This window comes from Natronomonas sp. EA1 (assembly GCF_051195035.1).
In the GTDB taxonomy this organism is placed as follows: domain Archaea; phylum Halobacteriota; class Halobacteria; order Halobacteriales; family Haloarculaceae; genus JBNTJV01.
In genome coordinates, this window is sequence record NZ_JBNTJV010000003.1 from 554,430 (window position 1) to 662,270 (window position 107,841).

Here is a 107,841-nt window from a genome sequence, read left to right on the forward strand (position 1 = left end):
GGAGGTAGCCGACGGCCGCGACGGCGACGAGCGCCAGCGCCCGCAGTCCCTCGTCGTCGTCGGAGAGCTCGGGACGCTCGACCCCCGTGCGCGTCTCCGTCTCCTCGTCCGGCGTCTCGACCTCCGGCTCGCTCTCGTCCGCCGCCGCGGCCTCCGCCTCGACGTCGACCTCGATGGGGCCGTCCTCGGTCTCGGCTTTCGCCTGCGCCGTCGGTTCGATCTCGGGCTCGCCCGCGCGCCACTCCTCGACCTCCTCGCGGCGCTCGGGGACCCACCAGATGACGTTGCGGCCCTCGCGGTCGCGTTCGAGGTGGTCGTCGTCGACGAGCGCCTGCAGCCGAGAGCGGGTGCTCCCACGGGTGATGGGGAGCTTGCCCGCGACTTCCGTCGTCGTCAGCGCCGGCGTCTCGCTTGCGCGCAACACGTCGAGTATCGTCTCGTCGTCCACTTTCCGGGAACTGCTCATACCGGGAAATCGAGCGCGAGCCACTTACCTGTTGTCGCAGGGGCGCGTCGCCCGTGGATGCCGCAAGAACGCGGCTCAGTCGTCGCCGGCTGCCGAGTACGGCGACACCGCTCAGTCGTCCCCAGGACTCGCCACTCTATCCGACCGCGGCCCCTCCAGCTCCACGGCGGGGAGCAGGTCCCGGAGGTAGCGACCCGTGTGGGAGTCCTCGACGTGCGCGACCTCCTCGGGCGTTCCTGAGGCGACGATGTGGCCGCCGCCCTCGCCACCTTCGGGGCCCAGATCGAGGATGTGGTCGGCGTTCTTCACGAGGTCGAGTTCGTGTTCCACGACGACGACGGTGTTGCCCGAGTCCGTCAACCGTTGCAGGACCTCGATGAGCTTCCGTTCGTCCTCCGAGTGGAGGCCCGTGGTGGGCTCGTCCAGCAGGTAGAGCGCCTCGCCGGAGTCCTTCTTGCCCAGCTCCTCCGCGAGCTTCACGCGCTGGGCCTCGCCGCCCGAGAGCGTGGTGGAGGGCTGGCCGAGTTTCATGTAGTCGAGCCCCACGTCGAGCAGGAGCTGGAGCTTCCGTCGGATGCGAGAGTCGGCCTCGAAAAAGTCGTACGCCTCCGCCACGTCCATGTCGAGCACGTCGGCGATGGTCTTCCCCTTGTAGGTGACGTCGAGCGTCTCGTCGTTGTAGCGCGCGCCGCCACACTCCTCACAGGGGACGTACACGTCCGACAGGAAGTTCATGTCGATCTTCACCGTCCCCTGCCCGCCACAGGCCTCACAGCGCCCGCCCTTCACGTTGAAGGAGAACCGGCCGCGCTCGTAGCCGCGCTGTTTCGAGAGCTTCGTTTCTGCAAAGAGCTCGCGGATGCGGTCGAACACCCCGGTGTAGGTCGCGGGGTTCGAGCGGGGCGTCCGGCCGATGGGCGACTGGTCGATGAGCCGCACCGTTTTGATCTGGTCGATTCCCTCGATATCGTCGTGCTCGCCGGGGAAGACGTCGGTGTCGTTCATCCGGCGGACGAGGCCCTTGTAGAGGATCTCGTGGAGCAGGGTGGACTTCCCCGAGCCGGAGACACCCGTGATCGCGGTGAAGCAGCCGAGCGGGAAATCCACGTCCAGATTATCGAGGTTGTGCTGGCGCGCACCCCGCACGGTGAGATAGCCGTCGGCGTCGCGGCGCTCGTCGGGGACGGGAATCTCGCGGCGGCCGGCGAGGTAGTCACCGGTGACCGACGCTTCGGTCTCCATCACCTCCTCGACGGGGCCGTTGACGACGACCTCACCCCCGCGCTTGCCGGGGCCGGGGCCCATGTCGATGACCGTGTCGGCCCGCCACATCGTCGCCTCGTCGTGTTCGACGACGACGAGCGTGTTGCCCAGATCACGGAGGCCTTCGAGCGTGTTGAGGAGCTTGTCGTTGTCGCGCTGGTGGAGCCCGATGGAGGGCTCGTCGAGCACGTAGAGCACGCCCACGAGCCCGGAGCCGACCTGCGTCGCGAGCCGGATGCGCTGGCTCTCTCCACCTGAAAGGGTGGAGGCTTCCCGGTCGAGGGTGAGATACTCGAGGCCGACCTCCTCCATGAAGCCGAGTCGCGCACGGATCTCTTTGAGGATCTCCTCGGCGATGGTGCGACCGCGCTCGTCGAGGTCCGATTCCAGCCCCTCGAAGTACTCCAGGGCGTCGCCGATGGAGAGTCGGTTGATTTCGGTGATGGAGGTGTCCGCGACGAGCACCGCGCGGGACTCGGGCTTGAGGCGGGTGCCGTCACACGCCGGGCACGTCGTCGTGGCCATGAACTTCTCGATGTGGTCGCGCGTGCTCTCGGAGTCCGTCTCGACGTACCGCCGCTGGAGGTTCTCGATGACCCCCTCGAACGGCTTCTCCTTGCGTCGGGTGCCGTTCTTCGTCCGGCGCTTGAAGACGACGTCTTCGGAGGTGCCCCAGAGGAACGCCTGCTGGACCTCCTCGTCGAGGTCCGCGAAGGGCGTGTGGACGCTCACGCCGAAGTGCTCCGCGACGCTGTCGATGCGGGTCCGGTAGTACGAGCGGTTGTACGACCACGCCTCGAACACGTCCTTGAGGGGTTTCGAGGGGTCACGCACGACGAGGTCCGGGTCGATCTCCTTCGTCTCGCCGATGCCCTCACACTCCGGGCAGGCGCCGTGGGGGCTGTTGAAGGAGAAGGAGCGCGTCTCGATCTCGGGGAGGTCGATGCCGCAGTGCGTGCAGGCGAGCGCCTCCGAGAAGACGGTGACGAGGCGGTCGTCGCCCGCGCCCGCGAGGTCGCCCGTGCGCCGCTCGCGCGAGCCCAAATCGACCCCCTCGGGCGGGTCGGGGAGAATCACTTTGAGAACGCCGTCGGCCTCCTCGAGGGCCGTCTCCACCGAGTCCGTGATCCGAGAGCGGGCCTCCTCGCTCACCTTCACGCGGTCGACGACCACGTCGACGGTGTGGTTGTAGTTCTCGTCCAGCTCGGGTTTCTCGATGGTGAGGTCGTACTCCTCGCCGTCGACCTCGACGCGGGAGTAGCCCGCCGACACGAGTTCATCAAAGCGGTCCTCGAACGCCCCCTTCTGGTCGCGGACGACGGGCGCGGCGAGCTTCGCCCGCGTTCCGTCGGGGAGTTGGAGAATCCGCGAGACCATGTTCTGCGCGGACTGCTCACCCACCTCTCTCCCGCACTCGGGACAGTGCGGGGTGCCGACACGGGCGTAGAGGAGTCGGAGGTAGTCGTGGAGTTCCGTCACCGTCCCCACCGTCGATCGGGGGTTGTTCGCGGCGTTCTTCTGGTCGATGGAGATGGCGGGGGAGAGCCCCTCGACGGATTCGACCTGCGGTTTGTCCATCTGACCGAGGAAGTTCCGCGCGTACGCGGAGAGCGACTCGATGTAGCGGCGCTGCCCCTCGGCGTAGACCGTCTCGAAAGCCAGCGAGGACTTCCCCGACCCCGACAGGCCGGTGACGACGGTGAACTCCTCGCGGGGGATGCGCACGTCCACGTCCTTGAGGTTGTGCTCGGACGCACCCCGGACTTCGATGTAGTCCTTCGTCATTATCTGGCGAACGAACCGGGCGGGTGAAACGCTGTCGATTGGTGTGGAGGAGTGTCGTGGAACGAACTGACACACCGGCCTCAGCGCTTTTCAGGGCGGGCGTCGAACCCCGGCGTATGGACGAGCTCCCCGGCGTCGACCTCACCGGCGACGACTACGTCATCAAACAGAAGCTGTTCCGGAACAAGTACCGCATCTACGACGATTCCGGAGCGCTGCTGCTCCAGACGAAACAGAAGCTCTTCAGGATGAAAGAGGAGTTCCCGTTCCTCGACGGCGACGGGAACCCCGTCTTTCGGGTGAAGGCGAAGTCCATGTTCGACTTCGCGGGCGACTACACGCTCACCACGCCCGACGGTGAGGTGCTGGCCGTCCTCGAGAAGCAGTTCACCTTCTTCAAACACGTCTGGCGGATCCGTGGCCCCGACGGGGAGCTCTACGCGACCATCGAGTCGGGGAGCACGTTCGTGGAGGTACTGCGGAACGTCTCCGGCATCTTCGGCCTCATCCCCCACAGCTACACCATCGAGGCGCCGGACGGGACGACCCTCGGGAGTCTGAAGGGTCGGCTCTCCGTGCGCGACACCTACGACCTCCACCTCGGGGACGTGGGCGACGCGCCGAAGGAGGCGCTCGTGGCTGCCGCGGTGGCCATCGACGCGCTGGAAGGGAACTGATGGAGTTCGACGAGGAGGCGCTCGCACCCGGTATCGGGGTCGGTATCGCCATCGGGGCCGGCGTCGGCGTGGCGACGGACAACATCGGCCTGTGGATTCCCGTGGGGTTCGCCATCGGCCTCGCGCTCGCCGCGGCGTTCCAGCAGAGAAGAGGCGGGGAGAAAGAGAGCGAGGACGAGGAACCGGAGGGGAACTGAACCGCTACGCCCTGACGGAGAGGGTCGCCACGTCGAAGTACGTCTCGAAGAAGCCGCCGTCGAAGGTGAGCAGGCGGTCGGCCTCGCACTCAGCCTGCGCGCCGATGAGGAAGTCCGACTGGATGTGCTGTCGCGAGCGGACGCGGGCTCCACAGTTCGGACACTCGTAGGTCGCTTCGTGACCGCACTCGTGACAGGCGAGCGCGTGCCCTCGGTTCTGCAGATACGCTCGGTATCGCTCCCCAGCAAGCCAGCAGGTCTCCGCTCCGAGCGAGCCCCGGATGAGGCCGGTGTCGTCGAGGAACGCCCGCAGCGTCTCGTGGCTCTCGAAGTGCACCGACAGCTCCGCGTAGATCGGGTCGTTGATGAGCAACGCACCCTCCTCGGAGGCCCGTCCCAACAGCGCGGTCGCCGCGTCGTTGTGCACGTCGTCGTCGTTCAGTGATGCGATGAGCGCACTCGTGTCGACGACGGTCCTCATCGGCCGCGGAGTTCGTCCATGATCTCCTCAGTCGTGCGGTCGGTTTCGAGGCTCCCCTTCCACTTCTCGAAGGGGTTCTCTCCGGGGGTCTTGCGGAGAACGTACCCCTCGTTGGTCTCGACGAACTCGACCTCGTCACCGGGGTCGATACCGAGCCGGTCGCGGATCGCCTTCGGGATGGTCACCTGCCCCTTCGTCGTGACTTTCGGCATGGGTATTACTTTGTAGTATTACAATAAAAGTATTACTCCCCCGCCTTTTTCGGCGTCGGGGTTCCTCGCTGCGCTCGCTGCGGGAACCGCGTGGCGGCGAAGCCGTCACGGAACAAGTAGCCGGCAAAGCCGGCTACCCGCTCCTCGGAAAAAGCTGAATCAAAAAGCCGGACGCTCGCTCCGCTCGCGTCCAGGAGAACACGTCACACGTTCTCCGGCAGCCACCCGCCATCCACCTCGATGTTCTCCCCCGAGATGTAGTCGCTCCCCTCGTCACAGAAGAAGAGCATCGCCTGGGTCAGATCGTCGAAGGAGGCCCATCTTCCCCGAGGAGCGTCGTCGGGGAACTCGTCGGACGATTCGACGACGTACGGGGAGACGGCGTTGACGGTGATGCCGTCGTCTTGCGTGTCCGCGGCGAGCATCCGCGTGAACATCAGGATGCCCGTCTTCGCCACGAAGTACGGGAAGTTCTTCGGGCTGACCATCGCCTTCTCGGAAGAGGCGTAGCCGACGTTGACGATGCGACCCCACCCCTGCTCGCGCATCGCGGGGAGGACGCGTCTCGCACAGAGGACGGTCCCGTCGAGGTTCGTCGAGAGCACGCGTTGCCAGGTGCCCCAGTCGATGTCCTGCCAGTGCGAAGGGGCGAAATCGCCGACGTTGTTCACGAGGACGTCGACGCTCCCGAGCTCGGCCTCGACCTCCTCGACCATCGCGTCGACGGAGTCGGGGTCGGTCACGTCCCCCTGCACGGCGACGCTGTCGACGCCGAGCTCGTGAATCTCGCGGGCCGTGGCCTCGGCCTGCACGTCGCTGGAGTGGTAGTGGACGGCCACGTCCGCGCCCGCGTCGGCGAGCGCGAGGGCGAACGCGCGCCCGAGCCCCTGTGCGCTCCCGGTGACGAGGGCGGTTCGCGTGGAGAGGTCCGGCTGAATCATACCCCCTCTGCGCTCGGAGAGGGGAAAGCCCTGTGGCTCCCGGGCGACCACCCTTTTAGGTCCCGCCGGCCCCAGTGGTCGGTATGCACCGACGAGACGTGTTGCGTGCCACGGGTGCGGGTCTCGGCCTCGCCACCGTCGGCACCCTCCCCGCAACCGCCCAGTCGAGCGCGGTGCTCGGCCGCCTCACCCTCCCCCGCGCGAAGGAGGCCGTCGTGAGCGACGACGGCTCCACCGCCTTCGTCGCCGTCACGGACGGCTTCGCCGTCGTCGACTGCTCGGACCCCGCTGCCCCCGAACTCGTCTACGAGAACCGCGCGGTCACCCCGGACCCCGAGAAGGGGCCGATGGAGCAGGTGTACGACGTGAAACTCGACGGGGACCGGCTCGCCGTCACCGGCCCCGCGAACCCGGCCGGCTCCCGGCCGTTCCAGGGGGTCGTCGTCTACGACGTCTCCGACCCCACCGCCCCCGAGCAGGTCTCCGTCCACGCGACGAGCTTCTTCAACCACAACTGCGACATCGCCGACGGAACCGTCTTCCTCTGTGGGAACGACGGCCAGGAGAACGCGCTCGTCACCGTCGACGCCGAGACGGGCGAGGCGCTGGGCCGGTGGTCCATCACCTCGGTGGAGGAGGGGTGGGCCGACCTCTCGTTCGGGCTGTGGCCCCTCCACGACGTGTCGGTGACGAACGGGGTCGCCGCGCTCGCGCAGTGGGACGCCGGCACGTGGCTCGTGGACGTCTCCGACCCATCGGCCCCCGAACTCGTGAGCCGGGTCCGTGGTCGCTCCCCCGAGGCGTTCGAGGGACTCTCGGACGACGAGATCCGCGAGGAGACGCTCCAGACCCCCGGAAACGACCACTTCGCCGCGATGAACGACGCGGGGACCCTGCTCGCGGTCGGCGTGGAGTCGTGGGACATCGAGCCTGCCGAGGCTGACGTCCGGCCGGGCGGGATCACTCTCTACGACGTGTCGGACCCGAGCCAGCCCGAGGAGCTGGCGGTCATCGAGGCCCCGCCGAGCGAGGACGAGTCTTTCTCCGGCGTGTGGACCACCTCGCACAACTTCGAGTTCGCGGACGGGAAGCTCTACACCTCGTGGTACCGGGGGGGCGTCCGGGTGTTCGACGTGACTGATCCCTCGAATCCAGAGGAGCTGTTCGCGTGGCGCGACAGCGAGACGACCTCCTTCTGGACCGCACAGGCCGGGGTCGACGGGTCCTTCTTCCTCGCCTCCAGCCGGAAGAACCCCGCGGCGGAGACCCCCGCACAGGACGCCGCCATCTACACGTTCGCCGACCCGCGGCTCCCCACGCCGACGCCGACACCCACCCCGACACCGACGCCCTCACCCTCTCCGACCGACTCGCCGACCGCGACGGGCCAGCCCGGGTTCTCGCTCGTGGGCGCGCTCGCGGCGCTCGGGGTGGGTGGATGGCTGTGCCGACGAAACGGGGAGTAGTCAAAGCGCGTTCTCGATCTTCGACGCGACCCGCCGCGCGCGCTCCGCGAGCGCCTCGGGGACGTTCCCGGCCTCCACGGCGGCGTCGAGCTCGTCGTCGTCCACGCGCTCGACCGTGCCGTCGGCGTGTTTCACCACGTCGACGTGGAGATCGACGTAGCGCGCCGTCTCCGGAAAGATCTCGACGGGCGTACAGACGTTGACGTAGGTGCCGCGGCGCTCGCCGTTCTCCCCCCGGTAGACGGTGGCGTACCACCAGCGGCCCTCCTTCAGTTTCGTGGTGGCGATATCACCCGACTCGCGGGGGACCCCCAGCGCGTCGTAGGTCCCGCCCGGACTCATCTCGCGTTCGATGGTGATGCCGTCCGCATCGCGCGTGGTGACCTCGCCCTTCCCCAGCGTGATGAGCCGGCCGTCGGGCTTCCCGTGGCCGAGGCTCACCCGGTCGCCCTCGCGCGGCCCGAACTGCCGGGCCACGGTGTCGAAGGGGAACTCCCCCGCGGGGTCACAGACGGCCTCCGCGAAGTCGACCGCGGCGCTCGCGGCGTTCGTCCCCGCCTTGATGCGGTGGTGGCCGGGCATCGTGGTGGCGACCTCCCGTCGCAGGTCGTCGAGCGCGAACCGGCCCTCGCGCCCGAACCAGACGTGCGTCGTCGCTTCGAGTTCGACGAGGGGGCCGGGCGCGTCGTCCGGGTCCGCGCCGGCGACCCCCTGCATCAGCGTCTCCGCCCGCTCGCTCGCGGCCTCGATGGCCTCGCCGATGGTCTCCATCGAGGCGTCACCGACGTGCGGGTCCCACCGCGTGGCCCACCCCTCCGGCGGGGACTGCGGGACGAGCTCCTGCATCCGGAGGAGCTCGTCGGGGCCTCGCGGACGCCCCCCGTACGAGAGCGTGAGCATCGACCCCGGCACCTCCAGGCCGGTGTGGAGTTCGGGGCGGTCGGAGCACCACGGCGGCTCGCTCGCCGTGACCTGTACCCGGCGCACGTCGCCTTCCTCCACCCGGTCCTCGGCGTTGCGGTAGGGGAGAAACCCCTCCGTCTCACCGAGATCGACCACGGCACCCGAGCCGAGCGTGTCCGTTACGACCCCCTGGAACACCGCGCCGCGCGGGGCCGGTGACGCCCACGCGAGGGTGTCGACAGAGAGGCTCTGGAGGCGGTCCGTGGCCTCCTGCACGGCCTCCGGCGCGCCCGTGAGCCGCACGCCCTGCCGGTCGAACGTCGTGTCGACCTCCACGTCCGCCGGGGCGAGGGGGAACGCCCGGTCGAACCGCCGCTCGATGGGGGGTGACGCCTGCACCACCTCGTCGAACAGGTGGGTGATGGCGGTGGTGTAGATCCCCCGGACGCGGACGCGCGGCGACTCGCTCATAGCTCGTCGCGCGTGCTCGCGAAGCGCGTCCGGCCGTTCACGGTCGGGCCGAGCGTCAGCTCGACCATCGTCTCGGTGAGGACGCGGCCGTCCTCGATGGGGACACCCCAGGTGTCGAATTTGAGATACCCGCGCAGGTCGGCGCTGTGGGTGTACACGTCCACGTGGTCCACGGTGTGTTCGGGATACTCGGTCGTCGAGTGGGCGATATCCATATCGGAGTAGACGGTGTCGTGTGCGGCGAAGAACTCGGTGAGGGCGTCCGCGGTCTCCGCGGTGGCGTCGGCGACGGCGGCCGAGGCCTCCTTCAGGTCCTCGGTCGAGAGCCCCGCGTCGCGGAGCGCGGCCTGCTCGCGCTGGTCCCAGTGCATACCCCGCGTTCGGGGGCCGGGAGTAAAAATTCGGCCAAAGCGTTACGTCGACCCCCTTCGACAACCGGGTATGGGCAAACGGGACCCCGTGGAGGCGCGGTCGGACGGCACGCGTGACCTCTACGACATCGCCACGTGGGAGCCACGAACGGCCCTCGACCGGCTCGCGATCCGCCTCTACCGCGGGGTCATCGCGACCGTCCGGGGGATCGTCATCCTCCTCGGCATCGTCATCCTCCTCTCGCAGTTCATCCTCGGCTCTATCGGGGCCACCTTCGCCGAGGACCCCTACGCCATCGGGCTGGTGGTCCTCTCCGTGATCCCGGCCCTCGGACTGGTCGCCTACGTCTATCTCACGGACATCACGAGTTCGGAGCCGCTGGACCTGCTCGTCGTCACGTTCGTCTTCGGCGTCGTCTTCGCGGGCTTCGCCGCCATCGTGAACACCCTGCTCGGGAGCGTCCTCCGGGCGATTCCGCTCGTCGGTATCGTCCTCTTCTTCTATCTCGTCGTCGGGCCGGCGGAGGAGACGGTGAAACTCCTCGCCGTCCGGCTCCACGCCTACCGCGACGACCGCTTCGACTCCGTCATCGACGGCACCGTCTACGGCGCCGTCGCGGGCCTCGGCTTCGCCACCATCGAAAACGCGCTCTATATCACCCGCGGGCTGAACGGGAGCGGCCAGGTCGTCGAGCTCGCGGGCGGGCTGGCGGTCCTCAGCGGGGGGGCGCTCGCCGCGGGCGGCATCGAGCGCATCCTCGGCAACATCATCGGCGCCGGTGGGCAGATCACCGCCCTCCGCGCGCTCGCCGGACCGGGCCACGTCATCTACTCCGCGTTCGCGGGCTACTACCTCGGCCTCGCGAAGTTCAACCAGGAGCGGGCCGGCCCCATCGTCGTGAAGGGGCTCGTCATCGCCGCGTTCATCCACGCGACGTACAACACCCTCGTCGGCATCATCCCCGGCGTCGCCGCCGCGCTCACCGGCTCCTCACAGCTGGTGATGTTCTTCGCCTTCGTCATCGTCTACGACGGGGTCTTCGCGTACATCCTCTTCCGGAAGCTCTCGCGCTACCGCGCCGCGTTCACGGCCGTCACGGCCGAACGGAACCGCGACGAGTCGGCGTTCACCCCCGAGCGCACGGAGTTCGAGGAGTAGTCGGGGACCGACAACCGCCCCGCTTTTTACGCCGCGCCGGTATTCCCGACCATGAGCGACCTCACCCCCGAGTCCTTCGAGGAGGAGAAGTACGTCGCGTACTTCCCGCAGCTCCAGCAGGCGTACAAGGACGCCTTTAACACCATGAACGAGCAGTACGACTCTACGCTGATCCACGGCATCGACCAGCAGATCCTCAACGAGTCCGAACCGCACTACGAGGGCGACGGTGAGTTCACCATCGACCTCCCGGAGAACCCGAAAGAGCGACTCACGGCCGTCGTCGTGGCCGAGGAGAAACTGGAGGCGATTCTGGAGGAGTATCTCGAGGAGATCCGCTCGCAGCTCAGAAAGCAGTTCGATCTGTCGTAATCGCTGTTTTTGTTGCTTTTGGGTTTGTTTTTAAATGTCGCCGTGACCGCAGCGACAGCCATCAACAACACCTCGAAAGCCCCGACGCGCTCGGCGGCTGTGGCTCGCTGCGCTCCTCGTCGCTCGCTAACGCTCGCTCCTGCGGTGCTTACATCGCCTCGCTCGCCGACCGCGTCGCCCCTTTCAGTCCCACCCTGGGTGGTTGACCGACCAGCCGACCCACGGTAGCCTGCGGAACAGCCGCCTCGGGTGGGACTGAAAGGGGCCGTGGGCTCGCGCCGAAGGAGAGTCGCCTGCGCGAGCCCTATTCGCGAAGCGAATATCTCGCGCAGCGACCGCGAGCGCACGGGGGCTTTCGAAGTGGTGGTGGCGGACCCGGTCGCACAACGACAACGCTGGACGTGCTACTCGGTATTCGCGGACCAGACAACACACCGGCGAGAGACTGCGTTTCGAACACAAAAGAACGAAACACCATCCCACAATCCACACCCCAACCAAAGGGCTAAGGCCGACGAAACCATAGCCGCGGACATGAGCACGGAATCCGCAGGCGGCGACGACGACCTTCGAGAGCGTATCTCGAACTTCCTCCGCCGGAACTTCCCGCAGATCCAGATGCACGGTGGGAGCGCGGCCATCCAGGACCTCGACCGCGAGACGGGTGAGGTCACCATCATGCTCGGGGGCGCATGCTCCGGGTGTGGGATCTCTCCGATGACGATCCAGGCCATCAAATCGCGCATGACGAAGGAGATCCCCGAGATCACCGCGGTCCACGCCAACACCGGCATGGGCGGCGACGACGGTGGGATGGGTGGCGGCATGTCCCCCTCCTTCCCCGGCGAGGGTGAGGGCGAGGAGAACGAGGACGAAGGCCCGCAGGCCCCCTTCTGAGCCGAAGCGAAGCGTAGTTTTTTCTCCTCACCGCGACAGCGACAGCTATGAACATCGAGACGGTGCTCGCGCCGGTCGACGACAGCGAGGCCGCGATGGAGGCGATGGAGTACGCCGTAGCGATCGCGGACCGGTACGACGCCAAGATCCACGCGCTGTACGTGTTCGGCGAGGCCGTGGTCCGCGGGGTGGCCGTGGGCGACCTCACCGAGGCCGAGGCCGTCGCCCAGAGCGAGTCGGCGATGGCGTCGGTCCGCGCGCTCGCCGGTGACGTGCCCGTGACCCACTCCTCGGCGTACGGCTTCTCGCTGTCCCGGCTCTCACAGCACCCCGGGAGCGTCATCCTCGACGCCGCGGAGGCCGTGGACGCGGATTTCGTCGTCATCCCGCGCGAGCCGGTGACCGGCGACCCGAGTGCCGTCATCGAGAAAGCCGCGGAGTACGTGCTGGCACACGCCTCCCAGCCCGTCCTCTCGGTTTAATCCGAGAGGCGTGCGGTCATCTCCAGCTCGAAACTGCCGTCGTCGTGCGTCTCGAACCCGACCTTCTCGTAGAGGACGATGGCGGCGCGGTTCCAGCGCTCGACGGTGAGCCAGACGCGGTCGATCCCCGACTCGCGACCCGCGCCGAGCAGGCCGGTGATGAGCTCGGTGCCGATACCGCTCTCCTGGTACTCCGAGAGGACGAAGATGGCGAGCTCGTAGGCGCCGTCGCCGTCGGGGACGAGCGTGGCGTGGCCTACGGGCGCCTCGTGGACCGCGACGACGTTGATGCAGCCCTCGCCGAGGATGGCCTCGAGCCACTTGCGGATGCGCTTCTCCTCCGTCGGGGGGATCCCCTGTGCGCGGTCCTCGGGGTCGAAATCGAGATACATCTCGACGAGGGGGTCGAGCCCGCTTTCGTACCGGCGGATCTCGATCTCGCGGCCCTCCCGGTCCGTGAACGACTTCGGCGGTGGGTCGTACGGGCCCGCGATCTCGTCCGGGTAGTCACGGGGAGTCATCGGATGAGAGTCACCGAGACGGTCGCGTTGAGGAGGACGAACTCCGCGATGGAGCCGAGCTGGACTTTCCCGAGCGGGCTGGTCTCGCCCCCGCCGAGGACGATGCGATCGAACCCGCCCTGTTCGGCGTACTCCGTGAGACGGCTCCCGGCGTGGCCCTCCAGCCGGACGATCTCCGCGTCGATGCCCGCGTCGTCGAGCGCCGACGACACCCGCGCTTCGATGTCCCCCGGTGTCGGGGCCGACGCGGGGTTCTCCACGACGGCGACGGTGAGCGTATCGCCGGCCTCGACGACCCGGTCGAGCGCCTTCTCCAGCGCCCGAAAGGAGTCCTCGCTCCCGCCGATACCCAACAGGACGTTCATACTGTGAGCCACGCTTGCGTCCCTCAAAAGCGTCCCGGCGGAGTTTTTACACTCCCGGACCCGACCGAGAGGTATGGGAGTCGTCGATAACGCCCGGGAGAACGCCGAGGGGCTCTTCGCCATGCTGGTTCTGGGCGCGGGCTTTCTCGCCCTCTTCTCGGGGCAGTCGTGGTTCTGGATGGTCTGGGTGGTGGGCTTCGCCGTCCTCCTCCCCATCTTCGCGATGCTGGTCGAGAGCGACGAGACGGAACCGGACGGCGAGCCGGAGGCGACCCCGCTCGAGGACCTGAAACGCCGGTACGCCAACGGGGAGCTGGACGAGGAGGAGTTCGAGCGCCGGCTGGAACGCCTGCTGGAGACGGACGACGAGTCGACGGCACGCGAGTACGTGGAGCGACGGGAGACGGAGCGGTCGTAGGACGCGGTCCCACGTGGGTCGCGTGCGGTCCCGCAAGCGTGGACCTCGTGCGACCCCGCAAGCGTGGACCTCGTGCGACCCCGCAAGCGTGGGTCGCACCGTCTGACGCACGGCGGACGCCCGGCGACACGCTTTTTCGCCGGGGCACCACAACTCCGGTATGAGCGAACACGAGGAGGTCCAGCAGGCGATTCGGCGGGTGGACGCGGCCGACGCCACCGGGGCCGACGACCCGACGGACGACGTGGGGAGCGACGCTGGGGACGACGTGCCCGCGGACGTCCGCGAGTACACCCGCTTTTCGAAGATCGACGGCGCGACCTACGACCGCGCCAACGAGTTCCTCCGCGACCGGACCTACATCACGGCGCGGGAGTGGGCCATCGCCCGGCTGTGTGCCGATTTCCGCACCGAGACGGGCGTGGAGATGACGAAGATCGGCGAGCACCTGCCCGAGCTGGTGCCGTTCATGACGGACACCTACTCCCCGCAGGCCGTGAACCAGGCCCGCGCGGCGTTCGAGGGGAAAGTCAGGAAGGCCGGCGCGACGTTCCTCTACGGCGCGATGTGCGACTTCTTCACCGCCGAGGAGCTCGACGACCTGATGTACGAGGTGACGGAGGTGGCGAAGTTCCTGCTCGAAGTGGAGGGCGTGGAGCTCACCGTCGAGGACGAACTCGACGCCGAGGACCGGATTTCGGCGGTGATGCGCGAGGTTCGCGAATCGTCGGCGGCACTCCGCCACGAGGAGTTCGAGTGTCCCGAATGCGGGCACACCCACAGCGCGGCCGACGACTAGTCGAACAGCCGACGCGCGTACCGATAGATGGGCGCGCCGAGCCAGTCGCGGCCCTCCGCGATGGCGTCGAACGCCGTTCGGGCTTCGTTTTCCGAGAGTGCGCCTCGCTTCACGAGCGCCCGCAGGACGATAGGCGAGAGCGCGACCTCCGCATCGACGAGTCGCTGGAGTTCGGGGAGGGCCCGGAAGTCGTCGGTGATGAGGAAGGGCGCATCGAGGGTCCGGACAGCGGCGACACAGCTCGCCTCTCCGGCGTCGATACGGCTCGTCACGAACGCCTCGCCCGTCACGTCAACGAGTTCGAGTCGGGGCTCGCATTCGAGAACGGCGCGCGCGGCCCGACCGTGTCTGTCGTCGTACCCACTCGTCTCCTCGAGTTCGGCCCACACGAGGGCGGTCGTGGCCACCGAGAGCTCGTCGAGTACCGGGTCGAGAACGTCGCCGACACCGAGTGAGATCAGCGCGCTCGTATCGAAAACGAGCATCTACAGGTCCGCGAGGTCGTCCGCCAGCTCCTCCCCGCGGTCGAGCACGTCCTTCGAAGCTCGGACCGCCTCCGCGTCCTGCCGGCCGATGACCTCGGCAAGCGCGTCGAACCCGATCTCGTCGTCGAGGTAGAGTTCGACGACGGCCTCCCGGAAGCTCTCCTCGGCCTCTATCTCCGCGAGGTACCGCCGGAGCGCCTCGATGAGGACCTCCGTCCGGTTCTTGTGGGTGACCTCGGCCGCGATATCCGCGTGGGTCAGGAGCTCCTCGGGGATGCGGAAGTTCACGCGCTTGGTGCCCATCGTACAGACGTTGTATGTACAGGAGGTTAGGTCTGCCGCCGTTGCGCTACTCCCTGACGTTCTTTCCGACGGCCTCCGCGAACTCGGCCTCACGCGCTCGCAGGGAGCCAGCGGCGTCACGGCCCGCCGCGGTGTCCCGGTAGACGACGGTGCCCCGGACCATCGTGAGCTCCGGGAACACCCCCAGGTTCCCCTCGAACGGCGTCCAGCCGCACTTCGAGTGGAGATATTCGCCGCGGATCTCGCGGGCCGCGTCGGGGTCCACGAGCACGAGGTCGGCGTCCTTCCCCTCCTCGATGGTGCCCTTCGAGTCGAGCCCGAAGATCTCGGCCGGATTTTTCGCCGTCACGTCACGGACGCGCTCGTAGGAGAGAGTACCCTGGCGGGCCTCTTCGAGGAGGAGCGGGAGCGCCGTCTCGACGCCCGGCACGCCGGAGGGGGCGTCCCAGATGCTCGCGTCCTTCTCCGCGCGGGTGTGGGGCGCGTGGTCCGTCGCGACGATGTCGACGGTGCCGTCGGCGAGTCGCTCGAACACCTCCTCGCGGCGTTCCTCGGAGCGAAGCGGCGGGTTCATGCGGCCGAACGTGCCCAACTCGGGGAGGTCGTCTCGCGAGAGGAACAGGTGGTGCGGGGTGACCTCACAGGTGAGCCCCGCGTCGTGGGCGATGTCGACCCCCTCCGGCGTGGAGGTGTGGGCGATGTGGACCGTCGCGCCGGTGTCGCTCGCGGCCTCGCAGGCCCGTTCGACGGCGGCGGCCTCGGCCTCAGGCGTTCGAAACGCGCTCCACGCGTCGGCGTCGTCACGGTCTTTCGCGCCCTGATTGAACAGCGTCGCGTCCTCCGCGTGGACCGTCACGGGCACGTCCGCCTCCGCGGCGCGGGCGACGGCGTCGGAAAAGAGCCCGAGGTCGATGCCCATATCGCCGGTCGAATCGGCGAGGAACACCTCGCCGAGCGCGAACAGGGGTTTCTCCAGGAGGGAATCGGGGTCCCACTCCGGCGTGACCCCGCCGTTGAGGCCGTAGTCGACGAGGGAGGGCGCGGCGAGTGCGGCCTTCTCGTCGAACGCCTCACCAGTGGTGGTCGGCGGCGACGTGTTCGGCTGGTCGACGACGGTGGTGACCCCGCCCGCGGCCGCGGAGCGCGAGCCCGTCGTCCAGTCCTCCTTGTGGCTCGCGCCGGGCTCCCGGAAGTGGACGTGGGCGTCGATCATCCCCGGCAGGAGGAGTTTCCCGTCGGCGTCGAGGCCGTCACCCTCGATGTCGGGGGCGATTTCGGCGATGGTCTCGCCCGCGATGCGGACGTCCCGGACGCGCCCGTCGGCGAGCGTCGCGTCGTGAATGAGCATTACCCGGTGTGGGGGCGATGGGGGCCTAAACCCCGCGGACTTCCTCGACCGTGATGGGCTCGTCGCCGACGAGCGCGCGTTCGAGGGTTCCCCTGGCGGTCTCCACGTCCGCAGTCCCCCCGGCGCGGGCCAGGCTTCCCACGGAATCGGGGTCGAACGGCACCTCTAATGCCTCGTAGATGGGCGTCAGGACGGCCGCGATCTCCTCGTGGCCGTCGACGACGAGACAGCCCGCGGTCTGGGCCGCGCCCTTGCGCACGCGCTGGGCAATGCCGACGATCTTGCCACGAGACGAGAGCGAGTGGTCGCCGGGACAGAAGGCGTGGAGCGGCTCCCCCCGTTCCGCCTCGACGCCGAGATGCGAAAGCGCCCGGCGTACGTCCGCGACCGCGGCGTCGTAGCGCTCGTCCATCCCCCGGCGCACGTCGGCGAGGGGGGTGACGCGCACGAAGGCGAGCGTCGTGCCCGTGTACGCGACCGCCCGTCCCCCCACGGCGCGCTCGTAGCTGGGGAACTCGTGTTCGGCGGCGGCCTCGCGGGCGCGGGCGTAGCCGGGGGCGCGGGCGTCGCGCCGCCCGAACGCGATCTGGCGGTGGGGTGCCCAGACCCGGACCGCGGCCTCGCCCGACTCGGCCACGTCCTCGCGCAGGGCGGCCGTGACCGCACGGTCCGCCTCGATGCTCGCGGCTCGACCGCGAATCACGCGCATACGCCCACTCGGGGACGACGCCGCTAAAGGCTCCCGCTCCCAGTATGGGGTATGGTCACGCTGCCGGGGAGTGTCGTCTCGCGGTACCCCCGCTTCTCGCTCTACAATTCGCCGTATCCCGCCCACGACACCGGATGCGCCGTCGACCTGTATCCCGAGACGAACGACGCGCCCTCGCCCGTGGCTGGCGAGATCATCGACACCCGCACCGTGAGCTGTCCGCCGAAGCCGTACGCCGGAGAGCACGACCACCTCATCCTCGTCGACATGGGGGAGTACGTCGCCCGGATTCTCCACGTCGACCCCGGTGTGGAGCCGGGTGACCGCGTCGAGGTCGGGGACTCCCTCGGCGAGATGGTGCGCTCCGGCTTCTTCGGGCAGTGGGTCGACAACCACATCCACCTCGGCGTTCGCGAGCCCACGCAGAACGCCTACCGCGCGTCCGGGTCGCTGCCGCTCCACCTCGACGTGGCGGTCACGGGGATTCCGTGGGACGGGACGGGAACCGTGGTAGAGACCGGCCCCACCCACGTCCAGCTCGACGGGCCCGAAGGTTCAGAGCGGGGGTTCGTCGCCATCGCCGCCGACGAGGGCGTCCCGCTCGACGGCGGGCTCCCGCACTACACCGGTGGCGGGGTGCTCGCGCCGCACGAGGGGCCGGTGTCGCTGCTCGGGACCCGCGTCGGGGCGGCGACGGGGCGCGACACCACATGGAACGACGTGCAGGTGGTCGCGAACCGGACGCGCGCGACGGGGCTCTCGCTGTTCGCCTCACGGGAGAAGTTCGGCGCGAAGGTGGTGTTCCACGAGGGGCACACATTCGAGGAAGGAGAGGAGATCGAAGTGGTGATCCGGGAGGGGGAACGGCTCGTGCTGGGTTAGCCGCGCTCCTCGCGCCAGGCCTCGCGTTGCTCGGTGTACGCCTCGTCCGACTCGACCAGCTCCCACCAGACCTCGTAGACGAGTGCGGCCTCCCGTTTGTCGTGGTCGGCCCAGAAGGTGGGATCGCGCTCCTCGCCATCAACGTACTTCTGGCCACCAGGATACCGCGCGTAGCGCATCGCCCGCGTGTAGCCCATCTGGAGGTACTTCCGAGCCATGTCCATCCCGGGGAACTCCCCGTTCTCCTTGTACGCGAGGAACTTCCGGTAGATGGCCTCCCCGCCCGCGTCGGCCGTCTCGCGGTCGGCGTACCCCCACAGCGGTAGGAGCGCTGACTTGTACGGTTCGACCTTGAACACGCCCTGTTCGCCGCGTTCGACCCGGTAGCGCTCGGGGTGCTCGCGGAAGTTCACGTCGTACTCGGGGTCGTCGCTCATGGGGGGATGTTCGGGTGCAGGGGGCGTAGGGATTCGGCTTCCGAAAGGAGTATGCGACCGTGTGCAAGATTTGCGATATGGACCCACGAATCCGTGAGCACGCGGCGGTCATCGTCGACCACTCCGTCGGCCTCGACGCGGGAGACAACGTCGTCATCGACGCCCACCCGGTGAGCGAGGACCTCGTCGCCGCGCTCCACGAGAAGATCGCCGACGTGGGGGCGAACCCCCTCGTCATCCAGCAGCGACTCGGGAAGCGCTTCCGGCGCGCATATCTCAGAAATCACGACGGGGAGTTCGAGGTCCCGGAACACGAACGGGCGCTGTTCGAGGCGATGGACGTCTACATCGCCATCCGCGCGGACGCCAACGTCTCGGAGGAGTCGGACATCGACGGCGACGTCCAGACCGCCTACAGCCAGGCCCGCCAGCCCCTCCTCGAAGAGCGACTCGGGAAGACCTGGTGTCTGACGCAGTACCCCGCCGCCGCGAACGCCCAGCTCGCGGAGCTGTCCACGGAGGCCTACGAGAACTTCGTCTACGACGCCGTCCTCAAGGACTGGGACGCGGTGCGCGACCACCAGCAGCAGATGTGCGACATCATGAACGGCGCGGCGGAGGTCCGCATCGTCTCCGGGGAGACGACAGACGTCACCATGAGCGTGGAGGGGAACGAGACCCTGAATGATTACGGCGAGAACAACCTTCCTGGTGGCGAGGTGTTCACCGCACCCGTTCCCGACAGCGTGGAGGGCGAGGTCTACTTCGACAAGCCGGTCTACCAGCGCGGGCAGGAGATCACCGGTGCCCGCCTCGTCTTCGAGGACGGGGAGGCCGTCGAGTGGAGCGCCGAGAAGAACGAGGACGTGCTCGACGACATCCTCACGACCGACGAGGGCGCGCGCCGGCTGGGCGAGCTCGGCATCGGGATGAACCGCGACATCGACCGCTTCACCTACAACATGCTGTTCGACGAGAAGATGGGCGACACCGTCCACATGGCCGTGGGCCGCGCCTACACCGAGTGCGTCGGCGAGGGGAACGAGCAGAACCACTCCGCCGTCCACGTGGACATGATCGTCGACATGAGCGAGGACTCGTTCATCGAGGTCGACGGTGAGATCGTCCAGCGCAACGGCACCTTCCGGTTCGAAGACGGATTTAGTGAGGAGTAGCGACGGAACGCGACGGCTCGTTTTTTCCGGTGGAGAGGCCGCGAGAGCGAGAACGAGGACACAGCATCTACGGCACCACGGCGAGCGCCGCGCGTGCGGGGTGTGACGGCTCCACTCGTCGGGCAGAGGTGGGCGCGTCAGAATGCGTGGCTCGGAGATGAGCCGTCGTGACCGCAAGAGCACGACCGGCGGACCCTGTCGGGTCCCCAGTCATCGGATATGGTGTGGCAGAGCACCATGGTAGCTTCTCAGGATGGAACTCGGTCACGCCCTGGCCGACCACCTCCGTCCACGCGGGGAACTGACCGACCCGTCGAGTGCGAGCACACCACCACACGAGGGGCCACACTCGGACCGCGTCGGCGTTCGGACATCGTTCACGTGCATTACAACCGAATCATCCACGAATATAGTAATAAACTTTGTGTTCAACCATGTTTTAGGACACTAGGCAGTACAATCACTACCCAATTTCAGCCATTTTGAATCGCATTTCAAATTATATTCGAGATAATCGAGATACCATCTGATTCCGGTGCCAGAGGACGATTTCGACTGGCCGCTCATCCAGAAACCCGGGGCCACGGGTCGGGTGTTCACCTGTTCAGTCGGGGAATCGAAACGAGCACGATGGGAGTGAGCAGAGCCGGAGGCTCTGCGAACTACGCGAGAGCTCCGCTCTCGCGGGATTCTCGTGAACGAACACCGTGAGTGAACGAGAACCCGTCGCGCCAGCGACGGGGATTTGAACCTCCGTCGGAGCAGAGCTCCGACGTGGTTCAAACCCACGGTGCTCGCTTCTGCGACTCACGGCGCGAGCGCGGCGAAGCCGCGGCTCGCGCGTTAGCTCGTCGCAGAAAGCGAGCACGATGGGATTTGAACCCACGACCAACGGATTAGAAGTCCGTCGCTCTGTCCAAACTGAGCTACGTGCCCTCGCTGGGTCGTATTCGCGTCGAGGATAAAAGCGGTGAGGATTCTCAGCCGTGGAAGCGATACAGGGAGGTGACGTAGGGGAGCCTGTTGAACAGCCAGAAGGCGAATGGCAGGCCGATGATCGTGACCGCGAGGAACGCGGCGACGTTCGCCCAGATGAAGGAGAGCCACCAGCCGACGAACAGGAAGTAGACGGCTCTGACGAGGAGCGAGCGCTGGCCTTTCGCCCCGTCGGGGTCGGAGAGCGACCGCGGCTCCGCGAGCGAGAGCGCGGTGGGGACGAGGTTGACGAGTTTGATGCCGATGGGGATGCCGATGACGGTGACGTTCAGGAGCCACGCGACGTTGATGAGGACGGGCGTGAGCCACCAGCCGACGAAGAGAAACCAGAGCGCGCGGGTGAGCAGTGAGCGGGCCATACGCCCCCCTACGTGGGGAGGGGTGAAAAGCCCGAGTGGATGGGTGAAAAGCCCGAGTCACAGCGCTTATGCGCCGTTCGGGGCTAGGTCGGGCGAATGCGAGTCATCGGAACCGTCGGGATGCCGGGCAGCGGGAAGGGTGAGGCCGCGAGGCTCGCCCGCGAGCGCGGCATCCCCGTCATCACGATGGGGGACGTCATCCGGCAGGAGTGCCGGGACCGGGGGTTAGACCCCGCGGAGCACCACGGCGAGATCGCGCAGGCGCTGAGAGACGAGGACGGGCCGCTGGCCATCGCGAAGCGGAGCCTCCCGCTCATCCGCGAGGCCGTAGAGGAACACGACACGGTGCTCGTCGACGGCCTGCGATCTGACGACGAGGTGGAGTGCTTCGAGGAGGCGTTCGGCGAGGAGTTCACGCTCGTCGCCATCACCGCGCCGTTCGAGGTGCGCGCGGAGCGCATCGACGCGCGGGGGCGGGACAACACCGCCGCGGAGACGCTCCGGGAGCGGGACGACCGCGAACTCGGCTTCGGGATGGGGCGGGCCATCGAGGCGGCCGATGTCGAGATCGAAAACACGGAGAGCCTGGCGGCGTTCCGGCAGCGCATCACGGAGGTGCTCGAATGATCTACCGCGCGAACATCGAGGTCACGGCGCCGGTGAAGGACACGGAGGTCACCGACCGGGTGAGAGACGCCATCGAGAACCTCTTCCCCGAGATCGAGTTGACCCACCAGCACGGCGAGCTCCGGGGGACGACCCACTCGATGGCGGGCTTCTCGGAGAAGCTCCACGAGCAGGCCATCCTCGACACGGCGCGGGGGGCGTTCTTCGGCGGGCAGGAGGGGAACCGGTTCTCCTTCGATCTGAAGAAGCAGGCGGCGTTCAAGGGGATCGTCAACTTCGCCGTCGGCGAGCCGAGCGAGCTGGGCGAGATCCACGTCAACATCACCGTGGAGAGCCCGGACCCCGAGTCGTTCGTGGACAGCGTCGCGCCTCCGACGGAGGACGGCCGGCCCGTCGAACCCGAGGACTAAAAGCCCGAGACGAACACCGCGAGCCACTCGCTTCTGTCGCGTCGGTCGCTCACCCGAACCTCGGTGACCCACTTCACCCACTGGAAGCCACGCCTGTCGGGGACGACGAGCCGAATCGGGAAGCCGTGGCCGTGCGAGAGCCGCTCGCCGTCGACGTGGGTGGCGAGCAGGCTCTCGCGTGCCTCCGCGATGGGGAACGACCAGCGGTAGCCCGTCACCGACCGGAACTGGACCCACTTGCCCTTGGCGTCCGCCATGTCGAGCAGGTCACCCACGCGGACGCCCTGCCAGTCGTGCTCGGAGTACCAGCCGCTCGTGCAGTCGAGCAGGGCGGATTTGGTCGTCTCGGGCGTGAGGTCGCCGTACGTGAGTTCGAGTGGCTCGGGACCACCGGTGACGGTGAGCGTCCACTCGCTCGCCCGGATGGGGCCGGGGTCGTCCGCGACCCACGAGGTGATGGGGAAGCGGTTGCCCGCGCGGGAGCCGCGTTCGCGCGAGCCGGTGAACCGTCGCCGCGCGCCGACGGTGTCGAGGGCGTCGTTCACCGCGCCCTGGACGCGCCAGGCGGCCATGCCGGCCCCGAGGAGGAGGCCGAAGGAGAGCGCCTCTCTGCGGTCCGCGAAGTCGGCGCGGCGCGGGAGGTGGAACCGGGTGCGGAGGTGGATGACGAGGAATGGCACGACGAGCAGGCCGAGGCCGATGTGGAGGTTGAGGAGGCCCCACGGTCCAATGCTCAAGGAAGCGCCGAACACCCACGCGAGACCCGAGAGGAGCGCCCCACCCGCGACGATGGCGAGGAGGACGCTCACGCGGGAGCGGATCCGGTCGCGAACGCGCCAGAGTTTGGCGGCGAGCAGGCCCACGAGGACGACACCCGCGACCGCGTGGACGGTGAACACCCACGCGTCGCTCGGGTGGCCGGAGACCAGACTCGTCACGCCGGTGGCGAGGAGGACGACGAGGCCCGCGAGGAGGCCCCCATCGACGAGCCGCGGGGGGAGCATGTGTGACAGTAGGGGAGCGAGGGCCTTGTACCCCTTCGCTCAAGACCCCCCGGCTCATCTTACTCCCCAATGCTCGTACCACTCTCCGTCGCGGACCTCATGAGCACGACGGTCCGGACGGTCACGCCGACCGCGACGGTCCGGGAGGCTGCCGCGCAGTTCCGCGAAGCCAACGTCGGGAGCCTCGTCGTCGTCGACGACGGTCCCGTCGGCATCATCACCGAGGCGGATATCGTCCGGCTCGTCGCCGAGGGGGCCGCGCTCGACGACACCACCGTCGGGGACGTGATGACGACCGAGCTCGTCACCGTCGGGCCGGAGGCCACGCTCGCTCACGCCGCCGAACTCCTCACGACACACGACATCCGTCGACTGCCGGTCGTCGACGACGACGGGCTGGTCGGCATCCTCACGAGTTCGGACCTCGCGACCTACCTCCCGCACCTCTCCGAGCGCGAGCGGGAGCGGGGGGAGCGCGAGCGCGCGAGCCCCGAGATGGACGACGCCGACTGGGAGTTCGAACACGAGGGCGAGGACGTGCTCAGCGTGGGCGACGTGTTCCGGTTCCGCAAGACGGTCTCGCTCGAGGACGTGCGGGCGTTCGCGCAGGCGTCGGGAGACACGAACCGTCTCCACCTCGACAGCGAGTTCGCGACGAACACCAGGTTCGGCGGCCCCATCGTCCACGGCATCCTCACCACGGGGCTCATCTCCGCGGCGCTCGCGCGGCTGCCGGGGCTCACCATCTATCTCGCGCAGGACCTCCGCTTCCTGGGGCCGATCCGGGCGGGCCAGCGCGTCACCGCGGTCTGTGAGGTCACGGAGGCGCTCGGCGGGGGGAAGTACGAGGTCGCGACCGCGGTGTACAACGAGGCCGGCGAGCGCGTCATCGACGGGGAGGCCGTCGTGCTGATGGACGAACTGCCGGCGGGTGAGACGTCCGCGGTGACGACGGCGGAGTAGCCCTTACTCCGGGGTCTCCGCCTGCTTCTCGATGAGCGTCGTAATCTGCCGGGTGCAGAAGGGGTCGAACGTACGCGGCGCACGGTCGCTCGTGAACTGCTCTTCCGTCTCGCTCGCCCACGGGTCCGTCTTCGGGGTCGTGGGGCGCGCGCCGGCACGGGGTCGCTCGTCGGTTGTGGGGTCGGGTGTCGTCTCGGGAGCGGTCTCGGGGGCTGTACGGGGCTTGGTGAGTGTCTGCTGCATTCTGGTTGGGATGAGGCGTTCGGACGCGGTACTGGTCGGGGGAGAATTAGCGAAGTGCGCGTACCACGTGCGTCATGTACCCCATCCTATTGCATAGACTGTAATGAACCTTCGTGTTACTACATGGTTTGTCATCTCCCGGGCGTGATACCGTGAGACACGCCGGACACCCAGTGGGCGTTCACAGTGGGCCGTAGAGCAGCAGCACCACCGCGAGCGCGATGAAGACGACCTTCAGTCCCGTGTTCACGGCGACCACCTTCGAGCCGAACTCCGCGCCCCAGATGCCGTACTGGAACGGGATGGAGCGTTTGAACGTCGAGACGGTGAATGAGACGATCCCCCCGACGAGCATCGTCGCGACGGCCTGTCTGGGGGTGAACGTCTCCCCGATGAGCGGCGCGATGACGAGCGCCCCGTTCGTCGTGTCGAGCGCGTAGACGGCGATGACGGGCACCGCGGCGACGGGGAGCCCCACCAGCTCGGCGAGGGGGTCCGCGGCCGCGGTGATAGAGGAGAGGTCGTAGTACGTCGTGAGCAGGGTGATGGCGGTGTAGATGACGAGGAGCCGCGGGAGGATCTCCTTCGTCTTCGCGAGCCCGGAGTCGAGCGCCTCGCGGAGCTTCTCCCCCCGCGTGCGCTCGTCGCCCGCCCCGCCGTCGGCCTCGAGCGAGGGAGCCCGCTCGGGCGAGACGTTCGCCTCCGAGAGCAGCAGCGCGCCGGCGAGGATGCCGACCACGGTGATGGCCAGCGCGATGAGCGCCCGCGCGCCGACGTACATGAGTCCCACCTCGAGCCCGAGAATCGGGATGAGCACGGGTGCGTAGAACGTGAAGATGTGCTGGGCGAACCCGAAGAACGTGTTGATGGTGACCGCGACGAGTGTCGCTCTGTCGTCGAGCATCCCCGACTCACGGAACTCCGCGAGCATCCCGTACCCCGCCGTCGTCGAGGCCGTCGTGGTGAGGATGGCCGTCCCCACCTCCTCCGGGAGGTTCGCCGGCCGCGTCAGATACCGCGAGAGCCCCGCGATGTACTGGACGAGGCCGAACGCGACGAGGGCGTTCGCCAGCGTCACCCCGACCGCGATGAAGAACGCGATCTTCGCCACCCGCGGCAGGATGCCGAGCAGTACCGAGACGAGGTCCGCTTCCATTCGCTTCCGGATTGGGGTTCGAGCACCTAAGCCGTGTCTCTCCCCGAGTGGATGGCTCACCGAAAATATCTAAAAAATTTGTAATAGTATGATAGTATATACTACTGGAGAAGAACGAACAGCGTAGAGAACACAATTATGGCCATTAGAGGCGTTAAGCGCCCTGGAAAATGCGTATCATCGTACTCACAGAGAGAGGCAGGTCCCAGAAGAAGATACGCACAATAGTTGTTCTGATGGCAGTAGAGACGCTTCAAAGATGGCTAAGAGCCCAGTATCCGACGAGCCGAGATAGTATTTACTATCTGAATAGTTTCTATAACGGTATTTTTTCTGAAGTGTTAAACCGGTGGCTCAGCACCGACGCCCGGACAGCGGCCACCCCATCGCGGGAGCGCGAGACGCTCAGACGGGTCACGTGTGACAGCCCGAGCGCCGGACGAGGGGTCTGACCGGAACGATTACACGATACCATTACACAACTACTGTTGTAACGTTCGTCGCCTGCTGGCGGTACCGTCAGGGAGTTCGCTCAGAGAGAACAGGAAACGGAATCGAACGGCGAGGAAGGTGAACCAGGGCAGACGTAGAGACGGTGAAGCGGGAAAGAAACGGCCCGGAGCCCCGGATAGCCACACAGGAAAGTAAATTTCCTGTGGGCGAACTACGCGTGGGCGAGGTTCAACTCGAGTTCGTTCACGACGCTCTTGATGAGGTTGGGGATCTCGGTGGTGAACCGGTCACCCTCGAGCCGGTGAGAGGGGCCGGCGACCGCGAACGCACCGAGGACGCGCTCGTCGGGGGCGGTGATGGGGACGGCGACGGCGCGGAGCCCCTTCGTCGACTCGCCGTGGTTGTAGGAGAAGCCGCGCTCGCGGATGGCCTCGAGTTCCTCGAACAGCTCGGCCTCGTCGGTGATGGTGGCGTCCGTCGCGGCGGGGAGGCCGTTCCGGTCGATGACGGCGCGGACGTACGGCTCCGGGAGCTTGGAGAGCATCGCCTTCCCCGCGGCCGTCTGGTGGACGAAGAAGCGCTTGCCCACGCGGCCCTTCGTGAACACTCCCCGACGACCCGTCTCGCGGAAGCAGACGACGCCGCGTCCGTGTTCCTCGACGGCGAACTGCGCGGTCTCGTCGGTCTCGACGGCGAGCTCGCGGAGCTTCTCGCGGATGAGATGCGCCCCCTCGATGCGCCCGCGGACGTGGGCTCCGAGGTCGAGGAAACGGAGCCCGAGTTCGTAGGATTCGTCGCGTTTGACGACGAGGTCCTCCCGGTGGAGCGTGGCGAGGTGTTTGTGGACCGTGCTCTTCGAGAGCCCGGTCGCGCTCGCGAGGTCCGTGATTCGCGCACCGTCCCGCGCCTGGATTTCGGTGACGATGGCGAGAGTGCGTTCGAGGCTCTGGATGCCCGTGGCGTCCGGGGCGGGCAGGGCAGCCGGGAACTCCGCGTCGGTCATAGACGCGCTTGTGACTCGGCGACAAAAAGTGTTCGCTCTGGAGAAACGGCTACTCGTCGCCCCAGTCGCCGCTCATGCCGACGCGCTCGCCGTCCTCCCAGAGGTAAAAGCCCTCACCGGACTTCTTGCCCAGGTTGCCCGCGCGGACCTTCCGCCGGAGGAGCTGTGGCGGCTTGAACCGCTCGCCCAGCTCCTCACGGAGGTGCTCCGCGATGTGGAGTCGCACGTCGAGCCCCACGTGGTCGCCGAGTTCGATGGGGCCCATCGGGTGGCCGTAGCCGAGTTCCATCCCGGCGTCGATGTCCGCGGGCGAGGCGACCCCCTCCTCGACCATCCGGATGGCCTCGAGCCCCGCCGCGAGCCCCAGCCGCGAGGTGGCGAATCCCGCGGTGTCGCGCACCACCACGTCCTCCTTGTCGATGGAGTGGACGTACTCGACCGCGCGCGCCTCGGTCTCCTCCGAAGTCTGCTCCGCGATGACCACCTCGACGAGGTCCATGATGTGCGGCGGATTGAAGAAGTGCAGCCCGACGACGCGCTCGGGGTGCTCGAGCACGCTTCCCATCTCCGTGACGGACATCGAGGAGGTGTTCGAGGCGATGAGCGCATCGGTGGGGGCGTGTTCCTCCACCTCCTCGAACACCGACTTCTTGAGGTCCATATCCTCGGGGACGGCCTCGACGACGAGCGCTGCATCCGCGACGGCCTCGGCGAGGTCCGTCGTCCCCGTGACGCGCACGAGCGTCGCGTCGCGCTCCTCCTCGGTGACCTTCCCGCGGTCGACGCCACCCTGGAGGTTCGACTCGATCCCCTCGAGACCCTTCTCGACGAACTCCCGTTCGATGTCGCGGAGGACGACCTCGTGGCCGGCCATCGCCGACACCTGTGCGATTCCGTGGCCCATACTGCCTGCTCCAAGGACTGCGACCTTCATGTGGGGGCCGTCGCGCCTGTCCGTGATAAACGCTCTCTTGCTCGTTTCGAGACTCGTTTTCTGGATGGTACTGGAACGCACTCGGTTGCTATTAGACCGCAGTAACAGCATTCGAGACGACTTCGAAAGCCCCGACGTGCTGTTCAACCGCAGAAAACGGATCCGCCAACAACGGGTAGAAAGTCCCACCCCGCAGTAGCTAGCCGACCAGCCGACCTGCGGTGGCCTGCCGAACAGCCGACCTCGGGTGGGACTGAAAGGGGCCGTGCGCTCGCGCCGAAAGGGGAGTCGCCTGCGCGAGCCCTATCGCGTGCGCGGATATCTCGCGCAGCGACCGCGAGCGCTCGGGGGCTTTCTATCTGTTCGTGGCGGACCCGGTCACTTCGAAGCACGCACAGACAGTTCAGATGACTTCAGGTGCGTCAACACCGACACAGAAGCAAAAAGAGGCGTGCGAAACGGGTACGAACACGCAGAGTCACCAAATCGGGGCGACCGAATGATTGATGGGTGGATAGTCGAATCGAATGTATATGCTCGATTATGTGGGTCTCGAGGGAGACCTCTCCGAGGAGGAGCGGATGGTCCGCGACACGGCGCGGGAGTTCGTCGAGAAGGAGATCAAACCGGATATCGGCCAGCACTGGATCGACGGGACGTTCCCGAAAGACATCATCACGAAGCTGGGCGAGCTGGGCTTCTACGCCCCGAACCTGGAGGGGTACGGCCTCCCCGGCGTCTCGGAGAAGGCGTACGGCCTCCTGATGCAGGAGCTCGAAGCCGGCGACTCCGGCCTGCGCTCGATGGCGTCCGTCCAGGGCGCGCTCGTGATGTACCCGCTCCACGCCTTCGGCAGCGAGGAGCAGAAGGAGAAGTGGCTCCCGGACCTCGGGATGGGCGAGGCCGTCGGCTGTTTCGGCCTCACCGAGCCGAACCACGGGTCGGACCCCTCCTCGATGGAGACGTACGCCGAGAAGGACGGCGACGAGTACGTCCTCAACGGGAACAAGACGTGGATCACGAATTCCCCCATCGCGGACGTGGCCATCGTCTGGGGCCGTGACCGCTCGGACGACGAGACCCCCGTGCGCGGGTTCGTCGTCCCCACCGAGACGGACGGCGTGACGACGAACAAGATCGACGAGAAGCTCTCGCTGCGCGCGTCCATCACGGGCGAGATCTCGCTCAACAACGCCCGCATCCCCGAGGAGAACGTCCTCCCCGGCGTGCGCGGCATGAAGGGTCCGCTCTCCTGTCTGACGCAGGCCCGCTACGGCATCGCCTGGGGTGCCATCGGCGCGGCCCGCGACTGCTTCGAGACGGCCCGGGAGTACGCCACGGACCGCGAGCAGTTCGGCGGCCCCATCGCGCGCTTCCAGCTGCAGCAGCAGAAGCTCGCGGAGATGGCGACCCAGATCACGCTCGCCCAGCTCTTGGCCCACCGGCTCGCGGACCTCAAGGAGCGCGGCGAGATGACCCCGCAGCACGTCTCGATGGCGAAGCGCAACAACGTCCGGATGGCGCGCGACCAGTCGCGCATCGCCCGTGAGATGCTCGGCGGGAACGGCATCGTCGCGGACTACTCCCCGATGCGTCACATGGCGAACCTCGAGACCGTCTACACGTACGAGGGGACCCACGACATCCACACGCTCGTCCTCGGGCAGGACCTCACCGGCATCGCCGCGTTCGAATGACGGACCGGACCCCCGTCGTCGTGGCCGCCGCGCGCACCCCGCAGGGGAAGGCGGGCGGCGTCTTCGCCGACACGCGACCCGAGGAGCTCTCGATTCCCGTCGTGAACGAGCTGCTCTCTCGTGCGGGCATCGAGGGCCCCGTCGTCGACGACCTCATGTGGGGCTGTGCGAAGCAGGTCGGCGAGCAGGGGAACAACCTCGCGCGGATCATCGCCCTGCTCTCCGAGCTCGGCGAGACCGTCCCCGGCACGACCATCGACCGGCTGTGTGCCTCCTCGGCGCAGTCCATCATGTCCGCCGCGGCCGCCATCGAGGCCGGGAACCGCGATGTCGTCATCGCCGGCGGCGTCGAGAGCATGAGTCGCGTCGAGCGCGACACCACCACCTTCGACATCCCCGGCATGACCGAGCGATACGACGTGGAGGACCTCCAGATGGGGATGACCGCGGAGGCGGTCGCGGAGCGCCACGACGTCTCCCGCGAGGCCCAGGACGCGTACGGCGCGCGCTCCCAGCAGCGCGCGGTTGCGGCGACCGAAGAGGGCCGCTTCGACGACGAGATCGTCCCCATCGACACGGGCGAGGAGGTCGTCACCACCGACGAGGGGCTCCGCCCCGGCACCACCGCGGAGAAGCTGGCGAACCTCCCGCCCGCGTTCACGGAGGGTGGCACCGTCCACGCCGGCAACGCCTCCCAGCTCTCCGATGGCGCGGCGGGCCTGCTCATCACCTCCCGCGCGTTCGCGGAGGACAATTCCCTTCCAATCCTCGCGGAAATCGGGAGCAACAACGTCGCGGGCGTCGACCCGCACGTCATGGGCATCGGTCCCATCCCGGCCGTGGAGGGGCTGCTCCAGCGCACGGGCCGAAGCATCGACGACTACGACCTCGTCGAGCTGAACGAGGCCTTTGCGAGCCAGACGCTCTACTGCCAGCGCGAACTCGGCATCGACGAGGAGGTCATGAACGTCAACGGCGGCGCCATCGCCATCGGCCACCCGCTCGGCTGCTCCGGCGCGCGCCTCCCCGTGACCCTCATCCACGAGATGAACAAGCGCGGCGCTGAGGCCGGCCTCTCCACCCAGTGCGTCGGCTACGGCCAGGGCGGAGCCATCGAGTTCTTCCTTCCCTGAGTTCGCCCGCGTTCCTTCGTTTTCGCACACACCTGCTTTCCGAGAGCCGCGACTGTGGAACAGCCGCCGAGAGACGACCGTCGAACATCCACCAAGGGACGACTGCCCAACAGCCACCAAGGGACGACTGCCCAACAGCCACCAAGGGACGACTGCCCAACAGCCGGCAGGGTGGGACTGAAAGGGGCCGGGGGCTCGCGCCGGAGGGGAGTCGCCTGCGCGGGCCCTATCGCGTGCGCGGATATCCCGCGCAGCGACCGCGAGCGCTCGGGGGCTTTCTATCCGTTCACAGCGGTCGCAGTCGCTCGATAACAAGCAGGGGCTTTCGAGGTGTTGTTCACTGCTGTCACTGCGGTGCGGTCAGAGCAAGCAGTCTCGACGAGAAACGAAGGGGGGAGAAAGAATCGAGGGAGAACCGAATTACGAGAAACTCAGAACAGCCGGTCGGCGATGATGTTCTTCTGGATCTCCGAGGTGCCCTCGTAGATCTTCGTGATGCGGGCGTCGCGGTAGAAGCGCTCGGCGGGGTGGTCCGACACGTAGCCGGCACCACCGTGGACCTGGATGGACTCGTCGGCCACGTCGACGGCGTTCTCGGAGGCGAAGAGCTTCGCCATGGAGGCGAGGCGGACGGCCTCGTCGTCCTTGCCCTGCTGGACCTTCGAGGCGGCGCGGTAGGTGAGCGAGCGGGCGGCCTCGACCTGCGTGGCCATGTCGGCGAGCTTGTGCTGGATGCCCTGGAACTCGCTGATCTTCTGGTCGAACTGCTCGCGCTCGCTGGCGTAGTCGAGCGCGCAGTCGAGCGCGCCCTGGGCGGCGCCGACGGCCTGGGAGGCGACGCCGGTGCGGCCGGAGGCGAAGAAGTCCATGAGCTGGTAAAAGCCCTTGTCGACCTCGCCGATGACGTTCTCCTCGGGGATGCGGACGTCGTCGATGACGATCTCCGCGAGGTCCGAGGCGCGGATACCGAGCTTGTTCGAGATCTTCTCGGGCTTCCAGCCGTCCTGGTCCGTGGGGACGAGGAAGGCCGTGATGCCCCGGTGGCCCTCGTCGGGGGAGGTCTTGGCCATGACGACGGCGACCTCGGCGATGGTGCCGTTCGTGATCCACATCTTGTTGCCGTTGAGGACCCATTCGTTACCATCTTTCTCGGCGGTGGTCTCGATGCCGGCGACGTTCGAGCCGTGTGCGGGCTCGGAGATACAGGAACAGGAGGCGATCTCCCCGTTCGCGATCTTGGGGAGCCACTCCTCTTTCATCCACTCGTCACCGTACTCGATGAGCATCTGGGAGCCGAAGCCGGCCGACCCCACCGCGGAGCCGATACCGGGGTCCGCGCGCCAGAGCTCCTCGGTGACGATGACTCGTTCGAGGAGGTCCATCCCGGCCCCACCGTACTCGATGGGGATGTGGGGGGCGACGAAGTCGAGTTCGGCCGCCTTCTTCCGAATCGAGAGGGGGTACTTCCCCTCCTCGTCGTGCTCGCGGGCGACGGGTCGCATCTCGTTTTCACCGAAGTCACGCACGGCCTCGCGGATAGCACGCTGTTCGGCAGAGAGGCTGAATGCCATGTACGCTACTGTGGCTCACGTTGTTAAGGTTCTACCGGTCCCGGGAACCATTGTAAACCCGTTTTCTAATAATTCAATACAGCGTTCAGCCCCGAGCCCGGAGTTCCCGGAGCGTATCGCCGGTATCGCGCCGGGACCAGGGGTCCGGGTGAATCGGATGGTTCCCCACCGAGACCGGGGGAAACTGGACGTTCTATTAATTACTCACATAAGCGTGGCGGGGAAATTTCGAGCACAAACGATCAATACTCGAAAGGGTATTCCATGCGTGGTAACTCACAGCGTGGCGTAGGGCGCCGATCCTTCCTGAAGACGACTGCCGGCCTCGGGGCCGGTGCGGCACTCGCCGTCGCCATCATCGGCTACGACGGCCAGAAGGAGCTCTCCATGCCCGTCCGGTTCGGCTATCTGTCCTGCTCGCTCGTGGCGCTGTACGTCCCGGCGTTCACCCCCTTCGTCGGGTCGATGACCACCACCGGCGCCCAGCTCCTGGCCGTCGCGGCCGGGGTCGCCGCCCTCGTCGTGGCCCAGCAGCGCGGCGTCCCCGCGAGCGCGGAACCGACCTCGAACGACTGACCTTTCTATTCTTCGAGAATACTCTTTTTTCCGATAGCTTCGAACCGCGACCGCGGAGACCACACACGCGATATTCGCCCGTATACCGGCAGTAGCCGGGTTGGGAATCGGATTCGGCCGGAAGAGGCCAGTCGAGAGGGCAGATCCCCGACGGAATCCGAACCACCGACGAAACGAGAGCTATCCGCCGTATCTGCACTCGAAACGGTGGGGTGTCCGCTGTGGGCGTTCAAGACAACTCTCAGAAACGACACCCGAAGTAACTGATACAGTATAGTTCTACGGCCCAGTCCACAGCCCACGTGCATCGCAAACAAGCCTCAAGCCTTCGGACGCCCTACTCCCCTCTATGTTCCGAGACCGCGTGGACGGGGCGACCCAGCTCGTCGACCTCGTCCGCTGCCACGACATGGAGCCGGACGTCGTGCTCGCCATCCCGCGCGGGGGCGTCGAGGTCGGCCGCGTCGTCGCCGACGCCCTGGGGCTCCCGCTCGACGTGGTCGTCGTGCGGAAGCTGGGTGCGCCCGACAACCCCGAACTCGCCATCGGCGCCGTCACCGGCGACGGCGGCGTCTGGCTCAACGACGCGATGATCGACTCGCTGGGGGTCGACGACACCTACGTCGACGCCGAGCTGGCCCGCCAGCGCGAGGCCGCCCGCGAGCGGCTGGAGGCGTACCGCGCCGTCGGCGAGGGGGTCGACCTCACCGATAGGACCGCGTTCATCGTCGACGACGGGCTGGCGACGGGCGCGACGATGTTCGCCGCGGTGCAGGCCGTCCGCGAGGCCGGGGCACGGGCGGTGTACGTCGGCGTCCCCGTCGCCTCCCCGAACGCCGTGGCGCGGCTGGAGGCCGTGGCCGACGGCGTGCTCGTCGTGGAGGCCCCCCCGCATTTCATGTCCGTCGGCCAGTTCTTCCGGCGCTTCGACCAGGTTGACGACGCCCGCGCCCGCGAGCTGTTGACCGGTGCCGTCGCCGAGCTCTGAGCCGCGCGCGGCTTATCGGCGACGAGCGCCTCTGTGTAGGTATGCCACAGGTACTCCAGCGACGGCCGCGATGGGCGCGCGTGTGGGACGACCCGGAGCGGTGCCCGTTCTGCGGTGACCCGACAGCCGACGGCGGAGCCGGGTTCATCGACCACATCGAAAGCGAGAACAGGTGTGCCCGGGCGTTCGAGCGCTGGCGCGAGGGCGTCCGCGAGGATATCGAAGGGGAGTGGAGCGGCTAACTCCCGGTGGCCGAACTCAGGCCGCCGCCGTCTGCTTCTCCGTCCGTTCCGTCACCGCGAGCACCTTCCCCGCAGCGATGGTCTGCCCCGAATCCCGCACCGCGAAGGAGCCGAGCTCGGGGAGCTCCTCGGAGGGCTCCACGCAGAGCGGTTTCTGCGGCCGGAACGTGACGACTGCGGCGTCACCGGGCTCGATGTACTCCGGGTTCTCCTCGAGCACCGCCCCGGTCGTGGGGTCGAGTTTCCTATCGAGCGACTCGATGGTGCAGGCCACCTGCGCGGTGTGCGCGTGGACGACGGGGGTGTACCCCGGCGTGATGACGGAGGGGTGCTGGAGGACGACGATCTGGCCCTGGAACGTCTCCGCGACCGTCGGCGGGTCGTCCGCGGGCCCGCAGACGTCACCGCGGCGGACGTCGTTCACGCTGATACCGCGGACGTTGAACCCGACGTTGTCGCCGGGACCCGCTTTCCGGACCTCCTCGTGGTGCATCTCGATGCTCTTCACCTCGCCCGTGGAGCCGGAGGGCATGAAGCTGACCGTCATTCCGGGTTCGAGGGTGCCGGTCTCGACGCGCCCGACGGGGACCGTCCCGATTCCGGAGATGGAGTAGACGTCCTGGATCGGGATGCGGAGCGGGGCGTCGGTGGATGGTTTGGGCGCCGGGAGCGCGTCGATGGCCTCCAGGAGGTCCGGCCCGTCGTACCACGGCATCTCCTCGGAGTGGGTGGAGACGTTCTCCCCCTCGAACGCCGAGAGGGGGATGAACGTCGCGTCGTCGCTCCTGAATCCGACCTGTTTCAGGAGGGTCTGGACCTCCCCTTTCACCGCCTCGTAGCGCGACTGGTCGTAGTCGACGAGGTCCATCTTGTTGACGACGACGATGAGCTCGCCGATGCCGAGCGTGCGCGCGAGGAAGACGTGCTCGCGGGTCTGCGGGGCGACCCCGTCGTCCGCAGCGACGACGAGGACGGCGTTGTCCGCCTGCGACGCCCCGGTGATCATGTTCTTCACGAAGTCACGGTGGCCCGGCGTGTCGACGATGGTGAAGTCGTAGCTGTCCGTCTCGAACCGCTGGTGAGCGATGTCGATGGTCAGCCCGCGGTCGCGCTCCTCGCCGAGGTTGTCCATCACGTAGGCGAACTCGAAGCCGCCCTTCCCGCGGGACTCGGCCTCCGCGCGGAACTGCTCGATGACGTGCTCCGGGACGCTCCCCGTCTCGAAGAGGAGCCGTCCGACGAGTGTGCTCTTCCCGTGATCGACGTGGCCGATGATGGCGAGGTTCTGGTGGAGTTTCGTGGTCATGGTGCTCACCCGTGGCGACGTGTGCCACTGCGGGAGGTAGGTGATTCACAGCAAAAAGCCTCGCCCGCTGTAGCGACGAAACGCCCCGAATCGGGGCGCCTGCACCCGATTCTCCCCACACGGCGGCCGCGGCTTTACCTGTCTGACCGGCGAACCGGTGGCATGGCGTTCGAGAGCCTCTCCGCGGGCTACTACGTCGGGACCCTCGACGTGGTCCCCTACAGTGGGGCGTGGACGGTGGCCCGGCCGGAGGCGCTCGCCCCCGTCGGCGACGCGGGCGTCGCGTGGTGCCAGCAGCGCTACCTCCGCGTGCGGGGTGACCCCTCCCTCCCCGACCGGACGCTGGCCGTCCCACAGGGGCTGTTCGACCGGCTCGACATGCGCGAGGGGACCTGCGTCGTCTTCCTCGCCAAGCCGGCCGTGGCGCGACTCTACGGGGCGATGCTCGACGCCGTGGTGTCGAACTGACACGTCGTGAGATACAGCTCCAGTTCGTTGGTCATCTCCCACGCGCGTTCGAGGCGGCTGTCGCCGTCGACGAACACGTCTTCCGTGAACTGCCGGGCACGGGTCAACGCGAACTCGATGGCGACGAAGAAGCCGTTCGCGAGGATGAGGAGCACGCCGGCGACGAGCCGGAGCGCGATCTCGGTTGGGGTCATCGGATACACCGTTCTCGCGTGACCGAGTAGAAACCAGCGGCCGAACTACACCAAGACCTGCACCACGGCGAACAGGACGAGCACTCCGAGCACGTCGCAGGTGTTCGTGACGACGGGGATCACCACGTCGTCGGGGTCCAGCCCGAACCGGTAGGCCGCGTAGGTCGCCGTGAGGGTGACACAGACCGCGAGCACCGCGAGCGCCGCACCCGAGGCGAACGCCACCGCCACCACGGTGGAGAGTTCGAGCGCCGCACCCCCCGTGACCCACGTCACCGACCACGCGCCCGCGCCGATGACCGGGAAGACGCTCACCGCGAGCAGCACGGTGGCGAGCGCGTTCCCGCCCATCGTGTCGTCCGTCGGCGAGAAGGAGAGAATTCCGAGGTGGAACGCCGTCGAGAGCCGCGCCGCGAGGATGCTTCCTAAATTCCCCGCTGTCCCGATGGTGACCGGCACGAGCACCAGAAGCGAGGGGTACTGCAGCAGCGTGGCCTCGAAGCTCCCCAGCACGAGCCCCGAGCCGATTTCGAGGAGGGTGAGCGCCAGCAGCACGGGGAGCATCGCCCGCGTGATGGCCCGCACGCTCCACTCCGTCGTCACTCAGGCCACCCCCACGACGACCCGCACCGCGACGAGGAGGAACGTGAGCCCGAACACGTCCCCCGCGGTCGTCACGATGGGGCCCACGAGCGTGTCGGGGTTGTGCCCCCGCCGGTAGCCGGCGAAGACGAGCACGACGACGACGGTCGAAAGGGCGATGCCCGAGAGCAGGCCGGACAGCAGCGCCACGCCCGCGAGCACGGGCAGTGGCGCGGGCGAGCGCGCGAGCCACACGAGCACGAGATACGCCACCACCGCGGCGAAGAGGCTCGCGAGCAGGCCGTTGGCGATGGCCGCCGCGACGGCCTGCCGGAGGCGTTCGTCCCCGGCCCGGACGCGGGGCTCGACGAGCCCCTGGTGGAGCCCCGTGGCGATCCGCGCGCCGAGGCTCCCGTAGACGTTCCCGCGCGTGGCCAACAGCGCGGGGATGAGGACGAGCAGCCCCGGGACGGCCCGGAGCTCCCCGCGCATCCCCCCGAGGACGACGCCCGCGAGGAGCCCGCCCACGACGCTCGCGGCGAGCGCCGGCAGACCTTCTCGATAGGCGTCGACGGCCACCTCGCGAACGGTCATTCGGTCGACTCCACTCGGGGCGAGGATAAAAAGGCGACGTGCCACGTCAGGAAGTACGGAAAACGTCGAGAAACCTATACACCACGGAACGGTGGTGTCAGACGGGATTACGCGTCGGGACCGGTCCAGCGACCGAGCGTCGCGGAGGAGTCGGACTCGGACCAGACGATGCGGACGGTTGCGCTGTCAAGTTGCGTGTCTGCGGTAATGGCGAACGAGTCGCCCGCAGTAATCTCGTTGTCCGATTGTTCCCACGGCGTCGCAGTACTACTCCAAGCGAGGCTAGCGGTGGTCGTCGCCGTGCCCGTGCTGTTTCCCGAGCCCTGGAAGAAGGCGGTGTCAGAAGTCACCGACAGAGCAGAGTCACCGATTTTGTCACCACCATCGTGCGTAACCGTCAATACGTCGGCCCCGGCCGTAGCAGAGTCACTAAACTCGAACGTAAACGACGCCTGCGGCGCGGTCTGCGAGACCTGGTCCCCGAGACCGAGGACGAACGTCCCGATGACGGCCGCGAGGATGACGGTGATGGCGACCATGAGGATGACGCCGATGACGGGTGAGACGGCCTCCTCGTCGGCGAGGAGCTGTTTGAGATTCATTGTATGCATGAGATTGCTATTGCTGCCAGACGGCACCACCGCAGCGCTTCGGGAAGAAACGGGAGCGCCCACCCCCGGGAGGGGACAGGGAGGACATCTGGTCAGATGTTCAGGAGGACGGCGGAGTACTTATATACTGCTGCGTTTAGCGTGCGGTCGGGAACCACACGACATACGAGGCATCGGACGAGGGACGACCCCCACGTCGGCCGGTTTCGGGCGTAACGACCCATTACACGGGAGGGTGAGAGTGACACCGACCGGCACGATGGCCGGTCGCGTGCCGATGCAGGACAGGGGACCGGCCCGACGGGGCCAGTACCGAACGGATGACAGGTAACAGGACGCAGGTGGGACACACCCGGTCACCGTCGGAATCGATGCGGGCGGGGATAAAGACAGAGCCGCCACCCGGGGCGGGAAGGGGCGAGACGAGGCTATCGGAGGGGAATCGGGGGCGCGAGCCCGAGGGTCACCCGAACGGTCCCATGCCGCCGAGGCCACCGCCGCCACCGCCGCCACCGCCGCCCATCTTCTTCATCATGCGTTTCATGTCGCCGTCGCCCATCCCCTGGAACTGCTTCATCATCTGCGACATCATCTTGTGCTGTTCTAAGAGGTCGCGCACCTGCTGTTCCGGCTGGCCGGAGCCACGGGAGACGCGCTCGATGCGGGATTTCCCCATGATACGGGGGTTCTCCAGTTCCTCTTCGGTCATCGAGTCCATGATCACCTCGAAGCTCCGCATCCGGTCTTTGGTGACGTCCATCGCGTCCTCGGGGAGCTGGTCCTTGAGGCCGCCGCCGAGCCCCGGAATCATGTCCAGCACCTGGTCGAGCGGCCCCATCTTGTTCATCGCCGACATCTGCCGGCGCATGTCCTTGAGGGTGAACTCCCCTTTCATCATGTCCTCGGGGTCCCAGTCCTCGTCCTCGGCCTGGGTCTCGCTCATCGCGCGCTCGACGCGCTCGGTGAGTTGTTTCAGGTCGCCCATGCCGAGCAGCCGGGAGATGAACCCCGACGGCTCGAACCGCTCGATGTCGGCGACCTCTTCTCCAGTACCGAGGAAGGCGATGGAGGAGTTCGTCTCGTCGACCGCGGCGAGGGCACCGCCACCTTTCGCCGTCCCGTCGAGCTTGGTGATGACGACGCCGTCGATGCCGACGGCCTCCTGGAAGCGCTGGGCCTGCTCCTTCGCGCCCTGGCCGATGGCGGCGTCGAGCACGAGGAGGTTCCGGTCGGGGTTCACGACGGACTCGATCTCCTCGAGTTCGTCGATGAGGCCCTCTTCCAGTGCGTGGCGACCGGCCGTGTCCACGATGTGGATGTCCGCATCCGCGGTCTCTTCGAGACCCTTCCGGGCGATGTCGACGGGGTCGTCGTTGTCCGGGTCCCCGTAGAACTGGACCTCGGCGCGTTCGCACATCTGCTTCGCCTGGTCGTACGCGCCGGGGCGGAAGGTGTCCGTCTGGATGACGGCGGGCCGGAGCCCCTTCTTCGAGAACCACCACGCCATCTTGGCGGCGGAGGTCGTCTTCCCGGAGCCCTGCAGCCCGGCGAGCATGATGGTCTGGGATTCGAGCGGCAGGTCGGTGGACTCGCCGACCAGGTCGACGAGCTCCTCGTAGACGATACGGAGGACGTGGTCGCGCGCGGAGGTGCCGCCCGGCGGCTCCTCCTCGAGGGCGCGCTCACGGATCGAAGAGGAGAGGTCCATCACGAGGGAGACGTCGACGTCCGCCTGCAGCAGCGACCGCTGGATCTCCTTCACGATGTCCTCGACGTCCTCCTCGCTGAGCCGGGACTTCCCGCTGAGCTTGTCGAGGCTCTCGCGGAGGGAACTCCCGAGGTTGTCGAGTACCATTTGCCGCACCTACTTCCCCGAGCCGGTAAACTCTTTTCCGTCGCGTCTCGGGGTCGACAGCCTCTTTTTCCCCCTCCGGGAGAGGGGAATATGGACCTCCCGGCACTCGCGTACGTCACCGCGTCCGTGGCGCTCATCCTCACGCCGGGGCCGGACACGGCGTTCGTCCTCGCGCAGTCGCTCGGGGGCGGGCGCGCCGCGGGCGTCCGCGCCGCCGCGGGGGTGAGTCTGGGCGTCCTCGTCCACACCGTCGCCGCCGTCGTCGGACTCTCCGTGGTCTTCGAGGCCTCGCCCGTCGCCTACCGCGCGGTCACCCTCCTCGGGGCTGCCTATCTGCTCTATCTCGGCGTCGTCACCCTCCGGGGCACGGGCGGCATCGACCTCGAATCGAACGGGGAGGATGGGCTCAGACAGGGGTTTCTCACGAACGTCCTCAACCCGAAGGTGGCGCTGTTCTTCATCGCCTTCCTCCCCGGGTTCGGCGAGGGGCTGGAGCTGCTCCCGCTCGGGGTGCTGTACGCCGTCCTGACGATGGCGTATCTCGGCCCGCTGGCGCTGCTCTCGGGAGCCGCGAGCGACCTCGTCAGACGGCCGGGGGTCCAGCGGCTGCTCAGACTGCTCTCGGGGGGCGTCCTCTGTGTGCTGGGAGTCGTCGTGCTCGGCGGGGTGTGAGCGCCTGACGCAGCCCTCCGGCCGGGACGACGCCCGCGAGCTCCCCGCGTTGCTCCCCGAACCCGTGGAGGCGGTCCTGCTGGCGAACACCCTCCACGGCGTCGACGACCGGGTCGGCCTCGCCCGCGCGGTCCGCGACTCGCTCGTCGAGGGCGGGCGCTTCGCCGTCGTCAACTGGAAACCGCTCCCGCGCGCCGAGACGACCGTCCGCGCCGCCCCGCGCGGGCCACCGACCGACCAGCGGCTCCCGGCCGACGAGACGGTCGGGACACTCGAGGAGGCGGGCTTCACGGTCGAGCGGACCGTCGAGTTGGAGCCGTACCACTACGGCGTCGTCGCGACGCGATAGGACACGGTCAGTGGTCGGCGTCGTGGGGGTTCCGCACCGTCCCGTACGCGTCGGCGTGGTCGGTGTAGTCGATGAACCGGGGGGCGTCGGGGTCGAACGGCCGTTCGATCGACTCGAACGCCCGCTTTTTGTCCCAGCTCTGGAGCCCGCCGATGGCGCTCCTGTCTTCGAGGTCGTGGTAGTCGAGGTCCGGCTCTGTCAGCTCCCACGCCCGCAGCCCCTGCTCGGTCCGGACGATGACCGACGAGTACTCGTCGCTGGAGCCGACGGACCCCACCGTGAGGTCCGCACAGTAGCCGGTGAAGTCCGCACACTCGTCACACCCCTTCAGCGCGGCGTCGTGGAACGCCTCGACGTCCTCCTCGACGATGAGCTCGCCGTCGTGGTCGTACGCCATCAGCTTTCCGTCGAGCACGTCGAGCTTCCCGATCTCCTCCGGCGCGACGCCGCGTTTCTCGGCCAGCTGTTCGCCGATGAGCCGCTGGTAGTTGAAGTTCTTCGTGCACATCAGCGCGATGGTGTAGTCGATGGCCCGGACGCCGGCCTCCTCGCTGCCGTACTCCCAGTCGAAGTCCTGTAGCGCGCGGATCCCCTCGATCTCACAGGGAGTGCCGACGAGCGCGAGCGACAGCTCCTCGGGCGGTTTGTCGGGGAGCTTGTGCGCCCAGCGGTCGAGCCCGAGGCTCCCGAGCGCCATCGTCTGATTGTAGAAGCTTCCGGCGTTCGCGACCAGCTCCGCGGTCGTCGTCGCGAGGAACGCCTCCGCCTTCCACGGCTCCTCGTCCGACTCGGTGGCGACGACAGCGCCGTCGATCTCGCCGGCCTCGAGCAGATGCGAGAGGACGCTCGTGACGACGCCACCGTCCTGTGCCCCCTCGCGCCAGTCCGCCTCGACCCGCGCGGAGAACTCCGTGATTGGGTCGCCCGCGCCCGTCACGTTCTCCTCCCCGCCCGTGATCTTCCACTGGCGCTCGTAGCGCAGCCCCCCGCGGGGACAGAAGTCCCAGCAGAGCGAGCAGCCGGTACACATCTTCACCAGCTCCGGCAGCCCGTCGTCGCCGATGCCGATGGAGTCCGAGGGGCAGGCGGCCACGCACGTCCCGCACTGGATACACCGGTCCGCGTCGATCACCGCGTGGTCGAGCTCCATGAACCACGTCTTCTCGTCGGGCGTCTCGATGTCGTTCATCCGGCTCCGGATGGCGTACGAGGGGGTGTCGAGCGCCGCCCCCTCGGGGGCGTTCACGCGCTCGGTCGGGTTCCCGTCGTCGACGTTCTGGCTCACCCCCTCCGCGGGGGGCGTGAACGTGACGGGTTTCAGGTTCCCCTCGCCGTCGACGTTCGCGGGGGTCGTCCCGCCGTCCGAACGCACGCCCGAACCGGAGCACGCGCAGTCGTCGCCACAGCCACAGCCGTCGTCCGCCACGTCGGGGACGTGTGGAAACGGCCCGGGCTCGTCGGCCGCGGGATCGGCGGCTGTCGACGGGGGCTCGCCCCCCTCCACGAGCTCCGGGGCGGCGTCGGCCGGCGCGGTCGTCGATCGGTCCCCGTTCGCAGTGTCACCGTCCGCTCGCGGGCGTCGCCCGCTCGAACCGCCAGCGGCCTCCTCCCGGTCGGCGCCCTCGTCAGTCCCCATGGGCGACACCCCCCGAGACGTTCGCGTCGGCCCCGCGCATCACGTCGCGCAGGCGGTCGTTCTCCACCCGCCGACACCACTCGTAGAACCGCTCGCCCGCCTCGCGCTCGTCGGTGTAGGCCGCGAACAGGGCTTCGAGCGCCGGCAGGACGGCACCGGCGGGGACGGCCGTCTCCACCCAGTCGAGGAAGGCGTTGTCCGCGCCGAGCGAGCCGCCGAGGCCGAAGTCCATCCCCTCGACGAGATCATCTCCTTCGGCGTTCGTCGCCCCGTCGGCGTCTGCCAGTTTGACCGTCTCGCCGCGGAAGCCGATGTCCGCGATCTGTGGCTGGGCACAGGAGGCCGAACAGCCGGACATGTGCATCCGCACGACCGCGAGGTCGTCGGGGGTCTCGATGCGGTCGTCGAGGGCGCGCGCCCACCGCCGGACCCGGGCCTTCGTCTCGATGATGCCGTAGTTGCAGAACTCGCTGCCGGTACAGCCGACCGCGCCGCGCGAGAACGGGCCGGGGTCGGGCTGGTAGTCCGCCGCGAACGGCTCGGCGAGCAGGTCGTCGACCCGGTCTGTGGGAACGTGCGTGAGGAGGAAGTTCTGGTCCGTCGCGAGCCGGATCGAGGCGTCGTCGGTGCCGTGCGCCCGCGCGGCGCGGGCGGCCTCCACGAACTCCGACCCGCCCATCCGCCCCGCGATGACGTTGAACCCGACGTACCGGAGCCCCTCCTGTTTCTGGTCGTGGACGCCGACGTGGTCGCCGGTGTACCCCTCGGTGAGGTCGACACCCCGGCCGGGCAGGTCGACGGTACACCGGTCGCGGACGGCCTCCTCGAACCGGTCGGGGCCGAGCTGTTCGACGAGATAGCGCATCCGGCAGACGCCGCGGTTGTGGCGGTCGCCGAGCTCCTTGAACGTCTGGGCGACGGCACGACAGAACTCCACGGCGTCCTCCGGGCGGACGAACACGTCCAGCGGAGACGCCATCCGCGGGCCGTCGGAGAGCCCGCCGCCGACGCGGGCGTGGAAGCCGTAGTACCACTCTTGTTTGAACTTCTTCTTCGCCGGCACCAGCCCCACGTCGTTGATCTGCGACTGCGCGCAGTCCTCGCGGCAGCCGGTGATGGTCAGCTTGAACTTCCGCGGGAGGTTCGCGTACTCGCGGTTGCCGGTGAAGAAGTCGGAGACGGCCTCCACGACCGGCTGGGCGTCGAAACACTCGTGGTCTGTGAGCCCCGCCGCCGGACAGCCGAGGACGTTTCTGGCCCCGTCACCACAGCCCTGCACGGTCGTGAGCCCCACCTCGTCGTAGCGGTCCCAGATCTCCGGGACGTCCTCGATGCGGATCCAGTGCATCTGGACGTCCTGCCGCGTCGTGATGTCGAGGAAGGCGTCGCCCCAGACGGCGTTCTGCGTCGCGCCGCCGTGCTCGGGCGGGGCGGTGGCGAACTCGTCGGCCACCTCGCCGATGACCGCGGCCTGCTCGGGCGTGAGGACCCCGCCGGGCACCTTCGTCCGGAGCATAAAGTACCCCTCGTGTTGCCCGTGGGCGTAGAGGCCCGCCCACTTCAGCCGTTCCCACTCGCCGTCGCCAGCCGCGGCCTCGATCTCGTCGAACGATGCGCCCTCCGCCGCGTACCGCCGGACGTCGTCGATGACGTCGAGCGGGTGTTTCTCCTGTTTGTGTTGCTCGACCGTGTTCATAGGACTCGCCCCCTGTGGAGTGGTAGCGATTATCACTCAGCAGACCGGCCACACGGTTGTAGCTCAGTATCCCGGCGAGCACTGACGGAGGTTCGGGGAACCCGTGCCGATTGCTGGCACGCGTGACAAGACCCAACACACCACATCGGGTGAACTCGGGGGAGTACGGCGTCAGAACAGCGGAGAACGGCGCGTGCGCGTGTCACCGGATTCGTTGACACCGGTTCACACGCGAACGCCGAGGGGGCCGGGGGTTTCGCGCCGCGAGGGCGTGGCAGGTTCCGGAAACGATTGCCGGGGTTCGCGGTCAGTTGATGATGCGGTCGACGATGACCTCGGGGTCGAACCGTTCGAGGTCGTCGTACCCCTGACCCACCCCGAGAAAGAGGATGGGCTTGCCCGTGACGTGGGCGATGGAGATGGCCGCACCGCCCGAGGAGTCGGCGTCCGCCTTCGTCAGGATGACGCCGTCGATCTCGGCCGCCTCGTCGAACTTCTGGGCGCGCTGGGTCGCGTCCTGCCCGGCGACCGCCTCGTCCACGAAGAGGGTCAGATCGGGGCCGACGACGCGGTCGATCTTCTCCAGCTGCGACATCAGGTCGTTCGAGGTGTGGAGCCGCCCGGCCGTATCGCCCAGGACGACGTCGATGTCGTTCGCCTTCGCGTACTCCACGGCGTCGTAGATGACGGCCGCGGGGTCACCGCCCTGCTCGTGGGCGATGAGCTTCGTGTCGAGCGCCGCCGCGTGCTCGCGGATCTGCTCGTTCGCGCCGGCACGGTAGGTGTCGCCGTTGGCGATGACCGACGAGAGCCCGCGCTCCTCCAGATACCGCGAGAGCTTCGCGATGCTCGTCGTCTTCCCGACGCCGTTGATGCCGGTGAAGATGATGGTGACGGGCTTGTCGGCCGCCTGAATCCGGGCATCGAAGTCGAACTGCCCGACGCTGATGACCTCCTTCAGCGCGTCGCCGATGGCGTTCTCGACGACGATCTCGCCGGTCTGGACCTGCGAACGGGTCTGGCCGACGAGGTTCTCGCGGAGCCGCTCGACGATGGCGCTCGCGACGCTCATCTCCACGTCACCCTGGAGGAGAGCGAGCTCGAGCTGTTCGAGCGGCTCCTCCAGTTCCTCCTCCGTGATGACGGTCTTCCCGGTGGCGAACATCTTCGCCCGCTCGCCGAGCCCGCGCTCCTTCTTCGCCTCCTTCTGCGCCTGCTTGATGCGTTCCTCCTTCGAGGGTTCCTCGTCGGCGTCCCCGGCGTCGGGAGCGGCTCCGGAGTCGGCCTCCGCAGCCGGCGCTTCCGGCTCGGACTCGGGTGCAGAAACGGAGTCGGCATCGCCAGCCGCGGCTGTCTCCTCAGCCGCGGCTTCTTCGGCCCCTTCCTCCACGTCGGACTTGAAGCGGCCGAGCTTCTCCTTCAGGCCTTCGAACATGGCTTACTCGTCGTCCTGCTCCTGCGCCTGCTGCTGCATCATCTGCATCTGCTGCTGTTGCATCTGCTGGGCCTGCTGTTCGAGCTGGGCCGACTGCTGTTCGACCTCCTCGATCTCGGCTTCGACCTCGTCGATACGGTCGTCGAGCGCCTCCTTCTTGGATTCGAGCGTCTCGACGGCCTCGTCCTGCTCGTGTTCCGCGGCGTAGCCGCCACCGAGCGAGACGACGACCTCGTCGATGTCCTCGACCTCGGCGCGGACGTGCGCGCCGCCGCCGACTGGGACCTGCACGATGGAGCCGGACTCGAGCGTCTCCAGCGCCTCGATGGCCTCGTCGATCTCGGACTGCTCGTCGCGCAGCCCCTCGACCTCCTCACGCAGCGCCTGCTTCTCCTGTTCGAGCTGCTGCATCTCCTGCTGGAGCTGCTGCATCTCCTGGGGCATGCTCATGCTGTAACCCCGTAGATGTCGATGTCGCGACGCTTGAGACCGAGCTGCGACCCGAAGTTCGTGTACGTGCGCTCGAGCGCCACGTTCTGGTTGGGCGCTTCGATCTGTTTCTCGAACTCCTGCCACCCATCACGGGCGACGAACCGACCGGTAACCGTGAACTCACTCATATTTACGGGTGTGACCTCTAGCGGGAAGTATTTTCTCTTTTGGTGGAATCAGCTACTGAAGATGTACACGGTAGCTAAGTTGAATTATTATTGCCGTCTAAAATCAGGTGAACGGCCTCGTGAGGATTGAGGGAGTCAGACGAATAAAAAATGCGAACCATTTCATATATGTCGAAACGAACGAGACGAGGCCTGTGTCAGGCCGGGGGCATCCTCGCCCTCGGTGCGCTCGCCGGGTGTGTGCAGTGGTCGGGAACGATACCGAACAGCGACCCACCGGTAGTCGACCGGTTCGTCTTCCGGTCAGATACGGGAGAGACGGAGCCGGTCATCGTGTACAGCGTCCACTGCGAACCGGAAACGTCGCCGTGGATTGCCCGTGCCGTCCACGATGCCCCGGCGTCGGGCGAGGTGACCGTCGTGGGCGTATCGAAGGAACCGGGGTTCTACAGCGTGTACGGTGAAGCACAGAACCACGGCACGAGAGATGTCGCGGCGTTCAACTCGTACGACGACGACGACGGCCCGACCGGGAACGTCCAGGTCGAGTTCGTCGTCCAGCGCAACGGGAGTATGTGGTCGAACGTCAACGGCTCCGGCGCGGAGATAGCGATTCCCGGCCCGGGAAACTGAGTCCGGGCGGCCCGAACCGATGTGCAAACGATGTGCATCCGCCGAAACCGTTTTGATTGTGTGTGCAAGATATGCACACGAGATGAGCGCGAGCGACGACCCCCGACGCGTCCACTTCCAGTCTCCCGAGTACCTCGTCGAACGGCTGGACGCCATCGCCGACCTCTTCGACACGGACCGAACGGACCTCCTCGTGGAGGCCATCCGGGCGTACATCGAGGAGACCGCCCACAGCGAGTCGTTTCAGGAGCTGGTCGCGGCGAAGTACTACGACGGCCAGCTGGCGTTCGAGACGGTGAAACAGCTCGTCGGGGCGGAGACGGCCCAGCGACTCCGACTCCTCAAGGCCGACCTGGACGGTGAACCGCTCGACCTCGCAGCCCCTGAGGACACCGACATCTACGGGGGTGGCGCGACGACCGTCGAGCCGAGACACGAGATTGACGAGACCGGCGATACCGACGCTCGATGAGCGACGGGCCACGACTCCGGACGGTCGTCGCGGACACGAGTGCGCTCGTCAGCCTCGCCGTGCCCCGTGCGGACGCGGGCTTCGATACCGACACCACCCCGGACCCCCTCCAGTACCTGCTCACGTCCTGCGACGTGTCGGTCCCACCGACCGTCGTCTCGGAACTCCGGGAGGTCGCGGGGTACCGGGACATCCACGCGACCGCGGCGAGCAACGTCCTCGCGGCCGACGCCCACTACACCGTTACGGACCCGTACCAGCGACCCGAGACCCCTGACTCCCGCCCCACCTTCGGACTCGACGACGGGGAGACCGACGGCATCGTTCTCGCCAACGCGCTTGCCGTCGACGGCTTTCTCACCGACGAGTTCGGCGGGACGAACTTCGCGCTCGTTCATGCGGCATTGCGAGGTCCCCGAATCGTCCCGACGCCGCGGCTCATCTGCGACTACGCGCGTGGCGGACACCTGACCCACGAGGACGCGCGACGGCTCATCACGGGAATCAGTCCACATCGGAGTTGGGAGAACAGCCCCTACGTCGCCCGGTTGCTCGCGGGGCTGGAAGAATAACGGCCGAGAAGAAGCGTCAGTCGATGTAGCCGAGGGCGTCCTCGATACGGCCGAGTTCGGGGCCCGTGGTGTCGTTGCCGACGATGTAGCCGTTCGCGTTGGCGACGAGCCCGGAGCCGACGAGCGGGCCACCGTAGTTGATGGTGCCGATGTCGGCGGGGACCCCCAGCAGGTCCTCTAAGGCGTCGAGCTCCTCGTCGGTGCTCTTCGGATGACAGAGCACGCCGCGGTTGTTCGCGACGGCCGCGGTCCCGACGGTGCGGACGCCCGCGAGGTCACCGCGCTCGACGGGGACCTGTAAGGCCTCCTCGACGGCTTCGACGGCCGCCTCGGAGAGCCCGGGGTGGACGTACGCGCCGGTGTCGTTGGCGAGGACGACGTTGCCGGCGGCGTTGATGCGCCCCGGAAGCTCGACGACGGGAAGGTCGACCACGTCGGCGATGCGCTCGCGTTCGTACCGCTCGACGCGGCTGCTCACGAGCAGGCCGTTCCCGTTGCCCGCGACGAGCGCGCCGACGGTGCCGGAGCCGGCGATGGTCGTCCGGACGGTCGGCACCCCCAGCTCGGCCTCGAAGTCGTCGAGGAGCCCGTCGTCGAGGTCCGGCCGCACGAGGACGCAGTCGTCCGTCGCCCGGGCGAAGACCCCGACGTACGAGGAGCCGGAGATGGCCGCGCGGAGCACGTTATGCCGTCTCGGCTTCGACGACCGTCTCGCCCTCGTCCTCGAAGCGCGCCGCACGGACGCGGAGCTTGGACGGCGGCTTCTTGCGACCACGCGCCCAGACGGCCTCGTTGATGGAGGGGTCCAGCCGCACGTCGGCCTCGTCGACCGCGAAGTGCTTGGCGAGGTGCGAGCGGATGAGCGACATCGCCTTGTCCGCACGCTCGTGTTTCGCCTGCGCCTTCACGTCGCGCAGCGGAACGGTGACGACCCGCTCCTCGAAGTCGCTGGCGCTCATTCGTCCGTGTCACTCCGGCGCCAGTTGCGGCGCTTCGGGTTCGCCATTACGTCTCGGTCCGTCTTCATGATGACCCATGCCGGAACACGGCTGTTCTGGCGGTCGAGCTTCGCCAGCCGCTTCTTCTTGGCCTTCGATTTCTTGCCCATAGTGGACGGGAGTACCCCACCCACGCATAAATTTGTGTTCTTTTGAATCCGCCTAGGAGAGCGCTGGCGTGACGCGGTCACCGCGAGAAGCGGTGGTTTCAGCCGAGCCGTGTACGTCGAACCGGCCGACAACAGCTCGATAGCCCCAGTTCGCCCCGCTGGTATCGGGGCCGCCGACACCGGATAGAAAGCCCCCGTGGGCTCGCGGTCGCTGCGCGAGATATCCGCGAAGCGGATAGGGCTCGCGCAGACGACTCCCCGCCGGCGCGAGCGCTCAGCCCCTTTCAGTCCACCCGGGGTCGATCGTTCGGCCAGCCACCGAGGACCGACTGTCGGGCAAGCCATCGCGGGGGGGACTGAAAGGGGCCGGGCACTACGCGAACCCCGGCGACGTAAGCACTGGAACGAGCGGATCCTCGTGAGCGAAACGAACGAGGGCACGCCGGAGCTCGCTCCGGCAGTGGCGAGTGAAGCGCGCAGCGAGCCGCGGGAGCGTAGCGACCGGGGGCTTTCTAACCGGTGTTGGCGGACCCGGTTGCACGACAGCAATCGGAGGAACCGAGAACAGCCCAAAATCACTCACAAAAACGCCAGGGGAGTCATCACGAGCGCCCCGGCGGCGAACCCCCCGACCAGCTCCCGGGTCCCGTCGTTCGAGAGGGATTCGCCGGCCTCGCGGGCCTCGGGGATGAACTCCGAGACGACGAGAAAGACCATCGCGCCCGCGGCGAAGCCGAAACCGAGCGGGAGGAACTCCCGAGCGAACCGGACGAAGGCGTAGGCGATGACCGCGCCGATGGGCTGGGGGAGCGAGGAGAAGACGGCCCACCAGACGAGCCGCCAGTTCGGGACGCCGAGCGCCCGCAGCGGGATGGAGACGGCGACCCCCTCGGGGATGTTGTGGATGGAGATGGCGACGGTCATGAAGACGGCGAGGACGGGGACGGCGTAGCCGAACAGCGGGATGCCGCCCTCGAGGTTCAAATCGGCGAAGGAGACGCCGATGGCGACGCCCTCGGGGAAGGAGTGGATGGTGAGCACGCCGAGGATGAGCAGCAGTTTTCCGAAGTCGGCCTGCTCGTACTGCTGCGGGGTGAGGCTCACGCCGACGCGGTCGACGACGGCGTGGGCGGCGAGGACGAGTGCCACACCGACGAGCGCGCCGGCCGCGACGAGGGTAACGGACCCCTCCGCGAGTCCTTCCTGAATCAGCCCGAACAGCGAGGCGGCGACCATGATGCCGGAGGCGACCCCCCAGAGGGCGACGTTGGCGCGGTCGCTGATGTCGGAGACGAGGAAGAAGGGGAGCGCCCCGAGCCCCGTCGCCAGTGCGGTGATGAGCCCCGCGACGAAGACGAGGAGGAACGCCTCGTGTGCCATAGTGGGGCTACTCGGGGCTCGGCGATAAGGCTTCGTCAGCCATCGAGGGGGACCCGCCCGACCGTCTCGTACTCCGGGCCCTCGCCGGTGAGGGTACTCTTCGTGAGCCGGACCTCCGAGACCTCGAGCGGCCCGACAGCGGGCTGGCGGTTCTCCACCACGTCCTGGACGTGGGCCTTCTCGCGGGCGTCGTCCATCCGCGCGACGGTGACGTGGGGGGTGAACTCGTGGCGCTCGCGGTCGAACCCCAGCGCCTCGAAGCGGTCCTCGATGGCCGTCGCGAGGCGCGTCATCTCGGCCGCGCCCTCCCCGACGCCGAGCCAGATGACGCTGATGTAGTCGAGAGAGGGGAAGACGCCGTACCCCTCGAACGTCGCGGTGAACGGGGCCACGTCGGCCGCGGCGACGGCCTCGGCGAGCGCGTTCGTCAGGGCCGGGACGCGGTCGGGGGCGACCTCCCCGAGGAACTTCAGGGTGACGTGGGCGCCGGCGGGGTCCACAGGGCGCAGGCCCGCGCGGTCGAACGGCTCCTGGGCCTCGGCCACGGCGTCGGCGAGCCCGTCGAGGTCGATGCTCACGAACGTTCGCATGGGTGACGAGAGGGACGCAGGCCTTTTGTCTCTGCTGTCCCTGTTTCCGGTATGGACGAGGACCGTCCCCACCGATTCTCGGAGGGACAGGGGTTCGACGACCCGTACGAGGGCTTCGACATCGACCCGCCTGAGCTGCAGGTGGACACCTCGAAGGTCGACCCGGTGAATTCCCGGGTGGTCGCCGACACCCTCGACGAACGCAACATCGCCGCCGACCAGGTCGACGCGGCGGAGCTGCTGGAGGTCGGCCTGTCGTACATCCAGATCAACCGCTACGAACAGGCCGCCGACGCCTTCGAGCGCGCCGCGCGCTTCAGCGACGACGAGGCCGTCGCGCAGGAGGCGTGGGTGAACAAGGGCGTCGCCCACGCCGAGCTGGAGGAGTTCCAGGCGGCCATCGACGCCTATCGGGAGGCCATCCACCTCGACGAGGAGAGCGAGCACGCCGCGAGCGCCCGCACGAACCTCGCGTACGCGCTCTGGGAGTCCGGGCAGGGCGAGCAGGCGCTCGAACACGCCGAGCGCGCCGTCGAGCTCGACCCTCGCTTCCCGCAGGCGTGGTACAACCGTGGCTTTCTCCTCCTCGAACGCGGGCTCGCGGAGGACGCCGTCACCGCCTTCGACAACGCGATGCGGCTCGGCTTCCGCAACGCCGAAGTGTTAGAGGAGAAGGCCCGCGCCCTCGAAGAGCTGGGCCGTGAGGAGGAGGCCGAGGAGCTCGTCGAGGAGGCCGAGGAGATGCGCGAGCGCGCCGAGCAGGAACTGGTGGAATGATGCTGCTCAACGAGCGCGAGACGCCCGAGGGGCTGCTCGTCTCCGTCGCGGACGCGGACACCCTCGGCGAGACGTACGAGAACGGGAAGACCTCGCTCACCGTCGACGCGAGCTTCTACGACGGCGAGGAGGCCACCGGCGAGGAGGTCGTCGCCTCGCTGTCGCGAGCCTCGGTCGCCAATCTCGTCGGCACCGAGTCCGTCGGGGTCGCCATCGAACACGGCTTCGTCGACGAGGCGAACGTCCTCGAGTTCGAGGGGACGCGCCACGCGCAGTACCTCCGGCTGTGAGCGTGTGACCGGTTCCCGGACCGAAGGAGTGTTGTCCGTCCGTCCCCTGGCTTTTCACAATGGGAGTACCCGAAACCGAGCCGCTCGATGTCGGGCGCATCCGGGCCGATTTCCCCATCCTCGACCGGGAGTTCGGCGGGAGTCAGCTGGTGTATCTCGATAACGCGGCGACGACGCACACGCCGGAGCCGGTCGTCGAGACCATCACCGACTACTACCGGGGCTACAACGCCAACGTCCACCGCGGCATCCACCACCTCTCGCAGGAGGCCTCCATCGCCTACGAGGAGGCCCACGACCGCGTGGCCGAGTTCATCGGTGCGGTGGGGCGCGAGGAGATCGTCTTCACGAAGAACACCACCGAGGGCGTGAACCTCGTGGCGTACGCGTGGGGCCTGAACGAGCTCGGCCCCGGCGACGAGGTCGTCATGACCGAGATGGAACACCACGCCTCGCTCGTCACGTGGCAACAGATCGCGAAGAAGACGGGCGCGGAGGTGAAGTACATCCCCATCGACGAGCAGGGAACGCTGGATATGGACGCGGCCGCGGAGCTCATCACCGACGACACGGCGATGGTCTCCGTCATCCACGCCTCCAACACGCTGGGGACCGTGAACCCCGTCTCCGAGATCGCCGACCTCGCCCACGACCACGACGCCTACGTGTTCGTCGACGCCGCGCAGTCGGTGCCGAACCGGCCCGTCGACGTCCAGGAGCTGGGTGCCGACTTCCTCGCCTTCTCCGGGCACAAGATGTGTGGTCCCACGGGTATCGGCGTGCTCTACGGCCGCGAGTCGGTGCTCGAGGAGATGGAGCCGTACCTCTACGGCGGCGACATGATCCTCAAGGTCACCTACGAGGACGCCACGTGGAACGAGCTCCCCTGGAAGTTCGAGGCCGGCACCCCGAACATCTGTGAGGGGATCGCGCTCGCCGCGGCGTGTGACTACCTCGACGAGATCGGGATGGAGCGCATCCAGAAACACGAGGAGCGGCTGGCGCAGTACGCCTACGACGAGCTCACGGCGATGGACGACGTGGAGGTGTACGGCCCGCCCGGCGACCAGCGCGGCGGCCTCGTCGCGTTCAACCTCGAGTCGGTCCACGCCCACGACCTCTCCTCCATCGTGAACGACTACGCCGTCGCCATCCGCGCCGGCGACCACTGCACCCAGCCGCTCCACGACAAGCTCGGCGTCGCCGCCTCCGCCCGTGCGTCATTTTACATCTACAACACCCGCGAGGAGGTCGACAAGCTCGTCGCGGCCGTCGACGAGGCCCGGCAGCTGTTCGCCTGACGGGCCCGGCGCGGGGGCGCAGTCGCCCGCCACGCGCTCGCACACAACCCTTTTGCGCGTTAGCCCCCAACCACGGACAACAATGGGAACCGGCTCCGATATGTATCGCCAGCAGATCCTCGACCACTACAAGAACCCCCGGAACTACGGGGAGCTCGAGGACCCCACCTTCGAACACGTCGGCGAGAACCCGATGTGCGGCGACACCATCAAGATGTTCGTCAAACTCGGCGACGACGACGAGACGATCCGGCAGGTCTCCTTCATCGGTGACGGCTGTGCCATCTCGCAGGCCTCCGCCAGCCTCCTCACGAACGCCCTGCAGGGGAAGACCATCGAGGAGGTCCGGGCGATGGACCGCGACGACGTACTCGAGTTGCTCGGCGTCGAGGTCACCCCGATGCGCCTGAAGTGTGCCGTCCTCGCGGAGAAGGTCGCACAGGACGGGGCGGCCATTTACGTGGGCGACAAGGACATCGACGAGACGACCACCGAAGAGTAAGCGCACCCTTTTGGTCCAGCTTTTGCGAGTCGCCGTGGCGCGAGCGGAGCGAGCGCCCGGTGACGAGGAAAAGGTGGGCGACAAGGACATCGACGAGACGACCACGGAAGACTAGCGCCGTCTCGCGAGGGTCCGAAGTAGCCCGTTTCCGGCCGTCTGAGCGCCCGAGCTGTTAGTCGGGTGAATCGTTAAGTGCCTCGGTAACGAATACCACACCTATGAGCGAGAGCCCACAGCCATCGACCGAGGAGCGCACGGTGAGCATCGGCCAGCGGATCTTCGATTCCGAGGGGAACAAACTCGGCCGGATTCGGGGGTTAGACGAGCACGGCTTCTACGTGACGACGGAGCAGGGCATTCGCGCGCTCTCAACCGAACACACGGCCGGAAGCAAGGGTGGCGAGAAGCTGCTGATGTGGCGCTGTTGGGAGTGCGGCGCCATCGGCAAGCTCAACGAGCTCCCCGAGGAGTGTCCCGACTGCGGTGCGGGTAAGGAGGAGCTCTACTACTGGCAAGAGGACTGACGCGAGACCGCGAACCGTTTTACCGCGGGGGGCCCACCCCCGCGTATGGAGATCGTCGTGTTCGGTGCGGGGAGCCTCGGGACCCTCCTCGGCGGACTGCTCGCCCGCGCGCACGACGTGACGCTCGTCGGGCGTGACCCACACATGCGGACCACGCGCGAGCGGGGGCTCCGCGTCTCGGGTGAACTCGCGTTCGACGTAGCACCCGACGCCCGGACCTCGCCCCCCGAATCGGCCGACCTCGCCGTCGTGACGGTGAAGGCGTTCGACACCCCGCAGGCGGGGGAGGCGCTCGCCGACTGCACCCTCGACGCCTGTCTCTCGCTGCAGAACGGGCTGGGCAACGAGGAGACGCTCGCCGAGCACCTCGACTGCCCCGTGCTCGCGGGCACCTGCACGTACGGGGCGGTGCTCGAGGAGCCGGGACACGTCGCCTGCACCGGCGTCGGGGAGGTCGTCCTCGGCGCGCGCGACGGGGGGCGCTCGGCCGTCGCCGACGAGGTGGGGGACGCCTTCTCGGCTGCCGAGATCGTCACCAACGTCTCGGTGACGATGCCGCGACGGCTCTGGGAGAAACTGGCCGTCAACGCGGGGATCAACGCGACGACGGCGCTCGCCCGCGTGGCGAACGGGGCGCTGCTCGACGGGCCCGCGGGAGTGCCCGCACGCGAGGCCGCACGCGAGACGGCGCGGGTGGCGCGTGCACACGGAGTGAGTTTGAGCGATGCCGATGCCGTCGCCGCCGTGGAGCGGGTCGCGGCGGCAACGGCGAAGAACACCTCCTCGATGCTCCAGGACGTACTCGAAGGAAGGAACACGGAGGTGGAGGCCATCAACGGCTACGTCGTCCGCGAGGCCACGGAGCCGGTCCCCGTCAACGAGACGCTGGCGAGCCTCCTGCGGGCGCGCTAGGTCCGGGCGACGACGGCGAACGCCGCGCCACCACCCAGGAGCAGGGCGAACCAGTAGGAGGCGACGCGGTAGACGAGCGCGACGGCGAACGCCTGGGCCGCCCCGAGCGGCGTGAGCGCGACGACGAGCGCGACGAGCGCCACCTCCACCCCGCCGAGACCACCCGGTGCCGGCGTCAACCCCGCGAGCGTGCTCGCCGGGACGATGAACAGCACCAGCAGGGGGGCGATGTCGAACCCGAGCGTGAGCCCCGAGAAGTAGAGGGGAAGCGCGAAGAACACCCAGCCCGCGTAGGCGAAGCAGACGGCGACGACGAGCGCGGTTCTGTCGGCGGCGATGCGCCCGAACGCCTCGTAGAGGTCGTCGATGCGCCGGGCGACCCCATCGAGGGAGAGGCGCGTCGTACGGGCGGTGATGGGGGCGGCGACGCGGAGGACCCCGGCCCGGACCCCCTCACGGAACCGCCAGCCGACGGCGACGATGGCGGGGATGCCGAGCGCCATCCCGAGCAGGCCCTGTGCCAGCGGTTTCACGGCGCTCGGGAGGTCCGCCTGCACGAGAAGGACGGAGAGCCCCACCGCTGAAAACGAGAAGAAGGGGAGGAGGTTCAGCAGGTCGGCCGTGACGACCGAGGCGAGGGCGTCCTCGTAGCTCGCGTCCGTGTCCCGAGACAGGACGTAGGCGATGAACGGCTCGCCGCCGGCCTGGCCCAGGGGAGTGACGTAGTTCGCGAACGTGGCGGCGAAGTAGGTGACGACGAGCCTGCGGTAGGGGACGTCGATGCCGACGACGCGGAGGACGACCTGCCACGCCTTCCCCCAGAGTGCGAGACAGAGCAGCGTGGAGAGACAGCCAGCGGCGAGCCACCGGAGCTCCGCGCCCGCGAGCGTGTCGCTCACGCGCTGGAAGCCGACCCCTTTCGCGACGAGGAGGAGGAGGACGGTCGCGAGGGCGAACCCGACGAGCGTCTTCGTGACCGTCTCCCGGTCGACGAACGAGCCGAGGTCGCTCACTCCATGTAGCCCAGGTCCTGGAGCCGGGCCTTCGCGTCGTCGCTCATCTCATCGAGGACCTCGTCACCGGAGACGGCGTCGTCGTCCGTCCACTCCCCGCCCACGCGGGTCTCGAAGTCGGCGAGCGCGGCCTCCACCTCGGCGATGACTGCGTCGTCGTCGCCCACGAGGTTCTCCAGTTCGCCGGGGTCGCGGTCGAGCCGGTAGGCCTCGTCCGCGATGCGCTCGTTCCGGATGTACTTCCCGTCCGGACGGCGGGCCGCGCGCATCCGCGAGTAGTAACGGGAGTCCTTCTCGAGGGTGATTCCGGCCTCGCTGGCCTTCGTCTCCAGTTGCTTGAGTTCGACGACGGGACGGTGGTACTCCACGAACGCGAACGCTCCCTCAGCGAAGTCGCGGTAGTCCACGTCGAGCAGCGAGCGCGTCCGGTCGAGCGGCTCGCCGATCCCCTCCGCGCCCGCGAAGTCCAGCACCGTGTGATAGAGGTCCTGCATCTCCACCTGCTGGGCCGAGCGGCCCGGCTCCACGCCCGGCGTCTTGATGAGGAGGGGGACGTTCACGAGCGGGTCGTAGATGCCGAACTCGTGGCCGTACAGCCCGTGTTCGCCGTGGAGTTCGCCGTGGTCGGCACACACGATGACCATCGTGTCCTCCCACTCGTCGTGCTCGCGCATCCACGAGAACAGCCGTTCGAGTTCCGCGTCGATGTGTCTGATCTCGGCGTCGTACAGCCCCCGGATGTCGTCGAACTCCGCCTCGGAGATGTCGCGAGCCCCCGAGTTGTACTCCTTCGAGTTCTGACAGACCGCGGTGGGGTCGACGCCCGGTGCGAACTCCTCGCGGTACTCCTCGGGTGGGTAGACCGGGAGGTGGGCGTCCATGAGGTTGATGAAGGCGAAGAAGTCGTCCGAGTCGTCGATGAACTCGATGGTGTTGTCGATGACCTCCGGCGTCTTCGAATCCGCACCCTCCGCGCCGGCGAAGTACTCGTGGATGTCGTTGCCCAGCTCGACGAGGCGGTTCGCGACGGCCCGGAGCCGGTCGTTGTCGTTCACCTTCTGCCAGAGGTCCGCGAGGGTGCCCGACAGGAAGTCGCCGGGCATCACCTCGAAGAAGTTGTCCTGCCGGTCGAATCCCGCGGTGAGGCGGGTGTAGGGCGTGATCCACGCGTTCGAGGAGAAACAGGCGGTGTCGTAGCCCGCGGCGGACAGCGACTCCGCGAGGGTCTTCTTCTCCTCGGCGAGATAGGGGTTCTCCTGGCTCGCGCCGTGTTCGCTGGGGTAGAGGCCCGTGAACAGCGAGGCGTGGACGGGGAGGGTCCACGGGGCGGGCGAGACCGCGTGGTCGTAGACGACGGCCTCCTCGGCGAACCGTTCGAGGCCGGGCGTGGTCGGCTCGTCGTAGCCGTAGGGCGTGAGGTGGTCCTTCCGAACCGTGTCCATCACGACGAAAAGGACGTTGCCCGACGTGTCGCTCATGGCTGGAAGCAGTCGCCGATATCGAATAAATACCGTGGTCTCCCGCGCGCGGCCGTCTCCACCCGAAATCGGGGGGCGAGGTGGGGTATTTAAGCCACACGCGACGGAAGCGGGGGTATGTTCGACACCGTCGTCATCGCCACCGACGGCTCCGCGAGCGGCGAGCGGGCCATCGACACCGCGCTCGACCTCGCGGCGACGTTCGACGCCGCCGTCCACGCCCTGTACGTCCTCGACTCCCGCCGCATCGACGCGCTCCCCGACCACCTCCACGACGACGTGGAGGGCGCACTCGACGCGCAGGCACAGGAGGCGCTGGACGCCGTCGTCGCGAGTGCCGACGGCGAGGTGACGACCGCGACCCGGACCGGCCGCCCGGCCCGCGAGATCGTCCGCTACGCCCGCGAGGTCGATGCGGACGTGGTCGCCACGGGCACCCGCGGGCGCGACGGCGAACACTCCTACCTCCTGGGCTCGGTCGCGGAGGCCATCGTCCGCACCTGCCCCGTCCCCGTCCTGACGGTTCGACAGCTCGAAGCGACCGGGACCGCGTAACCGGGTCTTTCTTCCCCGCTCCCCCTCGAAAGAGGGTATGAACGACTGGCTCATCGACGACGAACGGCTCCCCTTAGAGCGGAAATCCCTCCTGCCGGGAGCCGGCTTCTTCACGCCCGACTCCTTCGACGAGGAGCAGGCCGAAGCCGAGGCCCGCGAGCGCATCGAGGGTGCTTCGGTGATCGTCGTCGCCGACCCCGACGCCGACGGCCTCGCCTGCGTCGCCCTCGTCCGCGAGGCGCTCGGCGAGGCGGCGCTCGTCCCCGCGAGCCCGCACGAACTCGACGACGCCATCGAACACCTCGAGAAGTACGCCGAGGACGGTGCGCAGGTGTTCATCTGTGACCTCTGTCCCGACGAGCGCGACGACCTGGAGGGGCTCGACGCCCTCGCCGAGCGCACCTCGATTCGGTGGTTCGACCACCACCAGTGGGGCGACGATATCGCTGCCGACGTGGAATCGCTCGGCGTCGACCTCGTCGTCGGCGACTCCGAAGAGGAGTGCACCGCCGACGTGACGCTCCGCTCGCTGGAGTACGACTTCGACGACCGGTTCGCCGAGCTGGCGGCCGTCACCCGCGACCACGACCTCTGGCTGCGCGAGGACGAGCGCTCCGACGACCTGGCCGACTACGCCCACTGGGAGGAGCCAGAAGCGTACGTCGAGGTCGTCGCGGAACACGGCGCGGACCTGCCGGAGGAGGTCGAGGCGTTCCTCGCCGAGCGCCGCATCGAGAAGGAGGCGCTCATCGAGAAGGCCACCGAGCGTGCGGTCATCAAGGAGGTGAACGGCTGGTCCGTCGCCGTCACCTACGGCCGGTGTTCGCAGAACGAGGTCGCGGAGAACATGCGCGAGCGGGGCGCGGACGCCACCGTGGTCGTGAAGCCCGCCGGGAGCGCGTCGCTTCGGGGGACCGACGCGTTCGCCCGCTGTCACGAGGTCGCCGCGCAGGTGAACGGTGGGGGACACCCGAAAGCCTCCGGCTGTAAGCCCGATATCTACGAGGACATGCTGGACTACGCCCACCACTGGTCCACGCAGGGCGCGGTGGCGAAACAGGTCATCCTCAACGCCTTCCGGCAGCTGGAGCCCGAGGAAGAGGACGAGGAAGGCGTCGAGACCGAACTATAGGCCGAGTGCCGCGCGGTGGCGCCGTTCGACCGCGTCCCGTTCGTCCGCCGACTTCTCCTCGTGCCACAGCGGCAGACACGCCATCGTGCCGAGCCGCGCGACCAGCGTGTACGTCGCCATCCTCCCTTCGGTGTCGGCATCGAACGTCCAGCCCGGCCGGGCCGCGGCGTAGGCCGTTCTGAAGGTATCGCGAAGTTCCCGTTGCCGTGGCTCGCTGTCCGTGTCCGCGACGAGATGGGTCTCCACCTTGGCGAGGTTGTGCGCCGGGGGGCAGCCGAGAGGTTCGCCCTCGGGCGTGTCGCAGGTGACGAAACAGACGAAATCGGTGCCGAACTCGCTGCGCTCGTGTGCGCGGAGAATCCACTCCGGGGCACACAGCCGGACCATCTCGCGGACGGCGGCCTCGTCGGGCGTCTCGGCCATTGTCGAGGACGCGGGGAGGGCCGTGAGAAGTCTTGTGGTGGGGTGAGCGGGTGTCGCAGGCGACCCGTCAGTCGTCGCGTTCCCCGACGACCCACTTATCGGAGTAGGTCGTCCCGCAGTTGCACGCGGCGTAGGCGTGGATGACGTCCCCCTCGGCGTAGATGCCACCGACCTCCGGGTTCTCCTCCTCGGAGAAGGCGAAGACGAACTTCACGAAGTGGGAGTCGGCATCGCGGCTGGGGCAGTCGCCCGCGGTGAGCGAGGCGTCGATGTGGCCCTCGGTGTCCATGGCGACGCCGGCGAACTCCATGGGGTCGAGGCCGGTCACCTTCTGGAACACCTCGCCGCCGCGGTCGCCGGGGAGGACGAGCACGACGCCGGTGCCCACGTCCTCCGCGACGTGCTGGAGGGCGTCTGGCGCGCCGACGGCGTCCTCGTGGAGGAAGAAGAACACGTCGTCGTGGCGCTCGCCCGCGCGGAACTGGTCGTAGGGCGTCGCGGGCGCCTCCGGTGAGTCACTCATCGTCGGACACCTCCTTCGCGATGTTCGCGAGCGAGTCGTCCGGCTTGTCGGGCACCTCGTACACCGCGGTCTCGCCGGGGGCGCGGACTCCGTAGAAGAAGTCCTCCTCGACGAGGTCGAGCTGGACGGAGCGGCCGAAATCGAGGGCCTTGCGTTCGGCCCACTCGGTCAGGCGGTTGACGCCGTCGCCCTCGCGGGCCTGTCGGGCGTTGTCGTAGGCGCCCCGGAACTCCAGCGTGTCGTCGATGGCGCGCTCGACGCGGGCGAAGTAGGTCCGGCCGCCGAGCGCGAGGCGAACGACCTCGCCGACGGGGACGGAGACGTCCTCGGGGATGACGATCTTCGGGCGGTCGGTGCGGCCCGCACGCTCGAGCGTTGCTCGGACTGTCGGCACGGTCTCTGCGGAAACGCGGTCTGCCATGAAAGAGGAAAGGAGTTACTCGGCGTCGCCGTCGTCGCCGCCCAGGAGGGACTCGATGGAGTCGGAGCCACGGGCGACGATCTTCGCGTTGATCTGGCGGGTCTCGTCGGAGATCTCGGCGCCGCGGACGGTGACGCGCTTGCGCTCGCCGTCGACGGTGGGCTTGTAGCCCGTGCCACCCGTGAGGAGGACGGCCTTCGTGCCGGGACCTTTCACGTCACCACGCATCGGGCGACCGGAGACGTCCGAGCCGCCGGTGAGCTCGAGTTCGTAGCCGTCGAGTCCGACCGCGCTGCCGTCGACCGTCTCGCCGATGGAGCGACCGATGAAACGGTTCGCGTCCTGTCCATCCACCTCGAACTGGTGCGTCGAGCCGTCGTCGGGGTCGGCGACGACGATCTGAAAGTCTGCCATACGGGGAAAGACCCCCCGCGGAGTGAAAAGGGTATTGAAACACCCTGAACCCGGCTGACCGGCGGACTCAAGGCTTCGAAGCGCGAGATTATGGGTATGGATACCAATGCGCTTCGAGACCGACTCGGGGTGTTCGGCGGCGACGACGCCGAACGACGCGCCGTCGCGCGGAGCGCGTTCGACCTCCACACCTCCGGACGATACGAGGCCGACACCGGCGCTCCGGTCACCATCGACTGGGTCATCCACCACCTCGGTGACGCCCCCAGCGGCGGCCCCGCCGACCGCTGGAACTGGTGGCTCAGCTCCCTGGAGCTCGCCTACGGCGGCTACCGGGAGTTCCAGGTGACGAAGTGGCCCGCGCCGTAGCCTTATAGGAACGAGACGCCGGTGAGTTCCTCGGAGACCCGCCAGAGCTCCCCGGCGAGCACCGGGTCCTTCGATCGCTCCGTCGAGGCCACCTGCTCCGGATAGCCGCGAAGTTCGCGGAACCCACCGGGGCCGTAGTAGTCGCCCCCCTCGACATCGGGCATCGTCGCGGCGTAGAGCGTCGGGAGCGCTCCCTTCCGGGCCGACTGCGCGACGAGCGCGTTCGCGGCCTTCATCGCGAGCAGCCGGAGCCGGGAGCCCATCTCCTTCGGCCCGCGCGACTGGAGGTTCGTCGCCGCGTAGCCGGGATGCGCGGCGACGCTCTTCATTTCGACCCCTTCAGCGTCGAGCCGGCGCTGGAGCTCGTAGGCGAAAAGCAGGTTCGCGAGCTTCGACCGGGCGTAGGCGTCCCACTTGTCATATGAATCCTCCCACTGCAGGTCGTCGAAGTCGAACGCTCCCTGGCGGTGGTAGATACTGGAGACGCTCACGACCCGCGACCCCCGTCGGAGGGCGTCGAACAGCCGCCCGGTGAGCGCGAAATGCCCCAGGTGGTTGACGCCGAGTTGCATCTCGAAGCCGTCGGCCGTCTCCCGGCGGGGGATGGCCATCACGCCCGCGTTGTTCACGAGGAGGTCGAGGCCGTCGTGCGCCTGCCGGACTCCACGGGCGAACCGCTTCACCGAGTCGAGCGAGGCCAGATCCAGCTCTCGGACCTCGAGCGAGGCGTCGGGGAACGCCTCGTCGATGGCCGCGGCGGCGGCCTCGCCCGCGTCCGGCCGTCGGCACGCGAGCACGACGTGGGCGCCCGCGCTCGCCAGCCCGCGGGCCGTCTCGAAGCCGAGGCCGCTGTTGGCCCCCGTGACGACGGCGCAGGTGGCCGACTGGTCGGGGATGTCGTCGAGCGTCCAGCGTGTCATGGGTGACCTCCGGGGGCCACCCGGAAAGCCCTTCGCCCGAACCGGTGGGTAGAAACGCCCAGAACCGCTAGCGGGGACAATGAAACTGGAGTTCCTCGGGGGGGCCCGCGAGGTGGGTCGCTCGGCGATTCTGGTCAACGACCGCCTGCTCCTCGACTTCGGGATGAAGACGGCCACGCCGCCGCAGTACCCGGTGGGGCGCGTCTCCCCCGAGGCGCTCGTCGTCTCCCACGGCCACCTCGACCACGTGGGGGCGATTCCCGCCCTGCTCTCGGGCACGAACCGCCCGGAGATTCACTGGACCCCCGTGACCCGGGAGTTCGCGGGGATGCTCGCCCGCGACACCCTCAAATTACATGGGGGAACCCCGCAGTGTCCCTTCACCGAGACGGAGGTCCACCGGATGAGCGAGGTCTCGGTCGAACACGGCTACCGGGAGTCCTTCGAGGCGGCAGGCCACGAGGTCACCTTCTACAACGCCGGCCACATCCCCGGGAGCGCGCACGTCCTCGTCGACGACGGGGACACCAGACTGCTCTACACCGCGGACTTTCACGACACGAATCACCGCGGGAGCGGCGCTCCCGCGAGCCGCACGAATCGGCTCGGCGAGCCGATTCGTGGACAGCGACTCGTCTCGGGGACCACCGAGCGCCCCGAGGCCGACGTGGTGCTCTGTGAGTCCACCTACGCGGACGTGGAACACGACGAGCGGGGGGAGGTCGAACGGCGGTTCGTCGAGTCGGTTCAGACGACCGTCCGCGAGGGTGGCACGGTCGTCGTCCCCGCCTTCGCCATCGGCCGGACCCAGGAGATCCTCATGGTGTGTGCGGCCCACGACATCGACTGCTACGTCGACGGGATGGGGAAGCGCGTAACCGAGATGCTCCGGAACTATCCGGATTTCGTCCGCGACGGGGAGGCCCTCCGGCGCGCGAAATCGAACGCCCGGTTCGTGAACGGGAGGGATGGCCAGCGGAAGCGCATCGCCGACCAGCCGACGGTCATCGTCACCACCTCCGGGATGCTCACCGGCGGGCCGGCGATGACCTACATCCCCGAAATCAGAGGAAATCCGACGAACAAGATCTGCTTCTCCGGCTATCAGGTGGAGGGGACCCCTGGCCGAAACCTCCTCGAACGCGGCCGGGCGGAGATCGACGGCCGGGTGATGCCCGTCGCGGCGCGGACGGAGGCGTACGACTTCTCCGCGCACGCGGACGGTGCGGGGCTCCGGGCGTTCCTCGACCACTACGCGGACTCGAGGATACTCGTGAACCACGGCGACAGCTGTGCGTGGTTCGCCGAGGAGCTTCGAGGCGAGGGCTACGACGCGACCGCACCCGACCTCGGTGCGGTCGTGGAGGTGTCGGCGTGAGCGACCGAGGCGACGACGGCGCGGACGCGGAAGCGGGAACCACGGAGATGACCCCACCCGCGACCGTCCTCCTCGACCTCGACGGCGTCGTCGCCCAGCAGCTCCCGCTCACCTGCGAGTATCTCGCCGAGGAGCACGGGGTCCACCTCGAACCCCACGAGATCGACGACTGGTCCTACCCGATCCCCGAGCTCGACGGCCACATCGGCCACGTCATCACCGACCTCATGCGCGAGCGCCCGGCGTGGTACTTCGGCGAGATGCCGGCGGTCGAGGGGGTCCACGAGGGCGTGGCGGCGCTCCGCGAGGCGGGCTATCGCGTCGAGATCGCCACCCACCGCATCCCCGAGACGCACGACCACTCGAAGGCGTGGCTCGCCGAGCAGGGGATCGAGTACGACGCCTTCCACCACGAGGTGCCCCGCGACAAGGGCGCGCTCCCGGGAGACGTGCTCATCGACGACTACCACGGCAACGTCGCGAACGCCATCGCCGCGGGCAAACACGGCGTGCTGCTGCGCCAGCCCTACTCCGACCCCACGGCGTGTGCCGGCGCCCACGTCGCCGACTCGTGGGGCGAGATTCGTCGCTTCTTCGGCGTCTGAAACCCCCCGGAGCATCCGAATTCGCCGGGACGCTGGAGTTTTCATCTCGTAGAACGTATGAGTCGTATGACATTCACGGATGCGGAACACCGCGCGTTAGAGCAGGCGTGTCTCGGGAGCGAGCATCTCTACGCCGCGTTCGGCCACCTCATCGAGTGGCACCACCAGATCGGCCACGGGATGGCCCAGTTCGAGAACGTGATGGTCGCACTCCGCGCCTCGGGTCACGACGACCTCGCCGACCGCCTCCGCGACGAGCTGCTCCCCGCCGGTGTCATCGACGACAAGTGGAGCTACGAGGTCGTCGACGAGTTCCGCGAGGAGTTCCTGGAGGCGATGGCCACCTTCGAGGCCGACCTCCGCGAGGAGCTCGACGCCCCCCGACACGTCCACGAGCGCGAACTCAAAGCCGAGGCGCGTGCCCGCGCCGAATCCAACTAATCTTCGGCCGCGGCCTCCACCTTCTCCGCTTCCGTCTCCAGCGCCGACGCGATCTTTCGCGCCTCCTCCGGCGTCAGCCTGACCGTGTCCGCGTGCGCCGGCAGCGTTTCGAGTGAGGTGTTGTCGAGTTCGAGCTGCAGCGAGACGTGATCCGGGTTCTTCCGCGGCGACGTGACGTTGAGCGTCGCGAACGCCTCCTCGGTGAAGCCGTGCCCCTCGGCCTCCGCATCGACCAGATCGAGCGTCGTGAAGGCGTTCACCTTCATGATTCGGTCTGCCATATCCATGGGAAGGGGGTCGTTCCGGGTAAGCCTGCTGTTGCTGCTGATCGTGGGCCCCTCAAACTACTTCCGACTGCATACACAACGTATGCGTATGAGCACGTCGATTCGCGTCTCTGAGGAGACGAAGGAGAAGTTGGCGAGGCTGAAGCGGGAAGACGAGAGCTGGGACGAGTTTCTCGACCGATTGGCAACCGAGGGGGCGGGGATGAACGCTGGCGCGTGGAAGGGAACCGGTAAAGCCGAGAAGGCGCGCGAGGCGATCAAGCGTTCCCGAGAGAGCTTCCGGCAGTGACGGTTCTCGATTCGTCGGTGATCATCGATTACCTCGACGGGGTCGAAGACGTCGTCGAGTTCGTCGACGAACAACCGACGCTGGTCACGTCCAGCATCTGTGTCTACGAAGTGCTCGCTGGTGAGGTGTTCTCGGCGGGCGAGACGGACCTCATCGGGGCGCGTGCGAACTTCGGGCGAGTCACCGCGCTCGATTTCTCCGAAGAGGTCGCGGTCGAAGCCGCCCGGATGCAGAACCGCCTGCTCGACGCCGGCACCCCGCTGTCGCCGCGTGACCTCATGATCGCAGCGACGGCTCGGACTGAAGGGAAGGAACTCGTCGTCTCCGACGCCGACTTCGAGACGGACAGCTTGCGTGAACTCCTCTCTGTCCAGAGATTGGGGGCGTAGTAGTTATCTGGACGGTGTCCAGGCGTGCCGGATCACGTGAGCCACGTGGCGCTCCGACCGTATGACTACGAGTCGACTGGGCTGTATCCAACGAATCGGGCCATTCGTTCAGCCGCGATTCTCGTCACCGTTTGGTCGACGATCGCCACTGCACGTTCGATATCGGCCTCACGGAGAGAGACGACGGCCCACGGGGAGACGAACGACTGTTCCGAGAGGCCGCCTTCGACGAAACGTCCCGCCAGCGAAATCGACGGTGGGTACTCTTTCGTCGTGATACCGGCGGCGATGTACTGCTCACCCGCAAACGGGTGCGCCTCGTCGCTCAGGATGAGGTAGGGTCGTCTGGGGGTATGTCCGTAGGGATCGGCGGCGACGACGATGCTTCCACGTCGAAGCATCACTCGCGACTCGTCTCAGCGTCAACATCCGGAAGGGCAGCGTCCCAGTCGGAATTCTCATCGTAGTAATCGCCCTCGAACTGGTCGGCAACTGCCCAGAGCCCGATCTCACTGGCTGTTTGAGCGTCGTACGCCTCGATGTTGATCGCCCAATACGCACCTTTGTGTCGGACGAGTCCTCGCTCTTCGAGGCGGCTCAGTGTCGTCCCAACACTTCCACGGGGAATCTCGAGCTCCTCGGCGAGTTCGCTCGGCGTGAACCCGAGTTCGGGATGCTGTGCGAGGTATTCCAGGATTCGCCGCCCGTTCGTCCCCTCGTGTGGGAGGTCGTTCGGATGGTAACTCTCGAAATCGACAGGCATTGTAATCTACTGTAATCGTATGTCGACAGAGGTAATTAGAGTTCCGCCGACGGGCGCGTCCCGTGAACGCTGACGGAATCGACTGACGAGGAGATTCCTGTGGGAACAGTGACGGTCTCGGACCCGCGAACACGTTCGATTCCGGGCTCGTAAGCGTCTCGGAAAACCCGCTCTTGATTCGGTTTCGATGTCGAGAACGCCTGCAAAGCCCTCGCCCGCTCGGCATGCGCGACCGGGCGAGGGCTTCCCAAGTGTTCGCGGACCCGGCAGCAGCAGCTACGCAATCAGAACAAAAACGGAAGCGGGAATCGAGAAAACAGAAACGAGATCCTAGTCGTCAGAGAGCGACTGGCCCTGCGCGTTCGTCGGCGCGGGGGAGGCGTCCATGGCGTCCTCCTCGGCGTAGGGGTACCAGGTCATCTTCGTGTTGTGGAGGTACGGGTCCTCGTAGGAGGTCTCCTCGGGCTCCGCGAGGCCGGTGAGTTCCTCTTCCTCGCGTTCGGCGATGAACTCGCGGAACGTCTGGCCGTCCTCGCGCTGGTCCTCGTAGATAGCGAGGAGGTTCTGGATGTAGCCGGGGACCTCGTCGGCCGCGACGCGCATCTCGACCCAGTCCGCGAAGTGGGGGTTCTCGCCGAGCCCGCCGCCGAGCCCGATGTCGAACGCCTCGACGGGCTCGCCGTCCTTGCGGGTCTTCATCCCGCGCAGGGAGATGTCGGCGATCTGCGGCTGGGCGCAGGAGGCGGTACACCCCGACAGATGGATGTGGAAGTCCTCGACGCCGGTGGGGACGTCGACGTTGTCCTTCAGCCAGCGGCCGTAGCGGACCATCCGGTTTTTCGTCTCGACGATGGAGAGCGAGCAGAACTCCGTGCCCGTGCAGGCGATGGAGCCGCGCATGAACGGATGCGGGTCCGGGGAGTGGTAGTCGAGGAGGTCCGCGTCGAGCAGGGCGTCCAGTTCCGCCTCGGGGACGTCCGTGATGATGGCGTTCTGGCGCTGGGTGAGCCGCACCTCGCCGGAGCCGTGCTCGTCGGCGAGGCGGGCGAGCTCGTACCCCTCCTCCGCGCCGAGGCGGCCGACGAGGACGGAGAGGCCGACGTAGTAGTTCCCGTCCGGCTGCTCGTGGACGCCGACGTGGTCGCCGTGCTCGCCGTCACCGGCGTTGTAGGTGTACTGCTCGCGTAAGTCCTCGCCGGCGGTGGGGAGCTCGTAGTCGATGTACTCCTCCTGGAGCACGTCGCGCATCTTCTCGGTCCCCCACTCGTCGACGAGGAACTTGATACGAGCATTAAAACGGTTCTCGCGGTCGCCGTGGTCGCGGAACAGCGCGCTCATGCCCGCGGCGACGGTGGGCGCGTCCTCGGGCGTACAGAACACGTCGATGTCGCGGGCGAAGCGGGGCTCCTTCCGGGAGAGCCCGCCCCCGACGCGGACGTTGAACCCCTTGACCTCCTCGCCCTCGATTTCCTTCACCGCGGGCTCGAAGGCGAGGTCGTTGATGTCGCCCTGGCCACAGCCCTCGGTACAGCCGGTGACGGAGACCTTCCACTTGCGGGGGAGGTTCGTGTAGAGGTCGTTCCCCTTGAACTCCTCGTGGAGCTCCTCGGCGACGGGCCACGCGTCGATGAACTCGTTGTCGTCCTTCCCGGCGACGGGACACCCGACGATGTTCCGCCAGGAGTCACCACAGGCCTGCTGGGTCGTGAGGCCCACGGACTCGAGTTTCTCGAAGATTTCGGGGACGTCCTCTAACTTTATCCAGTGGAGCTGAATCGACTGGCGGGTCGTGATGTCGATGTACGACCCCCCGAACTCCGGGTTGTCGACGGGGCCGCGGGCGTACTCGTCGGCGACCTCGGCGACGACCTCCATCTGGCCCGGCTTCAGGACGCCGTTGGGCGTCCCGATACGCATCATGAAGTACGACTCCTGTCCCTTCCGCTGGTGGTACAGCCCCCACCATTTGAACCGCTCGAACCACGCGTCGTGTTCGTCCTCGGGGATGGCATCCCATCCCTTCTCGGCGAACTCGAAGAGGTGCTCACGGATCTCGTTCCCGTAGAGTTCGTCTTTCCACCCCTCGACTTTGGTCGGCATATCCCTAGGAACAGCCTACACCCATATACTGCCGTCCACCGCGTCAAGGGTTCCCGGCTCTCCTCACTACCAGATAGTGTTGCCGCTATTCCGAGCGTGCGAGTCGTTGTCGTCGTCGGGGGACGTGGACGCTCTCCGGGACGACGCTGCGGAACGTCGCCGAGACCGGGTCCACCCGGCCGAGCTCCAGCCAGTCAGTGACGCCCTGTGCACCGCAGGCGATACACTGGCCCGCGATGCGCGCCTCCACGCTCCCGTGGTCGACGCCCACCTCCACGAACCCCTCCGCGAGGAAGTCCGCCATCTCACACGCACAGAAGTCGTGGCGGGCGAGCCACCAGAGGTCGCTCACGTTCACTTCCCGCGAGTCGTTGACGCTCACCCACGCCCCGTCGTCCAGCTGGTGGATCGAGGTGACCATAGAGAGTGAACCCACCGGAGGCCCCTAAGCGCCTCGCCCCCGACAGTCCCCGCCGGGTGTACACGAATCCGGTGACGCCCTCGAACGGGGAAACCCCGCGAGGGGCGCCGATTCCGTCGAAATCAGGGCGTTCGAGGTAGCGGCAACATGCTCCGGGTGGCGGGAGTGGGGGTATAGATTACGGGTGAGGGCGGCCTTATGCAGGTCCCGCCCGTTGGCTCAGGTGATGAGTGAGAACCGACCCGAAAACGCACCGGCAGACGTTGCCCCCGAACTCCACGAGGGAAGCGATGAGTGAGAACGTGACCGACGACGAGTACGACCCGGACGCGGAGGCGGACGCCGCCCGCGCCCAGTTCGACGGGATGGACGACGGCTGCGGCTGCGCCGAGGTGTGGGAGCACCTCTCGGACGAGCGCGACGCCGAAGCCGCCTCCGACTGACCGTTCTTCTCGGGTGGCGCGTGCACACCGGCGGGACGTTTTTATCACCCACCGGCTTATCCCGCGACAATGAGAGAGTTCCGCGAGGGACCACCGACGGAGCGTGAGTCCCCGGTCGGCCGGCCCGTCATCCGGTCCGACCCCGAGGTCGCCGGCGACCGAGCCGTCGGCTTCGACCCGAACGACCCCGAGAGCCTCCAGGAGGCCGCAGACACCGTCCGGCGCTTCTCGCAGAACACGCCCGGCGGCGACGACAACGTCTTCATGCTCCGCGGGGCCGCGGCGTGTGCCGCACTCGTCCGCGGCGAGGGGTCGTACAAGGCCGCCGCCGAACGCGCCGGCGGCGACGCCAGCGTCGCCTTCATCCGGAAGTGGGCCCGCGTCCACGACCTCCCCCGCTCCATCCGCCGGTACGTCGCGCTCGGCCGCATCGCCCCCACCGCCGCGAAACACATCGCCCGCGTCTCCGGCGAGGCACGCTTCCTGCTCGCGTGGGCCGTCCTCGACCACGGGATGACCGTCCGGGAGGTCAGATCGGCGGCCTCCGCCATCAACGACGGGGTCAGCGTGGAGGACGCCCTCGCCGCCGAGGGGGTCGAACTCGGCCGCCTCGAACTCACGCTCCCGCCGGAGACCTACCGTGACCTCCGGCGACAGGCCGCCCTGGAGGATATCGACCCCGACACCGTCGTCGCGAAAGCGCTCGAGGACTACTTCTCCGGGTAACGCGCGAAATACGCAGCCACCGCGTCGGCGATGCAGTCGCGGGCCTGCTCGACCGCCCGGAAATCGACCGTCTCGTCTGGGAAGTGTGCCTGTTCGATGGAGCCCGGGCCGAAGAGGACGGTCGGGATCCCCGCGTCGATGTAGTGGCGCGCGTCCGCCCCGTAAGTGACCCCCGCGGGCGCGTGGTCGCGGTCGTCCGCCCGCAGCGCCGCCCGCACGGCCTCGACGATGGACTCGTCGGGCGCGATTTCCGAGGGCTCGAACTGCACCGAGAACCGCTCGAACGTGGGCGGGTGCGCTGTCAGCCACTCGTCGTCGGCGACCACCTCGTCCAGCCGCGCGCGGAACGCGGTCTCCACCTCCTCGACCGTCTCACCAGGGGCTACGCCGATGCGCCACTCGGCGGTGAGGCCCGCCGGGACCATCGACGCCCACGCCCCCGCGTCGACCGTCCCACAGACCACCGGCCACGGCCGCGGGAACCCCTCGTACAGCGGGTGGTCGATGCGCGCCGTCCGCTCGCGTTCGAGCGCGAAGAACGCCTCCCGGACGGCCGCGAACGTCTCCACCACGTCCACGCCCCGCCACGGGGTCGCCGCGTGCGCCGACCGCCCCTCCATCGTGAGCCGCATCATGACGCTCCCCTCGCTGGCGACGACGGGGGTGAGCGCCGTCGGCTCCGCGATGATGGCCGCGTCCCGCTCGAACGGGTACGGGTTCGAGCGTGCGGCGGTGGCCGCCCCCAGCCCGCCATCCTCCTCACCCGCGACCCCCTCGACGACGACGCGGCCGTCGACGTCCCGGTCTTCGAGCGCGAGCGCCGCGTACACACACGCCGCGAGCCCGGATTTCATGTCGGCCGCCCCGCGCGCCGTCAGCTCGTCGCCGTCCCACGTCGGCTCGAACGGCGGGGAGGACCACTCCGTCCCGTCCGCGGGCACCACGTCGTAGTGGCCGTTGAGGACCACGGTCGGCCCCTCACTGGACCCGAGTTCCAGCACGCCCCCGACGCTCGGCCGCCCCGCGGCGTCGATTGCCGCCGGGTCGTCGGGGAACGACGGATGCCCGGCGAGCGCCTCGGCGTCGGCCTCCCACGTGTACGTCTCGAAGCCGAACTCGGCGAGCCGCTTCTCGAACCACGACGCGACCTCGGCCTCGTTCCCGGCGGTGCTCTCGAACGAGACCAGCCCCTCGACGAACGCACGGATGTCCATACTCGGAGTCGACGCCACGGCGTGATGAATCCGTCCAATCGAAAGTGTTTACCCCCAATCCCTGTAACAGGGAGACAGAGGGCCGATAGCTCAGCCCGGCAGAGCGTCTGGCTTTTAACCAGACGGTCGGGGGTTCAAATCCCTCTCGGCCCGTTTTCCTGCGAACAAACTCGTGAGCGCTGCGTGTCGTCGGCAAGAGGGATTTGAACGAGGCCGGACACGCGCAGCGAACGCGAGCATGTCCGGGCGTAGTTTACACTCCCTCTCGGCCCGTTTTCCTGCGAACAACGTGAGCAGTGAAAACGTCACAGAGGTTCGTCTGTGCGTGCGTGCCCACGAACACCCGTGAGTGGGCCGCACCACAAGGGAAAGGTAGGTGCGGTGGCGGTCCTGGCGGACTTGGGAAGGGCGAGTAGTGTGCAGGAGCGTGCGTCGTCAAGCACCGCAACGAGCGAAGCGAGTGAGGAGCACAGCGACGCAGGCGACTGCAGACTGCGAGGGCTTCCCTGGTGTCCTCACCACCAGCACAAACCAAGAACCAGCACAAACCAAGAACCAGCACAAATCAAGAGACGATTCACCGGAGAGCCATGACACCTAAGCGAAAGTCATAGCCACGGCTCACGACCACGAAAAACACGAAAACGATTCCGCAGACGTCAGCCCCGGACGGGCATATACGCCATCGCGAGGATGAGGAACGCCGCGACACCCGAGAGGATGATGACGCCCCACAGCCCGTTGATGCGCTCGTGGTAGTAGTCCTGCGTCGCGAGTGCGTTGTTGTACCCCTGGAAGTCCTGCGAGAGGAGGATGCGGATCTCCTTGGGGTGGTGTTTGTCACCCGTGAAGTGGACGAGGTAGGTCTCACCCGAGAGGGTGACGTTGCCACCCTGCGTCAGCTCACGCGTGGTCGTGCGTGGGGCGGTCCACTCCAGCGTCGCCTCGGCAGGCGTCACCGCGGCGACCGTGGTGGAGTTGTTCTGGTACTGCATGGAGTCACCGACGGCGAACTCCTCGGTCTCCGGAGTGGGCAGGTACTCCGAGAGCAGGCGGTTGGTGTTGTTCTCACGGAAGGTGACGTAGCGCTGGCCGTCGATCCGCGAGGTCTCGTTGTAGACGGCCGGGTCGGCACGGAGAATGGCCGTCACGTTCTGCTCCTCACGGAGGGTAAAGGAGTCGACGTTCGACTCGTTCGCGATGACGACGCGGTAGTCGTCACCCTCGTACGCGACCGTGGAGTTGTTCGCCAACACCGCGGTGTAGCGGGCCGACTCGTTGGTCTGGGTCAGCGTGCCGGCGTAGCTGGCACCACCGCCACCGCCGTGTCCACCACCCCCGCTCTCGGCGACGCCGAGTTTGGCGACGGTGTAGCGCTCTCCGCCCACGCGGAAGGTGTCGTTCTCTGCGTACGTGTTGCCGGGGATATCGACCGCCGGCTCCTCGGCCACCGCCATGACCGAGAACGCGCTCGCCCCCATCACGAGGAAGAACGCGAAATAGATGGCCGCGACTCGCCGTTGCATGGCCGAGAGAACGAAAGCCCGGCGTATAGGCGTTACTTTTCGAACGAAGGAGTCGACCCGGGGTGAGCCCCCCCACGGACGCCGGCGCTGACGGGAGGAGACTTATTAGGATACACCCTGATACCCGACTACGACGCCCTGTCAGTCGTTTACAGGTATCACAATGAGCACGGACACGACACCGGACACCGACGAACCGACCAGCACGAGCGGAGGCGGCGACGACCTCCTTCGCGCGACCGACCTCCGCGTCTCCTACGGACAGGTGACCGCCCTCCGGGGCATCGACCTGAACGTCGAGGAGGGCGAGATCATCGGCCTCATCGGCCCCAACGGCGCGGGCAAGACCACCTTCGCGAACACCATCTCGGGGTTCCTCGACTACGACGGGAGCGCGACCTACCGCGGCGAAGAGGTCGCAGAACGCGAACAGATCGACCTCGTCGAAGAAGGGATGATCCACTGCACCGAGAAACGCGACCTCTTCGGCTTCATGAGCGTCGAGGACAACCTCGAACTCGGCTCCTACCGCCGCGCGGAGGACGTGATGGAAGAACGCCTCGAGTTCGTCTACGATCTCTTCCCCCGACTCGAAGAGCGCAAGAACCAGAACGCCCGCTCGATGTCCGGCGGGGAACAGCAGATGCTCGCCATCGGCCGCGCGCTCATGGGCGACCCCGACCTGCTCATCCTCGACGAACCCACCCTCGGGCTCGCCCCCGTCATCCTCGACGACATCAGCCGCGGCATCGACCGCATCATGGAGGAGGACCCCATCACCATCCTGCTGACCGAACAGAACGTCACCTTCGCGTTCAAACACTCCGACCGACTCTACCTCCTCGAGAACGGGGAAGTCGTCCGCACCGGCACCCCCAACGAGCTCAAGGGCGACGACTACATCCGCGAGTCCTACCTCGGCGGATAGTTCTCCACCCGTTCTTCACGGTTCTACCTTCGAAATCGCCATCCTGCAGAGCCGTGTCTTCGACACGTCGACCCCCGGAGTTTCACCTGGAGAACGGGGCTGCAGGGACCCGCGTGTTACGAGATGGCGCCCCAAGGTCGTAGTGGACAGGAACCCACACGGAGAGCGACTGATGGCTCTCGAAAGTAGCGTCGTAACGAATAGCGACCCGGATCTGAAGCAGGGCGCGAGCTACCGTGGTTCAATTCCGCCGATAGCTTCCGCTCGCGACGGAACGTCGGTTACAGGAGAGCCAAGGGCCGGATTTGAACCTCGGTCGGAACGAGCTCCTCTCTGCTCCAAATCCGTCCGCAGTGCTTCCGCTCGCGACGGATTGTCGCTCGCAAGCAAGCCAAGGGCCGGATTTGAACCGGCGTGTAGCTGCTCTGCAGGCAGCCGCGTAAGCCAGACTCTGCCACCTTGGCGCAGGTTCGAATAGTCGAACGGGAGGGTTAAGCGTAGCGGTCTCCCGCGAGCGTCGCCACTCCGCGATCGAGTGACGGCGAGGGATTCCCTCGCCATAAATGAAGAAAGCCCCCGAGAGCGAACTCTCGGAGGCTTTGTATGAGTGGAGGCGGCGAAGTGGGTTTCCCAGAGACTCGCGTACTCCAGTACTCGCCACAACGCTGGCGGGCTTATCTTCCGTGTTCGGGATGGGTACGGGAGTGACCCCGCCGCTATGGCCGCCTTAACGCCGACTCGCGGAATCGAACCGCGACGATACCAATGTCGGTGGGCAGATCGTCATATGTAAGCGCGAATCCAGTTTGCGCCCGGACCCGCTCATCGGGTCCAGCACGAATGTGTGGCTTCGGATATTAGTTCTCGCGGGCTAAACACCTCGTTACCTCGGTGCGTACACCCCGAGTCTATCGATCTCGTCTTCTACGAGCATCCTCGGCGGTACCTCTTTTCCAGGTGGGTTTCGAGCTTAGATGCTTTCAGCTCTTACCCCTTGTGACGTAGCTGCCCGGCACTTGCCCTCTCGGACAACCGGTACACCAGTGGTCACCATTCGTAGTTCCTCTCGTACTATACGAACGTTCCCGTCAGGTACCAAACACCCCCAATAGATAGCAGCCGACCTGTCTCACGACGGTCTAAACCCAGCTCACGACCTCCTTTAATAGGCGAACAACCTCACCCTTGCCCGCTGCTGCACGGGCAGGATGGAGGGAACCGACATCGAGGTAGCAAGCCACCGGGTCGATATGTGCTCTTGCCGGTGACGACTCTGTTATCCCTAGGGTAGCTTTTCTGTCGTCAATCTCCCGCATCAAGCAGGATGATTGGTTCGCTAGACCACGCTTTCGCGTCAGCGTTCCTCGTTAAGTAGAACACTGTCAATCCATCTTTTGCTCTTGCACTCTTCTTCGGGTTCCCGACCCGAATGAGATGGACTTAGGGCGCGCTCGATATCTTTTCGAGCGCGTACCGCCCCAGTCAAACTGCCCGGCTATCGGTGTCCTCCTCCCGGAGTGAGGGTCACAGTCACTAACGGGTAGTATTTCAGTGGCACCTGGGCGACGCGCTAGCGCGCGCACCTCTGTAACGGCTCCTACCTATCCTGCACATTAGCGACCATGTCCCAGCGACAGCCTGCAGTAAAGCTCCATAGGGTCTTCGCTTCCCCTTGGGGGTCTCCAGACTCCGCACTGGAACGTACAGTTCACCGGGCCCAACGTTGGGACAGTGACGCTCTCGTTGATCCATTCATGCAAGCCGCTACTGAAGCGGCAAGGTACTACGCTACCTTAAGAGGGTCATAGTTACCCCCGCCGTTGACGGGTCCTTCGTCCCATTGTACTGGGTGTTCAGATACCCGCACTGGGCAGGATTCAGTGACCGTACGAGTCTTTTCAGATTTGCGGTCACCTATGTTGTTACTAGACAGTCGGAGCGTCCAAGTCACTGCGACCTGCCCATTTCCTGGGCAGGCATCCCTTATCGCGAACTTACGGGACTAATTTGCCGAATTCCCTAACGTCGGTTGTACCCGACAGGCCTTGGCTTTCTCCGCCACGAGCACCTGTGTCGGTTCTTGGTACGAGCTTTGCACTTGCCTTTTCACGGGCCCTAGGTTGGACCGGCTTTCGCTATCTCGCCGTTCGTCCGCTTCGTGCCATTACGGCTTCCACGGATTTGGACGATTCGACCACGCGAAGGCGTGGCCCGGTTGACCCCAAGGCGTCGGCGTTTAGTGTGCAAAGGTACTGGAATATTAACCAGTTTCCCAATTCGACCTACTCGAATTACGGTAGGTCTTAGGATCGACTAACCCTTAGCTGACAAACATTGCTAAGGAACCCTTGCTCGTTCGGCCGTCGAGATTCTCACCCGACTATCGCTGCTACTATGGCCAGGATTTTCGTTACTAATCGGTCCACACGAGCTCTCGCCCGGGCTTCCACCCAATTAGAATGCCAACCTACTGGAACACGCGTTGAAGCGTGCCGCCAGGTCTCGGTGGTAGATTTGAGCCCCGATCATTTTCGGCGCCCCGAACCTCGGCCGGTAAGCTGTTACGCTATTCTTAGAGGGTAGCTGCTTCTAAGCTCACCTCCCGGCTGTCTAGGGCTCGGGACTACCTTCAATCGCACTTAATCTACACTTTGGGACCTTAACCCAGCTCTGGGTTGTCTCCCTCACGCTGTACAAGCTTACCCCGCACAGCGGTCTCCCTGCGTCCACGGCGTTTGTAGGTTTGGAGTTTGACAGGGGGTCGAACTCCTCTCGGAGGCCGAGTCCCCAATCAGTCGCTCTACCCCACAAACTACCTCAGCAGAGGTCATGCTTCGACATGTTTCGGTTGGAACCAGCTGTTTCCGAGTTCGATGGGCCTTTCACCCCTACACATAGATCACGGGAGGGTATTGTAGGACACCAACCCTAACGGACCTCCACGTAGCTTTCGCCACGCTTCGTCCTGTCCATGCGTAGATCACTCGGTTTCGGGTCGTATCCGCTAGGCTCCCCGCCCTTGAAGACGGCGGCCCTGGCAATGCTGCGGCCATGTCGGTTTCCCTATGCCTTCCCGGATGCTCCGGTTAGACTCGCCCAGCAGATACACTCCCTGGCTCGTTTTTCAAAACGCACGACGGAACATCGGCTTCCCTCGGGTCCTACTACGGGATCGCTCCCGGCTCGTTTTCCAAGGGACCTTTTATGCCCCGTCGCTCCATCGCCACCTGATTTCAAGCCCTATTGCACCTCCCTTTTCGGGGTGCTTTTCAGCGTTCGTTCACACTACTTGTTCGCTATCGGTCTCAGAGAGTATTTAGTCTTGGCAGTCGATGCCTGCCTCATTTGCGAGGGATTTCCAACCCCCGCTATTCTGGTACTGACGCACGATGTACTTGACTCCAATACGGGGTTATCACCCTGTATCACACTCCATTCCAGGAGATTTCTTGGAGACGTTCCATCGATGAGAGTCAGCCCGAACACCACATTGCCCGAAGGCTTCGGTTTGGACTGTGTCACGTTCACTCGCCGTTACTAACGACATCCCATTCGGTTTCTTTTCCTGTCCCTACTAAGATGTTTCAATCCGGGACGTTCCCCATTGCGCAAGGCAATTGCGTGAGGATTCCTATTAGGAGATCTGCAGTTCTTAGCCTCCGTGCGGCTCCCTGCAGCTTTTCGCAGCTTGGCACGTCCTTCATCGGCTTCTGAGCCGAGCTATCCACCAGGTGGCACAGTAGCCACGATGGTTTCGATGGTCTGGACTCCGGTTGAACGGGTCCAGTGAGCGCCTGGATTCGCGCTTACACATGGTCTCATCTGCAAGGCCTGTTGACACGCAGGCTTGCATCCACCCTTCCCACTCACGCTTGCGCGGAGTGGTGCATTGGTTCTTCGTACCCGTACCGTGTGGCGATTCCCACTTAAGGGAACCGATTCAGGTCGTGGCACGTGAGATGGACCCACAGGGATTCGAACCCTGGGCATCCTCCTTGCAAAGGAGGCACTCTACCACTGAGCTATGGGCCCTAACGTTAGCCATAGTAGTTCTAAGGTGCCCGGCTGGTGCGTGGTCGACCGATAGGCCAAAGGTGAGTCTGGCGTACTGCCAGATCTCGGACGTTAGGAGGTGATCCAGCCGCAGATTCCCCTACGGCTACCTTGTTACGACTTAAGCCCCCTTGCGGAGCCCAGATTCGACTGGCGTGAGCCAGCCTCATCCGGACCCCACTCGGGTGCTTTGACGGGCGGTGTGTGCAAGGAGCAGGGACGTATTCACCGCGCTCTACTGAAACGCGATTACTACCGAATCCAGCTTCATGTGGGTGAGTTTCAACCCACAATCCGAACTACGATTGAGTTTAGGAGATTAGCGCCACCTCTCGGTGTTGCATCCCATTGTCTCAACCATTGTAGCCCGCGTGTTGCCCAGCTCATTCGGGGCATACTGACCTACCGTTGCCCATTCCTTCCTCCGCCTTGGCGGCGGCAGTCCCCCTAATGTACCCAGCCATCGCGAGATGCTGCTGGCAATTAGAGGTGTGGGTCTCGCTCGTTGCCTGACTTAACAGGACGCCTCACGGTACGAGCTGACGGCGGCCATGCACCTCCTCTCAGTAACTCGAGTAAGGTCATCAACCTGACCGTCATGATTACTGTCGGAGCTGGTGAGATGTCCGGCGTTGAGTCCAATTAAACCGCAGGCTCCTCCGGTTGTAGTGCTCCCCCGCCAATTCCTTTAAGTTTCATCCTTGCGGACGTACTTCCCAGGCGGCTCGCTTCACGGCTTCCCTACGGCACAGCGCAGGCTCGTAGCCTGCGCCACACCTAGCGAGCATCGTTTACGGCTAGGACTACCCGGGTATCTAATCCGGTTCGAGACCCTAGCTTTCGTCCCTCACTGTCGGATCCGTCCTCCGAAGGTGCTTTCGCCATCGGTGGTCCGTCCAGGATTACGGGATTTCACTCCTACCCCGGACGTACCCCTTCGGTCTTCCGGTCCCAAGCCACGCAGTATTCTCCGGACGCCCACTCGTTAAGCGAGTGGATTTCCCGAAGAACTTACGCGGCCAGCTACGGACGCTTTAGGCCCAATAAAATCGGTCATCACTCGGGCTGCCGGTGTTACCGCGGCGGCTGGCACCGGTCTTGCCCAGCCCTTATTCGTACACCACCTTAAGGTGTACAAAAGCGAGGGCTCTATGCCCTCGCACTCGGTGTCCCCCTATCGCACTGGCGTGCAGTGTAAAGGTTTCGCGCCTGCTGCGCCCCGTAGGGCCCGGACTCTTGTCTCAGAGTCCGTCTCCGGGTTCTAGCTCTCACTACCCGTACCGATTATCGGCATGGTGGGCCGTTACCCCACCATCTACCTAATCGGCCGCAGCCACATCCTATGGCGCCGGAGCATTTCTCACTCTCAGCACTCCAGCTCGAGAGTGATATCCGCTATTAGCCTCAGTTTCCCGAGGTTATGGCAGTCCATAGGGTAGTTTGGCCACGTGTTACTGAGCCGTTTGCTACGTTAGACGTACAACTCGCATGGCTAAATCGGACACCGATAGCAATGACCTCCGGCAGGATCAACCGGAATGTTCCCGAGCTCAAGGCTCGGGGGGTTTGGCGGGACACACGTTAGATGAACGTGTGTTCCAAACTATCGGTCGATGACACACGGACCAGCCGAGTGTCACCGAACTACTATGGCTAACATCAGATTCCGGCGTACGGCGGACCGCAGCGTTGGAATCCTCATTTCCTCCGGACCTGATTGTACCCCTCGACGGGTCATAAACCCATCGAAGTGCAACCGGACCGGGACGGGGCGACCGTTGAAGGCCAGCCCCAGTCACGTCGTGTGCATTCTTTCCGAGCGCCCTGTTACACTTAAGGGCGTCGAACCACGGCCGAGCAGAGCCGGCCGATCGGACACATCGAGCGTGCCCCGAGACGCATCGCGCCTCGCATCGTTCACATCCATTCCGAACGCCCTTAGACACTTAAGGGCGTCGGATTGAGGTTGCCGCCGTCACCCGATTTGAGTGGGCGGCGTCTACTTCAACCCGAGTGCCCCTTCGCACATAAGGGCGTCGGATTCCGCCCGGGCGAACCCGGGCGGACCGACCTCACATCGAGGCCGGGCAGGGCGTCGCGCCCTGCGTCGTTCACGTTCTTTCCGAATGCCCTGTATCACTTAAGGCCGTCGTTTCCATCGTGCCGCCGTCTCCCGATTTGGGAGGCAGTGACACACTGGAACCGAGGACCCCGTGTGAGGCGAGGGCGTACGGAACCAATCCGAGCGAGCCCGGATCGGCGAGCACCACACGGGTGCTCTCTGGGGCGCCCGTCGCGCCCCGCGTCGTTCACATTCCATTCGATGGGAGGGTTTCACTTAAGGCCGTCGAACCGACGGCGCTACGTGAAGCGTTTTCACGCCGTATAGAGCCATGTGAGGCCGTCTCGTGCGAGTACGGTGGCACGGTGTGGCCACTCCCGGAGAGTGGATATCGCGCGGCTGGAGGTCGGCCGCTCATCCCGCGCTCGCACGCGTGGTCTGGCCGGGTGATGGCCGCGCACGTACACGTGCACGCGTAGGACTATAGTATCTGCCGGAGTCCGCACAAAAACAGGGAGCCCTTAGATCTCGTCGAGGTGCTCGATGCCTTTCTTGGAGACGTTCGCTTCCGTGATCTCTCCTGGCATCCAGCCCGGCTTGTCGTCGGGGGCCTCCTCCTTCCAGGCCCAGCCATCGTAGATGTGGACCTTCTTCGTCCCTTTCTCACGGAGTCGCAGCTCCGTCTTCTGTGCTTTCTTCTCGCTTTTGGCGGGGTCGAGCCGTCGGGCTGCCTTCAGGGCTGCCTGGCGCGGTGTTCGTCCGGAGAACACACTCGATTCCTCACCGTTCTTTTCGCGCAGTGCGAAGTTCCGCTTGCCATCGTCGCCACGTGCCATGGTTTTGGACCTCCATGCGACATGAGTCCACACCTCAATATAAACATATCCCCGAAACGAGGCGTCTCACCGGTAGAGTATATAAATCCCGTGGCCGCGTCCCGGGGAGTTCACCCCTGAAACCCACCGAAATCGCCGTCGAGGACGCCCAAATTCGCTCGCCCGCGCCATCCGAAACCGCCCGGGATCGCCCAAGACGGCCCGAAACTGCGTGATTCGTCCCCCTCGCACGGTACACTTATGTATCTCGTGTGGCGAACGTCGGGCATACCCCGATGGTGCGAAAGAAGAAGCTCAGCCCGAGTGGTGCGAAAGACGAGAACGGCGAGTACCACAACGTCCATCTCAACCTCCACGAGGACGAGCTCGCCGTGGCCGGCATGGAGATCGGCGACGAGGTGTTCGTCCGAGTTCGCGACGGGAAGATCATCATCCAGAAAGCCGACCCCGACGAGGTCGAACACGAGTTCTGATATCCACCTTCCGACCGACTTATGACGCGATAGCGACGGCTAGGACTCGATGAAACTCTACGACGCCGCGAAACCCCTTCTCTTCGCGCTCCCCGCCGAGACCGCCCACGGCCTCGGCCACGCCGTCCTCGACATCGTCCAGGATACGCCCATCGAGACCCGGCTCGCCGACCGCTACACCGTCCGCGACCCCCGCCTCGAAGTGGAGGCGTTCGGCCAGTCGTTCCCCAATCCCGTTGGCGTGGCCGCGGGCTTCGACAAGAACGCCGAGATCCCCAACGCGCTCGCCGCCCTCGGCTTCGGCCACGTTGAGGTCGGAGGCGTCACCGCCGAGGCGCAGGCCGGCAACCCCAAACCCCGGATGTTCCGCCTCCGTGAGGACGAGGCGCTCATCAACCGCATGGGGTTCAACAACCACGGCGCGGACGCCATCGGGCCCCGTCTGGAACGGGTCGACTGCCCCGTCCCCCTCGGCGTCAACATCGGGAAGTCGAAATCCGCCCCCCTCGACTCGGCCGAAGACGACTACCTCTACACCTTCGAACGCGTGCGCGCGGGCGGCGACTACTTCGTCGTCAACGTCTCCTCCCCCAACACCCCCGGCTTGCGCGAGCTCCAGAACCGCGAGGCGCTCACCCGCATCCTCGGGACGCTCCAGGACGCCGGGGCCTCCCCCCTCCTCGTGAAGCTCTCCCCGAACCTCACCGAGGCGGCTATCGAAGACGCCCTCTCGGTGGTGGACGACCTCGATCTGGACGGCGTCATCGCCACCAACACCTCCACCGACCGCCCCGACTCCCTCGTGTCCAAGAACCGCGACGAGGAGGGCGGGCTCTCCGGGAAGCCCATCGAGAACGAGGCCACGGCCATGATCCGCTTCGTCGCGGAGCGCACCGACGTCCCCGTCGTCGGCGTGGGCGGGATCTCCGACGCCGAGGGGGCCTACGAGAAGATCCGTGCGGGCGCGAGCGTCGTCCAGCTCTACACCGGCCTCGTCTACGAGGGGCCGGCCATCGCCCGCGACATCAACCGCGGCCTGCTCCACCTGCTGGAACGCGACGGCTTCGACAGCATCGAGGACGCGGTGGGCGCGGACCTCTAGAAACGCAGGCGCGGTTCTATTCTAAGCCCGCGAGGTCGAACTCGAAGGCCGCAACGGGCAGTTCGAGGTCGTGTTCCACGAGCACCTTCGGGTGGATTTCACCGACGACTCCGACGGATTCACCGTCGAGGACGACCTCGGCCACGCGGCCGGGGATGAACGACGGGTGTGCCGTCGGAGGCGTCTCCAGCTCCTTCCCGAACGCCGTGGCGACCGTCTGGAGCCGCGCCTTCGCGTCCTCGTAGGAGGCCTCCGTGCGCGCGAGCGCGCCCGCGACCGTGCGGCGCTCGCCCACGTGCGTGGACTCGGTGTCGTCACGCACCGCGGCGAACCCGATCTCGGCGATATCCTGCGGGTAGCTCCGGTGGGTGTTGTTCTCCAGCACCATCATCAGCGAGGGGAGCGCCCACGTGCGGAGCATCGTGTAGTCCTCGCTGTACGGTTCGGTGATCTTCACACCCTCGCTGGCCCCGAGGTACTCCGCACCCTCTTCGAGATTCATCCGGGCGTAGTTCTCCCGCTCGGCGGTCATATGGAAGTTCAGGAGGTCCTCGAAGCCCAGCCCGACGAGCGTCGAGCGAGCCGCGCGCTCCAGTCGGGAGCGGTCGTGGCGCCCACCGACGGTGGAGACATCGGGATATCTGGGCTCCAGATTGGCGAAGCCGTAGGCCCGGCCCACGTCGTCGACGAGATCCAGCGCGTGGAGCACGTCCACGCGGTAGGGCGGCACCGACACCTCGTAGACGAGATCGTCGGCGTCCGGGTCCTCGGCGGTCGCATCGAGGCCCGCGCGCTCGAAGAGGTCCACGACCTCCGTGCCGTCGAGGTCGATACCCAGCACGGACTCGATTCTCGAATGGGAGACGGTCTTCTCCTCGACGGTGAGGTCCGGACGCACGAGTTCGTGGCCCGGGTACTCGACGCGCACCTCCTCTACCTTCCCGCCGCGTGCGGCCAGCGCGTAGCAGATGATGGTACACATCTTGTCGATGGTCCACTGGTCCGTCCCGGTGAGCTCGATGAAGAGGTCGCGTGACCCCTCGTCAACCTCCGTGCGGGAGCCGTTGATGACCGGCGGGAACGAGAACAGCCCGATGTCGTCGAAGATGGCCGGGTACCGTTCGTCGTCCGCGACGAGATCGGCGTACTTCGCGCCAGTGTCGTGGCGTTCCAGCACGTCCGCGGGCGTCATCTCCTCGTTCGAGTCGAGGGGGACGAACCGTTCCGCGTCGGGCGCGATACCGGTGTAGGTCACCGACTTCGGGGTGTCGTCGTCAGTCGCACGCCCCTTCAGCATCGTCAGGTCGTGGACGCCGATGGCCCCCTTCGCCCGCTTGCGCCCCATCGTCGCGTGGAGCTTCTCCTGCAGCTGAATCAGGGATTCCAGTTTCCCCTCGTTCATCTCCACGCCGCGGACGATGGCGCCCGTGACGTAGGGGCGGGACTCGGGCACGTCCTCGACCTGGATCGTCCACTCCGCGTCGTTCGTCGGCGGGACGTACACCCCGCGGTCGTCGCCGTACTGATACCGCAGCGAGCGCGCCACTCCCTCGACCGAGAGCCGGTCGAGGCGGTCCGGGGCGAACTCCAGCTGGAAGTCCCCCTCCTCCGTCTCGCCCTCGAACTCCAGGCCGAGCGCGAACAGGTCCTCCTTCAGCTCCTCGTCGGACTTCTCGTCGTGGCCGGTGAGCGACCGCAGCTCCTCGGGGTCGACGTCGACGACGGGCATTACTGCACCACCTCCACGTTCCGCAAGAGGTCAAGGTCACACAGCGTCCCGTGGACGTCGCGGATGTCCTCGAACCCGTACATCAACATCAGCAGCCGCTCCAGAGCGAGACCCCACGCCATCACGTCACACTCCACACCCAGCGGGCGAAGCACCTCCTCGCGGAAGATACCCGAGTTGCCGATCTCGACGATCTCGCCCGTCTCGGGGTGGGTGCCGAACAGCTCGAAGGAGGGTTCGGTGTAGGGGTTGTAGTGGGGCTTGAACTCGATGTCCGTGATGCCGAACTGGGCGTAGAACTCCTCGAAGGTACCCATCAGATCCCTGACGGAGAGGTCCTCGGCCATCACCCACCCCTCGATCTGGAAGAACTCAAGCAGGTGCGTCGGGTCGAGCGTGTCGTTTCGGTACACCTTCTCGACGGAGAAGAACCGCTGTGGCGGTTCCAGCTCGCCGATCTGATGCCCGGAGAGATAGCGCATCGACAGCGAAGTGGTGTGCCCGCGGAGGTCCACTCCCCGCGTGACCTCCTCGGTCCACGGGGAGTGATACCCCTCGCCGTCCTCGCCGACGCCCTCGCGGTGGGCCGACTCCACGCGCTTCATGAGGTCCTCGGGGAGCTCCTCCATCGGCGGCACGTCCAGCGCGAACTGGTCCCAGTGGGTGCGCGCCGGGTGGTCCTGCGGCATGAACAGCGTGTCGTTGATCCAGAACTCCGCGTCGGCGTGCGGGCCGTCCATCTCCTGGAACCCCATCCCGACGAGGGTGTCTTTCACGCGTTCGGCGGTCTGCCGGAGGATGTGGGTCTTCCCGCCGGTGACGGGTGCCGCGTCGGCTTCGACGTTGTACTCGGAGAACTCCACCTCCTCCCACTCACCGGAGGTGAGGAGTTCGGGCGTCACCTGCCCGACCGTCTCGGCGACCTCGACGCCCTCCATCAGCGCCGTCACGCCGTCGTCGGTGAGCAGGACCGAGCGCACCGTGGTCTCCGAGCGCTCCAATAGATTGCGACTAATCAGGCTGGAGATGACGCTCTCATCGATATTGGTCGAATCTTCTCCTTCATATAATTTCGAAAGAGCAGCCATTTCATCATCATCATCCACATCTGCCCATGAATTTAGCGAGAGGACGCCGGGGTCAAATACTTTTGAAGCGATATGGAGCTTTGAGTCTTTGATATTCCCCCACCCTTTTTTCATGAAATTTGATAGAGCAATTTTCTGTTCGTCTTCAGACAGATTTGCTTCCGCGAGAACGTCTGACATGGCAGGGGGCTCGTCATCCACTGAGATGGAAGAAGCAGCCTTATACAAACGAATTTCGGGGAGCAAGTCCTCAGCGTACTTCTCTCCCTCTTCCGTGAGATGCAGGTCTTCTTTCCGTTCTTCTTTCACCTCAACGAGACCATCGTCCGCGAGTTCGAAGGCTGCGCGGGTGAGCGCCTCCGGCTTTTCGCCGGTCTCATCAGCTAGCTGTGCAATTGATTTAGCTTCTGTCGCGCTCACCGCTTCGAGCAGCGCGACCTCGGTTTCTGTGAGTTTCATTGTGGATGTCTGATAGCGACTGGCTGTTAGCCGTTGCGACTGCGAGAGGCCGACCACGGCGGTTTCCGTCGGGACCGGGGTCCCGGCTCCACCGCCGTCTCAGGCCGCGAAAAAGAACCCGAACCCGACGCTGGTCGGTTCACGGACGGTCACGGTGGCGGGTTCGGGTGCCATACCCCCACAGAGCGGCGAGCGCAGGAAAAACGTATCGGAGCGGGCTCAGCGCCGCCGCGGACTCTCCAGCTCGATGTCGGCCTCCGCTAAGAGGTCCGCGACCTCCTCGCGTTTCTCCTGGTGGTCTGCGAGGAACTCTCGCATCAGCACCGCGGCCTGCTCCTTGCAGTCGCCACAGAGCCGGTCGCCGCCGACACACTCGTCGTACACCAGCTTCGCGAACTCGTCGTCGTCACCGGACAGCAGGTACGCGTAGAGTTCGTAGACCGGACATTTGTCGGCCTCGCCGCCGAGTTCGCGCTGCTCCTCTGCCGTCTCGCGCCCGCCCGTCGTCGCGGCCTTCACCTTGTCGTAGCCGTCTTCGGGGTCGTCGAGCAGCGAGATGTGGCTCGCGGGGACGGAGGAGGACATCTTCCCCCCGGTCAGGCCGGTCATGAACCGGTGGTAGATGGAGGAGGGCATCCGGAAACCGTAGCCCCCGTTGTCGACCTCGACCTGCCGGGCCAGCTCCTCGGCCTCGGCGATGGAGAGGTCGAACGCGTCGACGTGCTCCTCGAACACCCGTTTCTCGCCGTCGATGGCCTCGATGAGCGCCTCGAACGCCGCGTCGGTGGCGTTGCGGACGAAGAAGCGGGTTCGGGGACGCAGCGGCTCCTTCCCGGCGTTCTGGAGTTTCTTCACCGCCGAGTCGACGGCCGTCGTGGCCACTCCCTCGACCGTCTCCGTGCGGGCCCAGTCGGCCGCCTCCTCACAGCGCACGTCGGCGTCGTCACCGCCGAGCGCCTCGTAGGCCGCGCGCATCACGACCCGTTCCTGGTCGGTCGCCTCGAAGCTCGCGAACGCCTCGCTCACCTTGAAAAACCGCATCCGGACGGCGAGGTCGCGGGCTAGCCGGACGTGCGGGTCCTGGTCCGGGCCGACGGGGATGACGGTCGGCTTCGGCTCGTCGAGCTGGGGGTAGAGGATGTCCGCCATCTGCGTGACGACCGACTGCATGTGCGAGACGTCCGTCTCCCCGTCGAAGCCGTAGATGGCCTGCAGCTCGGAGAAGTTCGCCTTCGCGCCGAGTTCGAACGCCAGGTCCTGCACCTCCCGGTTCGCGGACTGGCGATACAGCTCACCCTCCTCGGGGTCGAAGCCGAGCGCCAGGAGGGAAAGCAGGTAGTCCCGCGCGTGCTCGTCGATCTCCTCCCACGTCAGCCCACGGGCCGCGTGCGCCTCCAGGTCGGCGATGAGGGCGTAGGCGTCCGCACCCTGCTTCTGGTGCCAGATGATCTCGTCGAACACCATCTTGTGGCCGATATGCGGATCGCCGGTCGGCATGAAGCCGGAGAGGACGGCGGCCGGTTCGTCGTTCGCGAGCGCCTCGACCACCGGACGATAGTCCCGGTGGCCGAAGATGACGCCGCGGCGCATCAGGTAGTGGGGGTTCGGCACCTCGGGGAGCACCTCGTCGAACTCCTCGATGCCGAACTGCTCGAACAGCTTCCGGTAGTCGTCGATGGTCGCCGACCCCCACGGGTCGAGGGCGACGTCGTCGACGGCTCCGCCGTCTGCCCGCGGCGTCTTCGACGCCGAGGAGTCCGCTCCTGCTGCACTCCCACCGTCCGGAATCATCGCCGGCGGGGAGGCGTCACCCTCGGTCTCCTGGTGGTCGCTCATATAGGTCGAAATCCGGCGGGTCGCCACAAAAGGGGTTCGCTTGCGTGTGGCTGCGTCTCAGGGCGTGAGCCGCGAGGCCGCGCGCCACTCGACCGACTCGCCGTCGGTGAGCGCGAACGCCATCCGCTTGCGGACGCCGTGGGCGAGCCGCACGTCGAGTGCCAGCTCGCGCGGCGAGAAGGCGTGGGCCGCGGGGAGCACGCGCACGAGGAGCTCGGAGTGGCCGAGTTCGTCGACGCTCTCCACGTCGGCGTAGGTGCGGAAATCGGCCCCGAACTTGAAGCCGGTCTTGGGGACGACCCCCTGCTCGCGGAGGTGGCGGTAGACCGTGAGTCGGCGGTCGAACCGCTCGCCCTCCACGGCCTGCCCGCGTTCGAGGACGGCCGCGTCCCCCTCGATGATGTCGAGGACGCCCTGTTCCGCGAGATACGACGCCTCGATGAGCGAGAGCTGGAGCGCCGTGGTCTCCTCGTCGAGCGGCCGGCCGTAGAAGCCGCGGTCGTAGAGTTCGTCGGCCTCGCCCCAGACGAGCACCTGGTCGTCGAGCAGGTCGGCCTCGATGCCCGACGGGAGGTCGATCCGCGAGCTCCCGCCGATCTCGGGGATCTCGGTCTCGAAGTAGGTGATCTCCGATTCCTCGTCGACCACCCCGAGCACGACGTCCCCCAGCGAGCGCGCCGAGATATCGGCCCGTTCGCCCACCACGCGAACGCGGTAGGCCACCTCGTCGTCCCAGGGCCCCTTCCCGCGCGGGAAGACGACGAAATCCTCGTCGCCGGGGGTCTCGACCCACCCCTCCCGGTCAGGGACGAGGTAGAACCCCCGGTCGCGGAGGTCCTTGTAGACGATGAAGCGAGCCGTCAGCCCCTGGACGGACCGCAGGAACGCCCGCAAGCCGTCGCCGTCGATGGAGTCGAGGTCGCCACGGTAGAGCAGATGTGCGGCCTCGACTGGAGCCAGCGTCAGTCCGGCCCCGTCGGGGATACCGTACCCCCGCGAGTCGTAGAACCGCTCGCGGGCGTTCGGCCCGACGTGGACCAGGTTCCCCCGGAACTCACCCTTCATATGCGGGTAGGCAACGCGGAGGCGCAAAACCCCTCCGGTCAGCGAGCCGTCTCGCACCCCGAATCCAGACACTGCACGCCCGCGCCGGTGGCGAACGCGGGCAGCCCACAGTCGCAGGTCCCGGTCACGACGCCCTGCGGGAAGCCGGTGTTCCAGTCGCACGCCGGATAGGCGTCACAGCCGACGAGCAGCGGCCCCCGGCGGATGACCCGCAGGTCGTCGCCGCAGTCGGGACAGTCCCACGCGCCGTCGAACGCCTCCTGTACCTTCGCGTCGAGCGACTCACACGCCCGGTCGACACACACCTCGAACGGGTGGCCGCGCTCCACCCGCATCCGGGGGAGGCCGCAGTCACAGGGGCCATCGAGCAGCGTCGCGTCCGCCGGGGTGCCGTAGCGCGCCCCGCAGTCGATACAGGAGACGGCCTTGCGGGTGCGAACGAGCGCCCCGTCGCAGTCGGGACACCTCCCGACCAAAGTTCCGGCGTCGCTCGACGGGACGGTCGCCTCGACGACGGCGTCGTGGACGTGGACGGTGAGCGCCCGCTGCCCCTCCCGCGCCCGGACCGTGATGGGGTCCGACTCCACGACGAGCGAGGTCGGGCGCGTGAGCCACGCCACGGGCTGATAGCCCGACGCGTCGTGAACGAGGACGGTGTTGTCGGGTTTGACGAGGACGGCGAGGTTTCCGTGGCGTTCCTCGCCGTCGCTCTCGTCGTCGAAGGTCGCGGTACACTCCCCTGCATACAGGCGGAACATGGGGCCGCTGGTCCCCTTCTGGGATAAGAAGCTACGTCACGACTCGACGCGGACCGTCCGCGACTCCGTGTGCGGCAGGAGCGGATAGTCGGGGAACGTCACCTCGACGCGGTATTCGAGTTCGTCGGTCGTCGGCGAGCCGAAGACGCCCACGGGGACGGTGGCCTCGCCGAGATAGGCGCTCGTCGCGGTCATCTCCACACCGTTGACGGTGACGCGAATCCCGGCTTTCGCGCCGTCGCCCGCGTTCTCGATATCGACCTCGCGCATGTCGTTCGCCCCCGTCGCGACCGAGGTGGGGAACGCGCCCCACTCGATCTCGGGGGCGGGCAGCGCCCGTGCGTGTTCGAGCACGCGGGCGGCGACGCCCTCCGAGAGCCCCGCGTCGACGAGCCCCTCGACCCCGGCCGCGCGGACGGCCGCCGGCGTCTCGATCCCCTCCTTCGCGAGCTTGTGGGCCCGGCCCGCGCCGATGCCGTCGATGGCGGTGAGCCCCACCGCGTCGCTCGAAATGCCGTGGTCAACGCGCGCCTCCACGCGCCGGGCGAGGTTCGCAGCGCGCGGGTGCGCGAACTGTTCGAGGAACGCGCGGAGCGCCGCGAGCAGCCGGAGGGCGTTCTGTTTGATGACCCACGCGTCGCTGGAGAGTTCACCGGGGGTCGTCCCGCGCATCGCCCCGCGGACGATGGCGAGCACCTTCCGGTTCCCGGGGTCGAGGTGGCTCCCCTCGTCGCCGAGGACGGCCCGCACGGCGTCGCGCTCGGCTCGACGAGCGCTCACGGAGTCGAACTCCGCGGCGTCCGCGACGGCGAGACAGATGTCGGACTCGGAGAGGTCGTCCTCGCGGGCGAGCGCGTGGAACGCCTCCGCCGTCTCCAGGCGCATGTAGAACTTCGAGGCGAGCCGTCCGAGGGGGGTTCCCTCCACGCCCAGGTTCTCGTCCGTCTCGATGAACCCCGCGTCGACGAGCCCCGAGAGGGTCTCGCGCACGCGCTCGCGCAGACGCCCCCCGCTCGGGTAGTCGTCCGGCGCGGACTGCGCCCGCACGTAGTAGAACGTCGTCTCGAGCCAGTCCATCACGTCGTCGAGCGCCCGCACCGTCCCCAGCGAGATCTCGGCGTTCAGATGCGCGTCGAGCTCCTCCGCGAGTCGGGACTCGATCTCCTTTCCCTCCTGCAGGAGTTTCCGGTACTTCTCCCGGTCGGCGCCGTCACAGACGACGTAGGCGTAGCCCGCGTCGTCGTAGCCCGGACGGCCCGCCCGCCCGAGCATCTGGAGCACGTCCAGCGGGCTCATGTCCACCTCCCCCTCGAGGGGGTCGTGGATCTTGGTGTCGCGGATGACGACACACCGCGCGGGGAGGTTCACGCCCCACGCGAGCGTCGACGTGGAGAAGAGGAGCTGGATCTTCCCCTCGCGGAACCACTTCTCGACGGCGTTCTTGTCCTCCCGCGAGAGCCCCGCGTGGTGGAACGCCACCCCGTCGACGACGGAGCGCCGGAGGGTGTCGTTCTTCAGCTCCTTCGCGGCGCTGTGGAAGTCGTACTCCCCGCGGGCACCCATCTCGATGTCGCGTTCGGCGACCACGTCACGGGCCTTCTCCGCGGCGCGGACCGTGTCCTGTCTGGAGGAGACGAAGACGAGCGCCTGCCCCCCGTCCTCGATGTGGGGTTGGGCCAAATCCAGCGCGCGGTAGAGCCGGCGGTACTTGTCGGCGAAGGAGTTCTCCCCGTGGGCGTACGTCTCGACGCCGGCGTGCAGCGGGACGGGGCGGTAGTCGTCGCCGTACTCGAAGGTGCACTCCGGGGGGGCGTCGAGCCACTCCGCCACGTCGGCGACGTTCGGCATCGTCGCGGAGAGCGCGACGATACGCGGGTCACAGAGCCGGCGCATCCGGGAGATGGTCACTTCCAGGACGGCCCCGCGGCGGTCGGAATCGAGGAGGTGGACCTCGTCGATGACGACGCAGTCCACGTCCGTGATGAACGAATAGCGCGGCGTATCGTGTTTCCGGGTGGCGGAATCGGCCTTCTCCGGCGTCATCACGAGGATGTCGGCGCGCTCGGCGCGCCGGGGGTTCAGGTCGCGCTCCCCGGTGACGACGTAGACGGAGTAGCCCAACTGCTCGAACCGCTCCCACTCCGACTCCTTCTCGTTGGTGAGCGCGCGCAGCGGAGCCAGAAACAGCGCCGTGCCATCCTCCGAGAGGGTCTTGGCGATGGCCAACTCGGCGAGTGCGGTCTTGCCCGACGCGGTCGGGGCGCTCACGACGACGTTCTCGTCCGAGTCGAGGAGGGCCGGAAGGGTCTCCGTCTGCATCCGGTTGAACCGCTCGAACGGGAAGGCCTCGGCGAACCCCGGCACCGCCTCGCTGACATCGACGCGGGTCACTATCGGGAGGGGCGTGTCGGGCGGGGAAAGACGTTTCTCATCTAGTCAGCCGCGGCCTGCTGTGCGGCCCGCGAGAACAGCCCGTCGGCGACCGACTGCCAGTAGTACGCCCCGATCGCGACCGCGGCGACGAGGTTCGAGATCGTGACGGCCCAGAACACGCCCGGTGCGCCCATCGAGAGGGCGAACACGGCGACGAGCGCGACCGGGAGCCGCACCCCCCAGAACTGCCCGAGCGTCGCGTAGAAGCTGACCGTCGTCTGCCCCGCGCCGTTGAACCCCCCTTCGACGAGATAGGAGACGGCCATCGCCGGGTAGCCGAGCGCCAGGATCTGCAGATAGAGCACGGAGAGCCGTACGGCCTCCGCGGAGAGCTCCGGGGCGAGCAGGCCGACGATGGGCTCGGGGACGAACCACTGGATCACGCCGACCGTCGAGAGGCCGACGAGCGTGACCGCGCCCCCGGCGAAGACGGCTCGCTCCGCGCGCTCGGGGTGTTCGGCGCCGAGGTTCTGACCGACGACGCTCTGGACCGCCTGCTGCATCGACCCCGCGGGGACGAACGCGATGCCCGCCACCCGGGCGCCGAGGAAGTAGGCGGCGAGACCGGCCGCCCCGCCCGCGACGAACGCCACGGAGACCATCACGAGCCGGACGGACTGCCGGGCGGCCTGCTGGCCCGCGACGGGGAGCCCGACGGCGACGAGCCCGCGGAGGTCGGACCACGAGACGGCGAGGTGTCCCCGGGCGAGCATCCACCCGTTGCGTCCGGTGAGGATGACCCCAACCGCGAGCAGGAAGGCCGTCCCCTCGGCGACGACGGAGGCGGCGGCCGCGCCCGCGACGCCGTACTCCGGGATGCCGAGGGGGGCGTAGCCGAAGATGAGAAGCGGGTCGAGGACGACGTTCACGGAGACCGCGAGCACGTTCATCGCGAGCGAGGTCTTCGAGTCGCCCCACGCGATGAACCCGGCCTCGGCGGTGTCCCCGAGCGCCATGGCGAGAAAGCCGATCGCCGACACCTGGATGTAGGTGACTGCGGCCGCTTTCACCGCGCCGGCCCCCGCGCCCGGCTGGACGGAGATGAGCGCCCCGACGACCGGCTCGGTGACGACGTAGACGACGGCCCCGGCGACGACCGCGACGACGGCCGCGAGCAGGAGGCCGTTGAAGTATCCCCGTCTGGCCGCCGCGGTGTCGCCGCTCCCGACCCGCCGCGAGACGACGACCTGCGTCGCGACGAACGGCATGAAGAGGATGACGCCGGCGGCGAACGCGACGGCCGGGGCCGCGAGCCCCACCCCGGCGACGGCCGACTCGCTGTAGCGACCCAGCCAGAAGAAGTCCACCGTCACGCCGACGACGCGGACGAGGTTCTGAGCCACCAGCGGGGCAGCCAGCAGGAGGAGCGCCGGGGTGAGCCGTCCCTCGGTGATCTCCTCGGGCGAGACGTGCAGCATTACCAACGATTTTTCAGCACATCCTACATTAAGTTTCGTAAAAGATTCGTCCGGAGTGAATCCGCTGTCGCCCCGCAGGCGACGGAACGTGCCTAGTCGATGTTGATGGCCGGGCGACCCGGCTCGGCCTTCCGGGCCACGTCGTCGGCGGCCTCCTCGGCGGTGAGCACGCGCACGTCCGCGTCGAACTCCTCGGCGAACAGCCACGCCGCGCGGCGCATCGTCTCCAGCTCCGTCTCGGGAGGGAGCGTCAGCGAGAGCGCCTCCCGTTCGGCCTGCAGGTCCTGTCCGTAGCTGGCGGCGGCGTCACCCTGCTCGCGGATGGCGGGCTCCTGCATGATCTCGGAGATGACGTTCGGGGCGTCCGACTCGACGGCGATCTCCAGCGCCCGATACTTCCACTCGGGCGTGACGACGATGTCGATCGCAGAGGGGTCCTCGATGCCGGCCACGTCGAGGATCTGGCGCACGTCGCGCTGGGTGTTCTCGACCAGCCGCCGGCGCTTCTCGTAGTCCGTGGTGTCCGACTCGGGGGTCGGCCACGGCGCGTCGACGACGAAGTCGTCGTTGCCCAACTCCCGCCAGAGTTCCTCCGAGATATGCGGCGTCACGGGCGCGAGCAGGCGCACCGCGACCGACAGCCCGCGCGCGAACGTCTCGCCGTTGACGGCGGTGTGCTCGCGGTAGCGGCGCAGCAGGCCGACCAGCGAGCGCGTCTCGCGCAGCGCGGTGTTGAACGTGAGCGATTCGAACTCCGAGACCGCCGTCGCGATGGTGGCGTCGATCTCCCGAGAGACGTACTCGGCGATGGCGTCGTGCTCGCCGTTGGCCGCCGCGCTATCGAATTCGGAGACCAAGTCGTACAGCCGGCTCAGGAAGGCGCGGGCGGACTGGACCCCCTGGTCGTCCCAGTCGAAGTCGCGTTCCGGCTGGGCCGCCTGCATCGTGAACAGGCGGGCGGTGTCCGCGCCGTACTCCTCGACGATCGCTTGAGGAGAGACGACGTTCCCCTTCGATTTGGACATCTTCGACCCCTCCAGCTGGACCATCCCCTGTGCCAGCAGGTTCGTGAACGGCTCGCGGGTCTCCACGAGCTCCATGTCGGCGAGCACCTTCGTGAAGAACCGCGAGTAGAGCAGGTGCATCACGGCGTGTTCGATGCCGCCGACGTACTGGTCGACGGGCATCCAGTCGTTCGCGCGCTCGGTGTCGAACGGCGCGTCGTCGAAGTCGGGGGAGACGTACCGCAGGAAGTACCACGAGGAGTCGACGAAGGTGTCCATCGTGTCCGTCTCGCGGGTCGCCTCCTGCCCGCAGTCGGGGCAGCTCGTCCGCTTCCACTCCTCGGCCGCATCGAGGGGGTTCCCGGTCGTGTTGATGAACTCGGGCAGCTCGACGGGGAGCTCCTCGTCGGGGACCATCACGTGCCCGCAGTCCTCGCAGTTGACGACCGGGATGGGCGTCCCCCAGTAGCGCTGGCGGGAGATCCCCCAGTCGCGCAGCCGGTACTGGGTGTGGAACTCTGCGCCCTCGGTCTCCTCGGTGATGCGCTCGCGGGCCTCCGCGGAGGCGAGCCCGGAGTACTCCCCGCTGTTGACGACGACGCCGTCCTCGGTGTACGCGCCCTCCGAGACGTCCGGCACGTCGTCCTCGCTGGGGGCGACGACGGGGACGATGTCGATGCCCAGCTTCGTCGCGAACGCGTGGTCGCGCTCGTCGTGGCCGGGGACGCCCATCAGCGCGCCCGTCCCCACGTCCGAGAGGACGAAGTCGGCGACGTAGACGGGGAGCTCCTCGCCCGTGACGGGATTGGTGGCCGTCAGGTCGGTCGGGACGCCGTTGGGTTCGTCACCCTCCGGGTCCGCCTCGTGCTCGACGAACTCCCGGACCTGGTCGTCCTCCTTCATCAGCGACTGGGTGATCTCGTGGCCCGGGGCCAGCGCGAAGAACGTCGCGCCGAAGACGGTGTCCGCGCGGGTGGTGAACGCCTCGACTTCGCCGTGACCGTCGCTGATTTCGAACGGGAGGCGCGTCCCCTCCTGGCGACCGATCCAGTTGCGCTGCATCTGCCGGACGGAGTCGGGCCACCCCTCCAGCTCGTCGATGTCGTCCAGCAGTTCGTCCGCGTACTCGGTGATCTTCAGGAACCACTGGTCCAGCTCGCGCTGCTCGACGGGGGTGTCACACCGCCAGCAGAGTTCGGCGTCGCCTTCGACCTGCTCGTCGGCGAGGACGGTCTCACAGGAGGGGCACCAGTTCACCTCGGCGTCGCGGCGTTCGACCAGCCCCTCCTCGTAGAAGCGGGAGAAGAGCCACTGGTTCCACTGGTAGTACTCCGGCTCGCAGGTGGCGATCTCGCGCTCCCAGTCGTAGCCGAAGCCCATCGCCTCCATCTGGCCGCGCATGGTGTCGATGCAGTCGAACGTCCAGTCGCGCGGGTTCGAGTCGCGCTCCTTCGCGGCGTTCTCCGCGGGGAGGCCGAACGCGTCCCAGCCCATCGGGTGGAGCACGTCGTCGCCCTGCATCCGGCGGTAGCGGGCGTACGCGTCGGTGATGGTGTAGTTCCGGACGTGGCCCATGTGGAGCTCCCCGGAGGGGTAGGGGTACATCCCCAGGACGTACGTCGGGTCCCGGACGTCGTCGGGGGTGCGATACACGGAGGCGTCGTCCCACGCCCCCTGCCACCGTCGTTCGACCTCGGTGTGGTCGTAGCCGTCGTCGGACATAGAGGAGTATTGGGCGTAGCTACCCGTCTCCCGCCCCTATAACTTTCCATCAGACATCCCACTTCCCCGTCGTGCGGCTTATTCGTCCGCAGCCCGTACGAGAGAGTATGTCTACCGAGGGCGAAACGGAGAAACCGGGGCTGCCAGGGACCGTCGGCCGAACGGTGACGCCGGGCTACCGCGGGCATCCGGACACGGAGATGCATCTCCTCGGGTTGCTGTGGGGGGCGCTCCTCATCGTGCTCGTCCTGCCGGTGTTGCCGTTCGTGGTGTTCATCTGGCTCGTGGGGAAGACGCGGTCGTTCCTCTCGAAACAGACGCGGCGGGAGGAGCCAAGAGTGCCGGGACCGCGGGAGCGTCGTCGCCGGCCCGCGTAGCGGGGAGACCGACGGTCGGAACCGGTCGGCTTAGACCTCGCGGCTTAGACCTCGGTGTCGACCAGCTCGAACGGGTAGCCGTTGTCGTTCTCCTTCGCGTGCTCGTAGACGACGTGCGCCGTGGCGATGTCCTGGATCGCGAGCCCCGTGGAGTCGAACACCGTGATGCCGGTCTCCTCGGTACGGCCGTCCTTCGCGCCGATGACGATCTCCCCGATAGCGCCGTGGATGTCCGCGTCGGTGAGCACGCCCTGCGAGTACGGGACGTTGATCTCGCCGGAGTGGGTCGTCTGGTCGTGGTCGTCGATGACGAGCGTCGAGTCGAGGAGGATCTGGTCGTCGAGCTCGTGTTTCCCCTTCGCGTCGGCACCCATCGCGTTGATGTGGGTGTGGTCGCCGACCCACTCGCGTTTCACGATGGGCTCTTCGACCGGCGTGACGGTAGAGAGCACGTCACACGCCGCGGCCTCCTCGATGGAGCCGGGCTGGACGTCGAACTCGTCCTCGAAGCGGTCGATGAAGGCGGCGACCCGCTCCTCGGAGAGGTCCGAGACGACCACGGTGTCGATGGGCCGCACCTCGCTGATGGCCTCGAGCTGGGTGTACGACTGGACGCCCGCGCCGACGATCCCCATCGTCGTGGCGTCGTCGACCGCGAGGTAGTCCGTCGCGACGGCCGCGGCCGCGCCCGTGCGGAGCCGGGTGACCGTCGTCCCGTCCATCACCGACAGCGGGAAGGCGTTGGTGGGGTCGGAGTAGATGATGGTCCCCATCACGGTGGGGAGGTTGTGCACCTCGACGTTGTCCGTGTGGACGTTCACCCACTTGACGCCCGCGGCGTCCCACTCACCCGCGTCGAGGTAGGCGGGCATCGACCGGAAATCCCCGTTGTACTGGGGGAGGTCGATGTACGACTTCGCGGGCATCTGGGCGTCACCGTTCTCGTAGGCCGCGAAGGCCTCCTCGACCGCGCGGATGACATCGGGCATCTGTGCGTTCTCCAGCACGTCGGCCCGGTTCAGAAGCAGCGTCTCCATGCGCGCAAATCTTGCACCGACCACCTTAGTCGCTTCTACCTCCGGGAGGATTCGGGTCGAACAGCCGAGAATCGGGCGGTTTCGGGCGTGAAACCGCCACGGAACGGCGCGAGATTAAGTATCGACGCACCGTATGCGGGATATGGAGCTCCTACACATGGCGAGCGTCGTCTTCGCGCTCGTGACCGCCACAGTGGCGGGGGCCTACGCCGTGCTCGCGTGGCGACTCTTTCGCGCCTCGCCCGTCGGGACGGTGATGCTCCTCCTCGCCGTCGCGATGTTCGGGTCGGTGTGCTACCACAGCAGCCAGCTCGTGCTCGGTGAGGGGCCCGTGAGCGCCCTCATCGAAGCCGGGCTGAACACCGTCCTCTTCGCGCTCGTCCTCGTCGCCGTCCGCACCGACACGAAACTCCGGCAGCTCGCGGAGGGGGAGCCGAGGCGATGACGGACCTCGTCGGGCTCTACACCATCGGCGTCGGCGTCGCGAGCGCGCTCGGCATCCTCTATCTGTTCACCCACAGCACGCACCACGTCGGCTACCGGAACGGGCTGTATCTCGCGCTGGCGGGCATCATCGCCTTCTCCGCGCTCGGCAATGCGGCCGAGCAGTTCTACGACCCCGTCGAACACTGGGTCCACGGCGTCGGCGCGCTGCTCGTCCTCGTCGGCCTGTTCCGCATCGTCGACGAGCGGGTCCGCGAGGCGGACTGGCCCATCGGCCTGCTCGCCGACCCCGCGAGCATCCGCACCCGCGACGACTGGATGACGCCGATGGACGACGCCATCCTCGAGCTGTTCCACTCCGCGGACCTGGTGCTCACGCCGACCGTCATCGCGCTGAACCTCGACCGCTCGCGCGAGGAAGTGAACCGCCGGCTGTCGACGCTCGAACGGGAAGGGTACGTCGAGCGCGTCACCCGCGGCAAGTACCGGATGACCCCCGACGGCGCGGCGTACCTCTACGGCGGGACCCCGACGTGAGCAGCCCCGTCGACCCACCCTCACCCCCTCGGGAGCAACCCCGACGTACCCGTTAACGCCCCGTGAATCCGGGTTAACGCCCCCTTTCCCCGTGAAACCGACCGGCGCGAACGGTGGGTGAACTCGACTGAACCGTCCCGCTTGATTTCGGCTTTCACACGCGTGAGCTCGCGTGTACGCCGCGAGCCGCACCTCACCATCCCGCCGGCATCGGCTCCCCCCGGAAACGATTGACGGGGCTATATCCGTCCATCTCCAATGGAGGACGTGGCCGTCGGCGACGCCCGCCCACGTGGGCCGGCGACACCGCTCACCATCCGGGCGAGATACGCGCATCCGACGACAGCCCGGCCTGCCATCCAAGGGGGAACGCAGGGAGCGCGGCCACACCAGCCACTCGGTTCGTCCGTCGACGAACCGGTTGTCAGCCCCACCACCAGGCCGACGGACCCCATGCCGTCGGCACTGACGACACCTGCCAGTCACCGGCGACCTGCCAGTCACCGACGATACCCCGGACTGTCCCGTCCGACGCTGTCTGTTCTCGTATCCGCGAAAGAAACTGAGAGGGGGAGTTCTCCGACCGAGGTTACATCATGCCGCCCATGCCGCCGCCCATGCCGCCCATGCCGCCGGCCGGCGGGCCGCCTGCCTCGTCGTCGTCGCCGCCGGTCGAGAGGTCACCGGCCGCGATGATGTCGTCGATCTTGAGGACGAGGTTCGCCGCCTCGGTGGCGGACGCGAGCGCCTGCTCCTTGGCGTGGGCCGGCTCGACGACGCCGGCGTCGAACGTGTCGACCACGTCGCCCGTGAAGACGTTCAGGCCCGCGCGGACCTGGCCGTCCTCGTGGGCGGCGCGGAGTTCGACGAGCGTGTCGATGGCGTCGAGCCCGGAGTTCTCGGCGAGGACGCGCGGGACGACCTCCAGCGAGTCCGCGAACGCCTCGACCGCGAGCTGCTCGCGGCCGGAGACGGAGTCAGCGTAGTCGCGGACGCGACGGGCGAGCTCCACCTCGACGGCACCGCCGCCGGGGAGGACGCGACCGTCGCCGACGGTGGTGGCGACGACGTCGAGGGCGTCACCCACACCGCGCTCGAGCTCGTCGACGACGTGCTTCGTCGACCCACGGAGCAGGAGCGTCACGCCGTGGGCGTCGTCGCCCTCGACGTAGAACAGCTCGTCGTCCTCCGAGCGGGAGATGGTGGCCGTGCCGAGCGCCTCGGGGTCGATGTCGTCGAGGTCCGAGACGATGGAGGCACCGGCGACCTCACGCAGGAACTTGATGTCGGACTTCTTCACGCGGCGGACGGCGAGGATGCCCTCCTTCGCGAGGAAGTGCTGCGCCATGTCGTCGATGCCCTTCTGGCAGAAGACGACGTCCGCGCCGGAGGCCTTGATGGCCTCGACCTTCTCGCGGAGCTGCTCCTCCTCGCTGTCGAGGAACTGCTGGAGCTGATCGGGAGAAGAGAGCTGGAGTTCCGCGTCGACATCGGTCTCCTCGATCTCGATCGGCTCGTCGACGAGGAGGACGGAGGCGTCCTCGAGGTCCGTCGGCATGTCGGGGTGGACGGGGTCCTTGTCGATGACGGCGCCGTTGAGCAGCTCGGACTCGCCCGCGGAGCGGCCGGTCTGCGTCTCGACCTTGACGAAGTCGAGGTCGACGACGTTGGAGCCGTCGTCCGCCTCGACCGTGACGGCCTTGACCGCGTCGACGATGAGCTCCGCGAGCAGGTCCTTGTTGAGCTCCGCGCCCTTGCCCGTCATCGAGGTCTCGGCGACCTTCTTCAGCAGCTCGTAGTCGTCGGGGTCGACGTTCTCCGCGATGTCGTCGACCTCCTCGCGGGCCTTCTCGCTCGCGAGGTGGAAGCCCTTGATGACCGCCGTCGGGTGGATGTCCTGCTCGAGGAGGTCCTCGGCGTTCTTGAGGAGTTCACCGGCGAGCGCGACCGCGGTGGTCGTGCCGTCGCCAGCCTCGTCCTCCTGCGTCTCCGCGACCTCGACGATCATCGAGGCCGTCGGGTTGTCGATGTCCATCTCCTGGAGGATGGTGACGCCGTCGTTCGTGATGGTGACGTCGCCCATCGAGGAGACGAGCATCTTGTCCATCCCTTTCGGGCCGAGTGTCGAGCGTACCGCCTCAGCGACCGCACGGGCCGCCGAGATGTTGTGCGACTGTGCGTCGCGGTCCTTCATCCGCTGGGAGTCCTCCCCGAGGATGATCATCGGCTGCCCCTGCATTCGAGCGTTTCGCTGACTCATGATTCACGCATTGATTGAATGTGATTCTATATAAAATCTGTGCACCAGATGGCAACACGTGGTGTGCTATAGCACCACACAGACCCCCGAAACCGAGAGACATAGCTACGGTCTGACGATCGCCGACAGAATGGCGACGTAGCGACAGAATCGGTTGTTTATATACAAGTCCACAGCGGGAACGCAGGCACAAAAAGTGGGGAGTTAGTTTTTGATGACTGCTACGTACGCCATCGCCCCGGCTAATAGTGAGCCGAGAACAGCGATGACATTACCTCCCAGGCCAATCGAGATCGGAAGGTCTCCAGTCACGACAACCCACGTCACCATCAGAAGGAGTGTCGTGAGTATCGCGATCACCAGCGCCGCTTGCCTAAGCACAGTACCACACCTCAGTTTTGTTCGATGCTATCTTCGGATGCATCACCTGATGGTGTTGGTCGGTAGATACTTTGAGCAGGCGCTGAAAGGGGGTTTCAGTGAATGGAAACGCTGATTCAGTGAATGTGCATCAGCGTTACGTGAACGCTGAGCGTGGCGACGAGGGGATTCCAGACTATTTTAAGTCTCGATTAAACAACGACGTACGCAATGATTTGCTCCAAGAAGCCGTTTTTCGGGAGTTGTGGTATAGCGACAGCCCGGTGCACTCACTCGGCTCACTCGAATCTAAATTCGATGAGAGTCGACAGACTGTCGGAAGTCGTCTCAACGAGATGGTCGAACAAGGAGTTCTGGATAAGGGGTCCATTAATAGTGGAGACTATTGGTGGATAGATTTCCCAGAATCTAATCATCCGCTCCCGGCAGATGTCGCAGTACACCCTAAAGAGGATCGAGATGAGATGTCTGTCTCAGATTTCTTTAACCAACTTCATACTCAATTTGGCGTTTTTGCACTCCTCATAACGGTCGCGGGCGGAGCAATCGTCTGGTTTGGAGCACTCCAATCAGCAGGGGTTGCGAATGTCCCTCTACCAGTAGCAGACGTATTGAGCGTTGGGCTACTGACTTTGTTCGCATCCTACCTGTTCCTACTGTTTGCAGTCGTAGTCTGGGTTGTCCAGAAAGCGTTTCTACCCGAAGGGGAAACGGTGTCTTTCCGGCGAATGCTCACAAAATGATGGTTGGTTAAGATACGCAGAACGAGCAATTGGCGGGATGTCCGAGCGAGCGCGCGCCTGCGCGCTCGCGAGGTTCCCTCGGCGCGAGCGGTACGAGCGCCGAGCTTTTTTGGTGGAGATTTTTGCGGCGAGCGGTTCGCGCGAAGCGCGAACCCGAACCGCAAAAAGGTCCTACATGAAATCCGCGATCCCGCTCTGTTTGTTCTTGTCGTTCTCGAACACGCTCTCCAGTGATTTGTTCAGCACCTCCAGCCGTTGCTTGGTGTAGGTCCGGCAGCCGAACTCCTCTGCGACCTCCGTCGCGATCTCCATGTACTTGTTGACGGAGCCGTGGTGGACGGTCAGATTGACGCGGCCGCCACACTCCCGGCAGTCGCCGGTCAGCGGCATCCGTCTGAACTTCTCGCCGCAGTCGAGACACCGGGTTTCCTGTCTGGAGAACGCCCGGAGGTTGCCGATCAGATCGGGGAGAAAGTGGCCCTCGATGATGCGCTCGGCAACGTCGGTCTCGTCGACGGCGCGGAGCTTCCGGGCGAGCGCGAGCTGGCCGTCCATCTTGTCGGTCATACTTCCTAAGGTTTTGTACGCCGAGAGGTCCGGCCCGAGCGCGATGTCGGTGGTGTCGTGGGTGTGGAAGAAGCCGGTGTACTCCGCGTCCGTTCCGAGGGTTTCCTCCGCGATCTTGATCTCCACGTCTTCGGGGTCGGCCATCTCGCGGGTGGCCTCGTAGAACTCGCGAGGGTACTCCCGGACGATGTCCATGTTGTGCGCCTCGTCGTCGATCTCGGAGGGGTCGATGCGCGAGGACATCACCAGAGGAGCGTCCATCCGACCGCCACGCTGGTTCGGCAGGTACTCCTTCGAGAAGTTGAGCAGACCGTCCATGAGGAGCATGACGCAGTCCTCGTCGCCGTCACACTGGGCGCTGTGGATGCCGTTCGCGACGAGCGTGTGCGACTCCTCGACCGTGAGACAGTAGGTGTGTTCGGTGTCGCTGGGAACGATTTCGACCGACGCCACGGTGTCGACCGCGTGCCCACCGTCCGCGACGGCCGCGATTGCGTCCCTCGATAGCTCCTCCGGCGACTGCTCGGGGACCGACAGTTCGTCCCCGGTTTCGAGTTCGCTGGCTTCCGTTTTCTCGATGCCATCGTCCCATCGACAGACCCGGTGGTCGGGCGTGACCGTCAGTTCCCGTCCGCCCTCGGTTTCGAGTCGAACCACGTGGTCCGGTGCGGGGTGTTTCGAGACGGCTTCGACTCGCTTCAGCGTCTCCTCTCCATCGTCGGTCACCGACGGCACGAACACGTCTCCATCGAGTTCCTGCACGAGCGTCCCGAAGTCGTCCGTCTCGGGGGCAGTCAGGCGCGGTTCCACGAGCGACTCGATGGCGTCGTAGTGCCACTCGTCGTGCTCGTCGCGGAACCAGATCTTCGTCTCCGGGTGGAAGCAGTTCCGACGTTTCGCCGCGTGGAAGTACGGATGTGCGTACCCCACGGCCGCGCTGGTGAAGCCGATGACCCGGCCGACGACGGCAGCGGAGGTGTGGGGCGCCATCCCGAAGACGAGTTCGCCCACGAGGTCTTCTCTATCTTCCATCTCGTAGAACGGCTCCATGTCGTAGTACTGGACGAGCAGATCGTCGACGAAGCTCGCGGTCTTCAGCATGTGTTCGGCCGCGCCGTCGGAGAGGACGATGTCCTGAACCTTGAGCTCGACCAGCTGGTCGTCGTGCTGGAGGGGTTCGCCGTCGATGTCCGTCTCGTAGCCGAGTTCGCGGAGCTGGCCCACCGTGATGTCGAGTTCGCTGGCCCGGACGGCGGTGACGGGGAGGTCCGTCATGTCGTAGCGGACGGTGCCGTCCTTGAACGAGGAGACCCCGTTCTTCGCGCGGAGGATGCCCTTCTCGAGGGGTTCCGGCGTCTTGTGCGTCGAGGTGAGCCCCTTCACACCTTTCAGCATCTCGAAGGCGGTGGGCCGTTCCTTCACGTTCGCCATCGCCTGTTCGAGTTCCCCGTTCAGGTCGATGGTTCGAGTCTCGACGGTGGTCGCCTCGCGTTCACACCGGGGGCAGACGGCGCGGCCGGCCTCGTCCGGTTCCACCTCGGTGTCGCAGTCGTAGCACTTGTAGTGGGGTTCCGTCCGCCCCCCACAGTCGGGACAGACGGGCTTGTGGGTGTGCTCGCCGCAGTCGGTACACTCGCGGCGGCCGATCTGGACCTCGATCTGGCCGTACTCCCCGACGTTCTCGCTGTGTTTCGCCGCGGCGCTCACGTCGCGCTGGCTCCCCCCGGCCTCGCCGATGGGGAACAGCGTGTGGACGGCCGGGGAGAGGTCCCGGCTCTCGGATTTCTCGGGGCGGCCCATCCGCGCGCCGATGCGGGTCGGGGCGCGCTCCTGTACCTCGAAGGGGGCCACCTCGTTGACGGCCTTCACCGCGTTCGCGCCGCCCTCCCAGCGTTTCGCCTCGTCGGAGAGGGTCTCCCAAGTGCGCTCCAAATCAGCGGTGAAGCCGAGCGACCGGACGAACGGGAGGGCGTCGGGGACCGTGACCGTCTCCGCGCCCTGTGAGTGCTGGACGAGGATGACTTCGAGGGCGTCACAGACCGCTTCCGTCCGGGGGAGGACGAGCGTCCGGTCCGTGCGGGAGGCAGGCATCTCCATCGCGGCCCCGTCGGCCTCCGCGAACTCGCCCGCCTCGACGGCGTCGGCGAGCGTCTCGAACCGTTCGACCGAGAGGTCGTGCCACAGGTAGGTGTACTTCGGGTGGAGGGGGGCGTCGAACGCCTCGGTCCACTGGAGTGCCTGCTCCGCGTCCGGGTCGGTGAGGTCGGTCGAGGGGGAGTCCTCCAGGGCCTGTACGTCAGCGCCGGCGTGCGCGAGGTCCTGGAGCCACCACTCGGGCGTGTAGGACGCGGGGGCAAGCGGGTGGTTGTTCTCGACGAACTCCCCGTAGTTGACGAGATACTCGCCCAGATCGAGGATGGCGTCGATCCCGTTTCTGACCTCCTTGGCCTCCGCGGGGTCGTCGATACGTCGGACGTCCCCGTTCGCCAGCTTCACGGTGGGCCCCTCGATGGAGTCGACGGGGATGACACCTCCCGCCTTCCCGGGGCGCTCGGTCTTGATCTGGGTCCCCGTCGCGAGGAAGTCGTCCACGATGTGCATCGTCGCGGGGTGGACGCCCGCCGTCGCGAAGCCGTGGTTCCGGGCGCGGCCGTAGCGCAGGCGGAACCCACCCGCCTCCGAGGGGTGGCCGAACACCGGCCGGCCGGCGATGAGGTCACGGAGGTACTTGTTCGCGGGCTCGACGCGCGGTGGTCCGGCCGGTTCGGGGGGCGCGTCGTCCGTCGCCGGAGTTTCCCCCTCGCCGTCCGCGTCGGTCTCCTCATCGTCGCCCGCCTCGTCGGCTGTCTCCGTGTCGTCCGTCCCGATGGTGCCGTCGATGAGGTCCTGGAGCCACGGCCAGTCCACCTCGTCGAGCTGGCGGGTGTACCGCTGGATCTTCGGGGCCTTGAGGGCGATCCCCTCGGCCATGACGAGACACATCCCTCCGCGGGCGGAGTTGGTGTCGACGCGCTCCAGATCGCGGAACCCGGAGACCTCCTCGTCGCCCGTGGCTTCCCCGTCCAGCATGATGGGCATGTGCTTCGCGATGAACTTCGTCTCCTTGTCCTTCGGTGAGTACTGCAACCCCGTCTCCTTGTCGTAGAGGGCGACCTCCTCGGCGTAGCGCTCGACCTCGTCGTCTCGGGCCTTGTACTCCTCGATGCCCAGAAGCGAGCGGGCGTAGTCGGCGACGAGCACCGAGAGCGCCTGGGCCGTTCCGCCCGCGGAGCGGATCGGGCCGGCGTAGTAGACGTTCACGAACTCCGTGCCGTCGTCGTTTTCGAGGATCTCGACGCGGTCGATCCCCTCGATGGGCGCGGCGACGACCCCCTCGGTGAGCAGGGCGACCGCGGTCCGGACCGCCCCCTCCACCTTCCCCGCGCGGGTGTCGTACTCGCCGACGGTCCCCTCGACGAAGTCGGTGACGAGTTCGAGGGCGGCCTCCTCACGCGACATCTGATCTTCGAGCTCGCGGACGCGCTCCGCGACTCCCGGAATCCCGAGGATGTTCTCGACCCGGTCGGCCATGTCCTTCGCCACCGGGATCTCGATCTCGGGTTTGGGGTCCTGTCCCCGGGTCTTGGCCTCGCCCGCCACCTCGAACGCCTCGTCTAACCGGGATTCGAGTCGCTCGAAGTACTGTTCGTCTTCCGGGCGCATCTACAACGGCCAGAGATCCAGTTCGGTGGTCTCGTCGTGTGCCCGTTCCAGTTCCGTGTCGAACTCCCGAAGATACAGCTCCCCCGCGAACGTCGTCGCTCGGTTGAGGTGGCCCGCGAGCGCGGTGCCGTCCGCCCGCGAGAGGACGGCGTGGGTGTGGGCGAACCGCTCTCCCTCCAGGTGCGAGACGTTCCCGACACACGCCGCCACCTCCAGCGGTTCCTCGAACGTCTCCGGGAAGTACGTCTTCTCGTCCTGGTCGTAGAAGTAGAGCTCCGCGTCCTGCACCGCACCGAGGCCGAAGAAGAACGCCGCGTCGATCCCCTCATCCGCGGCGAACGCCTCGATCTGCTCGCGCCAGTCCCGGCCGTGGTCGAGTCGCGCGACGAACTCTCGACCTCCGGTGACCTCCCGATAATCCATACCCGAGGAATGAAACCGGAGACCAAAAAGCTACGCCATCGGCGGGGCAGTCTGGCGGGCGGTACCCCGAACAGTACGGGCAACCGAAACCCCCAGAAGCCGACAGCATTTGCCGCACCTCCAGTCGAAATGCGGGGGTTCGTCACACGACGGCGAGTCGAGCTAGTCCGGTGGATGCAGCTAGCTGCGGTCTAGCGAGGGAGACCGGACCCCAGTACGGGACCGTTTCGAGTCGAAGTCAAGGGATCGGGGAGTCGGGGAGACTCCCCGTCAGTCTTCGAGTCAAACCAGTGTGGGGTCGGGGCGACTCGGCGTCAATGGAAGTCGGAACGACTCGCCTCGGTGGAAGTCGGAGAACCGGCGTCAGTTATCGAACCGCGCCTGCACGAACGGCTGGGCCTCCTCCACGTCGCCGAGCCGCGAGTCGGAGAGCAGCACGGCCTCCGTCTCGTCGATGGGAACCGAGAGGGAGATCTCCTTCGTCCGGCCGTAGCGGCCCTTCGAGACGACGACGGCGTTGACGATACCGAGCATGTCGAGTTCGCTGATGAGGTCGGTGACCCGGCGCTGGGTCAGCACGTCGGCGTCGATCTCCGAGCAGAGGCGCTTGTAGATGTTGAACACCTCGCCCGTGTTGATGTTGTGGACGCCGTTCTTCTCCAAGAGGATGGTCGCGAAGAGGACGAGTTTGGACTGGGTGGGGAGCGTGCGGACGACCTCGACGACGCGGTCCAACTCGATCTTCTCCTGGGCCTTCCGGACGTGCGCCTCGAGGACCTCGTCCGTGCGGCCCCGCTCGGCGAGCTCGCCCGCGGTGCGGAGAAGGTCGAGCGCGCGCCGCGCGTCACCGTGTTCCTGTGCAGCGAACGCGGCACACAGCGGGATGACGTCCTCCGAGAGCGCATCCCCCTTGAACGCCACGTCCGAGCGCTGCTGGAGGATGTCTCGCAACTGCGTGGCGTCGTACGGCGGGAAGACGATTTCCTCCTCCCCCAGCGACGATTTCACGCGGGGGTCGAGGAAGTCGGTGAACTTCAGGTCGTTCGAGATACCCATGATGGAGACGCGCGAGTTCTCGAGTTCGGAGTTCATCCGCGAGAGGTTGTAGAGGGTGTCGTCGCCGGACTTCTCGACGAGCTTGTCGATCTCGTCGAGCATGATGACGACGACGCGCTCGTGGTAGTCCACGGCGTCGAAGAAGGTGGAGTAGACGCGGTCGGTCGGCCACCCCGTCATCGGTGCGGGCTCGAAGTTCTCCTTGTCCTCCTGCAGGGAGTCGATGCGCTCTTCGATCTCCTCGGGCGAGGAGAACTCGGTGTCGGTGAGCGTGGCCTCGTGGTTCTGGACGTCCTCGTGGAGCTGTTCGAGGTCGGCGACCGTCTCGTCGATGACGGCCTCGTTCTTCTCGATGAACTTGTTCGCGAGCTGGGCGAGCACCCGGTACTGGGTGTCCGTCACCTCGCAGTTGATGTACTCCACCTCGCAGGGGACCTCGTACTTCTGGGAAGTGGTCTCCAGCTCCTCGGAGACGAACTTCGCGGAAGCGGTCTTCCCG

112 protein-coding genes, 4 tRNA genes, 3 rRNA genes and 1 pseudogene (2 of these 120 running past the window's edge) are annotated in these 107,841 nt (G+C 66.8%); 49 read left to right on the forward strand and 71 right to left on the reverse strand.

Annotated elements, in window-relative coordinates; all coding sequences use genetic code 11:
* Both ACQUQR_RS12530 and uvrA read right to left on the reverse strand, forming a co-directional pair.
* On the reverse strand, positions 1–466 hold the 5' portion of the coding sequence (locus ACQUQR_RS12530) for a hypothetical protein (RefSeq protein WP_435196825.1). Its footprint begins 23 nt before the window's first position; only the first 466 of its 489 coding nucleotides appear in the window; its start codon is at positions 464–466; its stop codon lies off the left edge, out of view.
* 111 nt (positions 467–577) lie between these two features.
* Positions 578–3,514 (reverse strand): excinuclease ABC subunit UvrA, encoded by a 2,937-nt coding sequence (gene uvrA / locus ACQUQR_RS12535; protein WP_435196826.1) that lies wholly within the window; start codon positions 3,512–3,514, stop codon positions 578–580.
* A 116-nt stretch (positions 3,515–3,630) separates the two neighbouring features.
* On the opposite strand from uvrA, the gene ACQUQR_RS12540 reads away from it, so the two are divergent.
* Positions 3,631–4,191, forward strand: coding sequence for an LURP-one-related/scramblase family protein (locus ACQUQR_RS12540; protein ID WP_435196827.1), 561 nt, complete (start codon positions 3,631–3,633; stop codon positions 4,189–4,191).
* Positions 4,191–4,388, forward strand: a complete 198-nt coding sequence (locus ACQUQR_RS12545; protein WP_435196828.1) for a hypothetical protein — start codon at positions 4,191–4,193, stop codon at positions 4,386–4,388. The genes ACQUQR_RS12540 and ACQUQR_RS12545 overlap by 1 nt, the downstream gene beginning before the upstream one ends.
* Before the next feature lie 4 nt (positions 4,389–4,392).
* Here the strand turns inward: ACQUQR_RS12545 and ACQUQR_RS12550 are convergent, their stop codons facing one another.
* The 3 genes from ACQUQR_RS12550 to ACQUQR_RS12560 form a co-directional block, all read right to left on the reverse strand.
* Positions 4,393–4,869 carry a PIN domain-containing protein gene (locus ACQUQR_RS12550; protein ID WP_435196829.1) on the reverse strand — a complete coding sequence of 159 codons (477 nt, stop codon included), beginning with the start codon at positions 4,867–4,869 and terminating at the stop codon, positions 4,393–4,395.
* Positions 4,866–5,081: an AbrB/MazE/SpoVT family DNA-binding domain-containing protein gene (locus ACQUQR_RS12555; protein ID WP_435196830.1), complete on the reverse strand. Its 216-nt coding sequence runs from the start codon at positions 5,079–5,081 to the stop codon at positions 4,866–4,868. Before ACQUQR_RS12555 ends, ACQUQR_RS12550 begins: the two co-directional genes overlap by 4 nt.
* Before the next feature lie 203 nt (positions 5,082–5,284).
* Complete coding sequence (locus ACQUQR_RS12560; RefSeq protein ID WP_435196831.1) at positions 5,285–6,022, reverse strand: SDR family NAD(P)-dependent oxidoreductase; 738 nt, start codon at positions 6,020–6,022, stop codon at positions 5,285–5,287.
* Positions 6,023–6,105: 83 nt separating this feature from the next.
* Here ACQUQR_RS12560 and ACQUQR_RS12565 point away from each other — a divergent pair, with 83 nt between their 5' ends.
* Entirely contained in the window at positions 6,106–7,488 is a 1,383-nt protein-coding gene (locus ACQUQR_RS12565) for an LVIVD repeat-containing protein (protein ID WP_435196832.1), read from the forward strand.
* Here ACQUQR_RS12565 and ACQUQR_RS12570 read toward each other — a convergent pair whose 3' ends face one another.
* Positions 7,489–8,862 carry a DUF402 domain-containing protein gene (locus tag ACQUQR_RS12570; RefSeq protein WP_435196833.1) on the reverse strand — a complete coding sequence of 458 codons (1,374 nt, stop codon included), beginning with the start codon at positions 8,860–8,862 and terminating at the stop codon, positions 7,489–7,491.
* Positions 8,859–9,233, reverse strand: coding sequence for a DUF7532 family protein (locus ACQUQR_RS12575; protein ID WP_435196834.1), 375 nt, complete (start codon positions 9,231–9,233; stop codon positions 8,859–8,861). The genes ACQUQR_RS12570 and ACQUQR_RS12575 overlap by 4 nt, the downstream gene beginning before the upstream one ends.
* A gap of 70 nt (positions 9,234–9,303) precedes the next feature.
* Here ACQUQR_RS12575 and ACQUQR_RS12580 point away from each other — a divergent pair, with 70 nt between their 5' ends.
* The 4 genes from ACQUQR_RS12580 (at position 9,304) to ACQUQR_RS12595 (ending at position 12,143) form a co-directional block, all read left to right on the forward strand.
* Positions 9,304–10,392: a PrsW family intramembrane metalloprotease gene (locus tag ACQUQR_RS12580; protein ID WP_435196835.1), complete on the forward strand. Its 1,089-nt coding sequence runs from the start codon at positions 9,304–9,306 to the stop codon at positions 10,390–10,392.
* Between the two features lie 51 nt (positions 10,393–10,443).
* Complete coding sequence (locus ACQUQR_RS12585; RefSeq protein ID WP_435196836.1) at positions 10,444–10,764, forward strand: DUF5783 family protein; 321 nt, start codon at positions 10,444–10,446, stop codon at positions 10,762–10,764.
* Between the two features lie 534 nt (positions 10,765–11,298).
* Positions 11,299–11,661: a NifU family protein gene (locus ACQUQR_RS12590; RefSeq protein WP_435196837.1), complete on the forward strand. Its 363-nt coding sequence runs from the start codon at positions 11,299–11,301 to the stop codon at positions 11,659–11,661.
* A 47-nt stretch (positions 11,662–11,708) separates the two neighbouring features.
* Complete coding sequence (locus tag ACQUQR_RS12595) at positions 11,709–12,143, forward strand: universal stress protein (RefSeq protein WP_435196838.1); 435 nt, start codon at positions 11,709–11,711, stop codon at positions 12,141–12,143.
* Here ACQUQR_RS12595 and ACQUQR_RS12600 read toward each other — a convergent pair.
* Together ACQUQR_RS12600 and ACQUQR_RS12605 are read right to left on the reverse strand one after the other, a co-directional pair.
* A complete protein-coding gene (locus tag ACQUQR_RS12600; RefSeq protein WP_435196839.1) occupies positions 12,140–12,664 on the reverse strand; it encodes a GNAT family N-acetyltransferase in 525 nt (174 codons plus the stop codon). The two genes, ACQUQR_RS12595 and ACQUQR_RS12600, sit on opposite strands and share 4 nt — an antisense overlap.
* On the reverse strand, positions 12,661–13,029 hold the full coding sequence (locus ACQUQR_RS12605) for a universal stress protein (RefSeq protein ID WP_435196840.1): 369 nt from the start codon (positions 13,027–13,029) through the stop codon (positions 12,661–12,663). The genes ACQUQR_RS12600 and ACQUQR_RS12605 overlap by 4 nt, the downstream gene beginning before the upstream one ends.
* 73 nt (positions 13,030–13,102) lie before the next feature.
* On the opposite strand from ACQUQR_RS12605, the gene ACQUQR_RS12610 reads away from it, so the two are divergent.
* A complete protein-coding gene (locus ACQUQR_RS12610; RefSeq protein WP_435196841.1) occupies positions 13,103–13,447 on the forward strand; it encodes an SHOCT domain-containing protein in 345 nt (114 codons plus the stop codon).
* Positions 13,448–13,607: 160 nt separating this feature from the next.
* Positions 13,608–14,246, forward strand: coding sequence for a DUF5806 family protein (locus ACQUQR_RS12615; protein WP_435196842.1), 639 nt, complete (start codon positions 13,608–13,610; stop codon positions 14,244–14,246).
* Here ACQUQR_RS12615 and ACQUQR_RS12620 read toward each other — a convergent pair.
* Genes ACQUQR_RS12620 through ACQUQR_RS12635 form a run of 4 tightly spaced genes read right to left on the reverse strand, consistent with a single transcriptional unit; the run spans position 14,243 to position 17,091 of the window.
* On the reverse strand, positions 14,243–14,731 hold the full coding sequence (locus ACQUQR_RS12620) for a hypothetical protein (protein WP_435196843.1): 489 nt from the start codon (positions 14,729–14,731) through the stop codon (positions 14,243–14,245). The two genes, ACQUQR_RS12615 and ACQUQR_RS12620, sit on opposite strands and share 4 nt — an antisense overlap.
* On the reverse strand, positions 14,732–15,034 hold the full coding sequence (locus tag ACQUQR_RS12625) for a CopG family transcriptional regulator (RefSeq protein WP_435196844.1): 303 nt from the start codon (positions 15,032–15,034) through the stop codon (positions 14,732–14,734).
* A gap of 46 nt (positions 15,035–15,080) precedes the next feature.
* Entirely contained in the window at positions 15,081–16,382 is a 1,302-nt protein-coding gene (locus tag ACQUQR_RS12630; protein WP_435196845.1) for a dihydroorotase, read from the reverse strand.
* Between the two features lie 25 nt (positions 16,383–16,407).
* Positions 16,408–17,091 carry a lipoyl protein ligase domain-containing protein gene (locus ACQUQR_RS12635; protein ID WP_435196846.1) on the reverse strand — a complete coding sequence of 228 codons (684 nt, stop codon included), beginning with the start codon at positions 17,089–17,091 and terminating at the stop codon, positions 16,408–16,410.
* A gap of 51 nt (positions 17,092–17,142) precedes the next feature.
* Between ACQUQR_RS12635 and ACQUQR_RS12640 the strand changes: the two genes are divergently transcribed.
* Positions 17,143–17,973 (forward strand): hypothetical protein, encoded by an 831-nt coding sequence (locus ACQUQR_RS12640; protein WP_435196847.1) that lies wholly within the window; start codon positions 17,143–17,145, stop codon positions 17,971–17,973.
* Here ACQUQR_RS12640 and ACQUQR_RS12645 read toward each other — a convergent pair.
* Positions 17,970–18,410 (reverse strand): DUF4385 domain-containing protein, encoded by a 441-nt coding sequence (locus ACQUQR_RS12645; RefSeq protein ID WP_435196848.1) that lies wholly within the window; start codon positions 18,408–18,410, stop codon positions 17,970–17,972. The two genes, ACQUQR_RS12640 and ACQUQR_RS12645, sit on opposite strands and share 4 nt — an antisense overlap.
* A 77-nt stretch (positions 18,411–18,487) precedes the next feature.
* Here ACQUQR_RS12645 and ACQUQR_RS12650 point away from each other — a divergent pair, with 77 nt between their 5' ends.
* Positions 18,488–19,585 (forward strand): aminopeptidase, encoded by a 1,098-nt coding sequence (locus ACQUQR_RS12650; RefSeq protein WP_435196849.1) that lies wholly within the window; start codon positions 18,488–18,490, stop codon positions 19,583–19,585.
* An 861-nt stretch (positions 19,586–20,446) separates the two neighbouring features.
* On the opposite strand, the gene ACQUQR_RS12655 is transcribed toward ACQUQR_RS12650, so the two are convergent.
* Positions 20,447–20,521, reverse strand: a tRNA-Arg gene (locus ACQUQR_RS12655).
* A 44-nt stretch (positions 20,522–20,565) separates the two neighbouring features.
* Positions 20,566–20,940: a YccF domain-containing protein gene (locus ACQUQR_RS12660; protein ID WP_435196850.1), complete on the reverse strand. Its 375-nt coding sequence runs from the start codon at positions 20,938–20,940 to the stop codon at positions 20,566–20,568.
* Positions 20,941–21,036: 96 nt separating this feature from the next.
* Here ACQUQR_RS12660 and ACQUQR_RS12665 point away from each other — a divergent pair, with 96 nt between their 5' ends.
* Entirely contained in the window at positions 21,037–21,567 is a 531-nt protein-coding gene (locus ACQUQR_RS12665; protein ID WP_435196851.1) for an AAA family ATPase, read from the forward strand.
* Positions 21,564–21,977, forward strand: a complete 414-nt coding sequence (locus ACQUQR_RS12670; protein WP_435196852.1) for an RNA-binding domain-containing protein — start codon at positions 21,564–21,566, stop codon at positions 21,975–21,977. The genes ACQUQR_RS12665 and ACQUQR_RS12670 overlap by 4 nt, the downstream gene beginning before the upstream one ends.
* Here the strand turns inward: ACQUQR_RS12670 and ACQUQR_RS12675 are convergent.
* A complete protein-coding gene (locus tag ACQUQR_RS12675) occupies positions 21,974–22,981 on the reverse strand; it encodes a molybdopterin-dependent oxidoreductase (RefSeq protein WP_435196853.1) in 1,008 nt (335 codons plus the stop codon). The two genes, ACQUQR_RS12670 and ACQUQR_RS12675, sit on opposite strands and share 4 nt — an antisense overlap.
* A 69-nt stretch (positions 22,982–23,050) precedes the next feature.
* Between ACQUQR_RS12675 and ACQUQR_RS12680 the strand changes: the two genes are divergently transcribed.
* Complete coding sequence (locus ACQUQR_RS12680) at positions 23,051–23,944, forward strand: CBS domain-containing protein (RefSeq protein ID WP_435196854.1); 894 nt, start codon at positions 23,051–23,053, stop codon at positions 23,942–23,944.
* A 3-nt stretch (positions 23,945–23,947) separates the two neighbouring features.
* Here the strand turns inward: ACQUQR_RS12680 and ACQUQR_RS12685 are convergent, their stop codons facing one another.
* The 4 genes from ACQUQR_RS12685 to ACQUQR_RS12700 all read right to left on the reverse strand — a co-directional run bounded on the left by ACQUQR_RS12685 (position 23,948) and on the right by ACQUQR_RS12700 (position 27,733).
* Positions 23,948–24,187: a hypothetical protein gene (locus ACQUQR_RS12685; protein ID WP_435196855.1), complete on the reverse strand. Its 240-nt coding sequence runs from the start codon at positions 24,185–24,187 to the stop codon at positions 23,948–23,950.
* A 181-nt stretch (positions 24,188–24,368) separates the two neighbouring features.
* Complete coding sequence (locus tag ACQUQR_RS12690; RefSeq protein ID WP_435196856.1) at positions 24,369–25,343, reverse strand: nucleoside recognition protein; 975 nt, start codon at positions 25,341–25,343, stop codon at positions 24,369–24,371.
* A gap of 664 nt (positions 25,344–26,007) precedes the next feature.
* Positions 26,008–26,799, reverse strand: coding sequence for an IclR family transcriptional regulator (locus ACQUQR_RS12695; RefSeq protein ID WP_435196857.1), 792 nt, complete (start codon positions 26,797–26,799; stop codon positions 26,008–26,010).
* 49 nt (positions 26,800–26,848) lie between these two features.
* Complete coding sequence (locus tag ACQUQR_RS12700; RefSeq protein WP_435196858.1) at positions 26,849–27,733, reverse strand: 3-hydroxyacyl-CoA dehydrogenase family protein; 885 nt, start codon at positions 27,731–27,733, stop codon at positions 26,849–26,851.
* 533 nt (positions 27,734–28,266) lie between these two features.
* Here ACQUQR_RS12700 and ACQUQR_RS12705 point away from each other — a divergent pair.
* Both ACQUQR_RS12705 and ACQUQR_RS12710 read left to right on the forward strand, forming a co-directional pair.
* Positions 28,267–29,430 (forward strand): acyl-CoA dehydrogenase family protein, encoded by a 1,164-nt coding sequence (locus ACQUQR_RS12705; protein ID WP_435196859.1) that lies wholly within the window; start codon positions 28,267–28,269, stop codon positions 29,428–29,430.
* Positions 29,427–30,563 (forward strand): thiolase family protein, encoded by a 1,137-nt coding sequence (locus ACQUQR_RS12710; protein WP_435196861.1) that lies wholly within the window; start codon positions 29,427–29,429, stop codon positions 30,561–30,563. The genes ACQUQR_RS12705 and ACQUQR_RS12710 overlap by 4 nt, the downstream gene beginning before the upstream one ends.
* Positions 30,564–30,994: 431 nt before the next feature.
* Here the strand turns inward: ACQUQR_RS12710 and ACQUQR_RS12715 are convergent, their stop codons facing one another.
* Complete coding sequence (locus tag ACQUQR_RS12715; protein ID WP_435196862.1) at positions 30,995–32,134, reverse strand: acyl-CoA dehydrogenase family protein; 1,140 nt, start codon at positions 32,132–32,134, stop codon at positions 30,995–30,997.
* Between the two features lie 264 nt (positions 32,135–32,398).
* Here ACQUQR_RS12715 and ACQUQR_RS12720 point away from each other — a divergent pair, with 264 nt between their 5' ends.
* The 3 genes from ACQUQR_RS12720 (at position 32,399) to ACQUQR_RS12730 (ending at position 33,940) form a co-directional block, all read left to right on the forward strand.
* Entirely contained in the window at positions 32,399–32,710 is a 312-nt protein-coding gene (locus ACQUQR_RS12720) for a hypothetical protein (RefSeq protein ID WP_435196863.1), read from the forward strand.
* Positions 32,711–33,059: 349 nt separating this feature from the next.
* Positions 33,060–33,698 (forward strand): phosphoribosyltransferase, encoded by a 639-nt coding sequence (locus tag ACQUQR_RS12725; RefSeq protein ID WP_435196864.1) that lies wholly within the window; start codon positions 33,060–33,062, stop codon positions 33,696–33,698.
* Positions 33,699–33,739: 41 nt separating this feature from the next.
* Entirely contained in the window at positions 33,740–33,940 is a 201-nt protein-coding gene (locus ACQUQR_RS12730) for a DUF7501 family protein (RefSeq protein ID WP_435196865.1), read from the forward strand.
* A 16-nt stretch (positions 33,941–33,956) separates the two neighbouring features.
* Here the strand turns inward: ACQUQR_RS12730 and tuf are convergent, their stop codons facing one another.
* Positions 33,957–35,246: a translation elongation factor EF-1 subunit alpha gene (gene tuf / locus ACQUQR_RS12735; protein ID WP_435196866.1), complete on the reverse strand. Its 1,290-nt coding sequence runs from the start codon at positions 35,244–35,246 to the stop codon at positions 33,957–33,959.
* A 162-nt stretch (positions 35,247–35,408) separates the two neighbouring features.
* Between tuf and ACQUQR_RS12740 the strand changes: the two genes are divergently transcribed.
* Entirely contained in the window at positions 35,409–35,714 is a 306-nt protein-coding gene (locus ACQUQR_RS12740) for a hypothetical protein (RefSeq protein ID WP_435196867.1), read from the forward strand.
* On the opposite strand, the pseudogene ACQUQR_RS12745 reads toward ACQUQR_RS12740, so the two are convergent.
* The 5 genes and pseudogenes from ACQUQR_RS12745 to ACQUQR_RS12765 all read right to left on the reverse strand — a co-directional run.
* Positions 35,684–35,908: pseudogene (locus ACQUQR_RS12745) on the reverse strand (CNNM domain-containing protein); the annotation flags it as partial. The gene ACQUQR_RS12740 and the pseudogene ACQUQR_RS12745 sit on opposite strands and share 31 nt — an antisense overlap.
* Before the next feature lie 45 nt (positions 35,909–35,953).
* A complete protein-coding gene (locus tag ACQUQR_RS12750; RefSeq protein WP_435196868.1) occupies positions 35,954–36,511 on the reverse strand; it encodes a magnesium transporter in 558 nt (185 codons plus the stop codon).
* Complete coding sequence (locus ACQUQR_RS12755) at positions 36,512–37,084, reverse strand: magnesium transporter (protein WP_435196869.1); 573 nt, start codon at positions 37,082–37,084, stop codon at positions 36,512–36,514.
* A gap of 107 nt (positions 37,085–37,191) precedes the next feature.
* A complete protein-coding gene (locus tag ACQUQR_RS12760) occupies positions 37,192–37,686 on the reverse strand; it encodes a type IV pilin (RefSeq protein WP_435196982.1) in 495 nt (164 codons plus the stop codon).
* 472 nt (positions 37,687–38,158) lie between these two features.
* Positions 38,159–39,550, reverse strand: a complete 1,392-nt coding sequence (locus ACQUQR_RS12765; RefSeq protein ID WP_435196870.1) for a signal recognition particle protein Srp54 — start codon at positions 39,548–39,550, stop codon at positions 38,159–38,161.
* A gap of 90 nt (positions 39,551–39,640) precedes the next feature.
* Here ACQUQR_RS12765 and ACQUQR_RS12770 point away from each other — a divergent pair, with 90 nt between their 5' ends.
* Together ACQUQR_RS12770 and ACQUQR_RS12775 are read left to right on the forward strand one after the other, a co-directional pair.
* Positions 39,641–40,222, forward strand: coding sequence for a LysE family translocator (locus ACQUQR_RS12770; protein ID WP_435196871.1), 582 nt, complete (start codon positions 39,641–39,643; stop codon positions 40,220–40,222).
* The gene (locus ACQUQR_RS12775) at positions 40,188–40,571 is read left to right on the forward strand and encodes a hypothetical protein (protein WP_435196872.1); all 384 of its coding nucleotides are present in this window, start codon (positions 40,188–40,190) and stop codon (positions 40,569–40,571) included. Before ACQUQR_RS12770 ends, ACQUQR_RS12775 begins: the two co-directional genes overlap by 35 nt.
* A 7-nt stretch (positions 40,572–40,578) precedes the next feature.
* On the opposite strand, the gene ACQUQR_RS12780 is transcribed toward ACQUQR_RS12775, so the two are convergent.
* The 5 genes from ACQUQR_RS12780 to rpl18a all read right to left on the reverse strand — a co-directional run bounded on the left by ACQUQR_RS12780 (position 40,579) and on the right by rpl18a (position 45,958).
* The gene (locus ACQUQR_RS12780) at positions 40,579–42,207 is read right to left on the reverse strand and encodes a Coenzyme F420 hydrogenase/dehydrogenase, beta subunit C-terminal domain (protein WP_435196873.1); all 1,629 of its coding nucleotides are present in this window, start codon (positions 42,205–42,207) and stop codon (positions 40,579–40,581) included.
* Positions 42,197–43,903, reverse strand: a complete 1,707-nt coding sequence (locus ACQUQR_RS12785) for a nitrite/sulfite reductase (protein ID WP_435196874.1) — start codon at positions 43,901–43,903, stop codon at positions 42,197–42,199. Before ACQUQR_RS12785 ends, ACQUQR_RS12780 begins: the two co-directional genes overlap by 11 nt.
* Before the next feature lie 307 nt (positions 43,904–44,210).
* Complete coding sequence (gene ftsY / locus ACQUQR_RS12790; protein WP_435196875.1) at positions 44,211–45,338, reverse strand: signal recognition particle-docking protein FtsY; 1,128 nt, start codon at positions 45,336–45,338, stop codon at positions 44,211–44,213.
* A gap of 3 nt (positions 45,339–45,341) precedes the next feature.
* A complete protein-coding gene (gene pfdA, locus ACQUQR_RS12795; RefSeq protein ID WP_435196876.1) occupies positions 45,342–45,788 on the reverse strand; it encodes a prefoldin subunit alpha in 447 nt (148 codons plus the stop codon).
* Complete coding sequence (gene rpl18a, locus ACQUQR_RS12800; protein WP_435196877.1) at positions 45,785–45,958, reverse strand: 50S ribosomal protein L18Ae; 174 nt, start codon at positions 45,956–45,958, stop codon at positions 45,785–45,787. The genes pfdA and rpl18a overlap by 4 nt, the downstream gene beginning before the upstream one ends.
* Positions 45,959–46,126: 168 nt before the next feature.
* Here rpl18a and ACQUQR_RS12805 point away from each other — a divergent pair, with 168 nt between their 5' ends.
* From ACQUQR_RS12805 to ACQUQR_RS12815, 3 genes are all read left to right on the forward strand, one after another.
* Positions 46,127–46,591, forward strand: a complete 465-nt coding sequence (locus ACQUQR_RS12805) for a hypothetical protein (protein ID WP_435196878.1) — start codon at positions 46,127–46,129, stop codon at positions 46,589–46,591.
* 82 nt (positions 46,592–46,673) lie between these two features.
* Positions 46,674–47,063, forward strand: coding sequence for a hypothetical protein (locus ACQUQR_RS12810; protein ID WP_435196879.1), 390 nt, complete (start codon positions 46,674–46,676; stop codon positions 47,061–47,063).
* Positions 47,060–47,635 carry a hypothetical protein gene (locus ACQUQR_RS12815; protein WP_435196880.1) on the forward strand — a complete coding sequence of 192 codons (576 nt, stop codon included), beginning with the start codon at positions 47,060–47,062 and terminating at the stop codon, positions 47,633–47,635. Before ACQUQR_RS12810 ends, ACQUQR_RS12815 begins: the two co-directional genes overlap by 4 nt.
* Before the next feature lie 16 nt (positions 47,636–47,651).
* Here the strand turns inward: ACQUQR_RS12815 and ACQUQR_RS12820 are convergent, their stop codons facing one another.
* From ACQUQR_RS12820 to thpR, 5 genes are all read right to left on the reverse strand, one after another.
* Positions 47,652–48,317, reverse strand: coding sequence for a translation initiation factor IF-6 (locus ACQUQR_RS12820; protein ID WP_435196881.1), 666 nt, complete (start codon positions 48,315–48,317; stop codon positions 47,652–47,654).
* Between the two features lies 1 nt (position 48,318).
* Positions 48,319–48,594 (reverse strand): 50S ribosomal protein L31e, encoded by a 276-nt coding sequence (locus ACQUQR_RS12825; protein ID WP_435196882.1) that lies wholly within the window; start codon positions 48,592–48,594, stop codon positions 48,319–48,321.
* Positions 48,591–48,743, reverse strand: a complete 153-nt coding sequence (locus ACQUQR_RS12830) for a 50S ribosomal protein L39e (protein ID WP_435196883.1) — start codon at positions 48,741–48,743, stop codon at positions 48,591–48,593. Before ACQUQR_RS12830 ends, ACQUQR_RS12825 begins: the two co-directional genes overlap by 4 nt.
* Positions 48,744–49,322: 579 nt before the next feature.
* Positions 49,323–50,123 carry a ZIP family metal transporter gene (locus ACQUQR_RS12835; RefSeq protein WP_435196884.1) on the reverse strand — a complete coding sequence of 267 codons (801 nt, stop codon included), beginning with the start codon at positions 50,121–50,123 and terminating at the stop codon, positions 49,323–49,325.
* Positions 50,124–50,158: 35 nt separating this feature from the next.
* Positions 50,159–50,713, reverse strand: coding sequence for an RNA 2',3'-cyclic phosphodiesterase (gene thpR, locus ACQUQR_RS12840; RefSeq protein ID WP_435196885.1), 555 nt, complete (start codon positions 50,711–50,713; stop codon positions 50,159–50,161).
* Positions 50,714–50,764: 51 nt separating this feature from the next.
* Between thpR and ACQUQR_RS12845 the strand changes: the two genes are divergently transcribed.
* The 6 genes from ACQUQR_RS12845 to ACQUQR_RS12870 all read left to right on the forward strand — a co-directional run bounded on the left by ACQUQR_RS12845 (position 50,765) and on the right by ACQUQR_RS12870 (position 55,019).
* Positions 50,765–51,490 carry a tetratricopeptide repeat protein gene (locus tag ACQUQR_RS12845; protein ID WP_435196886.1) on the forward strand — a complete coding sequence of 242 codons (726 nt, stop codon included), beginning with the start codon at positions 50,765–50,767 and terminating at the stop codon, positions 51,488–51,490.
* The gene (locus ACQUQR_RS12850; protein ID WP_435196983.1) at positions 51,490–51,780 is read left to right on the forward strand and encodes a DUF424 domain-containing protein; all 291 of its coding nucleotides are present in this window, start codon (positions 51,490–51,492) and stop codon (positions 51,778–51,780) included. Before ACQUQR_RS12845 ends, ACQUQR_RS12850 begins: the two co-directional genes overlap by 1 nt.
* 59 nt (positions 51,781–51,839) lie before the next feature.
* Entirely contained in the window at positions 51,840–53,081 is a 1,242-nt protein-coding gene (locus ACQUQR_RS12855) for an aminotransferase class V-fold PLP-dependent enzyme (protein ID WP_435196888.1), read from the forward strand.
* Between the two features lie 82 nt (positions 53,082–53,163).
* Positions 53,164–53,583, forward strand: a complete 420-nt coding sequence (gene sufU, locus ACQUQR_RS12860) for a Fe-S cluster assembly sulfur transfer protein SufU (protein WP_435196889.1) — start codon at positions 53,164–53,166, stop codon at positions 53,581–53,583.
* Between the two features lie 218 nt (positions 53,584–53,801).
* Positions 53,802–54,107, forward strand: coding sequence for a DUF7130 family rubredoxin-like protein (locus ACQUQR_RS12865; protein ID WP_435196890.1), 306 nt, complete (start codon positions 53,802–53,804; stop codon positions 54,105–54,107).
* A 45-nt stretch (positions 54,108–54,152) separates the two neighbouring features.
* Positions 54,153–55,019 (forward strand): ketopantoate reductase family protein, encoded by an 867-nt coding sequence (locus ACQUQR_RS12870; RefSeq protein WP_435196891.1) that lies wholly within the window; start codon positions 54,153–54,155, stop codon positions 55,017–55,019.
* Here ACQUQR_RS12870 and ACQUQR_RS12875 read toward each other — a convergent pair.
* Both ACQUQR_RS12875 and ACQUQR_RS12880 read right to left on the reverse strand, forming a co-directional pair.
* Positions 55,016–56,032: a lysylphosphatidylglycerol synthase transmembrane domain-containing protein gene (locus tag ACQUQR_RS12875; RefSeq protein WP_435196892.1), complete on the reverse strand. Its 1,017-nt coding sequence runs from the start codon at positions 56,030–56,032 to the stop codon at positions 55,016–55,018. The two genes, ACQUQR_RS12870 and ACQUQR_RS12875, sit on opposite strands and share 4 nt — an antisense overlap.
* Positions 56,029–57,510 (reverse strand): sulfatase, encoded by a 1,482-nt coding sequence (locus tag ACQUQR_RS12880; RefSeq protein WP_435196893.1) that lies wholly within the window; start codon positions 57,508–57,510, stop codon positions 56,029–56,031. The genes ACQUQR_RS12875 and ACQUQR_RS12880 overlap by 4 nt, the downstream gene beginning before the upstream one ends.
* Before the next feature lie 117 nt (positions 57,511–57,627).
* Here ACQUQR_RS12880 and ACQUQR_RS12885 point away from each other — a divergent pair, with 117 nt between their 5' ends.
* Both ACQUQR_RS12885 and ACQUQR_RS12890 read left to right on the forward strand, forming a co-directional pair.
* Positions 57,628–58,065 (forward strand): universal stress protein, encoded by a 438-nt coding sequence (locus ACQUQR_RS12885; protein ID WP_435196894.1) that lies wholly within the window; start codon positions 57,628–57,630, stop codon positions 58,063–58,065.
* 37 nt (positions 58,066–58,102) lie between these two features.
* Positions 58,103–59,197, forward strand: coding sequence for a DHH family phosphoesterase (locus ACQUQR_RS12890; RefSeq protein WP_435196895.1), 1,095 nt, complete (start codon positions 58,103–58,105; stop codon positions 59,195–59,197).
* Here the strand turns inward: ACQUQR_RS12890 and ACQUQR_RS12895 are convergent.
* From ACQUQR_RS12895 to ACQUQR_RS12910, 4 genes are all read right to left on the reverse strand, one after another.
* Entirely contained in the window at positions 59,192–59,620 is a 429-nt protein-coding gene (locus ACQUQR_RS12895; RefSeq protein WP_435196896.1) for a hypothetical protein, read from the reverse strand. The genes ACQUQR_RS12890 and ACQUQR_RS12895 overlap by 6 nt on opposite strands.
* A 67-nt stretch (positions 59,621–59,687) precedes the next feature.
* Positions 59,688–60,143 carry a DUF5807 family protein gene (locus ACQUQR_RS12900; protein ID WP_435196897.1) on the reverse strand — a complete coding sequence of 152 codons (456 nt, stop codon included), beginning with the start codon at positions 60,141–60,143 and terminating at the stop codon, positions 59,688–59,690.
* On the reverse strand, positions 60,136–60,564 hold the full coding sequence (locus tag ACQUQR_RS12905; protein ID WP_435196898.1) for a DUF7112 family protein: 429 nt from the start codon (positions 60,562–60,564) through the stop codon (positions 60,136–60,138). Before ACQUQR_RS12905 ends, ACQUQR_RS12900 begins: the two co-directional genes overlap by 8 nt.
* A 15-nt stretch (positions 60,565–60,579) precedes the next feature.
* Positions 60,580–60,978 carry a 30S ribosomal protein S6e gene (locus ACQUQR_RS12910; RefSeq protein WP_435196899.1) on the reverse strand — a complete coding sequence of 133 codons (399 nt, stop codon included), beginning with the start codon at positions 60,976–60,978 and terminating at the stop codon, positions 60,580–60,582.
* A 96-nt stretch (positions 60,979–61,074) separates the two neighbouring features.
* On the opposite strand from ACQUQR_RS12910, the gene ACQUQR_RS12915 reads away from it, so the two are divergent.
* Positions 61,075–61,347, forward strand: coding sequence for a hypothetical protein (locus tag ACQUQR_RS12915; protein WP_435196900.1), 273 nt, complete (start codon positions 61,075–61,077; stop codon positions 61,345–61,347).
* A gap of 2 nt (positions 61,348–61,349) precedes the next feature.
* Here ACQUQR_RS12915 and ACQUQR_RS12920 read toward each other — a convergent pair whose 3' ends face one another.
* Complete coding sequence (locus ACQUQR_RS12920) at positions 61,350–62,267, reverse strand: oxidoreductase (protein WP_435196902.1); 918 nt, start codon at positions 62,265–62,267, stop codon at positions 61,350–61,352.
* A 79-nt stretch (positions 62,268–62,346) separates the two neighbouring features.
* Between ACQUQR_RS12920 and ACQUQR_RS12925 the strand changes: the two genes are divergently transcribed.
* The 3 genes from ACQUQR_RS12925 (at position 62,347) to ACQUQR_RS12935 (ending at position 64,691) form a co-directional block, all read left to right on the forward strand.
* Complete coding sequence (locus tag ACQUQR_RS12925) at positions 62,347–63,645, forward strand: MBL fold metallo-hydrolase (RefSeq protein WP_435196903.1); 1,299 nt, start codon at positions 62,347–62,349, stop codon at positions 63,643–63,645.
* Positions 63,642–64,250, forward strand: coding sequence for a 5' nucleotidase, NT5C type (locus ACQUQR_RS12930; RefSeq protein ID WP_435196904.1), 609 nt, complete (start codon positions 63,642–63,644; stop codon positions 64,248–64,250). The genes ACQUQR_RS12925 and ACQUQR_RS12930 overlap by 4 nt, the downstream gene beginning before the upstream one ends.
* A gap of 66 nt (positions 64,251–64,316) precedes the next feature.
* The gene (locus tag ACQUQR_RS12935; protein WP_435196905.1) at positions 64,317–64,691 is read left to right on the forward strand and encodes a hypothetical protein; all 375 of its coding nucleotides are present in this window, start codon (positions 64,317–64,319) and stop codon (positions 64,689–64,691) included.
* Here the strand turns inward: ACQUQR_RS12935 and ACQUQR_RS12940 are convergent.
* Positions 64,688–64,972 carry a DUF6360 family protein gene (locus tag ACQUQR_RS12940; RefSeq protein ID WP_435196906.1) on the reverse strand — a complete coding sequence of 95 codons (285 nt, stop codon included), beginning with the start codon at positions 64,970–64,972 and terminating at the stop codon, positions 64,688–64,690. The genes ACQUQR_RS12935 and ACQUQR_RS12940 overlap by 4 nt on opposite strands.
* 94 nt (positions 64,973–65,066) lie before the next feature.
* On the opposite strand from ACQUQR_RS12940, the gene ACQUQR_RS12945 reads away from it, so the two are divergent.
* Both ACQUQR_RS12945 and ACQUQR_RS12950 read left to right on the forward strand, forming a co-directional pair.
* Entirely contained in the window at positions 65,067–65,267 is a 201-nt protein-coding gene (locus ACQUQR_RS12945; protein WP_435196907.1) for a DUF7557 family protein, read from the forward strand.
* The gene (locus tag ACQUQR_RS12950) at positions 65,264–65,656 is read left to right on the forward strand and encodes a type II toxin-antitoxin system VapC family toxin (RefSeq protein WP_435196908.1); all 393 of its coding nucleotides are present in this window, start codon (positions 65,264–65,266) and stop codon (positions 65,654–65,656) included. The genes ACQUQR_RS12945 and ACQUQR_RS12950 overlap by 4 nt, the downstream gene beginning before the upstream one ends.
* Positions 65,657–65,721: 65 nt before the next feature.
* On the opposite strand, the gene ACQUQR_RS12955 is transcribed toward ACQUQR_RS12950, so the two are convergent.
* The 4 genes from ACQUQR_RS12955 to ACQUQR_RS12970 form a co-directional block, all read right to left on the reverse strand.
* Positions 65,722–66,057 carry a hypothetical protein gene (locus ACQUQR_RS12955; RefSeq protein WP_435196909.1) on the reverse strand — a complete coding sequence of 112 codons (336 nt, stop codon included), beginning with the start codon at positions 66,055–66,057 and terminating at the stop codon, positions 65,722–65,724.
* The gene (locus ACQUQR_RS12960) at positions 66,057–66,419 is read right to left on the reverse strand and encodes a MarR family transcriptional regulator (RefSeq protein WP_435196910.1); all 363 of its coding nucleotides are present in this window, start codon (positions 66,417–66,419) and stop codon (positions 66,057–66,059) included. Before ACQUQR_RS12960 ends, ACQUQR_RS12955 begins: the two co-directional genes overlap by 1 nt.
* A 330-nt stretch (positions 66,420–66,749) precedes the next feature.
* Complete coding sequence (locus ACQUQR_RS12965) at positions 66,750–68,519, reverse strand: nitrite/sulfite reductase (protein WP_435196911.1); 1,770 nt, start codon at positions 68,517–68,519, stop codon at positions 66,750–66,752.
* 85 nt (positions 68,520–68,604) lie between these two features.
* On the reverse strand, positions 68,605–68,940 hold the full coding sequence (locus ACQUQR_RS12970) for a hypothetical protein (protein WP_435196912.1): 336 nt from the start codon (positions 68,938–68,940) through the stop codon (positions 68,605–68,607).
* A gap of 290 nt (positions 68,941–69,230) precedes the next feature.
* Here ACQUQR_RS12970 and ACQUQR_RS12975 point away from each other — a divergent pair, with 290 nt between their 5' ends.
* Together ACQUQR_RS12975 and ACQUQR_RS12980 are read left to right on the forward strand one after the other, a co-directional pair.
* Complete coding sequence (locus ACQUQR_RS12975) at positions 69,231–69,383, forward strand: hypothetical protein (RefSeq protein ID WP_435196913.1); 153 nt, start codon at positions 69,231–69,233, stop codon at positions 69,381–69,383.
* A gap of 69 nt (positions 69,384–69,452) precedes the next feature.
* Positions 69,453–70,109: a DUF7119 family protein gene (locus ACQUQR_RS12980; protein ID WP_435196914.1), complete on the forward strand. Its 657-nt coding sequence runs from the start codon at positions 69,453–69,455 to the stop codon at positions 70,107–70,109.
* Here the strand turns inward: ACQUQR_RS12980 and ACQUQR_RS12985 are convergent.
* Complete coding sequence (locus tag ACQUQR_RS12985) at positions 70,094–71,323, reverse strand: M20 family metallopeptidase (protein ID WP_435196915.1); 1,230 nt, start codon at positions 71,321–71,323, stop codon at positions 70,094–70,096. The two genes, ACQUQR_RS12980 and ACQUQR_RS12985, sit on opposite strands and share 16 nt — an antisense overlap.
* 79 nt (positions 71,324–71,402) lie before the next feature.
* Here ACQUQR_RS12985 and ACQUQR_RS12990 point away from each other — a divergent pair.
* Positions 71,403–71,476: transfer RNA gene (locus ACQUQR_RS12990), tRNA-Lys, on the forward strand.
* Positions 71,477–71,982: 506 nt separating this feature from the next.
* On the opposite strand, the gene ACQUQR_RS12995 is transcribed toward ACQUQR_RS12990, so the two are convergent.
* Complete coding sequence (locus ACQUQR_RS12995; protein ID WP_435196916.1) at positions 71,983–72,849, reverse strand: hypothetical protein; 867 nt, start codon at positions 72,847–72,849, stop codon at positions 71,983–71,985.
* A gap of 163 nt (positions 72,850–73,012) precedes the next feature.
* Here ACQUQR_RS12995 and ACQUQR_RS13000 point away from each other — a divergent pair, with 163 nt between their 5' ends.
* The gene (locus tag ACQUQR_RS13000; protein ID WP_435196917.1) at positions 73,013–73,777 is read left to right on the forward strand and encodes an ABC transporter ATP-binding protein; all 765 of its coding nucleotides are present in this window, start codon (positions 73,013–73,015) and stop codon (positions 73,775–73,777) included.
* Between the two features lie 389 nt (positions 73,778–74,166).
* On the opposite strand, the gene ACQUQR_RS13005 is transcribed toward ACQUQR_RS13000, so the two are convergent.
* From ACQUQR_RS13005 to ACQUQR_RS13030, 6 genes are all read right to left on the reverse strand, one after another.
* A tRNA-Cys gene (locus ACQUQR_RS13005) sits at positions 74,167–74,241 on the reverse strand.
* 144 nt (positions 74,242–74,385) lie between these two features.
* Positions 74,386–74,507, reverse strand: a 5S ribosomal RNA gene (rrf, locus tag ACQUQR_RS13010).
* Positions 74,508–74,616: 109 nt separating this feature from the next.
* A 23S ribosomal RNA gene (locus ACQUQR_RS13015) occupies positions 74,617–77,529 on the reverse strand.
* A 208-nt stretch (positions 77,530–77,737) separates the two neighbouring features.
* Positions 77,738–77,809 (reverse strand) — tRNA-Ala (locus ACQUQR_RS13020).
* Between the two features lie 95 nt (positions 77,810–77,904).
* Positions 77,905–79,370 (reverse strand): 16S ribosomal RNA (locus ACQUQR_RS13025).
* The 16S, 23S and 5S rRNA genes sit together here with 2 tRNA genes alongside, the layout of an rRNA operon.
* A gap of 1,043 nt (positions 79,371–80,413) precedes the next feature.
* A complete protein-coding gene (locus ACQUQR_RS13030; RefSeq protein WP_435196918.1) occupies positions 80,414–80,728 on the reverse strand; it encodes a non-histone chromosomal MC1 family protein in 315 nt (104 codons plus the stop codon).
* A gap of 275 nt (positions 80,729–81,003) precedes the next feature.
* Here ACQUQR_RS13030 and ACQUQR_RS13035 point away from each other — a divergent pair, with 275 nt between their 5' ends.
* Complete coding sequence (locus ACQUQR_RS13035) at positions 81,004–81,201, forward strand: hypothetical protein (protein ID WP_435196919.1); 198 nt, start codon at positions 81,004–81,006, stop codon at positions 81,199–81,201.
* 49 nt (positions 81,202–81,250) lie between these two features.
* Complete coding sequence (locus tag ACQUQR_RS13040) at positions 81,251–82,303, forward strand: quinone-dependent dihydroorotate dehydrogenase (RefSeq protein ID WP_435196920.1); 1,053 nt, start codon at positions 81,251–81,253, stop codon at positions 82,301–82,303.
* A gap of 16 nt (positions 82,304–82,319) precedes the next feature.
* Here ACQUQR_RS13040 and pheT read toward each other — a convergent pair whose 3' ends face one another.
* The 8 genes from pheT to leuS all read right to left on the reverse strand — a co-directional run bounded on the left by pheT (position 82,320) and on the right by leuS (position 95,815).
* Complete coding sequence (gene pheT / locus ACQUQR_RS13045) at positions 82,320–84,032, reverse strand: phenylalanine--tRNA ligase subunit beta (protein ID WP_435196921.1); 1,713 nt, start codon at positions 84,030–84,032, stop codon at positions 82,320–82,322.
* The gene (locus ACQUQR_RS13050; protein WP_435196922.1) at positions 84,032–85,579 is read right to left on the reverse strand and encodes a phenylalanine--tRNA ligase subunit alpha; all 1,548 of its coding nucleotides are present in this window, start codon (positions 85,577–85,579) and stop codon (positions 84,032–84,034) included. Before ACQUQR_RS13050 ends, pheT begins: the two co-directional genes overlap by 1 nt.
* Positions 85,580–85,798: 219 nt before the next feature.
* Positions 85,799–87,370, reverse strand: coding sequence for a tryptophan--tRNA ligase (locus ACQUQR_RS13055; RefSeq protein ID WP_435196984.1), 1,572 nt, complete (start codon positions 87,368–87,370; stop codon positions 85,799–85,801).
* A gap of 102 nt (positions 87,371–87,472) precedes the next feature.
* Positions 87,473–88,480: a tRNA-intron lyase gene (gene endA / locus ACQUQR_RS13060; RefSeq protein WP_435196923.1), complete on the reverse strand. Its 1,008-nt coding sequence runs from the start codon at positions 88,478–88,480 to the stop codon at positions 87,473–87,475.
* Positions 88,481–88,518: 38 nt separating this feature from the next.
* Complete coding sequence (locus tag ACQUQR_RS13065) at positions 88,519–89,238, reverse strand: DUF91 domain-containing protein (protein WP_435196924.1); 720 nt, start codon at positions 89,236–89,238, stop codon at positions 88,519–88,521.
* Positions 89,239–89,274: 36 nt separating this feature from the next.
* Positions 89,275–91,629, reverse strand: coding sequence for a DEAD/DEAH box helicase (locus ACQUQR_RS13070; RefSeq protein ID WP_435196925.1), 2,355 nt, complete (start codon positions 91,627–91,629; stop codon positions 89,275–89,277).
* A gap of 41 nt (positions 91,630–91,670) precedes the next feature.
* Complete coding sequence (locus tag ACQUQR_RS13075) at positions 91,671–93,089, reverse strand: MATE family efflux transporter (protein ID WP_435196926.1); 1,419 nt, start codon at positions 93,087–93,089, stop codon at positions 91,671–91,673.
* A gap of 92 nt (positions 93,090–93,181) precedes the next feature.
* The gene (gene leuS, locus ACQUQR_RS13080; protein ID WP_435196927.1) at positions 93,182–95,815 is read right to left on the reverse strand and encodes a leucine--tRNA ligase; all 2,634 of its coding nucleotides are present in this window, start codon (positions 95,813–95,815) and stop codon (positions 93,182–93,184) included.
* Positions 95,816–95,922: 107 nt separating this feature from the next.
* On the opposite strand from leuS, the gene ACQUQR_RS13085 reads away from it, so the two are divergent.
* Positions 95,923–96,192, forward strand: coding sequence for a DUF7535 family protein (locus tag ACQUQR_RS13085; RefSeq protein WP_435196928.1), 270 nt, complete (start codon positions 95,923–95,925; stop codon positions 96,190–96,192).
* 44 nt (positions 96,193–96,236) lie between these two features.
* Here ACQUQR_RS13085 and ACQUQR_RS13090 read toward each other — a convergent pair whose 3' ends face one another.
* The gene (locus ACQUQR_RS13090) at positions 96,237–97,229 is read right to left on the reverse strand and encodes an ornithine cyclodeaminase family protein (protein ID WP_435196929.1); all 993 of its coding nucleotides are present in this window, start codon (positions 97,227–97,229) and stop codon (positions 96,237–96,239) included.
* Positions 97,230–97,371: 142 nt separating this feature from the next.
* On the opposite strand from ACQUQR_RS13090, the gene ACQUQR_RS13095 reads away from it, so the two are divergent.
* Together ACQUQR_RS13095 and ACQUQR_RS13100 are read left to right on the forward strand one after the other, a co-directional pair.
* Complete coding sequence (locus ACQUQR_RS13095) at positions 97,372–97,674, forward strand: hypothetical protein (RefSeq protein WP_435196930.1); 303 nt, start codon at positions 97,372–97,374, stop codon at positions 97,672–97,674.
* Positions 97,671–98,210, forward strand: coding sequence for a helix-turn-helix domain-containing protein (locus tag ACQUQR_RS13100; RefSeq protein ID WP_435196931.1), 540 nt, complete (start codon positions 97,671–97,673; stop codon positions 98,208–98,210). Before ACQUQR_RS13095 ends, ACQUQR_RS13100 begins: the two co-directional genes overlap by 4 nt.
* A gap of 589 nt (positions 98,211–98,799) precedes the next feature.
* Here ACQUQR_RS13100 and thsB read toward each other — a convergent pair.
* A complete protein-coding gene (thsB, locus tag ACQUQR_RS13105; protein WP_435196985.1) occupies positions 98,800–100,434 on the reverse strand; it encodes a thermosome subunit beta in 1,635 nt (544 codons plus the stop codon).
* Between the two features lie 557 nt (positions 100,435–100,991).
* On the opposite strand from thsB, the gene ACQUQR_RS13110 reads away from it, so the two are divergent.
* The gene (locus ACQUQR_RS13110; RefSeq protein ID WP_435196932.1) at positions 100,992–101,594 is read left to right on the forward strand and encodes a hypothetical protein; all 603 of its coding nucleotides are present in this window, start codon (positions 100,992–100,994) and stop codon (positions 101,592–101,594) included.
* A gap of 171 nt (positions 101,595–101,765) precedes the next feature.
* Here the strand turns inward: ACQUQR_RS13110 and ACQUQR_RS13115 are convergent, their stop codons facing one another.
* The 3 genes from ACQUQR_RS13115 to ACQUQR_RS13125 form a co-directional block, all read right to left on the reverse strand.
* The gene (locus ACQUQR_RS13115; protein ID WP_435196933.1) at positions 101,766–105,863 is read right to left on the reverse strand and encodes a DNA-directed DNA polymerase II large subunit; all 4,098 of its coding nucleotides are present in this window, start codon (positions 105,861–105,863) and stop codon (positions 101,766–101,768) included.
* On the reverse strand, positions 105,864–106,286 hold the full coding sequence (locus tag ACQUQR_RS13120) for a PPC domain-containing DNA-binding protein (RefSeq protein WP_435196934.1): 423 nt from the start codon (positions 106,284–106,286) through the stop codon (positions 105,864–105,866). It abuts the gene before it with no gap.
* A gap of 363 nt (positions 106,287–106,649) precedes the next feature.
* Positions 106,650–107,841 carry the 3' portion of a Cdc6/Cdc18 family protein gene (locus ACQUQR_RS13125; RefSeq protein WP_435196935.1) on the reverse strand. Its footprint extends 512 nt past the window's final position, so the window shows 1,192 of its 1,704 coding nt (coding positions 513–1,704); its start codon lies off the right edge, out of view; the stop codon is at positions 106,650–106,652.

Bases quoted from the DNA above. Each gene is read 5' to 3' on its own strand.
- uvrA (WP_435196826.1), bottom strand. From the start codon at position 3,514: ATGACGAAGGACTACATCGAAGTCCGGGGTGCGTCCGAGCACAACCTC.
- ACQUQR_RS12540 (WP_435196827.1), top strand. From the start codon at position 3,631: ATGGACGAGCTCCCCGGCGTCGACCTCACCGGCGACGACTACGTCATC.
- ACQUQR_RS12545 (WP_435196828.1), top strand. From the start codon at position 4,191: ATGGAGTTCGACGAGGAGGCGCTCGCACCCGGTATCGGGGTCGGTATC.
- ACQUQR_RS12550 (WP_435196829.1), bottom strand. From the start codon at position 4,869: ATGAGGACCGTCGTCGACACGAGTGCGCTCATCGCATCACTGAACGAC.
- ACQUQR_RS12555 (WP_435196830.1), bottom strand. From the start codon at position 5,081: ATGCCGAAAGTCACGACGAAGGGGCAGGTGACCATCCCGAAGGCGATC.
- ACQUQR_RS12560 (WP_435196831.1), bottom strand. From the start codon at position 6,022: ATGATTCAGCCGGACCTCTCCACGCGAACCGCCCTCGTCACCGGGAGC.
- ACQUQR_RS12565 (WP_435196832.1), top strand. From the start codon at position 6,106: ATGCACCGACGAGACGTGTTGCGTGCCACGGGTGCGGGTCTCGGCCTC.
- ACQUQR_RS12570 (WP_435196833.1), bottom strand. From the start codon at position 8,862: ATGAGCGAGTCGCCGCGCGTCCGCGTCCGGGGGATCTACACCACCGCC.
- ACQUQR_RS12575 (WP_435196834.1), bottom strand. From the start codon at position 9,233: ATGCACTGGGACCAGCGCGAGCAGGCCGCGCTCCGCGACGCGGGGCTC.
- ACQUQR_RS12580 (WP_435196835.1), top strand. From the start codon at position 9,304: ATGGGCAAACGGGACCCCGTGGAGGCGCGGTCGGACGGCACGCGTGAC.
- ACQUQR_RS12585 (WP_435196836.1), top strand. From the start codon at position 10,444: ATGAGCGACCTCACCCCCGAGTCCTTCGAGGAGGAGAAGTACGTCGCG.
- ACQUQR_RS12590 (WP_435196837.1), top strand. From the start codon at position 11,299: ATGAGCACGGAATCCGCAGGCGGCGACGACGACCTTCGAGAGCGTATC.
- ACQUQR_RS12595 (WP_435196838.1), top strand. From the start codon at position 11,709: ATGAACATCGAGACGGTGCTCGCGCCGGTCGACGACAGCGAGGCCGCG.
- ACQUQR_RS12600 (WP_435196839.1), bottom strand. From the start codon at position 12,664: ATGACTCCCCGTGACTACCCGGACGAGATCGCGGGCCCGTACGACCCA.
- ACQUQR_RS12605 (WP_435196840.1), bottom strand. From the start codon at position 13,029: ATGAACGTCCTGTTGGGTATCGGCGGGAGCGAGGACTCCTTTCGGGCG.
- ACQUQR_RS12610 (WP_435196841.1), top strand. From the start codon at position 13,103: ATGGGAGTCGTCGATAACGCCCGGGAGAACGCCGAGGGGCTCTTCGCC.
- ACQUQR_RS12615 (WP_435196842.1), top strand. From the start codon at position 13,608: ATGAGCGAACACGAGGAGGTCCAGCAGGCGATTCGGCGGGTGGACGCG.
- ACQUQR_RS12620 (WP_435196843.1), bottom strand. From the start codon at position 14,731: ATGCTCGTTTTCGATACGAGCGCGCTGATCTCACTCGGTGTCGGCGAC.
- ACQUQR_RS12625 (WP_435196844.1), bottom strand. From the start codon at position 15,034: ATGGGCACCAAGCGCGTGAACTTCCGCATCCCCGAGGAGCTCCTGACC.
- ACQUQR_RS12630 (WP_435196845.1), bottom strand. From the start codon at position 16,382: ATGCTCATTCACGACGCGACGCTCGCCGACGGGCGCGTCCGGGACGTC.
- ACQUQR_RS12635 (WP_435196846.1), bottom strand. From the start codon at position 17,091: ATGCGCGTGATTCGCGGTCGAGCCGCGAGCATCGAGGCGGACCGTGCG.
- ACQUQR_RS12640 (WP_435196847.1), top strand. From the start codon at position 17,143: ATGGTCACGCTGCCGGGGAGTGTCGTCTCGCGGTACCCCCGCTTCTCG.
- ACQUQR_RS12645 (WP_435196848.1), bottom strand. From the start codon at position 18,410: ATGAGCGACGACCCCGAGTACGACGTGAACTTCCGCGAGCACCCCGAG.
- ACQUQR_RS12650 (WP_435196849.1), top strand. From the start codon at position 18,488: ATGGACCCACGAATCCGTGAGCACGCGGCGGTCATCGTCGACCACTCC.
- ACQUQR_RS12660 (WP_435196850.1), bottom strand. From the start codon at position 20,940: ATGGCCCGCTCACTGCTCACCCGCGCGCTCTGGTTTCTCTTCGTCGGC.
- ACQUQR_RS12665 (WP_435196851.1), top strand. From the start codon at position 21,037: ATGCGAGTCATCGGAACCGTCGGGATGCCGGGCAGCGGGAAGGGTGAG.
- ACQUQR_RS12670 (WP_435196852.1), top strand. From the start codon at position 21,564: ATGATCTACCGCGCGAACATCGAGGTCACGGCGCCGGTGAAGGACACG.
- ACQUQR_RS12675 (WP_435196853.1), bottom strand. From the start codon at position 22,981: ATGCTCCCCCCGCGGCTCGTCGATGGGGGCCTCCTCGCGGGCCTCGTC.
- ACQUQR_RS12680 (WP_435196854.1), top strand. From the start codon at position 23,051: ATGCTCGTACCACTCTCCGTCGCGGACCTCATGAGCACGACGGTCCGG.
- ACQUQR_RS12685 (WP_435196855.1), bottom strand. From the start codon at position 24,187: ATGCAGCAGACACTCACCAAGCCCCGTACAGCCCCCGAGACCGCTCCC.
- ACQUQR_RS12690 (WP_435196856.1), bottom strand. From the start codon at position 25,343: ATGGAAGCGGACCTCGTCTCGGTACTGCTCGGCATCCTGCCGCGGGTG.
- ACQUQR_RS12695 (WP_435196857.1), bottom strand. From the start codon at position 26,799: ATGACCGACGCGGAGTTCCCGGCTGCCCTGCCCGCCCCGGACGCCACG.
- ACQUQR_RS12700 (WP_435196858.1), bottom strand. From the start codon at position 27,733: ATGAAGGTCGCAGTCCTTGGAGCAGGCAGTATGGGCCACGGAATCGCA.
- ACQUQR_RS12705 (WP_435196859.1), top strand. From the start codon at position 28,267: ATGCTCGATTATGTGGGTCTCGAGGGAGACCTCTCCGAGGAGGAGCGG.
- ACQUQR_RS12710 (WP_435196861.1), top strand. From the start codon at position 29,427: ATGACGGACCGGACCCCCGTCGTCGTGGCCGCCGCGCGCACCCCGCAG.
- ACQUQR_RS12715 (WP_435196862.1), bottom strand. From the start codon at position 32,134: ATGGCATTCAGCCTCTCTGCCGAACAGCGTGCTATCCGCGAGGCCGTG.
- ACQUQR_RS12720 (WP_435196863.1), top strand. From the start codon at position 32,399: ATGCGTGGTAACTCACAGCGTGGCGTAGGGCGCCGATCCTTCCTGAAG.
- ACQUQR_RS12725 (WP_435196864.1), top strand. From the start codon at position 33,060: ATGTTCCGAGACCGCGTGGACGGGGCGACCCAGCTCGTCGACCTCGTC.
- ACQUQR_RS12730 (WP_435196865.1), top strand. From the start codon at position 33,740: ATGCCACAGGTACTCCAGCGACGGCCGCGATGGGCGCGCGTGTGGGAC.
- tuf (WP_435196866.1), bottom strand. From the start codon at position 35,246: ATGACCACGAAACTCCACCAGAACCTCGCCATCATCGGCCACGTCGAT.
- ACQUQR_RS12740 (WP_435196867.1), top strand. From the start codon at position 35,409: ATGGCGTTCGAGAGCCTCTCCGCGGGCTACTACGTCGGGACCCTCGAC.
- ACQUQR_RS12755 (WP_435196869.1), bottom strand. From the start codon at position 37,084: ATGACCGTTCGCGAGGTGGCCGTCGACGCCTATCGAGAAGGTCTGCCG.
- ACQUQR_RS12760 (WP_435196982.1), bottom strand. From the start codon at position 37,686: ATGAATCTCAAACAGCTCCTCGCCGACGAGGAGGCCGTCTCACCCGTC.
- ACQUQR_RS12765 (WP_435196870.1), bottom strand. From the start codon at position 39,550: ATGGTACTCGACAACCTCGGGAGTTCCCTCCGCGAGAGCCTCGACAAG.
- ACQUQR_RS12770 (WP_435196871.1), top strand. From the start codon at position 39,641: ATGGACCTCCCGGCACTCGCGTACGTCACCGCGTCCGTGGCGCTCATC.
- ACQUQR_RS12780 (WP_435196873.1), bottom strand. From the start codon at position 42,207: ATGGGGACTGACGAGGGCGCCGACCGGGAGGAGGCCGCTGGCGGTTCG.
- ACQUQR_RS12785 (WP_435196874.1), bottom strand. From the start codon at position 43,903: ATGAACACGGTCGAGCAACACAAACAGGAGAAACACCCGCTCGACGTC.
- ftsY (WP_435196875.1), bottom strand. From the start codon at position 45,338: ATGTTCGAAGGCCTGAAGGAGAAGCTCGGCCGCTTCAAGTCCGACGTG.
- pfdA (WP_435196876.1), bottom strand. From the start codon at position 45,788: ATGAGCATGCCCCAGGAGATGCAGCAGCTCCAGCAGGAGATGCAGCAG.
- rpl18a (WP_435196877.1), bottom strand. From the start codon at position 45,958: ATGAGTGAGTTCACGGTTACCGGTCGGTTCGTCGCCCGTGATGGGTGG.
- ACQUQR_RS12805 (WP_435196878.1), top strand. From the start codon at position 46,127: ATGTCGAAACGAACGAGACGAGGCCTGTGTCAGGCCGGGGGCATCCTC.
- ACQUQR_RS12810 (WP_435196879.1), top strand. From the start codon at position 46,674: ATGAGCGCGAGCGACGACCCCCGACGCGTCCACTTCCAGTCTCCCGAG.
- ACQUQR_RS12815 (WP_435196880.1), top strand. From the start codon at position 47,060: ATGAGCGACGGGCCACGACTCCGGACGGTCGTCGCGGACACGAGTGCG.
- ACQUQR_RS12825 (WP_435196882.1), bottom strand. From the start codon at position 48,594: ATGAGCGCCAGCGACTTCGAGGAGCGGGTCGTCACCGTTCCGCTGCGC.
- ACQUQR_RS12830 (WP_435196883.1), bottom strand. From the start codon at position 48,743: ATGGGCAAGAAATCGAAGGCCAAGAAGAAGCGGCTGGCGAAGCTCGAC.
- ACQUQR_RS12835 (WP_435196884.1), bottom strand. From the start codon at position 50,123: ATGGCACACGAGGCGTTCCTCCTCGTCTTCGTCGCGGGGCTCATCACC.
- thpR (WP_435196885.1), bottom strand. From the start codon at position 50,713: ATGCGAACGTTCGTGAGCATCGACCTCGACGGGCTCGCCGACGCCGTG.
- ACQUQR_RS12845 (WP_435196886.1), top strand. From the start codon at position 50,765: ATGGACGAGGACCGTCCCCACCGATTCTCGGAGGGACAGGGGTTCGAC.
- ACQUQR_RS12850 (WP_435196983.1), top strand. From the start codon at position 51,490: ATGCTGCTCAACGAGCGCGAGACGCCCGAGGGGCTGCTCGTCTCCGTC.
- ACQUQR_RS12855 (WP_435196888.1), top strand. From the start codon at position 51,840: ATGGGAGTACCCGAAACCGAGCCGCTCGATGTCGGGCGCATCCGGGCC.
- sufU (WP_435196889.1), top strand. From the start codon at position 53,164: ATGGGAACCGGCTCCGATATGTATCGCCAGCAGATCCTCGACCACTAC.
- ACQUQR_RS12865 (WP_435196890.1), top strand. From the start codon at position 53,802: ATGAGCGAGAGCCCACAGCCATCGACCGAGGAGCGCACGGTGAGCATC.
- ACQUQR_RS12870 (WP_435196891.1), top strand. From the start codon at position 54,153: ATGGAGATCGTCGTGTTCGGTGCGGGGAGCCTCGGGACCCTCCTCGGC.
- ACQUQR_RS12880 (WP_435196893.1), bottom strand. From the start codon at position 57,510: ATGAGCGACACGTCGGGCAACGTCCTTTTCGTCGTGATGGACACGGTT.
- ACQUQR_RS12885 (WP_435196894.1), top strand. From the start codon at position 57,628: ATGTTCGACACCGTCGTCATCGCCACCGACGGCTCCGCGAGCGGCGAG.
- ACQUQR_RS12890 (WP_435196895.1), top strand. From the start codon at position 58,103: ATGAACGACTGGCTCATCGACGACGAACGGCTCCCCTTAGAGCGGAAA.
- ACQUQR_RS12895 (WP_435196896.1), bottom strand. From the start codon at position 59,620: ATGGCCGAGACGCCCGACGAGGCCGCCGTCCGCGAGATGGTCCGGCTG.
- ACQUQR_RS12900 (WP_435196897.1), bottom strand. From the start codon at position 60,143: ATGAGTGACTCACCGGAGGCGCCCGCGACGCCCTACGACCAGTTCCGC.
- ACQUQR_RS12905 (WP_435196898.1), bottom strand. From the start codon at position 60,564: ATGGCAGACCGCGTTTCCGCAGAGACCGTGCCGACAGTCCGAGCAACG.
- ACQUQR_RS12910 (WP_435196899.1), bottom strand. From the start codon at position 60,978: ATGGCAGACTTTCAGATCGTCGTCGCCGACCCCGACGACGGCTCGACG.
- ACQUQR_RS12915 (WP_435196900.1), top strand. From the start codon at position 61,075: ATGGATACCAATGCGCTTCGAGACCGACTCGGGGTGTTCGGCGGCGAC.
- ACQUQR_RS12920 (WP_435196902.1), bottom strand. From the start codon at position 62,267: ATGACACGCTGGACGCTCGACGACATCCCCGACCAGTCGGCCACCTGC.
- ACQUQR_RS12925 (WP_435196903.1), top strand. From the start codon at position 62,347: ATGAAACTGGAGTTCCTCGGGGGGGCCCGCGAGGTGGGTCGCTCGGCG.
- ACQUQR_RS12935 (WP_435196905.1), top strand. From the start codon at position 64,317: ATGACATTCACGGATGCGGAACACCGCGCGTTAGAGCAGGCGTGTCTC.
- ACQUQR_RS12940 (WP_435196906.1), bottom strand. From the start codon at position 64,972: ATGGCAGACCGAATCATGAAGGTGAACGCCTTCACGACGCTCGATCTG.
- ACQUQR_RS12945 (WP_435196907.1), top strand. From the start codon at position 65,067: ATGAGCACGTCGATTCGCGTCTCTGAGGAGACGAAGGAGAAGTTGGCG.
- ACQUQR_RS12955 (WP_435196909.1), bottom strand. From the start codon at position 66,057: ATGCTTCGACGTGGAAGCATCGTCGTCGCCGCCGATCCCTACGGACAT.
- ACQUQR_RS12960 (WP_435196910.1), bottom strand. From the start codon at position 66,419: ATGCCTGTCGATTTCGAGAGTTACCATCCGAACGACCTCCCACACGAG.
- ACQUQR_RS12965 (WP_435196911.1), bottom strand. From the start codon at position 68,519: ATGCCGACCAAAGTCGAGGGGTGGAAAGACGAACTCTACGGGAACGAG.
- ACQUQR_RS12970 (WP_435196912.1), bottom strand. From the start codon at position 68,940: ATGGTCACCTCGATCCACCAGCTGGACGACGGGGCGTGGGTGAGCGTC.
- ACQUQR_RS12975 (WP_435196913.1), top strand. From the start codon at position 69,231: ATGAGTGAGAACGTGACCGACGACGAGTACGACCCGGACGCGGAGGCG.
- ACQUQR_RS12980 (WP_435196914.1), top strand. From the start codon at position 69,453: ATGAGAGAGTTCCGCGAGGGACCACCGACGGAGCGTGAGTCCCCGGTC.
- ACQUQR_RS12985 (WP_435196915.1), bottom strand. From the start codon at position 71,323: ATGGACATCCGTGCGTTCGTCGAGGGGCTGGTCTCGTTCGAGAGCACC.
- ACQUQR_RS12995 (WP_435196916.1), bottom strand. From the start codon at position 72,849: ATGCAACGGCGAGTCGCGGCCATCTATTTCGCGTTCTTCCTCGTGATG.
- ACQUQR_RS13000 (WP_435196917.1), top strand. From the start codon at position 73,013: ATGAGCACGGACACGACACCGGACACCGACGAACCGACCAGCACGAGC.
- ACQUQR_RS13030 (WP_435196918.1), bottom strand. From the start codon at position 80,728: ATGGCACGTGGCGACGATGGCAAGCGGAACTTCGCACTGCGCGAAAAG.
- ACQUQR_RS13035 (WP_435196919.1), top strand. From the start codon at position 81,004: ATGGTGCGAAAGAAGAAGCTCAGCCCGAGTGGTGCGAAAGACGAGAAC.
- ACQUQR_RS13040 (WP_435196920.1), top strand. From the start codon at position 81,251: ATGAAACTCTACGACGCCGCGAAACCCCTTCTCTTCGCGCTCCCCGCC.
- pheT (WP_435196921.1), bottom strand. From the start codon at position 84,032: ATGCCCGTCGTCGACGTCGACCCCGAGGAGCTGCGGTCGCTCACCGGC.
- ACQUQR_RS13050 (WP_435196922.1), bottom strand. From the start codon at position 85,579: ATGAAACTCACAGAAACCGAGGTCGCGCTGCTCGAAGCGGTGAGCGCG.
- ACQUQR_RS13055 (WP_435196984.1), bottom strand. From the start codon at position 87,370: ATGATTCCGGACGGTGGGAGTGCAGCAGGAGCGGACTCCTCGGCGTCG.
- endA (WP_435196923.1), bottom strand. From the start codon at position 88,480: ATGAAGGGTGAGTTCCGGGGGAACCTGGTCCACGTCGGGCCGAACGCC.
- ACQUQR_RS13065 (WP_435196924.1), bottom strand. From the start codon at position 89,238: ATGTTCCGCCTGTATGCAGGGGAGTGTACCGCGACCTTCGACGACGAG.
- ACQUQR_RS13075 (WP_435196926.1), bottom strand. From the start codon at position 93,089: ATGCTGCACGTCTCGCCCGAGGAGATCACCGAGGGACGGCTCACCCCG.
- leuS (WP_435196927.1), bottom strand. From the start codon at position 95,815: ATGTCCGACGACGGCTACGACCACACCGAGGTCGAACGACGGTGGCAG.
- ACQUQR_RS13085 (WP_435196928.1), top strand. From the start codon at position 95,923: ATGTCTACCGAGGGCGAAACGGAGAAACCGGGGCTGCCAGGGACCGTC.
- ACQUQR_RS13090 (WP_435196929.1), bottom strand. From the start codon at position 97,229: ATGGAGACGCTGCTTCTGAACCGGGCCGACGTGCTGGAGAACGCACAG.
- ACQUQR_RS13095 (WP_435196930.1), top strand. From the start codon at position 97,372: ATGGAGCTCCTACACATGGCGAGCGTCGTCTTCGCGCTCGTGACCGCC.
- ACQUQR_RS13100 (WP_435196931.1), top strand. From the start codon at position 97,671: ATGACGGACCTCGTCGGGCTCTACACCATCGGCGTCGGCGTCGCGAGC.
- thsB (WP_435196985.1), bottom strand. From the start codon at position 100,434: ATGATCATCCTCGGGGAGGACTCCCAGCGGATGAAGGACCGCGACGCA.
- ACQUQR_RS13115 (WP_435196933.1), bottom strand. From the start codon at position 105,863: ATGCGCCCGGAAGACGAACAGTACTTCGAGCGACTCGAATCCCGGTTA.
- ACQUQR_RS13120 (WP_435196934.1), bottom strand. From the start codon at position 106,286: ATGGATTATCGGGAGGTCACCGGAGGTCGAGAGTTCGTCGCGCGACTC.